At 63.1% G+C, this 91,082-nt stretch carries 90 protein-coding genes, 3 tRNA genes and 1 pseudogene (1 of these 94 only partly in view); 28 read left to right on the top strand and 66 right to left on the bottom strand.

What is annotated here, in order from left to right; all coding sequences use genetic code 11:
* Window positions 1-161: 161 nt before the first annotated feature.
* The 12 genes from puuE (at window position 162) to MF134_RS21430 (ending at window position 15,921) form a co-directional block, all read left to right on the top strand.
* On the top strand, window positions 162-1,607 hold the full coding sequence (gene puuE, locus MF134_RS21485; RefSeq protein ID WP_255341459.1) for an allantoinase PuuE: 1,446 nt from the start codon (window positions 162-164) through the stop codon (window positions 1,605-1,607).
* Window positions 1,604-2,623, top strand: a complete 1,020-nt coding sequence (gene alc, locus MF134_RS21480; protein ID WP_255341458.1) for an allantoicase — start codon at window positions 1,604-1,606, stop codon at window positions 2,621-2,623. The genes puuE and alc overlap by 4 nt, the downstream gene beginning before the upstream one ends.
* The gene (locus MF134_RS21475) at window positions 2,620-3,117 is read left to right on the top strand and encodes an ureidoglycolate lyase (RefSeq protein WP_255341457.1); all 498 of its coding nucleotides are present in this window, start codon (window positions 2,620-2,622) and stop codon (window positions 3,115-3,117) included. The genes alc and MF134_RS21475 overlap by 4 nt, the downstream gene beginning before the upstream one ends.
* Window positions 3,118-3,391: 274 nt before the next feature.
* The gene (locus MF134_RS21470) at window positions 3,392-3,631 is read left to right on the top strand and encodes a hypothetical protein (RefSeq protein ID WP_255341456.1); all 240 of its coding nucleotides are present in this window, start codon (window positions 3,392-3,394) and stop codon (window positions 3,629-3,631) included.
* A gap of 240 nt (window positions 3,632-3,871) precedes the next feature.
* Window positions 3,872-4,021, top strand: a complete 150-nt coding sequence (locus tag MF134_RS21465; protein ID WP_255341455.1) for a hypothetical protein — start codon at window positions 3,872-3,874, stop codon at window positions 4,019-4,021.
* Between the two features lie 166 nt (window positions 4,022-4,187).
* Window positions 4,188-5,546 carry an NAD-dependent succinate-semialdehyde dehydrogenase gene (locus MF134_RS21460; RefSeq protein ID WP_255341454.1) on the top strand — a complete coding sequence of 453 codons (1,359 nt, stop codon included), beginning with the start codon at window positions 4,188-4,190 and terminating at the stop codon, window positions 5,544-5,546.
* Between the two features lie 404 nt (window positions 5,547-5,950).
* Window positions 5,951-7,609, top strand: coding sequence for a glucose-6-phosphate isomerase (gene pgi / locus MF134_RS21455; RefSeq protein ID WP_255341453.1), 1,659 nt, complete (start codon window positions 5,951-5,953; stop codon window positions 7,607-7,609).
* Window positions 7,609-10,095 (top strand): glycogen/starch/alpha-glucan phosphorylase, encoded by a 2,487-nt coding sequence (locus tag MF134_RS21450; protein WP_255341452.1) that lies wholly within the window; start codon window positions 7,609-7,611, stop codon window positions 10,093-10,095. Before pgi ends, MF134_RS21450 begins: the two co-directional genes overlap by 1 nt.
* Before the next feature lie 173 nt (window positions 10,096-10,268).
* On the top strand, window positions 10,269-11,540 hold the full coding sequence (glgC, locus tag MF134_RS21445; RefSeq protein ID WP_255341451.1) for a glucose-1-phosphate adenylyltransferase: 1,272 nt from the start codon (window positions 10,269-10,271) through the stop codon (window positions 11,538-11,540).
* A gap of 7 nt (window positions 11,541-11,547) precedes the next feature.
* A complete protein-coding gene (gene glgA, locus MF134_RS21440; RefSeq protein ID WP_255341450.1) occupies window positions 11,548-12,993 on the top strand; it encodes a glycogen synthase GlgA in 1,446 nt (481 codons plus the stop codon).
* Window positions 12,994-12,996: 3 nt separating this feature from the next.
* Window positions 12,997-14,625, top strand: a complete 1,629-nt coding sequence (locus tag MF134_RS21435; RefSeq protein WP_255341449.1) for an alpha-D-glucose phosphate-specific phosphoglucomutase — start codon at window positions 12,997-12,999, stop codon at window positions 14,623-14,625.
* 129 nt (window positions 14,626-14,754) lie between these two features.
* Window positions 14,755-15,921, top strand: a complete 1,167-nt coding sequence (locus MF134_RS21430) for an amidoligase family protein (RefSeq protein ID WP_255341448.1) — start codon at window positions 14,755-14,757, stop codon at window positions 15,919-15,921.
* 60 nt (window positions 15,922-15,981) lie between these two features.
* Here MF134_RS21430 and MF134_RS21425 read toward each other — a convergent pair whose 3' ends face one another.
* The 4 genes from MF134_RS21425 to MF134_RS21410 all read right to left on the bottom strand — a co-directional run bounded on the left by MF134_RS21425 (window position 15,982) and on the right by MF134_RS21410 (window position 19,255).
* Complete coding sequence (locus tag MF134_RS21425) at window positions 15,982-16,419, bottom strand: hypothetical protein (RefSeq protein WP_255341447.1); 438 nt, start codon at window positions 16,417-16,419, stop codon at window positions 15,982-15,984.
* Window positions 16,420-16,587: 168 nt separating this feature from the next.
* A complete protein-coding gene (locus MF134_RS21420) occupies window positions 16,588-17,301 on the bottom strand; it encodes an SH3 domain-containing protein (RefSeq protein WP_255341446.1) in 714 nt (237 codons plus the stop codon).
* Between the two features lie 92 nt (window positions 17,302-17,393).
* Window positions 17,394-17,960, bottom strand: coding sequence for a hypothetical protein (locus tag MF134_RS21415; RefSeq protein ID WP_255341445.1), 567 nt, complete (start codon window positions 17,958-17,960; stop codon window positions 17,394-17,396).
* A 275-nt stretch (window positions 17,961-18,235) separates the two neighbouring features.
* Window positions 18,236-19,255, bottom strand: a complete 1,020-nt coding sequence (locus MF134_RS21410; protein WP_255341444.1) for an AraC family transcriptional regulator — start codon at window positions 19,253-19,255, stop codon at window positions 18,236-18,238.
* A 234-nt stretch (window positions 19,256-19,489) separates the two neighbouring features.
* Here MF134_RS21410 and glgX point away from each other — a divergent pair, with 234 nt between their 5' ends.
* Window positions 19,490-21,544 (top strand): glycogen debranching protein GlgX, encoded by a 2,055-nt coding sequence (gene glgX / locus MF134_RS21405; protein ID WP_255341443.1) that lies wholly within the window; start codon window positions 19,490-19,492, stop codon window positions 21,542-21,544.
* Window positions 21,545-21,601: 57 nt separating this feature from the next.
* On the opposite strand, the gene metW is transcribed toward glgX, so the two are convergent.
* The 41 genes from metW to MF134_RS21200 form a co-directional block, all read right to left on the bottom strand.
* Window positions 21,602-22,270, bottom strand: coding sequence for a methionine biosynthesis protein MetW (gene metW / locus MF134_RS21400; RefSeq protein ID WP_255341442.1), 669 nt, complete (start codon window positions 22,268-22,270; stop codon window positions 21,602-21,604).
* Window positions 22,267-23,454 (bottom strand): homoserine O-acetyltransferase MetX, encoded by a 1,188-nt coding sequence (gene metX, locus MF134_RS21395; RefSeq protein WP_255341441.1) that lies wholly within the window; start codon window positions 23,452-23,454, stop codon window positions 22,267-22,269. Before metX ends, metW begins: the two co-directional genes overlap by 4 nt.
* A gap of 236 nt (window positions 23,455-23,690) precedes the next feature.
* Window positions 23,691-24,338, bottom strand: a complete 648-nt coding sequence (locus MF134_RS21390) for an adenylate kinase (RefSeq protein ID WP_255341440.1) — start codon at window positions 24,336-24,338, stop codon at window positions 23,691-23,693.
* Complete coding sequence (secY, locus tag MF134_RS21385) at window positions 24,335-25,678, bottom strand: preprotein translocase subunit SecY (RefSeq protein ID WP_255341439.1); 1,344 nt, start codon at window positions 25,676-25,678, stop codon at window positions 24,335-24,337. The genes MF134_RS21390 and secY overlap by 4 nt, the downstream gene beginning before the upstream one ends.
* Before the next feature lie 255 nt (window positions 25,679-25,933).
* Window positions 25,934-26,410: a 50S ribosomal protein L15 gene (rplO, locus tag MF134_RS21380; RefSeq protein ID WP_255341438.1), complete on the bottom strand. Its 477-nt coding sequence runs from the start codon at window positions 26,408-26,410 to the stop codon at window positions 25,934-25,936.
* Window positions 26,411-26,527: 117 nt separating this feature from the next.
* Window positions 26,528-26,731, bottom strand: coding sequence for a 50S ribosomal protein L30 (rpmD, locus tag MF134_RS21375; protein WP_255341437.1), 204 nt, complete (start codon window positions 26,729-26,731; stop codon window positions 26,528-26,530).
* A 38-nt stretch (window positions 26,732-26,769) separates the two neighbouring features.
* Window positions 26,770-27,354: a 30S ribosomal protein S5 gene (rpsE, locus tag MF134_RS21370; protein ID WP_255341436.1), complete on the bottom strand. Its 585-nt coding sequence runs from the start codon at window positions 27,352-27,354 to the stop codon at window positions 26,770-26,772.
* Between the two features lie 108 nt (window positions 27,355-27,462).
* A complete protein-coding gene (gene rplR / locus MF134_RS21365) occupies window positions 27,463-27,825 on the bottom strand; it encodes a 50S ribosomal protein L18 (RefSeq protein ID WP_255341435.1) in 363 nt (120 codons plus the stop codon).
* Between the two features lie 8 nt (window positions 27,826-27,833).
* On the bottom strand, window positions 27,834-28,367 hold the full coding sequence (gene rplF / locus MF134_RS21360) for a 50S ribosomal protein L6 (protein WP_255341434.1): 534 nt from the start codon (window positions 28,365-28,367) through the stop codon (window positions 27,834-27,836).
* Between the two features lie 148 nt (window positions 28,368-28,515).
* Window positions 28,516-28,914, bottom strand: a complete 399-nt coding sequence (rpsH, locus tag MF134_RS21355; RefSeq protein ID WP_255341433.1) for a 30S ribosomal protein S8 — start codon at window positions 28,912-28,914, stop codon at window positions 28,516-28,518.
* Between the two features lie 11 nt (window positions 28,915-28,925).
* A complete protein-coding gene (gene rpsN / locus MF134_RS21350; RefSeq protein WP_255341432.1) occupies window positions 28,926-29,231 on the bottom strand; it encodes a 30S ribosomal protein S14 in 306 nt (101 codons plus the stop codon).
* A gap of 34 nt (window positions 29,232-29,265) precedes the next feature.
* Complete coding sequence (gene rplE, locus MF134_RS21345) at window positions 29,266-29,829, bottom strand: 50S ribosomal protein L5 (RefSeq protein WP_255341431.1); 564 nt, start codon at window positions 29,827-29,829, stop codon at window positions 29,266-29,268.
* The gene (gene rplX, locus MF134_RS21340; RefSeq protein WP_255341430.1) at window positions 29,822-30,136 is read right to left on the bottom strand and encodes a 50S ribosomal protein L24; all 315 of its coding nucleotides are present in this window, start codon (window positions 30,134-30,136) and stop codon (window positions 29,822-29,824) included. Before rplX ends, rplE begins: the two co-directional genes overlap by 8 nt.
* 14 nt (window positions 30,137-30,150) lie before the next feature.
* On the bottom strand, window positions 30,151-30,519 hold the full coding sequence (gene rplN, locus MF134_RS21335; RefSeq protein WP_083594041.1) for a 50S ribosomal protein L14: 369 nt from the start codon (window positions 30,517-30,519) through the stop codon (window positions 30,151-30,153).
* Window positions 30,520-30,584: 65 nt separating this feature from the next.
* A complete protein-coding gene (gene rpsQ / locus MF134_RS21330) occupies window positions 30,585-30,836 on the bottom strand; it encodes a 30S ribosomal protein S17 (protein WP_255341429.1) in 252 nt (83 codons plus the stop codon).
* An 11-nt stretch (window positions 30,837-30,847) separates the two neighbouring features.
* On the bottom strand, window positions 30,848-31,048 hold the full coding sequence (gene rpmC / locus MF134_RS21325; protein ID WP_255341428.1) for a 50S ribosomal protein L29: 201 nt from the start codon (window positions 31,046-31,048) through the stop codon (window positions 30,848-30,850).
* Between the two features lie 12 nt (window positions 31,049-31,060).
* Window positions 31,061-31,474, bottom strand: a complete 414-nt coding sequence (gene rplP, locus MF134_RS21320; protein WP_255341427.1) for a 50S ribosomal protein L16 — start codon at window positions 31,472-31,474, stop codon at window positions 31,061-31,063.
* Window positions 31,475-31,501: 27 nt separating this feature from the next.
* Window positions 31,502-32,209 (bottom strand): 30S ribosomal protein S3, encoded by a 708-nt coding sequence (gene rpsC, locus MF134_RS21315; RefSeq protein ID WP_255341426.1) that lies wholly within the window; start codon window positions 32,207-32,209, stop codon window positions 31,502-31,504.
* Window positions 32,209-32,598 carry a 50S ribosomal protein L22 gene (rplV, locus tag MF134_RS21310; RefSeq protein WP_255341425.1) on the bottom strand — a complete coding sequence of 130 codons (390 nt, stop codon included), beginning with the start codon at window positions 32,596-32,598 and terminating at the stop codon, window positions 32,209-32,211. The genes rpsC and rplV overlap by 1 nt, the downstream gene beginning before the upstream one ends.
* Before the next feature lie 3 nt (window positions 32,599-32,601).
* Entirely contained in the window at window positions 32,602-32,880 is a 279-nt protein-coding gene (gene rpsS, locus MF134_RS21305) for a 30S ribosomal protein S19 (protein ID WP_255341424.1), read from the bottom strand.
* 11 nt (window positions 32,881-32,891) lie between these two features.
* Window positions 32,892-33,728: a 50S ribosomal protein L2 gene (gene rplB, locus MF134_RS21300; RefSeq protein WP_255341423.1), complete on the bottom strand. Its 837-nt coding sequence runs from the start codon at window positions 33,726-33,728 to the stop codon at window positions 32,892-32,894.
* A gap of 22 nt (window positions 33,729-33,750) precedes the next feature.
* On the bottom strand, window positions 33,751-34,044 hold the full coding sequence (locus MF134_RS21295) for a 50S ribosomal protein L23 (RefSeq protein ID WP_255341422.1): 294 nt from the start codon (window positions 34,042-34,044) through the stop codon (window positions 33,751-33,753).
* A complete protein-coding gene (rplD, locus tag MF134_RS21290) occupies window positions 34,041-34,661 on the bottom strand; it encodes a 50S ribosomal protein L4 (protein ID WP_255341421.1) in 621 nt (206 codons plus the stop codon). The genes MF134_RS21295 and rplD overlap by 4 nt, the downstream gene beginning before the upstream one ends.
* Entirely contained in the window at window positions 34,661-35,386 is a 726-nt protein-coding gene (rplC, locus tag MF134_RS21285; RefSeq protein ID WP_255341420.1) for a 50S ribosomal protein L3, read from the bottom strand. The genes rplD and rplC overlap by 1 nt, the downstream gene beginning before the upstream one ends.
* 25 nt (window positions 35,387-35,411) lie before the next feature.
* Complete coding sequence (rpsJ, locus tag MF134_RS21280; protein ID WP_007066362.1) at window positions 35,412-35,720, bottom strand: 30S ribosomal protein S10; 309 nt, start codon at window positions 35,718-35,720, stop codon at window positions 35,412-35,414.
* 169 nt (window positions 35,721-35,889) lie between these two features.
* Window positions 35,890-37,065: an elongation factor Tu gene (gene tuf / locus MF134_RS21275; RefSeq protein ID WP_255341401.1), complete on the bottom strand. Its 1,176-nt coding sequence runs from the start codon at window positions 37,063-37,065 to the stop codon at window positions 35,890-35,892.
* A 63-nt stretch (window positions 37,066-37,128) separates the two neighbouring features.
* Entirely contained in the window at window positions 37,129-39,219 is a 2,091-nt protein-coding gene (fusA, locus tag MF134_RS21270) for an elongation factor G (protein WP_255341419.1), read from the bottom strand.
* A 31-nt stretch (window positions 39,220-39,250) separates the two neighbouring features.
* Entirely contained in the window at window positions 39,251-39,721 is a 471-nt protein-coding gene (gene rpsG / locus MF134_RS21265; RefSeq protein ID WP_255341418.1) for a 30S ribosomal protein S7, read from the bottom strand.
* Window positions 39,722-39,752: 31 nt separating this feature from the next.
* Entirely contained in the window at window positions 39,753-40,124 is a 372-nt protein-coding gene (gene rpsL, locus MF134_RS21260; RefSeq protein WP_084409349.1) for a 30S ribosomal protein S12, read from the bottom strand.
* A gap of 330 nt (window positions 40,125-40,454) precedes the next feature.
* Window positions 40,455-40,973 (bottom strand): GNAT family N-acetyltransferase, encoded by a 519-nt coding sequence (locus MF134_RS21255; protein WP_255341417.1) that lies wholly within the window; start codon window positions 40,971-40,973, stop codon window positions 40,455-40,457.
* 124 nt (window positions 40,974-41,097) lie between these two features.
* Window positions 41,098-45,297, bottom strand: coding sequence for a DNA-directed RNA polymerase subunit beta' (gene rpoC / locus MF134_RS21250; protein ID WP_255341416.1), 4,200 nt, complete (start codon window positions 45,295-45,297; stop codon window positions 41,098-41,100).
* Window positions 45,298-45,435: 138 nt separating this feature from the next.
* Entirely contained in the window at window positions 45,436-49,584 is a 4,149-nt protein-coding gene (rpoB, locus tag MF134_RS21245) for a DNA-directed RNA polymerase subunit beta (protein WP_255341415.1), read from the bottom strand.
* Between the two features lie 396 nt (window positions 49,585-49,980).
* On the bottom strand, window positions 49,981-50,361 hold the full coding sequence (rplL, locus tag MF134_RS21240; protein ID WP_255341414.1) for a 50S ribosomal protein L7/L12: 381 nt from the start codon (window positions 50,359-50,361) through the stop codon (window positions 49,981-49,983).
* Window positions 50,362-50,412: 51 nt separating this feature from the next.
* Entirely contained in the window at window positions 50,413-50,931 is a 519-nt protein-coding gene (rplJ, locus tag MF134_RS21235; RefSeq protein WP_255341413.1) for a 50S ribosomal protein L10, read from the bottom strand.
* A 373-nt stretch (window positions 50,932-51,304) separates the two neighbouring features.
* A complete protein-coding gene (rplA, locus tag MF134_RS21230) occupies window positions 51,305-52,012 on the bottom strand; it encodes a 50S ribosomal protein L1 (protein WP_255341412.1) in 708 nt (235 codons plus the stop codon).
* Between the two features lie 5 nt (window positions 52,013-52,017).
* The gene (rplK, locus tag MF134_RS21225; RefSeq protein ID WP_255341411.1) at window positions 52,018-52,446 is read right to left on the bottom strand and encodes a 50S ribosomal protein L11; all 429 of its coding nucleotides are present in this window, start codon (window positions 52,444-52,446) and stop codon (window positions 52,018-52,020) included.
* Window positions 52,447-52,583: 137 nt separating this feature from the next.
* Window positions 52,584-53,114, bottom strand: a complete 531-nt coding sequence (gene nusG, locus MF134_RS21220) for a transcription termination/antitermination protein NusG (protein WP_255341410.1) — start codon at window positions 53,112-53,114, stop codon at window positions 52,584-52,586.
* Between the two features lie 28 nt (window positions 53,115-53,142).
* On the bottom strand, window positions 53,143-53,340 hold the full coding sequence (gene secE / locus MF134_RS21215; RefSeq protein ID WP_255341409.1) for a preprotein translocase subunit SecE: 198 nt from the start codon (window positions 53,338-53,340) through the stop codon (window positions 53,143-53,145).
* A gap of 151 nt (window positions 53,341-53,491) precedes the next feature.
* Window positions 53,492-53,567: transfer RNA gene (locus tag MF134_RS21210), tRNA-Trp, on the bottom strand.
* A 109-nt stretch (window positions 53,568-53,676) separates the two neighbouring features.
* Window positions 53,677-54,513 carry a 3-deoxy-manno-octulosonate cytidylyltransferase gene (locus MF134_RS21205; RefSeq protein WP_255341408.1) on the bottom strand — a complete coding sequence of 279 codons (837 nt, stop codon included), beginning with the start codon at window positions 54,511-54,513 and terminating at the stop codon, window positions 53,677-53,679.
* Window positions 54,514-54,587: 74 nt separating this feature from the next.
* Window positions 54,588-55,280 carry a glycosyltransferase family protein gene (locus MF134_RS21200; RefSeq protein WP_255341407.1) on the bottom strand — a complete coding sequence of 231 codons (693 nt, stop codon included), beginning with the start codon at window positions 55,278-55,280 and terminating at the stop codon, window positions 54,588-54,590.
* A 413-nt stretch (window positions 55,281-55,693) separates the two neighbouring features.
* Between MF134_RS21200 and MF134_RS21195 the strand changes: the two genes are divergently transcribed.
* From MF134_RS21195 to MF134_RS21175, 5 genes are read left to right on the top strand one after another with little or no spacing between them, the layout of a single operon-like run.
* Complete coding sequence (locus MF134_RS21195) at window positions 55,694-56,659, top strand: hypothetical protein (RefSeq protein ID WP_255341406.1); 966 nt, start codon at window positions 55,694-55,696, stop codon at window positions 56,657-56,659.
* Window positions 56,652-57,323 carry a hypothetical protein gene (locus MF134_RS21190; RefSeq protein WP_255341405.1) on the top strand — a complete coding sequence of 224 codons (672 nt, stop codon included), beginning with the start codon at window positions 56,652-56,654 and terminating at the stop codon, window positions 57,321-57,323. The genes MF134_RS21195 and MF134_RS21190 overlap by 8 nt, the downstream gene beginning before the upstream one ends.
* Window positions 57,320-58,312: a mitochondrial fission ELM1 family protein gene (locus MF134_RS21185; RefSeq protein ID WP_255341404.1), complete on the top strand. Its 993-nt coding sequence runs from the start codon at window positions 57,320-57,322 to the stop codon at window positions 58,310-58,312. The genes MF134_RS21190 and MF134_RS21185 overlap by 4 nt, the downstream gene beginning before the upstream one ends.
* Window positions 58,309-59,019, top strand: coding sequence for a hypothetical protein (locus tag MF134_RS21180; protein ID WP_255341403.1), 711 nt, complete (start codon window positions 58,309-58,311; stop codon window positions 59,017-59,019). The genes MF134_RS21185 and MF134_RS21180 overlap by 4 nt, the downstream gene beginning before the upstream one ends.
* Window positions 59,016-59,756, top strand: coding sequence for a TylF/MycF/NovP-related O-methyltransferase (locus MF134_RS21175; protein WP_255341402.1), 741 nt, complete (start codon window positions 59,016-59,018; stop codon window positions 59,754-59,756). The genes MF134_RS21180 and MF134_RS21175 overlap by 4 nt, the downstream gene beginning before the upstream one ends.
* 211 nt (window positions 59,757-59,967) lie before the next feature.
* Here MF134_RS21175 and tuf (MF134_RS21170) read toward each other — a convergent pair whose 3' ends face one another.
* The 5 genes from tuf (MF134_RS21170) to MF134_RS21150 all read right to left on the bottom strand — a co-directional run bounded on the left by tuf (MF134_RS21170) (window position 59,968) and on the right by MF134_RS21150 (window position 63,114).
* On the bottom strand, window positions 59,968-61,143 hold the full coding sequence (gene tuf, locus MF134_RS21170; RefSeq protein ID WP_255341401.1) for an elongation factor Tu: 1,176 nt from the start codon (window positions 61,141-61,143) through the stop codon (window positions 59,968-59,970).
* Between the two features lie 365 nt (window positions 61,144-61,508).
* A complete protein-coding gene (locus MF134_RS21165) occupies window positions 61,509-61,892 on the bottom strand; it encodes a hypothetical protein (RefSeq protein WP_255341400.1) in 384 nt (127 codons plus the stop codon).
* Window positions 61,889-62,137: a hypothetical protein gene (locus tag MF134_RS21160; protein WP_255341399.1), complete on the bottom strand. Its 249-nt coding sequence runs from the start codon at window positions 62,135-62,137 to the stop codon at window positions 61,889-61,891. The genes MF134_RS21165 and MF134_RS21160 overlap by 4 nt, the downstream gene beginning before the upstream one ends.
* Window positions 62,138-62,913: 776 nt before the next feature.
* Window positions 62,914-62,987 (bottom strand) — tRNA-Gly (locus MF134_RS21155).
* A gap of 42 nt (window positions 62,988-63,029) precedes the next feature.
* Window positions 63,030-63,114 (bottom strand) — tRNA-Tyr (locus MF134_RS21150).
* A 193-nt stretch (window positions 63,115-63,307) separates the two neighbouring features.
* Between MF134_RS21150 and rlmB the strand changes: the two genes are divergently transcribed.
* The 4 genes from rlmB (at window position 63,308) to argC (ending at window position 67,682) form a co-directional block, all read left to right on the top strand.
* On the top strand, window positions 63,308-64,153 hold the full coding sequence (gene rlmB / locus MF134_RS21145; RefSeq protein ID WP_255341398.1) for a 23S rRNA (guanosine(2251)-2'-O)-methyltransferase RlmB: 846 nt from the start codon (window positions 63,308-63,310) through the stop codon (window positions 64,151-64,153).
* Window positions 64,154-64,282: 129 nt separating this feature from the next.
* A complete protein-coding gene (gene speB / locus MF134_RS21140) occupies window positions 64,283-65,251 on the top strand; it encodes an agmatinase (RefSeq protein WP_255341397.1) in 969 nt (322 codons plus the stop codon).
* A 133-nt stretch (window positions 65,252-65,384) separates the two neighbouring features.
* Window positions 65,385-66,524, top strand: coding sequence for a DegT/DnrJ/EryC1/StrS family aminotransferase (locus MF134_RS21135; RefSeq protein ID WP_304363845.1), 1,140 nt, complete (start codon window positions 65,385-65,387; stop codon window positions 66,522-66,524).
* 102 nt (window positions 66,525-66,626) lie between these two features.
* Window positions 66,627-67,682 carry an N-acetyl-gamma-glutamyl-phosphate reductase gene (gene argC / locus MF134_RS21130; RefSeq protein WP_255341396.1) on the top strand — a complete coding sequence of 352 codons (1,056 nt, stop codon included), beginning with the start codon at window positions 66,627-66,629 and terminating at the stop codon, window positions 67,680-67,682.
* An 18-nt stretch (window positions 67,683-67,700) separates the two neighbouring features.
* Here argC and MF134_RS21125 read toward each other — a convergent pair whose 3' ends face one another.
* The 4 genes from MF134_RS21125 to MF134_RS21110 form a co-directional block, all read right to left on the bottom strand.
* Window positions 67,701-68,471 carry a dienelactone hydrolase family protein gene (locus tag MF134_RS21125; protein WP_255341395.1) on the bottom strand — a complete coding sequence of 257 codons (771 nt, stop codon included), beginning with the start codon at window positions 68,469-68,471 and terminating at the stop codon, window positions 67,701-67,703.
* A 131-nt stretch (window positions 68,472-68,602) separates the two neighbouring features.
* Window positions 68,603-69,211 (bottom strand): GNAT family N-acetyltransferase, encoded by a 609-nt coding sequence (locus tag MF134_RS21120; protein WP_255341394.1) that lies wholly within the window; start codon window positions 69,209-69,211, stop codon window positions 68,603-68,605.
* The gene (locus MF134_RS21115; RefSeq protein ID WP_255341393.1) at window positions 69,208-69,621 is read right to left on the bottom strand and encodes a ketosteroid isomerase-related protein; all 414 of its coding nucleotides are present in this window, start codon (window positions 69,619-69,621) and stop codon (window positions 69,208-69,210) included. The genes MF134_RS21120 and MF134_RS21115 overlap by 4 nt, the downstream gene beginning before the upstream one ends.
* Window positions 69,622-69,697: 76 nt before the next feature.
* A complete protein-coding gene (locus MF134_RS21110) occupies window positions 69,698-70,570 on the bottom strand; it encodes an SDR family oxidoreductase (protein ID WP_255341392.1) in 873 nt (290 codons plus the stop codon).
* Between the two features lie 304 nt (window positions 70,571-70,874).
* Between MF134_RS21110 and MF134_RS21105 the strand changes: the two are divergent.
* Window positions 70,875-71,832, top strand: a pseudogene (locus MF134_RS21105) (IS630 family transposase).
* 12 nt (window positions 71,833-71,844) lie between these two features.
* Here MF134_RS21105 and MF134_RS21100 read toward each other — a convergent pair.
* The 7 genes from MF134_RS21100 to dnaG form a co-directional block, all read right to left on the bottom strand.
* A complete protein-coding gene (locus tag MF134_RS21100; RefSeq protein ID WP_255341391.1) occupies window positions 71,845-73,827 on the bottom strand; it encodes a hypothetical protein in 1,983 nt (660 codons plus the stop codon).
* Between the two features lie 165 nt (window positions 73,828-73,992).
* Complete coding sequence (locus MF134_RS21095) at window positions 73,993-74,298, bottom strand: HlyU family transcriptional regulator (RefSeq protein ID WP_255341390.1); 306 nt, start codon at window positions 74,296-74,298, stop codon at window positions 73,993-73,995.
* A 28-nt stretch (window positions 74,299-74,326) separates the two neighbouring features.
* On the bottom strand, window positions 74,327-74,929 hold the full coding sequence (locus MF134_RS21090) for a Uma2 family endonuclease (RefSeq protein WP_255341389.1): 603 nt from the start codon (window positions 74,927-74,929) through the stop codon (window positions 74,327-74,329).
* Window positions 74,926-75,210 (bottom strand): DUF2442 domain-containing protein, encoded by a 285-nt coding sequence (locus tag MF134_RS21085; protein ID WP_255341388.1) that lies wholly within the window; start codon window positions 75,208-75,210, stop codon window positions 74,926-74,928. Before MF134_RS21085 ends, MF134_RS21090 begins: the two co-directional genes overlap by 4 nt.
* A complete protein-coding gene (locus tag MF134_RS21080; RefSeq protein WP_255341387.1) occupies window positions 75,203-75,478 on the bottom strand; it encodes a DUF4160 domain-containing protein in 276 nt (91 codons plus the stop codon). Before MF134_RS21080 ends, MF134_RS21085 begins: the two co-directional genes overlap by 8 nt.
* A gap of 13 nt (window positions 75,479-75,491) precedes the next feature.
* Window positions 75,492-77,510 (bottom strand): RNA polymerase sigma factor RpoD, encoded by a 2,019-nt coding sequence (gene rpoD, locus MF134_RS21075; RefSeq protein ID WP_255341386.1) that lies wholly within the window; start codon window positions 77,508-77,510, stop codon window positions 75,492-75,494.
* Window positions 77,511-77,826: 316 nt separating this feature from the next.
* Window positions 77,827-79,776, bottom strand: a complete 1,950-nt coding sequence (gene dnaG / locus MF134_RS21070; protein WP_255341385.1) for a DNA primase — start codon at window positions 79,774-79,776, stop codon at window positions 77,827-77,829.
* A 120-nt stretch (window positions 79,777-79,896) separates the two neighbouring features.
* Between dnaG and MF134_RS21065 the strand changes: the two genes are divergently transcribed.
* From MF134_RS21065 to MF134_RS21055, 3 genes are all read left to right on the top strand, one after another.
* Window positions 79,897-80,271: a CidA/LrgA family protein gene (locus MF134_RS21065; protein WP_255341384.1), complete on the top strand. Its 375-nt coding sequence runs from the start codon at window positions 79,897-79,899 to the stop codon at window positions 80,269-80,271.
* Window positions 80,272-80,277: 6 nt separating this feature from the next.
* Window positions 80,278-80,997, top strand: a complete 720-nt coding sequence (locus tag MF134_RS21060; RefSeq protein WP_255341383.1) for an LrgB family protein — start codon at window positions 80,278-80,280, stop codon at window positions 80,995-80,997.
* 118 nt (window positions 80,998-81,115) lie between these two features.
* Entirely contained in the window at window positions 81,116-82,996 is a 1,881-nt protein-coding gene (locus tag MF134_RS21055; protein ID WP_255341382.1) for a DUF2793 domain-containing protein, read from the top strand.
* 23 nt (window positions 82,997-83,019) lie between these two features.
* On the opposite strand, the gene MF134_RS21050 is transcribed toward MF134_RS21055, so the two are convergent.
* Together MF134_RS21050 and MF134_RS21045 are read right to left on the bottom strand one after the other, a co-directional pair.
* The gene (locus MF134_RS21050; protein WP_255341381.1) at window positions 83,020-84,474 is read right to left on the bottom strand and encodes a RimK family protein; all 1,455 of its coding nucleotides are present in this window, start codon (window positions 84,472-84,474) and stop codon (window positions 83,020-83,022) included.
* Window positions 84,475-84,483: 9 nt separating this feature from the next.
* Window positions 84,484-85,662, bottom strand: a complete 1,179-nt coding sequence (locus MF134_RS21045; protein WP_255341380.1) for a GNAT family N-acetyltransferase/peptidase C39 family protein — start codon at window positions 85,660-85,662, stop codon at window positions 84,484-84,486.
* 333 nt (window positions 85,663-85,995) lie between these two features.
* Here MF134_RS21045 and MF134_RS21040 point away from each other — a divergent pair, with 333 nt between their 5' ends.
* Window positions 85,996-87,864 carry a methyl-accepting chemotaxis protein gene (locus MF134_RS21040; RefSeq protein ID WP_255341379.1) on the top strand — a complete coding sequence of 623 codons (1,869 nt, stop codon included), beginning with the start codon at window positions 85,996-85,998 and terminating at the stop codon, window positions 87,862-87,864.
* Window positions 87,864-88,352 carry a chemotaxis protein CheW gene (locus MF134_RS21035; RefSeq protein ID WP_255341378.1) on the top strand — a complete coding sequence of 163 codons (489 nt, stop codon included), beginning with the start codon at window positions 87,864-87,866 and terminating at the stop codon, window positions 88,350-88,352. Before MF134_RS21040 ends, MF134_RS21035 begins: the two co-directional genes overlap by 1 nt.
* A gap of 57 nt (window positions 88,353-88,409) precedes the next feature.
* Here MF134_RS21035 and MF134_RS21030 read toward each other — a convergent pair whose 3' ends face one another.
* The 3 genes in view from MF134_RS21030 to MF134_RS21020 are tightly spaced (at most 47 nt apart) and all read right to left on the bottom strand, a layout consistent with a single transcriptional unit that may run on beyond the window.
* Window positions 88,410-89,156, bottom strand: a complete 747-nt coding sequence (locus MF134_RS21030; RefSeq protein WP_255341377.1) for an SDR family oxidoreductase — start codon at window positions 89,154-89,156, stop codon at window positions 88,410-88,412.
* A gap of 45 nt (window positions 89,157-89,201) precedes the next feature.
* Window positions 89,202-90,872, bottom strand: coding sequence for a thiamine pyrophosphate-binding protein (locus MF134_RS21025; protein WP_255341376.1), 1,671 nt, complete (start codon window positions 90,870-90,872; stop codon window positions 89,202-89,204).
* Between the two features lie 47 nt (window positions 90,873-90,919).
* Window positions 90,920-91,082: the 3' end of a C40 family peptidase gene (locus MF134_RS21020; protein ID WP_255341465.1), read on the bottom strand. The gene runs 707 nt beyond the window's last position; only the last 163 of its 870 coding nucleotides appear in the window; its start codon lies beyond the right edge, outside the window — the gene reads right to left on this strand; it ends in the stop codon at window positions 90,920-90,922.

Below are 91,082 nucleotides of genomic sequence, written 5' to 3'. Positions count from 1 at the left end.
GGCCGCCAGTGTAAATCGCCTGATCTGCTCCATGCAGGGGAGATCGATGCTTCGTCGCTGTCAGATGCCGTCGGGCATGGGCTCACCTCGTCAGTGATTGATCCTTCGCGGCTCAGCCGCTACCCAAGGGTCGGTCGGCATCCTTTCCGAAGTGATCATCCATGACAGAGCGCTATCCCCGCGACCTTCTCGGCTATGGCCGCACCTCGCCCGATCCGAAATGGCCGAATCCCGGCGGCAGCGGTCACGCCAGGATCTGCGTCCAGTTCGTGGTGAACTACGAGGAAGGCGGCGAGAGCTCGATCCTCGACGGCGACCCGGCATCCGAAGCGCTTCTTTCCGAAATCGTTGGCGCCCAGCCCTGGCCGGGCCAGCGCAACCTCAACATGGAATCGCTCTACGAATACGGCGCTCGCTCCGGCTTCTGGCGGCTTTGGCGGCTTTTCACGGAACGGAACATGCCGGTCACCGTCTTTGGCGTGACCCGGGCGATGGAACGCAATCCGGAAGCCGTCGAGGCGATGCGGGAGGCGGACTGGGAGATCGCCAGCCACGGGCTACGCTGGCTCGAATACAAGGATTTTCCGGAAGAGATGGAGCGCCAGCACATCGACGAGGCGGTCCGCCTCCACACCGCGGTCACCGGCTCGCGTCCGCTCGGCATCTACCAGGGCAAGCCCTCCGTCAACACGCTGAAGCTGGTGATGGAGGAAGGGGGATTTGCCTATTCCTCCGACAGCTATGCCGATGAGCTCCCCTACTGGATCGAGGGCCCGAAGGGGCCTCACCTGATCATCCCCTATACGCTTGACGCCAACGACATGCGGTTCGCCACGCCCCAGGGCTTCAATTCGGGCGACCAGTTCTTCACCTATCTGAAGGACGCCTTCGACGTGCTCTACGCAGAAGGCGAGGCCGGCCAGCCGAAGATGCTGAATGTCGGTCTCCACTGCCGCCTTGTCGGCCGGCCCGGCCGCGCCGCGGCGCTGGCCCGGTTCCTCGATTACGTGCAGTCGAAGCCCGATGTCTGGGTAGCACGGCGCATCGACATCGCCCGGCATTGGCGGGAGACATTTCCCTATCGCGAAGGCCTGCGGCCGAGCCGGATGGATGAGGACGCCTTTGTCGAGACCTTCGGCGGCGTCTTCGAACATTCCCCCTTCATCGCCGAACGCGCCTTTGCCCACGGGCTCCACGACGCGCATGACTGCCCGGCCGGCGTCTCCGGCGCACTCAACCGCACCTTCCGGGAGGCGAGCGAAGACGAGCGCCTGGGGATTCTGAAAGCCCACCCCGACCTTGCCGGCAAGCTGGCCCTCGCCGGCGAGTTGACCGCGCAGTCGAAGGCCGAGCAGGCCGGCGCGGGACTCGACAGTCTGACGCCAGAGGAGTTGAAGCGCTTCAGCGACCTGAACAGCCGCTATGTCGAGCGCTTCGGCTTCCCCTTCATCATTGCGGTCAAGGGCCTCGACAAGACGGCGATCCTCTCGGCCTTCGAAACCAGGGTCGAGAACGATCGCGACCGGGAATTTGCCACCGCCGCGGCCGAGGTCGAAAAGATCGCCCGGCTGCGCATCAACTCGATCTTTGAAAGCCACGCGTCATGAGTTCGGAACGTTTCCTCACCGCATCCCCTCTCCCCGAAGCCGAGGAACTCTCCCGCTACACGGTCGACCTCGCCCAGCCGCGCCTCGGCACCATGGTCACATTCGCGACCGACGACTTCTTTGCCGACAAGTCGCGCATGATCGATCCGGCGCCGCCGGTCTTCTATCCGGACCGCTTCGACGATCACGGCAAATGGATGGATGGATGGGAGTCGCGGCGCAAGCGCGTCGAGGGTCATGACCACGCCGTCATCAAGCTCGGTCAACGCGGCGTCATCGCTGCGGTCGACATCGACACCTCCTTCTTCACCGGCAATTTTCCGCCGGAAGCGATGGTCGAGGCGGCGGACACGATCGGGGAGCCGGCCGAGACCGACTGGCAGCCGCTGGTCCCGCGGGCGGTGCTCAAGGGCGACAGCCACAATCTCTTCCGTGTCGAGGGTGCCGGCCCGGCTCGCTGGCTGCGCCTTCACATCTATCCCGATGGCGGCGTCGCGCGTCTACGAGTCTATGGCACGATCGCCAAGGACTGGAGCCTTGTTGGTGCCGACGAAACCGTGGATCTGGGCGCGATGGAGAATGGCGGCTCGGCCGTCGCGTGGAACGACGCCCATTACGGTCATCCGCTCAACATGCTCGCGCCTGGACGCGCTCCGGTCATGGCCGATGGCTGGGAAACGGCACGGCGGCGCCAGCCCGGCAACGACTGGTGCGTCCTGAAGCTCGGCACGGCCGGCATGATCGAGCGGATCGCCATCGACACCAACCACTTCAAGGGCAACTATCCGGATCGTTTCACCCTGCGCGCCGGCCGGCTCGGCGACGAGACCACCACAGAAGCGGTCGAGGCGGCGAGCCGCGGTTGGCCGCTGATCGTCCCGGAAACCAGGCTCGAAGCCGACAATGTCGCAGAATTTGCGACCGAACCGCTGGGGGAACCGGTCACGCATGTTCGCCTCGACATATTCCCCGATGGCGGTGTCTCGCGGCTGCGGCTTTACGGAAGAAAAGCATGACGTCGGGTCGCCGACTTTCCGCCATCCAGCTGAGCAAGGAGGCCTTTGCCCCCTTCGGCGACGTGATCGAAACCACAGGCGCGGAAGAACGCCTGATCAATGGCGGCACGACCACGCGCTACCATGATCTCGCCAAGGTCGATGTTGCGGCCGAGAACGGTCAGCCCCTGATCTCGATTTTCCGGGGCCAGCCCTTCGTGCCGCCGGTGGAAATCGGTATGTTCGAGCGGCACCCGCTGGGCAGTCAGGCCTTCTATCCGCTGAACGATCGGCCTTGGCTGGTGGTCGTTGCCCATGACGACGCCGGGCGCCCCGGTGACCCCGTCGCCTTTCTGGCCACCGGCCGCCAGGGTGTGAACTATGCTCCAGGCGTATGGCACCACCCGCTGCTCGCTCTGGGGGAGGTCTCGGACTTCCTGATCGTCGATCGGGGCGGTGGTGGCGAGAACCTGGAAGAAGCCCCTCTGGCCGCAGCGTTCCGCATCGACGTTTGAGAGGTGGGGAGTCGGCCATCGAGGTCGAGACTTGCGCCGCAAGTCACCGCAAAACTGGTGACTTTTTGCCGCAGATGCGCCGCTTTTTGCGCAGCCGCCTAAGATAATTCTCTGTCATTTCAGTGTCGTAATCGTGCCGCTGCGACGGTACGCCGCGAAACCATGCCTCTGCGAATACGTTGTAACTTATCGAAAATATGGCGCCACTGCCATCGTTACGACTGTAGTGGATGGCGGCGCGACAAGAAAAAATGCAAGTTAATGGAGACATCCCATGGCGACCGAAGCGCTTAAATTTGCGAAATTCGACCATCCGAAACACGGCACTTACGAATCCCCCGAACACGTCCTTAATGATGATCGGCTTTCCGAGACGGAGAAGCAGATGATCCTGGACGAGTGGCGCTCTTCACTGAAGCACATCTTGGCCAATGAGCCTGACGCTCCGGAAGTGCGTTCCACCCATCGCTCCTTGGACGAAGCTGCAGAGCGGCTCGCGGCGGGCCGGATCTAAAAGCAATCGCTTACCATCCGGAGTGGACAGCACAAAGCGCCCACTATGCAGGCAGTATGAGCCATCTATAATCACTGGTTCGACTCAGGGTTTTAAATTGCCTGAGACGACAATTGGGGCCACTGATAACAAAAAAGACTCGGAGGTATTGATGGCGGCGCAAAGAGCGGACTACGGCAGTTTCGATCATCCGAAGCACGGACGTACGAATCTCCCGACCACATGCTACGGGACGATCGCTTGTCCGAAACTGAAAAGCAGATGATCATCGAGGCATGGCGCCTGTCACTCCGCCGGGTTCCGGCCGATGACGCGGACGCGCCGTTTGTCCATTCGGTCAGCCGCTCGCTCGATGGCGCGGCCGCCCGTCTCGCCTCAGGGGCTGTCTAGGCCCTCCCGAAGTTTCATCCTGCGGCAGCAGCAAAAACAGAATTTTCGAAGCGGGCGCGGCCATCGCGCCCGCTTTTTCGTTGCGGGTGGACGTCCTAGAATCGTTCATCATCGGCGACGAGCGGGCGGTCGCTTTGTCGCGTCCTATCATGATCGGAGAAAGACGATGCCAAAGAGCGTCAATCCCGCAACCGGCGAGGTCATCGAAGACTATGCCGAACACGAGGAGGCCAGCGTCGAACGGGCGCTTGCCAATGCGGAGCTTGCCTATCACGACTGGCGGCTGACGAGCTATTCCAAGCGCGCTGACCTTCTGAACCGCGTGGCGGACGTGCTGGAGAGCCGCAAGGAGGAGCTCGCAAGGATCGCGACCCTGGAAATGGGCAAGCGGTACAAGGAAGCTGTGGCTGAGGTGGAGAAGTCCGCCCTGGGCTGCCGCTACTATGCCGATGAGGGTGAGCGGCTGATTGCCGACGACACCCGCCCCGGGCCTGCTTCGAGGAACTACGTCGCCTACCGCCCGATCGGCCCCGTGCTCGCGGTGATGCCGTGGAACTTCCCCTACTGGCAGTGCTTTCGCTTCATCGCACCGGCGCTGATGGCTGGCAATGTCGGGCTCCTGAAGCATGCGTCGAATGTCAGCCAGTGTGCGCTCGAGATCGAGAAGGTCCTGCTCGAGGCCGACGCGCCCCAAGGCGTCTTCCAGACGCTCCTGATCTCGTCGAAGCGGGTGGAGCCGATTCTGCGCGACCGGCGCATTCGCGCCGCCACCCTGACCGGCAGCGAAGCGGCCGGGTCGGCCGTCGCATCCACGGCCGGCTCCGAGATCAAGACGACCGTCCTGGAGCTGGGTGGTTCCGATCCTTTCATCGTGATGCCGTCGGCCGATCTCGAAAAGGCCGTATCTGTCGGCGTAACCGCGCGTATGCAGAACAACGGCCAGAGCTGTATCGCCGCCAAGCGCTTCATCGTCCATGCGGACGTGTACGACGACTATGTCGCCCGCTTCCAGGACAAGATCGAGTCGATGCGGATCGGCGACCCCATGGATGCCGACACCGACCTCGGCCCCGTGGCGCTCGAATCGAGCGTTTCGGACCTGACCGATCAGATCGACCGCTCCGTCAGCGCCGGAGCCACGTTGCGAACGGGCGGCGCCCATGAGGGTCCGGGCTTCTTCTTCAAGCCCTCGATGCTGGAAAATGTCGGCAAGGAGGCCGCTGCCTATCATGAGGAATTCTTCGGTCCCTGCGCGATCTTCTTCAAGATCAGTTCCATCGACGAGGCGATCACGCTCGCCAACGATTCGGACTTCGGGCTCGGCGGTTCGGTGTGGACCAGTGAGAACGCCGAAATCGAGCGTTTCGTGCGCGATCTCGACCAGGGCGGAACCCACGTGAACCGCATGACGGCTTCCGATCCCCGCCTGCCCTTCGGCGGCGTCAAGCGCTCCGGCTATGGTCGTGAACTCTCCAAAGAGGGCATTCATGCCTTCATGAACGCCAAAACGGTGACGATAGACTGAGTACGAGCGAAACCGCCGGCGGTCCTGCCGCCGGCGGTTTCGCAGTCGACCCCCGGTGCGTCCCAAGACCGCCATCGGGTTTCTGCGGGGCGAACCGCTCCGTCGTTCTGATCAAGCGCCCTGGCGTGCCAATCCCGTCAGAGACCGGGCCAGCAGCAAAAATACGGGTGCTCCCCTTCCGAAATCCTTGTCGGCTCCCAACTGCCTGATCCAACCGCGGCAGGTTGCCGAGAGCATGGTTTGTGACCGGTCAATTTCTTGGCAGGCTTGCCCGCTGCCTTTTGTCGAGGCATACAACACACCATCGGGTCGGCGCCTTTGATCGACGCCCTCCGGGAACGCCGTTGCGCTGGCGTGCCCGTACGCCGGACCAGGGCCTGGACCAGAATTGACGGAAGGGGCGAATGAGCACGAGCGAAGCGAGCCCGGAAATTGGAAGCCCAGAACTTGAAGGGCTGAGGGCCAAAGCGGTTGAAGCCCGTGCCCGCGGGGTCCGTGAGCTTTTCGCCGAAGACCCAGGCCGTTTCGAACATTTCTCGGCCGAAACCGGCCGGTTGCTGCTGGACTATTCCAAGACCGCCATCGACGCTCAGACACGTTCCCTGCTCCTGGATCTGGCACGGGCCCGACGGATCGCGGCCAAGCGCGACGCCATGTTCGGCGGCGAGCGCATCAACACGACCGAAAACCGCTCGGTACTTCATGTCGCTCTGCGGGCCGAACCGGCCGATGCCATGCGCGCTGACGGCACGGCAGTGAGCGCGGAGGTTCTCGGCGTTCTCACGGCGATGACGAATTTCGCCGACAAGCTGCGCAATGGCGAGATCACCGGGTCTGGGGGCGACCTGATCACCGACGTCGTCAATATCGGTATTGGCGGCTCGGACTTGGGCCCCGCCATGGCGACACTCGCCCTCAGGCCCTATCACGACGGTCCGAGGACGCATTTCGTCTCGAATGTCGACGGCGCCCACATGGCCGACACTCTGTCGGGCCTCGATCCAAAGACGACCCTGTTCATCGTCGCCTCGAAGACGTTCACCACGATCGAGACCATGACCAACGCGGCGACCGCACGACGCTGGGTCGTGGCGGCCCTCGGGGAAGCCGCCGTCGGCGACCATTTCGCCGCCGTTTCCACCGCGCTCGACAAGGTCGACGCTTTCGGGATCGACAAGGAACGCGTCTTCGGGTTCTGGGAATGGGTTGGCGGCCGTTACTCCATCTGGTCGGCCATCGGCCTGCCTTTGATGATCGCGATTGGACCAAAACGGTTTCGCGCCTTTCTCGCCGGCGCGCGTGCCATGGACCAGCACTTCAAATCGGCGCCGCTCGAGGAGAACCTGCCGGTCCTGCTCGGTCTGGTCGGTTACTGGCACCGGGCGCTGATGGGCTATCCGACGCGAGCGATCATTCCCTACGATCAGCGTCTTGCGCGCTTCCCGGCCTATCTGCAGCAGCTCGACATGGAATCGAACGGCAAGGGCGTCGCCCTCGACGGGAAGCCCGTCGCTGTCAGCGGCCCGGTGGTCTGGGGCGAACCCGGCACCAACGGCCAGCACGCCTTCTTCCAGCTTCTGCATCAAGGCACGGACATCGTCCCCGTCGAGTTTCTGGTTGGCGCCAACGCCCATGAAAGCGCGGACATGGCGGAGCACCAGGAACTCCTGCTCGCCAATTGCCTCGCCCAGAGCGAAGCCCTGATGCGCGGGCGCACGCTCGCCGAGGCGCGCGATCAGCTTCTCGCTGCCGGCCGCTCCGAGGCCGAAGCCGAAGAGATCGCGCCCCACCGCGTCTTCACCGGCGATCGCCCGTCCTTGACGATCCTCTATCCGACTCTCGATCCCGAAACCTTGGGAAGTCTGATCGCGCTCTACGAGCACCGCGTATTCGTCGAAGCCCAACTCTTCGGGATCAATGCCTTCGACCAGTGGGGCGTCGAACTGGGCAAGGAACTCGCCAACGATCTGGTGCCGATCGTCACCGGGGATTCGCCGGCCGAAGGCCGCGATCCTTCGACCCGGGGGCTCGTCGCCGCCATTCACGCCATGAGGAAGTCTTGATGTCAGCTACCCCCCAGAGCGAGTCGAACGGCGCAAGGATCCCGGCGCCACGTCAGAACGATCCGGACACGCTGGCGCGGCAGATCGTCGAAAAACTCACCTATTCGATCTGCAAGCATCCCGAACAGGCCCGAAAATACGACTGGCTGCGTGCCGTCACGCTGGTCGTGCGCGATCGCATCATCGACCACTGGTTCGCTTCGACCGACCGGACACGTGAGAGCGGCGACAAGCGCGTCTATTACCTGTCGATGGAGTTCCTGATCGGTCGCCTCCTGCGCGACGCGATCAACAATCTGCAGCTGACCGAGCCCATCCGGGAGGCGCTGAAGCGCTACGATGTCGACCTCGACATGGTCGAGCTTCTGGAGCCGGATGCCGCTCTCGGCAATGGCGGCCTCGGACGCCTGGCCGCCTGCTTCATGGAATCCATGGCCTCCACGGGTGTCCCCGGCGTCGGCTACGGCATCCGCTACGTTCATGGCTTCTTCCGCCAGGAGATCGCCGAGGGTGCCCAGGTGGAACTGCCGGAGACCTGGCTCGTCCACGGTAACCCGTGGGAGTTCGAGCGGCGGGACTCGACCTATGAGATCGGCTTCGGCGGCAAGGTCATGACCCAGCACGAGGCCGGACGGCCCGCCCGCCAGGTCTGGCGCCCGGCTGAGCGCGTTCTGGCCGTCGCCTACGACACGCCGATCGTCGGCTGGCGCGGCAGCCAGGTCAACACGCTGCGCCTCTGGAGCGCCCAAGCGGTCGATCCGATCCTGCTCGACGCCTTCAATTCCGGCGACCACATCGGCGCGCTCGTTGAATCCAACAAGGCGGAGGCGATCACACGCGTTCTCTACCCGGCCGATTCCCACCAGGCGGGCCAGGAATTGCGGCTGCGCCAGGAGTTCTTCTTTTCTTCCGCCTCGCTGCAGGACATCCTGCGGCGACACCTGCGCGAGAACGACAGTCTCGCCAATCTGGCGGACAAGGTCGCCATCCAGCTCAACGACACCCATCCGGCCGTCTCCGTCGCCGAACTCATGCGCCTTCTCGTTGACGTCCACGGCTTCGAATGGCAGCAGGCCTGGACGATCACCCGCAACACCTTCGGCTACACCAACCACACGCTTCTGCCCGAAGCGCTCGAACACTGGCCGGTGCATCTCTTCGAGCGGCTTCTGCCGCGCCAGATGCAGATCATCTACCAGATCAACGCCGACATCATCCGCGAGGCCTCGCAGGAGCGCGATTTCGACGGTTCTCAGGTCGCAGCTATCTCACTGATCGATGAGGGCCATGGCCGAAGGGTGCGCATGGGCCAGCTCGCCTTCGTCGGCAGCCATGCGGTCAACGGCGTGTCGGCGCTCCATACCGAATTGATGAAGGAAACGGTCTTCAGCGACCTGCACAGCCTCTATCCGGACCGTATCCAGAACAAGACCAATGGCGTCACCCCCCGGCGCTGGCTGATGGAATGCAACCCAGGTCTGACGAACCTTCTCACCGATGCGATCGGCCCAGGTTTTCTCGACGACATCGAGAAGATCGCCGACGTCGACAAGCTGGCCGACGACGCTGCCTTCCGGGAGAAGTTCGCCGCGGTCAAGCGAGCGAACAAAGTCCGGCTGGCCGACGTGATTTCCGACCGGCTGGCGGTCCAGGTCGACCCGGACGCGATCTTCGACATCCAGGTGAAGCGCATTCACGAATACAAGCGCCAGTTCCTGAACATCATCGAGGCGGTCGCGCTCTACGATCAGATCCGGTCGCATCCGGAGAAGAACTGGACGCCACGTGTGAAGATCTTTGCCGGCAAGGCGGCCCCGAGCTACGCCCAGGCCAAGGAGATCATCCATCTGGCGAACGACGTCGCCCGGCTGATAAATTCCGATCCTGCCGTTCGCGATCTCCTGAAGGTCGTGTTCATCCCGAATTACAATGTCAGCCTTGCCGAAATCATCATGCCGGCGGCCGACCTCTCCGAACAGATCTCGACGGCCGGGCTGGAAGCCTCCGGCACGGGCAACATGAAGTTCGCCCTCAACGGCGCGCTGACCATCGGAACCCTCGACGGCGCGAATGTCGAGATGCTCGAACATGTCGGCGAGGACAACATCTTCATCTTCGGTCTGACGGCGGACCAGGTCGCGCAGCGGCGGCGGGAAGCCCATAGCGGGCGCTCGATCATCGACAACCTGCCGCTGCTTCGCGAAGCGCTCGACGCGATCTCCAGCGGTCTCTTCGCCCCGGAGAGCCCGGCCCGCTATCACTCGCTGGTCTCCAATCTCTACAACAATGACTGGTGGATGATCTGTGCCGATTTCGCGGCCTATTGGCAGACCCAGCGCGAGTTGGACAGCCTGTGGACCCGGCAGGACGAGTGGCAGACCAAGGCCGTGCGCAACACGGCGCGCATGGGTTGGTTTTCCTCCGACCGCTCGATCCGCGAATACGCCAAGGACATCTGGCAGGCAGGCCCCGGCCAGCTCGGCTGAACGCCTCTTCCGAAGGAATCGTGGCGTCGGCGAAGCCGTCGTCCTTGACACCGGCTCCCCTATCTAGCCTCTTTCGAGGGCGGGCTTGATCGGCGACGCGAGAGCGAGGGCGCGCGTCGCCGAAGGAGTGGCCGGAACAAACCGGCCCAGATCGCCGAAGTGGGAGGAAGACAATGCCGGACAATCGATCGATCGCACCGCTTGCGCGCGACTCCATGGCTTACGTCCTGGCCGGCGGCCGCGGCAGCCGCCTCCTGGAGTTGACCGACACCCGCGCCAAGCCCGCAGTCTATTTCGGCGGAAAGACCCGCATCATCGACTTTGCCCTCTCGAACGCCATCAATTCGGGTATTCGGCGTATCAGCGTGGCCACCCAGTACAAGGCGCACAGCCTGATCCGCCACCTGCAGAACGGCTGGAACTTCCTGCGTCCCGGCCGCAACGAGAGCTTCGACATTCTGCCCGCCAGCCAGCGCGTCTCGGAAGACCAGTGGTATGCGGGAACGGCCGATGCGGTCTACCAGAACATCGACATCATCGAGGACTACGCGCCCCGCCACATCGTCATCCTCGCCGGCGATCACATCTACAAGATGGACTACGAGATCATGCTCCAGCAGCATGTGGATTCCGGCGCGGACGTAACGGTCGGCTGCCTGGAAGTCCCGCGCATGGAGGCAACCGGCTTCGGCGTGATGCATGTGGATGAGAAATTCCAGATCACCGACTTCATCGAGAAGCCGAAGGACCCGCCCTCCATTCCCGGCCGTCCGGACGTGGCGCTCGCCTCGATGGGGATCTACGTCTTCGAAACCACCTTCCTGATGGACCAGCTGCGTCGCGACGCGTCGGATCCCAATTCGCAGCGCGATTTCGGCAAGGACATCATTCCGCACATCGTCCGGCACGGAAAGGCGGTCGCCCACCGGTTCAACCGCTCCGTCGTGCGTTCGGCGGCGGAACCCGACAGCGAGGCCTACTGGCGTGACGTCGGAACCGTCGATGCCTACTGGCAGGCCAATATCGACCTGACGGACGTGGTCCCGCCGCTCGACATATACGACCGTGACTGGCCGATCTGGACCTATGCCGAAACCGTTCCGCCGGCGAAATTTGTCCATGACGAAGACGGGCGACGCGGTATGGCGATCTCGTCGCTGGTGTCCGGTGATTGCATCATCTCCGGTGGCTCGCTGCACAGTTCGCTGCTGTTTACCGGCGTGAGAACACACTCCTTTTCAAAGCTCGATCATGCGGTCGTTCTTCCCCAGGCGCACATCGGGCGGAACGCTTCGGTCAAGAACGCCATCATCGACCGCGGCGTGCATATCCCCGACGGGCTCGTGATCGGCGAAGATCCCGAGCTCGACGCCACGCGGTTCCGTCGGACGGCGGCGGGCATCTGTCTCGTCACCAAACCGATGATCGAGCGGCTCACATACTGATCCCCAGATGAGAATCCTCTCGATCGCTTCGGAAGTCTTTCCGCTGATCAAGACGGGGGGCCTGGCCGATGTCGCCGGAGCCCTGCCCTTCGCGCTCGCCGCCCATGGATGCGACGTGACCACGCTGGTGCCCGGCTATCCGGTCGTCATGAAGGCGCTCCAACGCGTCTCGGATTCGATCGAGACCATCGATCTCGACACGATCCTTGACATACCAATCCGTATTCTTGCGACGACGCTCAACGGTCTCCGCCTGTTCGTCCTTGATGCACCGGAACTCTTCGATCGCCTCGGAGGGCCGTACAGCGATGCCGGCGGCCATGATTTCGGCGACAACTGGCTGCGTTTCGCCGTCCTTTCCAAGACCGGCGCCGCGATCGCCCAGGGCGCGATCGAATCCTATCGGCCCGACATCGTCCATGTTCACGACTGGCAGGCCGCCCTCGCCCCGGTCTATCTCGCGGCATCGAACCGTCCGCGACCGCGCACCGTCCTGACGATTCACAACCTCGCCTTTCAGGGCAACTATCCCTCGACGATCTTTCCTCGCCTCGGTCTGCCGGATTCGACCTGGTCGATCGAAGGCGTGGAATACTACGGCAATGTCGGCTTCCTGAAAGGCGGTCTCCATGCCTGCGACGTCGTCACCACGGTGAGCCCGACCTATGCCGACGAGATCGTCACCGAGGGCGGCGGTATGGGGCTCGATGGGCTGCTGCGCGGTCGGGGCGAACGCCTGATCGGCATCGTCAACGGCATCGACACCGATGTCTGGAATCCGGAGACCGACACGGCGATCGCGGCCAACTATACGCGCCGCTCGCTCAAGGCCCGCCTCCACAACAAGCGCGCCATCGAAGGCGAATTCGGCCTCAGACGAGAGAACGGCCCGATCTTCGCCGTCGTCAGCCGGCTGACCTGGCAGAAGGGCCTCGATCTCGTCGCCGGCATCTGTGACGACCTCGTCGAGCGCGGCGTACGCCTCGTCGTCGTCGGCACCGGCGAGGCGATGATCGAGGGCGCGTTCTTCGCCGCCCATTCTCGCCACCCGGATCGCATCGGCGTTCGGATCGGCTATGACGAGACCCTGTCGCACCGTGTCCAGGCCGGTGCGGACGCGATCCTCATTCCGTCGCGTTTCGAACCGTGTGGCCTCACTCAGCTCTACGGCCTGCGCTATGGTTGCATTCCGATCGTCGCGAAGGTCGGTGGGCTTGCCGATACGGTGGTCGACGCAAATTATGCCGCCGTCACTTCCGAAGCGGCAACGGGGCTCATCTTTGCCGAACCCAGCGAAACGGACCTGCTTCGCGCGGTGGACAGGACGCTGCGCCTCTACCAGGACGCAAATGTCTGGCGGAAACTGCAATCCTCTGCCATGAAAGCAGACGTTTCCTGGTCGAAGAGCGCGGGACTTTATGCGGGCCTCTACCGCGATCTGATGAAAGAGTAGACGATGATCGAAACGATCGCGACCACGCCGTACGACGATCAAAAGCCCGGCACCTCCGGCCTTCGCAAGAAAGTTCCCCATTTCCAGCAGCCGAACTACGCGGCGAACTTCATCCAGTCCATCTTCGACGCGCTGCCGCTCGACGGCGGCGAGACGCTGGTCATCGGCGGCGACGGCCGCTTCTTCAATCGCGAGGTCATCCTGACCGCGATCCGCATGGCGGCGGGCAACGGCTATGGTCGGGTGATCGTCGGACAGGACGGCATCCTCTCGACGCCGGCCGCCTCGAACCTGATCCGCAAACGCCAAGCCTCCGGCGGCATCATCCTGTCGGCCAGCCACAATCCTGGCGGCCCGAAGGGCGATTTCGGCATCAAGTACAATGTCGCCAATGGCGGCCCGGCGCCCGAGCGCATCACGGCAACGATCTACGAGAAGAGCCAGTCGATCAGCCGCTACCGGGTCTGGACCGAAACGGCGCCGGACATTTCCAAACTCGGCGAGACAAGGCTCGGCGACATGGTGGTCGAAGTGGTCGATCCGGTTGCCGACTATGCCGAACTGATGGAAACGCTGTTCGATTTCGACAAGATTCGTGACCTGATCGCTTCCGGCTTCCGACTGCGCTTCGACGCCATGCACGCCGTCACCGGCCCCTACGCGACGGAGATTCTGGTCAACCGTCTCGGCGCGCCGGATGGCAGCGTCGTCAACAACGTGCCGAAAGAGGATTTCGGCGGCGGCCATCCGGACCCCAACGCCGTCCATGCCAAGGATCTGATCTCCCGGCTGATGGCCGAAGACGGGCCCGACTTCGGCGCTGCCTCCGACGGTGATGGCGATCGCAATCTGATCGTCGGCAAGGGCATCGTGGTCTCGCCGTCGGATTCGCTCGCCGTCCTCGCGGCGAATGCCCATCTCGCACCGGGCTATGCCAACGGGATCGCCGGTGTCGCGCGCTCCATGCCGACGAGCCAAGCCGCCGATCGCGTCGCCCAGAAGCGCGGCATCGGCATCTACGAGACGCCGACCGGCTGGAAGTTCTTCGGCAATCTGCTCGATGCCGGCAAAGTCACGATCTGCGGCGAGGAATCGGCCGGGACCGGCTCGGACCACGTACGCGAGAAGGACGGCGTCTGGGCCGTGCTCCTGTGGCTCAACATCCTGGCCGAACGTCGCGAGAGCGTGCACGAGATCCTGAAGGCGCACTGGGCGGAATTCGGCCGCAACTTCTATCAACGGCACGATTTCGAGGAGATTGATTCCAAGGCCGCCAACGGTCTGATGGAATCGCTGCGCGACCGTCTGGCTTCCATGGCCGGCCAGCGCTTCGGCACGCTCGTCGTCTCGGAAGCCGACGATTTTTCCTACAAGGACCCGATCGACGGTTCGGTCGCGACCAGCCAGGGCGTGCGCATCGTCTTTTCCGGCGGCTCGCGCATCGTCTACCGCCTGTCCGGCACCGGCACCGCCGGCGCGACCCTGCGCGTCTATATCGAGCGCTTCGAGCCGGACCCGGCGAAGCATTCTCTGGCACCGGAAGAGGCTCTGCAGGAACTGATCCAGACCGCCGACGTGATCGGCGAGATCAAGAAGCGGACGGGGCGGACCGAGCCGGATGTGGTGACCTGAGAGGAAACGCGTTCCGGAGCGCCATGACAGCCCGATAGGGAGTGGGTTTTCGACGACGGCTCGCGGTCCCCAATCCGGTTGGAACCGGGGTCGCGAACCGCGGACGTCACACGATATAGCGGAGGCCGGATGCTCGACTGGAAGATCGGTGTCGAATGCGAGCTGCTCGCACCGCGCGGCCTGACCCGGCGGGACTACGCGGAACGGCTCGCCGCCGATTGCGGCGGATCGGTCCGACGGGTTCTGTTTCCCCAGTCCGAACCGAGCCTGGTTCCCGGCACGCCGGTCTTCTACAATCTCGTCCTCGGCTTCGACGTTTACGACACGTCGGGCCAGCGCATCGCGCGCTGCGTGGACGATCTCACGATCCAGGCCGATCTCGATCGTGAAGCCCCGTCGCGGCCGGGCTGGTTCCGGGTCCTCAGTGACGATGCGCGTCTTCTGCGGCTGCTTGAGCGTCATGGCGACCCGGACGCGGCGCTCGACGTGCTTCTCGACCCGGTCGGTGAACTCTTCGGCACGAGCCCCACCACCGATGACGGGACCATCTATCGCCTCGCCGACGCGTCGAACGCCTCGCTCATGCTGGCGGCGACACTACCTGGAGAGCGCGAGCGCCCCTGCGAACTGATCAGCGAGCCGATTTCATCCGACCATCGGGCGACGCTGAAGCGCCTGCTGGCTCCGGCACATGGGCTTGGTTTCCTGGTGCCTCAGGAAGCCGCGGTTCATATCCATTTCGACGCGGTCCGGATCCGCCACGCCCCTGTCTTCCGCCGCCTTGTCAAACTCGTCTCCCGCTTCGGCCCGGAGTTGCGCCAACTCGTCGAGACCAATCTGAGATGCGTGCGACTCGGGCCGCCGCCGGCGGGGCTGGCGGCGATCGTCGACGCGCCCGATTTCAACGGGCTGGACTGGCAGACGGTGCTCGCCCGTCTCTCGGAGATCGAATTCTCCAAATATGTCGACTTCAACCTGCTGAACGTCGTGGCGGACGTGCCCGGCAAGGCGACGCTGGAAGTGCGCATCCTGCCGGGATCGATGGATTCCGATCTGATCATCGACCAGGCCTGCCTTTTCGCCGCCATCCTTGACCACTGCCGCCAACCGGACGCCGCAGCGGCGGAATTCGCGGAAGCCGGCCAGTTCGCGGCTTTCATTGCGGCGCTGGACTTCGAGCCGGACGCGAAGAATCGCTGGACGGAAAGACTGAGCGCTCTCCCACCGATCGAGATTTCGCGTCCTTCCCGCCTGCAGCGGCTGGCGCAGCGATTGTCGTCGGGCTCCGATCGCTGAAACGCGAAAGCGGGCAAGGGTCACCCCTCGCCCGCCTCTTTCATGGGATGCATCCTTCGCTCAGCGGCGACCGATGACGTGAGCCATCATGATGCGGAACTTGCCGCCGCCGTACTGGCTGGCGATCGCGGCCGCCTTGGCCTTGGCGTCGCTCGACGTGCGGCCCCAATAGGCGGCAAGCTTCTCGGCATCGCGGTAGGACAGGCCGATATCGACGATGGAGCAGCGGACCGAGCGGGCGGTCGAGTCGATGTCGGCATTCAAGAGGCGCTGATTGCCCTGCAGGATCTTGCGTCCGATCACCGACTTGGCGCGGCTGACCGAAATGCCCCAGACGGCGGCGACCTTCTTGGCGTCGCAGTAATCGTAGGGGCTGCTGGCATAGGCCTGGTCTTCGCGAGAGATCGCGTTGGCGGTGTCGGCATTTCCGGCGACCCCGAGGAAGGGAATGATCGCGGCCATGATCTGGGCGGCGGTGGTGCGGTTGAGCTTGATCATCACAGTGTCTCCGAGTTTGGCTTCCTGCGGACGTTGGCGTTTCCTTCGTCCGTCGTTGACCAAAGCTACGAAAATGCCCGCCACGGGTCTGTGACGGGCATCACACCGCGATCTCGGCGGTCTGCAGCGTCCGATCTCGGCCTTGTGCCAAAGCTCGGCTTGCGCATCTCAGCCGCAGCCATTCTGCATGAAGACGGTGGACGGATCCTGCTGGATCATCCAGCCCGTGCGGTCGGCGAAGGAGACTTCGCACCACCACTCTCCGCCGCCGACTTCGACGCACTGACGCACGTCCATGCAGGTGCGTGCCTCGAAGGTGCCCATCTTCGGCGCGTTCATATCGGGCCGGGCGCGCACGTTCTGACGCACCTTGGTCTCGATGGAGGGGAACGTGTCGCTGTAGGGTGGAGGGGTGACGTCGAAGTCGGACGCGCAGGAGCCTGTCGCGATGTCGGCCGTGCACGCACGTGCGGCACCCAGGTTCGGAGCGGGCGCCTGTGAGGGCGCCGGCGAAGAACCGAACTGATCGGCGGGCGCCATGCTGATGGGGTCCCCGTCGCCGTAATAGCCCTCGTAGCCACCGCGGCCATTCGGTTCGAGGCGTGCCAGCGGCATCAACGCACCGGCGCTGTTCGCATATTCGAGGATGTAGGCCGACCCGTCAGTGCGCCAGGCCGCGAGATTGCCGAACCCGCCTTCCGCGCAACCCCGGCCCTTCACCAGGGCGCGGCTTTCCGCCCCCATGGGGACGTCCGAGAATTCCAGATAACAGCCGCCGCGGTCGGTCGACAGCACGAAGCCGTTCGACTGGGCGACAGCCGGCGTCATGCCGACGATCAGTGATGCGGCGGCGATGCTGACCATGGCGAGACGATGAAGCATGATCGACTTCCTCTTCCTGTGGACGGGCACGTGATGCTGGCCGAGCGGATCGGCATAGATCCCATCCGCACGGAACCACTCCGCTTTTTGCGTCAGGAGGCTTCGACGGCGAAGATTTCGGCGCAACGTGAGAGGCCGAAGCCCTCAGCCTCGGTGTCCCGGGAGATGACGAAATTGGTGATGGTGCCATCCGGGGCGGCGGTCAGTTGGACTTCGCAATAAAGGCGCTTTTCTTCGTAAGTCGGCTGAGGTTGCGCGCCGCCCAAAGCCCCGAGAAGCTGGGAAGGATCGAAGTTCACGCTGGCCGAGGAGCTCGTCGTGCGCCGCACCACCGTCCCGTCCGCCTCTACCGATTCCCGCGTGGTCGACTTCTCGTATTTGCGGCCGAAGGGCGATGTGTCGAACTGGTTCTGCTGAGGCCGAGGCGGCGGCGTGAGGTTCCGACGAACGGTCGTCTGGCCGCCGATCCAGGTGTAGATGGACCCGCCGTCGGCGCGCGGGAACTGCCGCATCGGCGGTCCGTAGGCGCTGAAGAACGCGTCCGAAGACTGGCCCACCCATCGCGTATTCATCGTGGACACGGCGTCCGACGTCGTCGCACAGCCCGCAAGCGACAGTCCAGCCACAGCAACCGCGGCCAGCAATGCTTTGAAGCGCATGACTATTTCCCCCTGGCAAGTCATCCCCGACAGGCTCCTTGCCGTTCGCAATGGGGCGGTAACATGTCGGATTTGACCCAGCGTCTCAGGGAGACGGCGCAGGGATGATATCGATGTGGATTTTTGGTCGGGACCTGCGAGAAAGCGGCAAATCCCGCTCCTGCGGAGACGCGGTCCATCCTCCAGCCGCCCGCTGGCGAAGCGTAGATGCTTCGCACTCGCGGAGTGCCTATCCGGACAGGAAGCACCGAAATAAGGCGGAGATGCGGTGCCGGCTACAATTCGGCGGAAAACGCCCGCATGGTCTTTATCCAGTTGCGCAGCCGGTAGTCGGCCGTCAGCACGTCCGGATCATAGCCAACGCGAACCAGATGCCGGAAATCCCGCGGCGTGATCTGGTATCTCCGTCGGAAAGCACGAGAGAAATGCGCATTGCTGCGAAAACCCGCCCGAGCGGCCACTTCCGCGATCGGCAGAGCTTGCCGATGGCGCGCAGCCAGGAGGTCGCGGGCATGTTCCAGCCGGAGCTTCTGAACCATGGCCATGAGCCCGCCGTCGATCTGCGCCAAGCGATAGATCGTCGCCCGAGAGACCCCGCAGGCGGCCGCGATCGTCTGAGGGTCCAGATCCTCGCGCGAGAGATTGCCTGCCAGCCAGTCGATCAGACGTTCGCGCAGGCTCGCTGCGATGCTCGCCCGGGAAGCGGAACTGGCTCCGCCCATGTCCTTCTGGCCCGACAGCACCGCCCCGACCGCCTCGACTCCGGCCGCGAACTCCTCCGGCGTCATCTCGCCGGTATTGTCGAATAGCGCTCGCAGATGGCGGCCGAGATTCGGCGCGATCGCCTCTCGGGCTGAGATGCTCGAGCAGGGCGTGATGCCCGGCAGGAAGGATTGCCACTGATCCCGCGGCACGACGAGCGTGAGATTGGCGAAGCTCGTGGCGCGGGTCTCCAAAGTCCGCGACAGATCCAGAATCGAAAAGTCACCCGGAGCGAGCGCGAGCTCCCGATCGCCGTTCACTCCGCAAAACCCGCCGCTGGTATAGTGCTGAAGGACGATGTGATCCCAGCCGCTCTCGCGAAGCCGGCTCGCATCGCGACGGAAGGATTGTGGCTGGGCACGCGTACGGGCAATCAGCGATTCGCCGACGGCCACGACCTCCGCCCTGCCCTCGAAGGTGTCGGCCCGGCCTTCGATTTCGACATCGAACATCGGACGGACCAATGTCCGCCAAGCTTCGAACCGTTCGACACCCGCGGCGCCGTCGATGGAAAAACTCGGACTATCGATCATCGGGGTGGCAGGATCGGCGATGTCGCCATTCTCTCTCTTTGGTTGTCTCTCCTACGAAAGCCGTTGGTCGCCCTTCAGTCAACTGACCATGGCAAGCATTCCGCGTACGGAAATCGAGTGCTCGGGCAAATCACCGCTGACGAACGCCAAAACCTGTGAGGTTTGCCGTGGCCGGGCTGTTTGGCCGCGGACCAACGGATGACAGACGAGAGCGCTACGGGCTAACAGCGAGAGATGAGCTTCACGATCACCTCCGAACGCAGTCTGCCGGAGCGCCTTGGCGCCACGATCGACAGTGACGGCGTCCATTTCGCCGTCTTTTCCGAGAATGCCGACGAGGTCGCGCTCTGCCTGTTCGATGCCGCGGGCACGGCCGAGGTCCAGCGGCTGGCGCTGCCCGGCGACAAGGGCGGCATTCGTTTCGGCTTCGTCCCGGGTCTGAGAGAAAGCGCACGCTACGGCTTTCGCGCCGAAGGCCCGTTCGATCCCGAGGCAGGCCATCGCTTCGATCCGTCCAAGCTTCTGGTCGATCCCTATGCGATCCGGCTCGACAGGCCCTTCTTGTACCACCCAGCGCTCGCCGCACCTCGGGAGCAAGGCGTCGATAGCGGGCCCTATGTGCCCCGCGCGATCGTCTCGCAATTGGGGCGCGACGCCACGCCCCTGCCCAATGCCACGCCGGGCTTCACCTATGAACTCCATGTGCGGGCATTTTCCCAGCGCCATCCGGCCATCCCGGCACCGCTTCGGGGCACGCTTGCAGCACTGGCCGAGCCTCAATTGCTCGACCATCTGGAGCAGATCGGCGTCGACACCGTCGAACTGATGCCCTGTGCGGCCTGGATGGACGAAACGCACCTGGTGAAGCTCGGCTTGACCAATGCCTGGGGTTACAACCCCATCCCCCATATGGCGCTCGACCCGCGCCTTGCACCCAACGGTCCAGCCGACATGCGCAGGGTCACCGACGCGCTTCATGCCCGCGGGATCCGAGTTCTCCTCGATGTGGTGTTCAACCATTCCGGGGAAGGTCCGGTCGAGGGGCCGACACTCAGCTATCGCGGGCTCGACAACGCGGTCTATTATCGCCACGCATCGGATGGATCGCTCGTCAACGATACGGGATGCGGCAACACCTTCGCCTGCGACCGCGCCCCGGTCACACGGCTCTTTGTCGACACGCTGCGCCATTACGTGCAGACGATGGGGATCGACGGCTTCCGCTACGATCTGGCGCCGGTTCTCGGCCGCAGCGACGATGGCTTTTCACCCGACGCCCCGCTCCTGACGGCAATCGGGACCGATCCGGTATTGAGGGACCGTATCCATGTGGCCGAATCCTGGGACATCGGGCCCGGCGGCTACCGGGTTGGCGAGTTCCCGCCGCCCTTCTTCGAGTGGCAAGACCAGTATCGCGACGATGTCCGCCGTTTCTGGCGTGGCCAGACACACATGGTGGGCGATCTCGCAACCCGTCTTGCCGGCTCTGAAGACATCTTCGGCGGCAAGGGCCGGCGTCCCTCAACGGGCGTCAACATGATCGCCCCGCATGACGGCTTCACCCTGGCCGACCTCACCATGTTCTCGCGCAAGCACAATCTTGCCAATGGCGAGCACAATCGCGACGGCCACGGCGACAATCACAGCTGGAACAATGGTGTCGAGGGCGCGACCGACGATCCGGCGGTCATCGAGGCGCGTGGCCGCGACATCCGCGCGATGCTAGCCACGCTGTTCGTTTCGCGCGGCAGCCTGATGATTGTGGCGGGCGACGAGTTCGGCCGCTCGCAACAGGGCAACAACAACGCCTATTGCCAGGACAACGAAATCCTGTGGCTCGACTGGGAAAGCGCAGACCCGGCCCTGATCGCGTATGTGACGAAGCTGGCGGCGCTGCGCCGTTTCCACCCGGCGCTGTCGGCAGACTGCTTTCTGACCGGCGGGATAGTCGAGGGAGGCGAGGTCGAGGACGTCATCTGGCTCAACGAGCATGCCGAGACGATGACCGAGCACGACTGGCACCAGGCCCGGCGGCACTTCCTCGGCATGAGTGTCTACGCTCCCCGGCGCGAGGAAGACGTCGAGAGCGAGCGGGCGCTCGTCTATCTCAACGCCGGCCATCACGACATCGACGCGCTGCTGCCGACGCCGCGACCGGACCATCGCTTCCGTCTGGAACTGCGCTCCGACCACCCTGACGAACCGCCACGCCCCATTGATCCGAAGGCACCGCTGCCGATCGCCAGACGATCCGTCGCCATTCTCCTGGAGGAAAGGTCACGGCGGTGAACGACGCCTGCATGGCGGCCCCGCGCTCGCTCAGAGGCTTTGGGATACCCGGCGCCGTCAGCGCTTGAGGACGAATACGGCCTGCTGCCCGAAGAGATTCCAGAACCACCAGGGCATCTTCATGCCCATCTTCTGGCCGGTCGCATTGATCGCCATCGCGGTCTCGACCGTCGCGCCGAGTTCTTCCGCCAGGGCCACGAAATCGCGGATCGTGCAAAAATGGATGTTGGGCGTCTCGTACCAGGCCTGGCTGAGATTTTTCGTCACCGGCATCCGCCCGCGCAGACCGACCCAGTATCGAATCGACCAATGGCCGAAATTGGGGAACGAGACGATCGCGCGTCCCCCGATCCGCAGGAGCTCGGCCAGCACGGTCTTGGGATTGTGGGTCGCCTGGATCGTCTGGGACAGGATGACATAGTCGAAACTGTCGTCGGGATAATAGACGAGGTCCTTGTCGGCATCGCCCTGAATGACCGAAAGCCCGCGTGCGACGCATTCGTTGACGCCAACCTGGCTGAGTTCGACGCCGCGGCCGTCGATCGAGCGGCGCATCTCAAGGAGCGACAGGAGCGCTCCGTCCCCACAACCGACGTCGAGCACGCGGGAGTAGGGTGCGACCAGTTCCGCGATCAGTTCGAGGTCGACGCGCGCCGTCGCGGGCGCTGTGACTAGCTCACTCGTGGCCGTTGAAGAGACCGCTCCGGTTTGCGCAGAAACGCTCACGAGGAAAGCCCCCTCGCCCGGGCAGCCGAAGAGACGAAACCGTTGATCGCATCGAAGAAGTGTGGCTCCTCCAGAAGAAACGCGTCGTGGCCACGATCGGTCTCGATCTCGACGAAGGAAACCGAGGCCGCCGCCGCGTTGAGAGCGTGGACCACGGCCCGATTCTCCTCGGTCGGAAACAGCCAGTCGGACGAGAAGGACACCAGGCAGAATCGCGTCTGCGACCCCCTGAACGCGCGGGCAAGGCTGCCACCGTAATCCGCTGCGATGTCGAAATAGTCCATCGCGCGGGTCATGTAGAGATAGGAGTTGGCATCGAAGCGGTCGACGAAGGTCATGCCCTGGTGGCGCAGGTAGCTCTCGATCTGGAAGTCGGCTTCGAAGCCGAATCCCAGCGTCTCGCGATCCTGCAGGTTGCGCCCGAACTTCCGGTGCAGCGCCATTTCCGACAGATAGGTCACGTGCGCGGTCATGCGGGCGACGGCGAGGCCCTTCACCGGTCGCTTGCCATGCGCGAAATAGCGACCGCCATGCCAGTCGGGATCGGCCATGACAGCCTGGCGGCCGACTTCGTGGAAGGCGATGTTCTGAGCGCAGTGGCGTGCGCCGGTCGCGATCGGCAACGCGGCAAACACCTTGTTGGGATAGCTCACCGTCCACTGCAGGACCTGCATGCCACCCATCGACCCACCGATGACGGCGAACAACGTGTCGATGCCGAGCTTCTCGACCAGCATGGCCTGGGCGCGCACCATGTCCCGGATCGTGATGACCGGCAGGGTGAGGCCGTAGGGTTCGCCGGTCTTGGGGTTGATCGAGGCCGGCCCCGTCGAGCCGAGACAACCGCCGAGGACGTTGGAACAGATGACGAAATAACGATCCGTGTCGATCGGCTTGCCGGGCCCGATGATCGAAGACCACCAGCCCGGCTTGCCCGTCACGGGCGATTGGCTGGCAGCATAGTGATCACCCGTCAGCGCATGACAGACAAGGATCGCGTTGGTCTTGCTGGCGTTGAGTGTGCCGTACGTATTGTAGGCCAGCTGGAAAGGCGCGAGGTCGACACCGGCATCGAGATGCAGCGGTTCGTCCGGGCCGAACTGGGCCACCGGGCTGGAGGGCTCGTAGACCTCTCGACTGCCGGCGCCGATTTCCAGATTTTCCCGGGCGATGTCGACCGTCATCGGCGATATCATCCTATCACGTTACGGCCCCTCAGCGAGGCCAGAGGCGTGCGTACAGTCGCCCTCGACCTTCAACACGTAGGAGATCTTAGCGAACGAGGGGGCCACCGCCAGCCCGTCACCGGCAATGCAGACATGATCCCGGCGGGCAGCGGACAGGCAGTCGGCGAGAGAATCGCAGCGGCGGGACACCGGCAGGGCGGCGTCCCCTGTCTTCGCTACGTAGCCGTGGCTCCCTAGCCTGCCAGGATGGACTCGATACTGTTCGTCACCGTATCGATCGGCGCCATCCCGTCGATCGTCTTCAGCGTTCCCTTGCAATGGTAGTAGCCGAGGAGCGGCGAGGTTTCCTTGTAGTAGGTGCGCAACCGCGAGCGCATGGTCTCGGCGTTGTCGTCAGGGCGCCGCTTGAAGTCGGTGGAGCCGCAATTGTCGCAAACGCCTTCCGCCTTCGGCTTATGATCCTCATCGTGATAGACCGCGCCGCATTTGGCGCAGGAAAACCGCCCCGAGACCCGCTTGACGAGGACCTCGTCTTCGACCCGCATCTCGATCACATGATCGAGTTTCAGCCCCCGCTCGGCAAGCAGCGCTTCGAGGGCGTCCGCCTGCTTCAGCGTGCGGGGATAGCCGTCGAGGATGAAGCCGTTCGCACAATCCGGCTGTTCGATCCGCTCCGCGACGATGGCGTTCACCACCTCGTCGGGAACCAGATCACCGGCGTCCATGATCGCCTTGGCCTTCTTCCCGACTTCGGTTTCGGCCGCCACGGCCGCCCGCAGCATGTCGCCGGTGGAAAGCTGCGGAATGTTGTGGCGATTGACCAGCCTTTGCGCCTGCGTGCCCTTCCCCGCGCCCGGCGGTCCTAGCAAAATCAGCTTCATCTGGCTCCCCGTTTCCCCCCTCTGAGCTTGGCTTTCTTCACGAGCCCTTCATACTGATGGGCCAGCAGATGCCCCTGAATCTGAGCCACCGTGTCCATCGTCACGCTGACGACGATGAGCAGCGACGTACCACCGAGATAGAACGGAACGCCGGCTGCGGAAATCAGGAATTCGGGCAGCAGGCAGATCAGGACCAGGTAGAGCGCGCCGACCACCGTAATGCGCGTCAAGACGTAGTCGATATACTCGGCCGTCCGTTCGCCCGGCCGAATGCCGGGAATGAAGCCGCCATGCTTCTTCAGATTGTCGGCAGTGTCCTTCGGATTGAAGACGACGGCCGTGTAGAAGAAGGCGAAGAAGGCGATCAGGCCCGCATAGAACAGCATGTAGAGCGGCTGGCCGTGCCCAAGCGCGGCGACGATCGCCGTGCCCCAGTCCGGCAGGTTCTCGGTATCGGCGAAATTCGCCACCGTCACCGGCAGGAGCAGAAGCGATGAGGCGAAGATTGGCGGAATGACGCCGGCGGTGTTCAGCTTCAGCGGCAGGTGCGACGTGTCACCCTGGAACATGCGGTTGCCCACCTGTCGCTTCGGATACTGGATCAGAAGACGGCGCTGGGCGCGCTCCATGAAAACGATGAAGGCGATGCAGGCGATCGCGACGACGATGACCAGCAGGATCACCGCGGTCGACAGAGCGCCCGTGCGGCCAAGTTCGAGGAGGTTGGCGATCGCGGCCGGCAGATGCGCGACGATGCCCGCGAAGATGATCAGCGAAATACCGTTGCCGATGCCGCGCGAGGTAATCTGTTCACCGAGCCACATCAGGAACATCGTACCGCCGACAAGCGTAATGACTGCCGAGATCCGGAAGAACCAGCCCGGATCGACGACGAGCCCTGCCTGCGTCTCCAACCCGACGGCAATGCCATAGGCCTGGAACGTCGCAAGCAGCACCGTGCCGTAACGGGTGTACTGGTTGATGACCTTACGGCCCTGCTCACCTTCCTTCTTCAGCTGTTCCAGCGAGGGAACGACCGAGGTCATCAGCTGAATGATGATCGAGGCGGAGATGTAGGGCATGATCCCGAGGGCGAAGATCGCCATGCGCCCGACGGCGCCGCCCGAGAACATGTTGAAGAGGCCGAGAATGCCGGTGGACTGCTGCTCGAAGGCTCGTGCGAGCGCTTCCGGATCGATGCCGGGCATGGGGATATACGTCCCCAGGCGATAGACGAGCAAAGCGCCAAGAGTGAACCAGATGCGCTTTTTCAGATCCTCGGCCTTGGCAAAAGCCGAAAAGTTGAGATTTGCGGCAAGTTGTTCCGCTGCCGATGCCATGACGAGGCGCTCTCCCGGTTGTCCCGATTGTTGGCCGGAAAGCGCGTCAGGGCGCCCGACCGAACTCGGGCAGACTGAACCGACCCTCTTCCCGAGAGTCCGTCAAATAAGCGGCGCGGCCTCGCCATGCAAGCATAGAGATGTCCCACCTTCGGGACAGGCGACGCTCGGCGTATGGTACGCACCGCAGGAAAACGATCGGCCGCATAAGCGGCCGACCGTGATGCATTGATATGGGTTTCGAGAAGCTGACGCTTACTCGGCCGCCTTCGCCGGTGCCGTCGTCGTCACCGAACCCCCGGCCTTCTCGACCTTCGCGACCGCCGACTTGGAGGCGCCCGCGACGGTGAGGGTCAGCTTGGCGGACAGATCGCCGTCGCCGAGGAGACGAACGCCATCCTTGGGACGGCGGACGATGCCCGCTTCGACCAGCGTCGCCAGATCGATCGGCGCGCTCGCGTCGAGCCGACCGGCGTCGACAGCCTGCTGCAGGCGCCCGACCGACACGACATTGTAATCCTTGGCGAAGATGTTGACGAAGCCACGCTTCGGCAGACGCCGATAAAGCGGCATCTGACCGCCCTCGAAGGCGTTGACGGCAACGCCCGAGCGCGACTTCTGACCCTTGACGCCCCGACCACCAGTCTTGCCACGGCCCGAACCGATGCCGCGACCGACGCGCTTGCGGGAGTGGGTGGCGCCCTCCTTGTCGGAAAGCTCGTTGAGTTTCATGTCCGTTCTCCTTGGCCGCGGCTGCCGCTCACACGGAGCGCCCGAACGGCCTGGCAAATGAGATTCGCTGATTGGCGGCCCTCCAAGGACCGAGCCACTGCAGCTTCCGAAGGCGGATTACGCCTCCTCGACGACTCGCACCATATGGGAGACCTTCGCGATCATTCCGCGAACGGCCGGCGTATCTTCCAGGGTACGGCGCCGGTTCATCTTGCCCAATCCGAGACCCACCAGCGTCTGACGCTGATCCTTCGGGCGGCGGATAGGGCTGCCGATCTGCTCGACGGTAACCGTCTTGCCGGCAGTCTTGCTCTTGGCCATGGTTTTGGCTCCTTCAAACAATAGCGCGGAAAGCCGGATTACTCGGCTGCGGCGGCTTCTTCGGCGGGCGCCTGCGCGGCGGCACCACCCTCGCGGCGGCGAGCCTGCAGCGTCGAATACTTGATGCCGCGACGAGCCGCGACGTCCTTCGGATGGGTGGCGTTCTTCAACGCGTCGAACGTGGCACGAACCATGTTGTAGGGGTTCGACGTGCCAAGCGACTTCGCGACCACGTCATGCATGCCGACCGCCTCGAACACCGCACGCATCGGGCCACCGGCGATGATACCCGTACCGGCCTCGGCCGCGCGCAGAATGACCTTGCCAGCGCCGTGGCGGCCGGTCACGTCATGGTGCAGCGTGCGGGCATCGCGCAGCGGCACGAAGATCAGATCGCGCTTGGCGGCTTCCGTCGCCTTGCGGATCGCCTCGGGCACTTCGCGCGCCTTGCCATGGCCGAAACCGACCCGGCCCTTCAAATCGCCGACGACGACGAGCGCGGCGAAGCCGAATCGACGGCCGCCCTTCACCACCTTGGCGACGCGGTTGATGTGAACGAGCTTGTCGACAAACCCGTCGTCATGATCGTCACGCCGATCATTGCGGTCATTACGAGGCGCCATATCCTAGTCCTTGTTCTTTTCCGGAGGCGTCCAGGGAACGGCCAGACGTTGCAGGCCGCAGCGAAACACGGCGGGTTTTGCCCGCCGTGTCGGAAACTTGTCGAACTCCTAGAAGTTCAGACCGGCCTCGCGGGCCGAATCGGCAACGGCCTTGACCCGGCCGTGATAGATGAACGCGCCGCGATCGAAAACGACGTCGGTGACACCGGCTTCCTTCGCGCGCTCGGCGACGAGCTTGCCGACAGCAGCCGCAGCGGCAACGTCGGCACCGGTCTTCAACTCGCCGCGCAGCGACGGCTCAAGCGACGATGCGGCGGCCAGCGTGCGGCCCGCTTCGTCGTCGATGACCTGGGCATAGATATTCTTGGAAGAGCGATGAACGGACAGCCGCGGACGGCCATTCGCCACCTTCTTCAATGAGCGGCGGATGCGCGAAGCACGGCGCCGGAGCGATTCCTTCGGAGTAGCCATGACGGACCTTACTTCTTCTTGCCTTCCTTGCGAACGATGGTCTCGTTCGCGTATTTCACGCCCTTGCCCTTGTAGGGCTCGGGAGAGCGATATTCGCGGATCTCGGACGCGACCTGGCCCACGCGCTGCTTGTCGATTCCCGACACGACGATCTCGGTCGGCTTGGGGACCTGGATCTGGATGCCTTCCGGCGTCTGGTAGACGACCTCGTGCGAAAAGCCCAGCGAAAGCTGCAGGTTCTTGCCCTGCATCGCGGCGCGATAACCCACGCCGCTGATCTCGAGCTTCTTCTCGAAGCCGGTCTTCACCCCGTTGAGGATGTTGGAGATCATCGTGCGCGACATGCCCCATTTTGACAGGGCCTGCTTGCTCTGATCGCGCGGGTCGACCTTGATCGCCCCTTCATCAAGCTTGACCAGAACCTCGTCGTTCACGACGAAGGAGAGCTCGCCCTTGGGACCCTTGGCCTTGACCGTCTGCCCTTCGACCGTGGCGGTAACGCCATCGGGAATGGCGACCGGCTTCTTACCAATACGAGACATTTCGAAACCCTGTCCGTTTCAGGCATGAAACCCGTTCTGCTTGGCCCAAGGCCGCGAGCGGGATCATGCTCGGCTCAATTACAGGAAACGGATCGACGCGCGAACCCGGTCGCGCCTCGATCCTTCCCAAGGCATGGTGCCTGCCCGATCAGAAGATCTGGCAGAGAACCTCGCCCCCCACATTGTGTTCACGCGCACTATGATCGGCCATCACGCCCTTCGGCGTCGAAAGCACCGAAATGCCCAGGCCATTGGCGACCTGCGGGATCGTCTTGGCCGACACATAGACGCGGCGACCCGGCTTGGACACGCGCGCAATCTCGCGGATGACCGGCTGGCCTTCGTAATACTTCAGCTCGATCTCGAACTCGGACTTGCCGTTGCCGAAATCGGTGTGCGTGTAGCCCCGGATATACCCTTCGTCCTTGAGAACGTCGAGCACACGGCCGCGCAGCTTGGAAGCGGGCGTGGAAACCGAGGACTTGTTACGCATGACCGCATTGCGGATGCGCGTCAGCATATCGCCGAGCGGATCAGACATCGACATGACGAACCTCCTTACCAGCTCGACTTCACGATGCCGGGGATCTGGCCGTTATTGCCGAGTTCCCGGAGCGCGATACGGCTCATCTTGAGCTTGCGATAGTAGGCGCGCGGACGCCCCGTCACTTCGCAGCGATTGCGGATGCGCACCTTCGAACCGTTGCGCGGCAGTTCGGCGAGCTCGAGCTGCGCCTTGAACCGCTCTTCCATCGGAAGCTCGCCGTTCTTGGTAATCGCCTTCAGAGCAGCCCGCTTGGCGGCGTACTTCGCCACCAGCTTTTCGCGGTGCTTGTTCTGTTCGATCATGCCCTTCTTGGCCATTCTATCGTCCTTTGCTCGTCTGCCGTTACAGGCTTCAGTTCTGACGGAAGGGGAAGTTGAACGCCTTGAGAAGGGCGCGTGCTTCCTCGTCGGTCTTGGCCGTCGTACAGACGATGATGTCCATGCCCCACATCTGATCAACCTTGTCGTAGTTGATCTCGGGGAACACGATGTGCTCCTTGATGCCCATGGCGAAGTTGCCGCGGCCATCGAAGCTCTTGGGGTTCAGGCCGCGGAAGTCGCGGACACGCGGCAGTGCGATCTGGATCAGACGATCCAGAAACTCGTACATGCGTTCGCGGCGAAGCGTGACCTTGCAGCCGATCGGCATGCCCTCGCGGACCTTGAAGCCGGCAATCGACTTCGAGGCGCGGGTGATCACCGGCTTCTGGCCGGCAATGCGCGCCAGGTCCTCGGCCGCCGTGGTCGGCTTCTTGGAATCGCCGGTGGCTTCACCGACGCCCATATTGATCACGATCTTGTCCAGACGCGGAACCTGCATGTTGTTCTCGTAGGAGAACTCTTCCTGCAGGGCCTTGCGAATGTCATCGCGATAAACGCGCTTCAGGCGCGGTTCGTAGGTGGCGGCTTCAGCCATTGATCTGTTCCCCCGAACGCTTGGCGACGCGCACCTTGGTGCCGTCTTCGAGAGTCTTGATGCCGATACGGGTCACCTTGCCGTCCTTCGGATCGGCGACGGCCAGATTCGACAGGTGGATCGGGGCTTCCTTGTTGACGATGCCGGCTTCCTGGGAAGCCGTCTGGCGCTGATGGCGCTTGACCATGTTCACGCCGCGCACCAAAGCGCGATCGTCCTTCGGCATCACCTGAATGACTTCACCCGACCGGCCCTTGTCCTTGCCGGCGAGCACGACGACCGTGTCGCCCTTGCGGATCTTCTGCATCGTCCGCTCTCCTCTTAAAGAACCTCGGGGGCGAGCGACACGATCTTCATGTGGTTCTTGCCGCGAAGTTCGCGGGGAACCGGCCCGAAGATACGAGTGCCGATCGGCTCCTTCTTGTTGTCGATCAGGACGGCGGCGTTCGAATCGAACCGAATCACCGAACCGTCGGCGCGACGGATGTCCTTGGCGGTACGAACCACCACGGCCTTCATCACGTCGCCCTTCTTGACGCGGCCACGCGGGATCGCCTCCTTGACGGACACGACGATGACGTCGCCGACCGAGGCGTATTTCCGCTTCGAGCCGCCCAGAACCTTGATGCACATGACACGACGCGCGCCGGAATTGTCCGCGACGTCGAGGTTTGTTTGCATCTGAATCATGTCAGGCCGCCTTCAAAAGCTTGCCGCCGGAAAGCGCCTGTTCGGCGCGGGACCGGCGATGATGTTCAACTTGCCGCTTGGGCCGTTTCCGTCGCAACGACGACCCAGTTCTTGTCCTTCGAAATCGGACGAGATTCCTGGATGGAGACGATATCGCCGACCTTGTACTGGTTGGCTTCGTCATGCGCCTTGTACTTCTTGGAGCGGCGCACCGTCTTCTTGAACAGCGGGTGGGTGAAACGGCGTTCCACCAGCACAACCACCGTCTTGTCGTTCTTGTCGGAGACGACAGTCCCTTGCAGAATGCGTTTCGGCATTGTCTCGTCCTTTAGGCCTTGGCGGTGTCCGCCTTGGCGCGGGCAATCGTCTTGATCCGGGCGATGTCACGCCGAACCTGCCTGACGCGCGCGGTGTTTTCGAGCTGACCCGTGGCCTGCTGGAAACGCAGATTGAACTGCTCTTTCTTCAGCTTGGCGAGCTCGTCGGTGAGTTCGTCCTGGGTCATGGCTCTGACGTCGGAAGCTTTCACGTCAAACTCTCCTTATTCGGCGATGCGCTGGATGAAGCGCGTACGAACCGACAGCTTCGCGGCACCGAGGCGCAGGGCCTCGCGGGCGATGTCCTCGGGAACGCCGTCGATCTCGAACATGACGCGGCCGGGATGAACCCGGGCGGCCCAGTAGTCGACGGAACCCTTGCCCTTACCCATTCGAACTTCGGTCGGCTTCGAGGTCACGGGAAGGTCCGGGAAGATCCGGATCCACACACGGCCCTGACGCTTCATCTGACGCGTAATGGCGCGGCGAGCGGCCTCGATCTGCCGGGCGGTGACCCGATCCGGCTCAAGGGCCTTCAGACCATAGGCGCCGAAATTCAACGCGGTCCCGCCCTTCGCCGCACCGTGAATGCGTCCCTTGAACGCCTTGCGGTATTTGGTGCGCTTTGGCTGCAGCATCTTCTAAACTCCGAATTCTAAAGGCGCTCAGGCGTGCTCGCGACGGCGACCGCCGCCCTGATTGCCCTCGCCCTCGACCTGACGCCGCTCGGCAGCCATCGGATCGTGTTCGAGGATCTCGCCCTTGAAGATCCAAACCTTGACGCCGCAGATGCCGTAGGCGGTCTCGGCTTCGGCCGTGCCGTAGTCGATATCCGCACGAAGCGTATGCAGCGGCACCCGGCCCTCGCGGTACCACTCGGTGCGCGCGATTTCCGCGCCGCCGAGACGGCCGCCGCAATTGATACGGATGCCTTCGGCCCCGAGGCGCATCGCAGACTGAACCGCCCGCTTCATCGCCCGGCGGAACGCCACGCGGCGCTCCAGCTGCTGAGCGATCGACTGGGCGACCAGGGTCGCATCGGTCTCGGGCTTGCGCACCTCGACGATGTTGATGTGCGTCTCGGCCTTGGTCATCTGCGTCAGCTTGCGACGCAGCTTCTCAATGTCGGCACCCTTCTTGCCGATCACAATACCCGGACGAGCCGAGTGGATGGTGATCCGGCACTTTTTATGCGGGCGCTCGATGACGACCTTGGAAACCGCAGCCTGCTTGAGTTCCTTCAAGAGGTAATTGCGGATCTTCAGGTCTTCGTGCAGCAGCTGGCCATACTCGGCCTTGTCCGCGAACCAGCGCGAATCCCAGGTCCGATTGATGCCGAGCCTGAGGCCGGTCGGATTGACTTTCTGACCCATTACGCGGCCTCCTCGATTTCCTCGACTTCGCGCACGACGATGGTCAGATGCGCGAAGGGCTTCTCCACCCGGCTCGCACGACCGCGACCGCGGGCATGGAAGCGCTTCATGGTGATCGACTTGCCCACGTAAGCCTCGGCAACCACCAGCGAATCGACGTCGAGATCATGGTTGTTCTCGGCGTTGGCGATTGCGCTTTCCAACGTCTTCTTCACCGTCTCGGCGATCCGCTTGCGCGAGAAGGTCAGTTCGGCCAGCGCCGTGTCGACCTTCTTGCCGCGGATCAGCTGCGCGACGAGATTGAGTTTCTGCGGGCTGACGCGGATGGAACGGGCGACAGCCTTCGCCTCGTTGTCCGACAGCCGACGCTCGGCTTTCGCCTTGCCCATGGTTTACTTCCTCTTCGCCTTCTTGTCGGCGCCGTGGCCGTAATAGGTGCGGGTCGGTGCGAACTCGCCGAACTTGTGTCCGACCATGTCCTCGTTCACCGACACCGGAACATGCTTGGAACCGTTGTAGACGCCGAAGGTCAGGCCGACGAATTGCGGCAAAATGGTCGAGCGACGGCTCCAAATCTTGATGACGTCGTTGCGACCGCTCGAACGGGCCTTGTCGGCCTTCTTCAGAAGAAAGCCATCGACGAACGGGCCCTTCCAGACAGAACGTGCCATGAGAGCTTTCCTTACTTCTTGCGCTGATGGCGCGAGCGCATGATGAACTTGTCGGTCGCCTTGTTCTGGCGCGTGCGCTTGCCCTTGGTCGGCTTGCCCCAGGGGCTCACCGGATGGCGGCCGCCGGAGGTGCGGCCTTCACCGCCACCGTGCGGGTGGTCGACCGGGTTCATCGCAACGCCGCGAACATGCGGCCGCTTGCCGAGCCAGCGCGAGCGGCCCGCCTTGCCGTTGTTGATGTTGCCGTGGTCGGGGTTCGACACAGCACCGACCGTTGCAAAACAGTTCGACGGCACCAGGCGCTGTTCGCCCGAGTTCAGGCGCAGGATCGCCATGCCCTGGTCACGGCCGACGAGCTGTGCGTAGGACCCGGCCGAGCGCGCGATCTGACCACCCTTCTCCGGCTTCATTTCCACATTGTGGATGATGGTGCCGACCGGGATCGCCGAAAGCGGCATCGCATTGCCCGGCTTCACGTCGACGCCGGACATGCCGGCGACGACCGTGTCGCCCGCCGAAAGACGCTGCGGAGCCAGGATGTAGGCCAGCTCGCCATCGGAATACTTGACCAGGGCGATGAACGCCGTCCGGTTCGGATCGTATTCGATCCGCTCGACGATGCCTTCAACGTCGAGCTTGCGACGCTTGAAGTCGACGATGCGGTAGGTGCGCTTGTGACCACCACCCTGATAGCGGGCTGTCACGCGGCCGGTGTTGTTGCGGCCACCCTTCTGCGACAGGCCCTCGGTCAGATGCTTGACCGGCTTGCCCTTGTGGAGGCCCGAACGGTCGACGATGACCAGCTGACGCTGGCTCGGCGTGTTCGGCTTGAAATTCTTCAGTGCCATGTGCCTATTCCTCCGGTCCCGCTCAGAGTCCGGTCGAGACGTCGATGGACTGGCCCTCGGCCAGCGTCACGACGGCTTTCTTCTTGTCGCTCTGGCGACCAATCCGACCGCGGAAGCGCTTGACCTTGCCCTTGCGAACCAGCGTGTTCACAGCGGCGACCTTGACGTTGAACAGGTTCTCGACTGCCGCCTTGATCTCGGGCTTCGTCGCCGTCTTCGGAACGTTGAAGACGACCTGGTTCGATTCCGACTGCAGCGTCGACTTCTCGGTGATCACCGGCGAGGTGATGACGTCGTAATGGCGCAGATCGGTCATTTGAACCGCTCCTCGAGAGCTTCGACGGCCGCCTTGGACAGAACCAGCGTCTGGCGGCGCAGAATGTCGTAAACATTGATGCCCTGAACCGGCAGGACGTCGATGTGCGGAATGTTGCGCGCCGACCGCGAGAAGTTCTCGTCGATCTCCGCGCCGCCGATGATCAGCGCATTGGCAAGACCCAGATCAGCGAACTGCTTCGCGGTCGCCTTGGTCTTGGCCTCGGCCGACTTCAGCTCGTCGACGATGATGAGACCGCCGGACTTCGCCTTGGCCGAAAGGGCGTGCTTCAGCGCCAGCGCCCGCACCTTCTTGGGAAGGTCGTGGGCATGGCTCCGCGACACAGGGCCGTGGGCCTTGCCGCCGCCGCGGAACTGCGGAGCGCGGGCCGAGCCGTGACGGGCACGACCGGTGCCCTTCTGCCGGTAGAGCTTCGCGCCAGTCCGGGCGATCTCCGAACGGCCGAGCGACTGATGCGTGCCCTGCTGGCGCTTGGCAAGCTGCCAGCGCACCATGCGCTGGAGAATGTCGTCGCGCGGCTCCAGACCGAAGATGTCGTCGGCGAGGGTCGCCTTGCCGGCGTCCGACCCGTCGAGGCTTTTGATCGTGATATCCATTACTCAGCACCCTCGGTCTCGGCCGCTTCGGCCTGCGCCGCCCCATCGGCTGCACCGCGGAGCGCGGCCGGCTTCGGCGCGTTCTCCGGCAGCGAAGCCTTCACGGCGTCGCGAATCTCGATCCAACCGCCCTTCGAGCCCGGCACGGCGCCGCGCACGAGGATCAGGCCCTTTTCGGGATCCGTGCGGACGATCTCCAGGTTCTGGGTGGTCACCCGCACCTGGCCCATGTGACCGGCCATCTTCTTGTTCTTGAAGACCTTGCCGGGATCCTGGCGCTGACCGGTCGAACCGTGCGAACGGTGCGAAACGGATACGCCGTGGGTGGCGCGCAGACCGCCGAAATTGTGCCGCTTCATCGCACCGGCAAAACCCTTACCGATGGAGGTCCCGGTCACGTCGACCATCTGTCCGGCGACGAAATGATCGGCGGTGATCTCGGACCCGACGTCGATCATGTTGTCTTCGGAGACGCGAAACTCGACGAGCTTGCGCTTGGGCTCGACCGAGGCCTGCGCGAAGACGCCGCGCATGGCCTTGGACGTGTTCTTCACCTTGGCGAGACCCGCACCGAGCTGAACGGCAGTGTAGCCGTTCTTCTCAGCGGTCCGCTGGGCGACGACCTGCAGGTTCTCGACCTTCAGGACGGTGACCGGAACATGCTCGCCGGCGTCGTTGTAGACGCGGGTCATGCCGACCTTCTGTGCAATCACACCTGAACGCATGGGCGTTATCCTTCCCGTGCTCGGATCAGAGCTTGATCTCGACATCAACGCCAGCGGCGAGATCGAGCTTCATCAGCGCATCGACCGTCTGCGGCGTCGGATCGACGATGTCGAGGAGCCGCTTGTGGGTGCGCATTTCGAACTGCTCGCGCGACTTCTTGTCGATGTGCGGCGAGCGGTTGACCGTGAACTTCTCGATCCGCGTCGGCAGCGGGATCGGCCCGCGCACATTCGCGCCGGTGCGCTTGGCCGTCGACACGATCTCGCGCGTCGAAGCGTCGAGGACCCGATGGTCGAACGCCTTCAGACGGATGCGGATATTCTGGCCGTTCATGTTCTATTGTCCTCTGTCGGAAGCGACCGGCACGCCAGCCCTTTTCCGAACGCTTGTTCTTTCAAGGCAGCCAAGTTCGAAAACGGGACCTCGTCCCGCTACCGCCCTTCGGCGGCAAAGGGCCGGCGCTGGCGGAACACTCCGCGGCGCGCCGGCCCTGACGCGTCACTTACTCGACGATGCTCGCGACGATACCCGCGCCGACGGTGCGGCCGCCTTCGCGGATCGCGAATCGCAGCTTCTCTTCCATCGCGATCGGAACGATCAGCGTGACATCCATCGTCACGTTGTCGCCCGGCATCACCATCTCGGTCCCCTCGGGAAGCGTCACGACACCCGTCACGTCCGTCGTGCGGAAGTAGAACTGCGGACGGTAGTTCGTGAAGAACGGCGTATGACGTCCGCCCTCTTCCTTCGTCAGGATGTAGGCTTCCGCCTTGAACTTTGTGTGCGGCTTCACCGAACCCGGCTTGCACAGGACCTGACCGCGCTCGACGCCTTCACGGTCGATACCGCGGATCAGCGCGCCGATATTGTCGCCCGCCTGGCCCTGATCGAGCAGCTTGCGGAACATCTCGACACCGGTCACCGTCGTCTTGCGCGTGTCCTTGATGCCGACGATCTCGACTTCCTCGCCGACCTTGATGATCCCGCGCTCGACGCGGCCCGTCACCACCGTGCCACGACCCGAGATCGAGAACACGTCCTCGATCGGCATCAGGAACGGCTGGTCAACCGGACGCTCCGGCGTCGGGATGTAGGCGTCGACCTCGGCCATCAGCTTCTTGACCGCTTCCTCGCCGATCTCCTTGTTGGAGTCTTCCAGAGCCGCAAGCGCCGAACCCTTGACGATCGGAATGTCGTCGCCCGGGAACTCGTAGGACGACAGAAGCTCGCGAACCTCGAGCTCGACCAGCTCCAGGAGCTCCTCGTCGTCGACCTGGTCGACCTTGTTGAGGAACACGACGATCGCCGGAACGCCGACCTGACGGGCGAGCAGGATGTGCTCGCGGGTCTGCGGCATCGGGCCGTCAGCCGCCGAGACCACCAGGATCGCGCCGTCCATCTGCGCCGCACCGGTGATCATGTTCTTCACATAGTCGGCGTGGCCAGGGCAGTCGACGTGAGCGTAGTGACGGCTCTCCGTCTCGTACTCGACGTGCGCGGTCGAGATCGTGATGCCGCGCGCCTTCTCTTCCGGCGCCGCGTCGATCTGGTCATAGGCGCGATAGTCGCCGAAGTACTTCGTGATCGCCGCCGTCAGGGACGTCTTGCCGTGGTCGACGTGACCGATCGTCCCGATGTTCACATGCGGCTTCGTCCGCTCAAACTTGCTCTTGGCCATCTTGCCACTCCGTTTAATTCAATTCGGCTCGCTTGGAGCCCCACCGTTTCAGACCGAAGCTGGTCAGGCGTATTTCTTCTGGATCTCTTCCGCGACCTGGTTCGGAACCGGCTCGTAGTGGTCGAAGATCATCGTGTACTGGGCCCGGCCCTGAGACATCGAGCGCAGCGTGTTCACGTAGCCGAACATGTTGGCCAGCGGCACGAAGGCGTTGACCACCTGGGCGATGCCGCGAGGCTCGGTGCCCTGGATCTGGCCGCGCCGCGAGTTCAGATCGCCGATCACGTCGCCGACATAATCCTCAGGCGTCACCACCTCGACCTTCATCACCGGCTCGAGAAGCCGCGGACCAGCCTTCTGGATGGCTTCGCGGAAACCGGCACGAGACGCGATCTCGAAGGCGAGAACCGAGGAGTCGACGTCGTGGAACGCACCGTCGATGAGCTGCGCCTTGATGTCGACCATCGGGAAGCCCGCGATCGGACCGGAGGTCATCACCGAAGCGATACCCTTCTCGACACCCGGGATGTACTCCTTCGGAACCGCACCACCGACGATCTTCGACTCGAAGGAGAAGCCTTCGCCGATCTCGGCGGGCTCGAAGATCATCTTGACGCGAGCGAACTGGCCCGTACCGCCGGTCTGCTTCTTGTGGGTATAGTCCACTTCGGCCCGGCTGGTGATGGTCTCGCGATAGGCAACCTGCGGCGCACCGATATTCGCTTCGACCTTGAACTCGCGCTTCATGCGATCGACGAGAATGTCGAGATGAAGCTCGCCCATGCCGGCGATGATCGTCTGGCCGGACTCTTCGTCTGTCTTCACGCGGAAGGACGGATCCTCCGCCGCGAGACGATTGAGCGCGAGGCCCATTTTCTCCTGGTCCGACTTGGTCTTCGGCTCGATCGCGATCTCGATGACCGGATCGGGGAATTCCATGCGCTCAAGAATGACCGGCTTCAGGGGATCGCAGAGCGTGTCGCCCGTCGTCGTCTCCTTGAGACCGGCCAGAGCGACGATGTCGCCGGCATAAGCCTCTTCGATGTCTTCGCGCGAGTTGGAGTGCATCTGCAGCATGCGGCCGATGCGCTCGCGCTTCTCCTTGACCGTGTTCATCAGGGACGAACCCTTGGTGAGCACGCCGGAATAGATGCGCGCGAAGGTGAGCGAACCGACGAACGGGTCGTTCATGATCTTGAAGGCGAGCATCGAGAGCGGCTCTTCATCCGCCGACTTGCGAATGGTCTCGGTCTCGGTCTTCGGGTCGATACCGCGGATCGCCTTCACCTCGACCGGCGAAGGAAGGAAGTCCACGACAGCGTCCAGAAGCGGCTGCACGCCCTTGTTCTTGAAGGCCGAGCCGCAGAGAACCGGCGTGAACCAAACGTCGCAGGTGCCCTTGCGGATCAGCTTGCGCAGTTCGTCGTTCGACGGCATCTCGCCTTCGAGGTAACGCTCCATCGTCGGCTCGTCGATCTCGACAGCCGCTTCGATCATCGCCTCGCGGTATTCCTCGGCCTGAGCCTGCATGTCGGCAGGAATGTCGAGAATGTCCCACTGGGCGCCGAGCGTCTCGTCGCGCCAGACATAGGCCTTCATCTCGATCAGGTCGACGACGCCCTTGAGCTCACTCTCGGCACCGATCGGCAGCTGGATGACGATCGGACGCGCACCGAGGCGCGACTTGATCATCTCGACGCAACGGAAGAAGTCGGCGCCGATCTTGTCCATCTTGTTGACGAAGATCATCCGCGGAACTTCGTACTTGTCGGCCTGGCGCCAGACGGTCTCGGTCTGCGGCTCGACACCGGCGTTGGCGTCGAGGAGCGCGATCGCACCGTCGAGCACGCGCAGCGAACGCTCGACCTCGATCGTGAAGTCGACGTGGCCCGGCGTGTCGATGATGTTGAAGCGGCGCTTCTTGCCGTCGCGGCCTTCCCAGAAGGTGGTCGTCGCGGCGGACGTGATCGTGATGCCGCGCTCCTGCTCCTGCTCCATCCAGTCCATCGTCGCGGCGCCGTCATGGACTTCGCCGATCTTGTGGGACTTACCGGTGTAGAACAGAATCCGTTCGGTCGTCGTCGTCTTGCCGGCATCGATGTGGGCCATGATGCCGAAATTTCGGTAGTCTTCGATCTTGTAATCGCGTGCCATCGGGGCGTCGCCTTTCAGAAGGAAGCCAGAATTACCAGCGATAGTGCGAGAAGGCGCGGTTGGCTTCGGCCATCCGGTGCGTGTCCTCGCGCTTCTTGACGGCCGAACCGCGATTGTTCGCGGCGTCCATCAGCTCGCCGGAGAGGCGATCGACCATCGTGGTCTCGTTGCGGTTGCGCGCGGCCGTGATCAGCCAGCGAATGGCCAGCGCCTGACGACGCTCCGGACGCACGTCCACGGGAACCTGGTAGGTCGCACCGCCGACACGACGCGAACGAACTTCCACGTGCGGCGCGATGTTCTCGAGCGCCTGATGGAAGACCGCGACCGCATCCTGGCGGGTCTTGTCGTGAACGGAGTCGAACGCGCCGTAAACGATGCGCTCGGCAACCGATTTCTTGCCGTCGTACATCACGGCGTTCATGAACTTGGACACCACGAGATCGCCGAACTTCGGGTCCGGATTGATCTCGCGCTTTTCGGCTCTGTGACGGCGGGACATTCTATCGTCTCTTCAACTTATCGCGGGTCGATTACTTCGGACGCTTGGCGCCGTACTTCGAACGACGCTGCTTCCGGTTCTTCACGCCCTGGGTATCCAGAACGCCGCGGATGATGTGATAGCGCACGCCAGGCAAGTCCTTCACGCGCCCGCCGCGGATCATCACCACGGAGTGCTCCTGAAGATTGTGGCCCTCGCCCGGAATGTAGCCGATGACTTCGTAGCCGTTGACGAGACGCACCTTGGCGACCTTACGAAGCGCCGAGTTCGGCTTCTTCGGCGTGGTCGTGTAGACGCGCGTGCAGACGCCGCGCTTCTGGGGGTTCGCCTCGAGGGCCGGGACCGTGTTGCGTTCGGTGGGACGCACGCGCGGCTTCCGGATCAATTGGTTGATGGTCGGCATCCAACCTTCCTTTAAAACTTCCAGTCCCAGGTTCGACACGAGAGTCTCTCCGCGCAGAGAGAACTTCCGTTCTCCATGCGCGAAACCGGGCCATCGTTCCGCTTCACTTGCGGACGGCCCGGACGAATGCAGAGGACCACAGAAGCGGTCATGCGCCAGAGATTGACGTCTCGTTGAACGAAGCCTTGTTTGAGGCGCCGGTTTCCCGGACGTGGCGTCTACGGGAAGATTCGGCCTCACATCGGCTCGGTTGGCGCGTACCTAATCGGTCCTTCAGACACAGTCAAGCCGGGGAAGCGGGTTTCCGGCTCGATTTTGAAGGCTTTCGCGTCACTGGGGCGCACCGGGGACCGGACGCTCGTAATATCGTACCGTTTTTTGACCGCCATGGATGGTCGCCTCCCCGACGACGCGAAACCCGAGCGCTTCGTGGAACCGCTCTGAAGCCGGATTCGGCGGCTGGATGTTCACCTCGCAGACCACCCGGGGAATCGCCGACTGGTCGGCGCCCATGAAGACGGCGTCGTACAGGCGGCGTGCCAGTCCCCTGCCCCGTGCAGCCGGTGCGACGACGATCCGGTCGACGTAGAGGAAACGCTCGTAACGGTCGCGGAACCAGTGATAGTTCGGACTGTCATAGGTCGTGGCGGTCTGATCGAGGGCCAAGACGAAGGCTGTCGAATCGGCGGAGCGCAACGCCAGACGCGCGGCGCCGACCAGCAGATGAAAGCCCGTCTCGTCGAGAAGCGAGAGCTCCGCGGCATGCGCGTTGTTGAGCGCGAGCAGCGGCGCCATCGTCTCGCGGTCATCCAGGTCGATCGCCAGGATCGAGCTATCAGCGCCCAGCATGCCGTTGTCCTTCTTTCATATGCACCGATTGGGGAGCGAGCTCCGCCTTCCAATATTTCCGAGCACAAATGCAAGAGGCCGCCCACTAGGGCGGCCTCCGTGCAGTCTCGTTCTTTAGACGCGCTTACTCGGCTGCGTCGTCGACCTGGGTGAGCATCCGGTCGGTCTCGGCAACATTCGCCGCGTTGCGGCGATCCTCCAGGATGAGGTCGTCGCGCGAACCTGCGATGCGCCGCATCTGGGTCATCATGCCACCGGTGCCCGCCGGGATGAGGCGGCCGACGATGACGTTCTCCTTGAGGCCCTGCAGCGTATCCATCTTGCCGGCGACCGCCGCCTCGGTGAGGACGCGGGTGGTCTCCTGGAAGGACGCCGCCGAGATGAAGGACGGGGTCTGCAGGCTGGCCTTGGTGATGCCGAGGAGAACGGGGCTGCCCGAAGCCGGCTTCTTGCCTTCCTCTTCGAGCCGCTCGTTGATCTCGGCGAGCTCGATCCGGTCGACATGGTCGCCCGGAATGTAGCCCGAATCGCCGGACTCCTCGATCTCCACCTTCTGCAGCATCTGCCGGACGATGACCTCGATGTGCTTGTCGTTGATCAACACGCCCTGGAGCCGGTAGACCTCCTGGATCTCGTTGACGAGGTAGCTCGCGAGAGCCTCCACGCCGCGGATCGCCAGGATGTCGTGCGGCGCCGGGTTGCCGTCGAGGATGTAGTCGCCCTTCTCGATCATGTCGCCTTCCTGAAGGTGGAAGGGCTTGCCCTTCGGGATCAGGTACTCGACGGGCTCGACGCCGTCCTCATGCGGCTCGACGATGATCCGGCGCTTGTTCTTGTAGTCGCGCCCGAACTTCACCGTGCCGTCGATCTCGGCGATGACCGCGTTGTCCTTCGGCTTGCGGGCCTCGAACAGTTCGGCCACGCGCGGCAGACCACCGGTGATGTCCTTGGTCTTCGCGCTTTCCATCGGAATACGCGAAAGGACGTCGCCGGCCTTCACCTTCTGCGCCGGCTCGACCGACAGGATCGCATCCACGGACTGGAAGTAGCGTGCATCCGAACCGCGCGCGAGCTTGAGGATCTCGCCATTGTCGCCCTTGATGACGATCGCCGGCTTCAGATCCTGGCCACGCGGGCTCGCCCGCCAGTCGATGACGGCGCGCTTGGTGATGCCGGTCGACTCGTCGGTCTGCTCGGAGACCGAGACGCCGTCCACCATGTCCTCAAAGTCGATCGTGCCTTCCAGCTCGGTGAGAACCGGACGGGTGTACGGATCCCACTCGGCGATACGCTGGCCGCGACGCACCGTATCCCCGTCGTCCACATAGACGCGCGAACCGTAAGTGACGCGGTGCGAAGCACGCTCCTTGCCGGCCTGATCCATGATCAGGATCGCCATGTTTCGGCCCATCGCCACCAGCTTGCCGTCGGAGTCCCGAACGACGTTGCGGTTGCGGATCTTCACCGTGCCTTCGTAGGACGCCTCAAGGAACGACGAGTCCACCACCTGCGCGGTACCGCCCATGTGGAAGGTACGCATGGTGAGCTGGGTGCCCGGCTCGCCGATCGACTGCGCCGCGATGACGCCGACGGCCTCGCCCATGTTGACGGGCGTGCCGCGGGCGAGATCGCGCCCGTAGCAGGTGGCGCAGATGCCGGTGCGGATCTCGCAGGTCAGGGCCGAGCGGATCTTCACCGACTGGACGCCGGCCTTCTCGATCACCTCGACATCGGCCTCCTCGACGGTCCGGCCGCCCGCGACGAGAACCTCGCCGGTCTGCGGGTGCAGGATGTCTTCGAGCGCCGTACGGCCGAGGATACGCTGACCGAGCGTCGCGACGACCTGTCCGGCGTCGACGATCGGCTGCATGGTGAGGCCCTTGTCGGTGCCGCAATCGGTCTGCGTGATGATGCAGTCCTGCGCGACGTCGACCAGACGGCGGGTCAGGTAACCCGAGTTCGCCGTCTTCAAGGCGGTGTCTGCGAGGCCCTTACGGGCACCGTGGGTCGAGTTGAAGTACTCGAGCACGGTCAGGCCTTCCTTGAAGTTCGAGATGATCGGCGTCTCGATGATCTCGCCCGACGGCTTGGTCATCAGGCCGCGCATCGCCGCCAGCTGACGCATCTGGGTCGGCGAACCACGCGCACCCGAGTGCGACATCATGTAGATCGAGTTCATCGGCTTCTGGCGGCCGGTCTCTTCGTCGAACTCGATGGCCTTGATGCGGCCCATCATCTCGTCGGCGATCTTGTCCGTGCACTTCGCCCAGGCGTCGACGACCTTGTTGTACTTCTCGCCTTGGGTGATCAGGCCGTCATTGTACTGCTGCTCGTATTCCTTGGCGAGCGCCTGCGTCTCCGAGATCATGCCGGCCTTCGTATCGGGGATGAGCATGTCATCCTTGCCGAAGGAGATGCCGGCGGTGCAGGCGTGGCGGAACCCAAGCTGCATGATCCGGTCGCAGAAGATCACCGTCTCCTTCTGTCCGCAGTGGCGATAGACCTGATCGATCATCTTCGAGATGTTCTTCTTGGTCATCAGCTGATTGCAGATGTCGAAGGGCACGGCGGCGTTCTTCGGAAGAAGCTCGCCGATCAGCATGCGACCGGGGGTCGTCTCGTGGATCGCCGAAACCGGGTTGCCCTCGGCGTCGACGGTCTTGAAACGTCCCTTGATCTTGGTGTGCAGCGTGACGGCCTTGGTGTAGATCGCCTGCTCCAGCTCGCCGATGTCGGAGAACACCATGCCCTCGCCGGGCTCGTTCTCGTTCATGATCGACAGGTAATAGAGCCCCAGCACCATGTCCTGCGACGGCACGATGATCGGTGCGCCGTTCGCCGGATGCAGGATGTTGTTGGTCGACATCATCAGGACGCGTGCTTCGAGCTGCGCCTCGATCGACAGCGGCACGTGCACTGCCATCTGATCGCCGTCGAAGTCCGCGTTGAAGGCGGTGCAGACCAGCGGGTGGAGCTGAATCGCCTTGCCCTCGATCAGCACCGGCTCGAACGCCTGGATGCCCAGACGGTGAAGCGTCGGTGCGCGGTTCAGAAGCACCGGATGCTCGCGGATCACCTCGTCGAGGATATCCCAGACTTCCGGACGCTCCTTCTCGACCAGCTTCTTCGCCTGCTTCACCGTGGAGGAGAAGCCCTTGGCGTCGAGGCGGGCGTAGATGAAGGGTTTGAACAGCTCCAGCGCCATCTTCTTCGGCAGGCCGCACTGATGCAGCTTGAGCTCCGGACCGGTCACGATGACCGAGCGGCCGGAATAGTCGACGCGCTTGCCGAGCAGGTTCTGGCGGAACCGGCCCTGCTTGCCCTTGAGCATGTCCGACAGCGACTTCAGCGGGCGCTTGTTGGCACCCGTGATGACGCGGCCGCGGCGGCCATTGTCGAACAGCGCGTCGACGGCCTCCTGCAGCATCCGCTTCTCGTTGCGGATGATGATGCCCGGCGCACGCAGCTCGATCAGCCGCTTCAGACGGTTGTTACGGTTGATGACGCGGCGATAGAGATCGTTGAGATCGGATGTCGCGAAGCGGCCACCGTCCAACGGGACGAGCGGACGCAGGTCCGGCGGTATCACCGGAACGACGGTCATGATCATCCATTCCGGGCGGTTGCCGGATTCCAGGAAGTTCTCGACGATCTTCAGCCGCTTCATCAGCTTCTTCGTCTTGAGCTCGGACGTCGTCGTCGCAAGCTCTTCACGAAGGTCGCCGGCGATCTTTTCGAGATCCATCGCACCAAGGAGATCCTGGATCGCCTCGGCACCGATCAGCGCGGTGAAGGAATCCTCGCCAAACTCGTCGACGGCGATCATGTACTCTTCCTCGGTCAGGAGCTGATGCTCCTTCAGCGAGGTGAGGCCCGGCTCGGTGACGATGTAGTTCTCGAAATACAGAACCCGCTCGATGTCCTTGAGGGTCATGTCGAGCAGCGTGCCGATGCGGCTCGGCAGCGACTTCAGGAACCAGATATGGGCGACGGGCGCGGCGAGTTCGATGTGGCCCATGCGCTCGCGGCGCACGCGCGAGAGGGTGACCTCGACGCCGCACTTCTCGCAGATGATGCCCTTGTACTTCATGCGCTTGTACTTGCCGCACAGGCATTCGTAGTCCTTGATCGGACCGAAAATGCGCGCGCAGAACAGGCCGTCGCGCTCCGGCTTGAACGTGCGGTAGTTGATGGTTTCCGGCTTCTTGATCTCGCCGAAGGACCAGGAGAGGATCTTTTCCGGGCTCGCCAGCGAGATCCGGATCGAGTCGAACGTCTGCGCCGCGGCCTGCGGGTTGAAGATGTTCATGACCTCTTGGTTCATGGCTTTCTCCTTCTGGGGCATTCACCCCTGAATCGCGGCGGCGAGGCCTGCCGCTGAAATCATCCTCGCATTCGAACCGGCGCGGGTCTCGGCGCCGGTTCGGGCCACCGTCTCCGGCGGCCCTCGCAGGTCTTCGTCTTATTCGGCCGCGTCCGGCAGATCGGTCGCCGTCGGCGGAGCCGGCAGTTCGGCCGCCGTGTTCTGCAGGTCGACGTCGAGGCCGAGCGAGCGCATTTCCTTTACGAGCACGTTGAAGCTCTCGGGAATGCCCGACTCGAAGGCATCGTCGCCGCGCACGATCGACTCGTAGACCTTCGTACGGCCAGCCACGTCGTCCGACTTCACCGTCAGCATCTCCTGCAGCGTGTAGGCCGCACCGTAGGCTTCGAGGGCCCAGACCTCCATCTCGCCGAAGCGCTGACCACCGAACTGCGCCTTGCCGCCCAGCGGCTGCTGGGTGACCAGAGAGTACGGGCCGATCGAACGGGCATGGATCTTGTCGTCGACCAGATGGTGCAGCTTCAACATGTAGATGTAGCCGACCGTCACCTGCCTGTCGAAGGCCTCGCCGGTACGCCCGTCATAGAGCGTGACCTGACCGGAACCGTTCAGACCGGCATTCTCCAGCCATTCGACGATGTCCTTCTCGTTGGCACCGTCGAAGACCGGCGTCGCGATGGACACGCCCTTCGACATCTGCTTGGCGAGCGTGACGACGCTGTCGTCGTCATAGGACTTCACCGGCTCGTTGCGGTCGTTGTCGCCCAGAAGGCCAGCGATCTCGTTGCGAAGCGGCGATACGTCGTGGTCCTGCTTGTAGGCCTCGATCATCTCGCCGATCTTCTTGCCCATGCCGGAACACGCCCAGCCAAGATGGGTCTCGAGGATCTGCCCGACATTCATGCGCGACGGCACGCCCAACGGGTTGAGCACGATATCGACATGGGTGCCGTCCTCGGTGAACGGCATGTCCTCGACCGGAACGATGCGCGAGACGACGCCCTTGTTGCCGTGACGTCCGGCCATCTTGTCGCCCGGCTGGATCTTGCGCTTGACCGCGACGAAGACCTTCACCTGCTTCATGACGCCCGGCGGCAGCTCGTCGCCGCGCTGGACCTTCTCGACCTTGTCCATGAAGCGCTGCTCGAGCGTCTTCTTCGCCTCGTCATAGACGTTGCGCAGATCCTCGAGTTCGCCCTGGAGCTTCTCATCCTCGACGGCGAACATCCACCACTGCGAGCGGGAATATTCGGCCATCACCTCGGGCGACAGGGCGGAGCCCTTCTTGAAGCCCTTCGGACCGGCGATCGCGGTCTTGCCGTCGAGCATCTCGACCAGGCGGCCATAGACGTTGCGGTCGAGGATGGCCTGTTCGTCGTCGCGGTCCTTGGCGAGACGCTCGATCTCCTCGCGCTCGATCGCCATGGCGCGCTCGTCCTTCTCGACGCCGTGGCGGTTGAACACGCGCACTTCGACGACCGTGCCGTAGGCGCCCGGAGGCATGCGGCTCGATGTGTCGCGAACGTCCGAGGCCTTCTCGCCGAAGATGGCGCGCAGGAGCTTTTCCTCCGGCGTCATCGGGCTTTCGCCCTTCGGCGTGATCTTGCCGACCAGGATGTCTCCCGGCTGCACTTCCGCGCCGATATAGACGATGCCCGCCTCGTCGAGGTTCTTCAGCGCCTCTTCCGAAACGTTCGGAATGTCGCGCGTGATCTCTTCCGGCCCGAGCTTGGTGTCGCGGGCCATGACCTCGAATTCCTCGATATGAATCGAGGTGAAGACGTCGTCGGCGACGATCCGCTCCGAAAGCAGGATCGAGTCCTCGTAGTTGTAGCCGTTCCACGGCATGAACGCGACGAGCACGTTCCGGCCAAGCGCCAGATCACCGAGATCGGTCGAAGGACCGTCGGCGATGATGTCGCCCTTGTTGACCTTGTCACCCACGGTGACCAGCGGACGCTGGTTGATGCAGGTGTTCTGGTTGGAACGCTGGAACTTCATCAGCCGGTAGATATCGACGCCGGACTTGCCGGCCTGGAGATCTTCCGTTGCGCGGATGACGATACGCGTCGCGTCCACCTGGTCGACGATGCCGGTCCGGCGTGCGCCAATGGCGGCACCGGAGTCCCGCGCCACCACCGGCTCCATGCCGGTGCCGACGAACGGCGCTTCGGCGCGCACCAGCGGCACGGCCTGACGCTGCATGTTCGAGCCCATCAGCGCGCGGTTGGCGTCGTCGTTCTCGAGGAACGGGATCAGAGCCGCGGCCACCGAAACGAGCTGCTTCGGCGACACGTCCATCAGGTCGACATTGTCGCGCGGCGTCATGAAGACGTCGCCCTGGTGGCGGCAGACCACGAACTCGTTCTGGAAGGTGCCGTCATCGTTCAGGATCGCATTCGCCTGAGCGACGTGGTGCTTGGATTCCTCCATCGCCGACAGGTAGACGACCTCACTCGTCACCTTGCCGTCCACGACGCGTCGATACGGACTTTCGATGAAGCCGTACTTGTTGACGCGGGCGAAGGTCGCAAGCGAATTGATCAGACCGATGTTCGGGCCTTCCGGCGTCTCGATCGGGCAGATGCGGCCGTAATGCGTCGGGTGCACGTCGCGCACTTCGAAGCCTGCGCGCTCGCGGGTCAGACCGCCCGGTCCAAGCGCCGAGAGACGACGCTTGTGGGTGATTTCCGACAGCGGGTTGGTCTGATCCATGAACTGCGAGAGCTGCGAGGAGCCGAAGAACTCGCGCACAGCGGCGGCCGCCGGCTTCGCGTTGATCAGGTCCTGCGGCATGACGGTGTCGACCTCGACCGACGACATGCGCTCCTTGATCGCCCGCTCCATGCGCAGGAGACCAACGCGGTACTGGTTCTCCATGAGTTCGCCGACCGAGCGCACCCGGCGGTTGCCGAGATTGTCGATGTCGTCGATCTCGCCGCGGCCGTCGCGAAGATCCACGAGCGTGCGAACCACGGCAAGGATGTCCTCCTTGCGCAGCACACGCACCGTGTCCTCGGCGTCGACTTCGAGACGCATGTTCATCTTCACGCGGCCGACGGCCGACAGGTCGTAGCGCTCGGCGTCGAAGAACAGCGAATTGAACATCGCCTCGGCGGTTTCCATCGTCGGCGGCTCGCCCGGGCGCATCACCCGGTAGATGTCGAACAGCGCGTCCTGACGGGTCTCGTTCTTGTCGGCGGCAAGCGTGTTGCGGATGTAGGCGCCGACATTGACGTGGTCGATGTCGAGAACCGAGATCTCGTCATAACCCGCGTCGATGAGCGTCTTCAGCGTCTTCTCGTCGATCTCGTCGCCGGCTTCGAGATACACTTCGCCCGTAGCGAAGTTCACGATGTCCTCGGCGAGATAGTAGCCGTAGAGATCCTCTTCCGTGGCGCGGAGAGCCTTGACGCCCTTCTCCTGCATCTGACGAGCCTGGCGCGCCGTCACCTTCTTGCCCGCCTCGACCAGGACTTCGCCGGAATCCGCATCGATCAGATCGACGGCAGCATTCTGGCCGCGAACGCGCTCGACCGAGAACGGAACCCGCCAGCCGTTCTTGTCCTTGGCGAAATGCAGGACATTGTAGAACGTCGACAGGATCTCCTCGCCGTCCATGCCGAGCGCCATGAGCAGCGACGTCACGGGGATCTTGCGGCGGCGGTCGATACGCGCATGGACGATGTCCTTGGCGTCGAACTCGATGTCGAGCCAGGAGCCGCGATAGGGGATCACGCGGGCCGCAAAGAGCAGCTTGCCGGAAGAGTGCGACTTGCCCTTGTCGTGGTCGAAGAACACGCCCGGAGAACGGTGCATCTGCGAGACGATGACGCGCTCGGTGCCGTTGATGATGAAGGTGCCGTTCATCGTCATGAGCGGCATGTCGCCCATGTAGACGTCCTGCTCCTTGATGTCCTTGATCGACTTGGACTGGGTGTCCTCGTCGATATCGAACACGATCAGGCGGAGCGTGACCTTCAGCGGCGCGGCGTAGGTGAGATCGCGCTGGCGGCACTCGTCCACGTCGAACTTCGGCGCCTCGAACTCGTACTTGACGAATTCGAGCATCGCCTGGCCGGAAAAGTCGGAAATCGGGAAGACCGACTTGAAGACCGCCTGCAGGCCTTCGTCGGCGCGCCCGCCTTCCGGCTCGTCGACCATCAGAAACTGATCATACGAGGCCTTCTGGACCTCGATGAGATTGGGCATCTGCGCGACCTCGGGAATCGACCCGAAGAACTTGCGCACCCGCCTGCGACCGCTGAATGTCGTCGTTTGGGACATCGTCGCTCCTTCTCGTGACGTCTGAGCCCTTGACCGAAGGGCTGACATTGCTATCCCTCTGTGGAGAGGGAAGCCGCGTTGCCGCGGCGAAACTCGACTGTCGGGTCGAAGACCCGGCCACGCACAAGGCGTGAAAACTATGGTTCGTCCGGCTTGCCGGTCCGTATCACCCAACGCACCCGATCTTCAGCGGCCGTTTCGTGCCGGAAAGAGACCGCCTGGAACGTTCGATGATACGCACCCATCGCTGTCCTGGCTCACCTCGCTCCCGAGACCGGCTTTAACGACCCTCCAAGGAAGGCCTCGTTCACCGATTCCAGCGAGCACGGAAGGCGGAACGGCAAGAAGCCGCTCCGCCCACCAATTTTCGTCGCGAAACCGCGGCCAAAGCCGCGATTACTTGAGTTCGACGGTCGCGCCGGCTTTCTCCAGCGCTTCCTTGATCTTGTTGGCCTCGTCCTTGTCGACGTCTTCCTTGATCGGCTTCGGCGCGTTGTCGACGAGGTCCTTGGCTTCCTTGAGGCCAAGGCCCGTGAGCGCGCGGACTTCCTTGATGACGTTGATCTTCTGAGCGCCGGCGCTGGCGAGGATGACGGTGAACTCCGTCTGCTCTTCGACAGCCGCGGCAGCCTCACCACCAGCGCCACCGGCAGCCGCGACGGCGACCGGAGCAGCGGCGGAGACGCCCCACTTCTCTTCCAGCATCTTCGACAGCTCAGCCGCCTCGAGGACGGTCAGGCTCGACAGGTCTTCAACGATCTTGGCGAGATCAGCCATTTTTCATCTTCCTTAGGTTCGAACTTTGAGTTGAGCAGCGAGGAACCAGCCTCACGCCGCCTCGTCCTTCTTGGCATAGGCCCCAAACACGCGTGCGAGCTGACCCGCCGGTGCCTGAAGAACCCCAGCGATGCGCGTGGCCGGCGTGTTGATCATGCCGACGAGCTTCGCTCTGAGTTCATCCAGCGACGGCATGGTGGCGAGAGCCTTCACACCGTCCGCATCCAGGGTGGTCGGCCCCATGGCGCCGCCGAGGATCACGAGCTTCTCGTTACCCTTGGCGAAGTCGTTGGAGACCTTGGCCGCCACGATCGGATCGCTGGAATAAGCGATCAGAGTCTGGCCCTCGAACAGGTTCGAGATGCCTTCGGCGTCCGTGCCTTGAAGAGCGATCTTGGCGAGACGGTTCTTCGCGACTTTGACGGACCCACCGGCCTGACGCATCTTGGAACGATAGTCGTTCATCTGCGCCACGGTGAGACCGGCATAGTGGGCCACCACGATCGATCCCGAGTCCTTGAAGGTCTCGTTGAGCGACGTGACGAATTCGCGTTTTTCCGCTCTGTCCACTGCCTCTCTCCAGTTGACCGCGCCGTTCGCCGGAGCGAACCATGCGGTCTGGTTGCCTTTTGCCGCCCGGATCATCCGGACGACGCTCGGAGATCCTGTCCCCTCACCCGATCCACGCGGGATGGAACCCACGGGCGGCGCAAGGCATTCGGAGTTCGAACCCAAATCCGGCATCCGCCGGAAACTGGTCCTTCCCCGTCTCATGCAGGCTTTCTCACGATTATGACCGGTCGCTTGAAAACGGCCGGTCGCCCACAATCTCGGACAGGCATTTCGGGAGCCCCCTTCCGGCGGCTCCCGTTCCCGGGACGAGCCCGGAATTCTTTAAAGCGCGAGGGCGCGATATAAACACTCGCCCCCGCGAATTGAAGGGTCAGGCTGCAGCCGCGCCCGAAAGCGTCGACGGGTCGATCTTGACGCCCGGCCCCATGGTCGAAGTGATCGCCACGCGCTTGACGTAGACACCCTTGGCGCCCGACGGCTTGGCCTTGTTCACGGCATCTGCAAAGGCGCGGATGTTCTCGGCGAGGGCCGAAGCATCGAAGGACGACTTGCCGACGCCGGCATGAACGATGCCGGCCTTCTCGACGCGGAACTCGACGGCGCCACCCTTCGAAGCCTTGACGGCCTCGGTGACGTCCGGCGTCACGGTGCCGACACGCGGGTTCGGCATCAGGCCGCGAGGGCCGAGTACCTTACCCAGACGACCGACGAGGGCCATCATGTCCGGCGTCGCGATGGCGCGATCGAAATTGATGTTGCCGGCCTGGATCTCGGCGACGAGATCCTCGGCGCCGACGATATCCGCTCCGGCCGCCTTCGCCTCCTCGGCCTTGTCACCGCGCGCGAAGACGGCGACACGCACGGCGCGGCCGGTGCCGTTCGGCAGATTGACGACACCGCGGACCATCTGGTCGGCGTGACGCGGATCGACGCCGAGATTCATCGCGACTTCGATCGTCTCGTCGAACTTCACCGAAGCCTTCTGCTTCAGCATCGCGATCGCCTCGTCCAGCGTGTAGAGCTTGGTGCGCTCGATGCCTTCGCGGGCGGCGCGGATACGCTTTCCAACTTTCGCCATCGTGCTTACTCCACCACCTGCAGGCCCATGGACCGCGCTGAGCCTTCGACCATCGCCGTAGCGGCGTCGAGGTCGTTGGCGTTGAGGTCCACCATCTTCTTCTCGGCGATCTCGCGCAGCTGAGTGCGCGACACGGTGCCGGCCGTCTCCTTGCCCGGCGCCTTGGAGCCGCTCTTCAGGTTGACCGCCTTCTTGAGGAAGTAGGTCACCGGCGGCGTCTTCATCGCGAAGGTGAAGGACTTGTCCTGATAGTAGGTGATCACCACCGGGATGGGCGAACCCTTCTCGGCTTCCTGGGTCTGCGCGTTGAACGCCTTGCAGAACTCCATGATGTTAATGCCACGCTGACCGAGCGCCGGTCCGATCGGGGGCGACGGCGTCGCCGATCCGGCCGGGACCTGAAGCTTCAGCTGGCCCGCAACTTTCTTAGCCATTTGCTCCTGCCTTCATTCGTCTGCCGGTCAGAGCGTCTTGCGCCACCGGCGTTTCGCAGTCCGCGCGGTGCGGCGATATCGGCCGGCAAAGCCGCCTCGCCTCCCGCACGAGAAGCGGGCCGAGCCCGCCTGTCCGATCAGACCTTTTCGACCTGACCGAATTCGAGATCGACGGGCGTCGCACGCCCGAAGATCGAAACTTCCACCTTGAGACGCGCGCGCTCCTGGTCGACTTCCTGAACGACGCCGTTGAACGAGGCAAAGGGACCGTCGGAGACCCGCACCTGCTCGCCGATATCGAAGGACATGGTCGGCTTCGGCCGCTCGACGCCATCCTGGACCTGGTTCAGAATATGGTCGGCCTCGGCCTCGGAGATCGGCACCGGGCGGTTGTCCGGCCCGAGAAATCCCGTCACCTTCGGCGTGTTCTTGATCATCGAGAAGACCTGATCGGTCAGCTCGGCCTTGACCAGAACATAGCCGGGGAAGAACTTGCGCTCGGCATCGACCTTGCGGCCACGACGCACCTCGACGACCTTCTCGGTCGGCACGAGGATCTTCTCGAACTTGTCGGAAAGCCCCTTCTGACGGGCTTGCTCCTCGATCGATTCGGCCACCTTCTTTTCGAAATTCGAATAGGCGTGAACGATATACCAGCGGGCGGTCATGAAACTGTCGATGTCTCCCGAGGCGCCGTCAGACGCCCGCGTTCATGATCAGGCCGACGATGTAGCCGAGCGCCTGATCGGCAATAAAGAAAAACGCCGCCGCGAAGGCGACCATCACGAACACCATGATCGTCGAGATCACCGTCTCGCGCCGGGTCGGCCACGTCACCTTCGACGTTTCCGAACGCACCTGCTCGAGGAAAGTGAAGGGATTCGTCTTGGCCATCGAGTGCTCACGGCTAAAGCGCGTGAAAGGCGGTTGACCAGCCCCACGCGCCGTTCATGTTTCGGCAGGTATTTAGCGGGCCTCGCGCTGATTCACAAGGCCCATACCGGGTGAAAAACTGTGGCCCGACGAAAAAGCGGCATCAGGCGAATGGCAGGGGCAGAGGGGCTCGAACCCCCGACCTGCGGTTTTGGAGACCGCCGCTCTACCAACTGAGCTATACCCCTATGGCCGAAGCCGCAATATCGCCTTGCCGCGGGAACTGCAAGACCCAGGTCGGGATGATTTCGTGCCAAGCAAACGTCGTGCCCCTACGCACGGCGCACAAGGCCCTTTTCAACCTCCTTCTGGTCGATCGGCCCGTTCCTGGAGGCGCTGCTTTCGCGTCTTCGGCTTCAGTCGCCGAAAGATCCCGTCGATCGAAGCCAGCGGCTTCACGATCGAATAGAGACGGTCGACCGATCGGTTGGTCCCCTCCTGGCGAGCGGACAGTACTTCGGCCGCAACCAGCGCGATCTCCTGTGGCTGCACATCCGGGAAGCGCTGTGCGATGGCGGTCAACGGCGGCCGCTCGCGTCCGCCGATCGCTCCAAGGCGCCCGGCCCGCATCAAAAGTCGCTGGACGATCTGCTCGAAGGTCCATTCATGATCGTGAAAGAGTTTCCACCGATCCGAGCGTTCGGCGGTGAAGCCGGCGAGAATCACCGAAACATCCGGGCATGATTCGACGAGCCAGACGGCGAGTGCAAAACCGCTCGTCGGCGCGTAGTCGGCCGGATAGAAGCCGGAATAGTGCGATACGAGGTCGAGATGACCGACGGCGCGCCCCCCAAACTCGTCGGCGCTGCTGAAGCGTTCGCCGGTCGCTGCGACGAGATTGAGGATTCCGAGGAACGCGTGACCGGGAAAGAACCGGCACACCGCGTCCACTTCTCGGCGGTAGACCAGATTCGCCCCGGCCGGACTGGATCGAGACACCAAAAGCGCCGGTCGGTCAAAGGGTTCGTCGAGAACCTTGTAGACCTTGTTGAAGAAGACGAACAGCACGCCCTCGCCGAAACGGTGGCGAAGCGCCGGGATATCCGCCGCCTCGCTGTTGGCCACCAGCACCACCGTGCGGTAACGCGCGAAGAAACGAGCCCAATCAGTCGGCTCGTCTGGAAGCTCACTCATCGATGTCCGTCATCCGTGGCAGTTCAGGAGGCCCGGCCTGGTGACAACCGATCCGGATTCCGCGAACGGCTGCCTCAGCCTTCGCGCTGCTGAACGAAGAGCGTGCGGTCGCGCGCGGCGAACCACTCGTCGGCATAGTCGCAGTCCTTGTATTCGTCGAAATAGGGGCCGCCATCGGTGAAGTGAACGTTCTTGGCGTTCTCGTTATATTCGTACTCGTTGACGAGCCAGTTCCATTCCGCCGGCAGCTCGCCGATCAGATCGTCGTTCTCGAGCCACTTGAACTGATGGAGTTGCAGACCCGAAGCCGAGTTGACGTAGTCCTCGGTCAGCGCCTTGCATTTGGCGTTGTTGAACAGGATGACGCTCGACCAGTTCTTCTTCTCGTATTTGGTCTGGGTCTGGCCGAGGAACTTGGTCTCGATCTTCGGCGTATAGTCATGCTTGACGCACATGGCGGCATAGCGATCGTCACGAAGCTTCCAGAGTTCGGCAATGTCGGCCCTCAGCATCATGTCGCAATCCATGAACAGGCTCCAGCCCTCGTAGTTCGACAAGGCGGGGACCAGGAAGCGCGAGAAGGAAAATTCTGTGGATTGGAGATTATGTCGCTCGCGCTTAAAGATACCTTCGAGGTTCTTTAGAACGATTGGAGAAAATGCGACCGGCATCGAGGAGTTTTCCAAGATGCTCTGCGCAAGCACGTGGTAGGCGAGCACCTCCTTGGTGTCGAAGCCGATGAAAACGCGGGCGACGTCGATGGTCATTTGCTAATTCCCTCTTGGTTTCTGCGCTGCTCTAGCAAGAAGCGGTCGCTCCTGAAAGCCGGGCTCGCAAAGTGAACGGCGTCAAAGAGTGGCGAGTCGACGGCAGCGCAGCAAAAACGGTTTCCTGCGGCATACGAAGAGTGTCTTTGCGCCAAGTCAAACGATCGTGCGCCAGGGTACTCGATTGCGTGGGAGGCAGCGGGTGTCCCGGACCGACGCGCTCGCCAGAAAGCGGGCGCTCCAAAGCCATTCCGGACGGGACCGTGCCAAGATCGAGGGGAGCAGTCGTCTCCTCCCGTAAGAGCGAAGCCGATCTGGGCGGCAGGAAGGAGAACGGTAGGCCGCCCGGCGAATTCGAATGATCCGTCCCCGTGCAACTGCGGCCGATCGCGACCAAACGCTGGAGAACCCCCGTGACACTGCGGGAAGAGGCGATTATCAGCACGGGTCTGACGAAACGGAGGGTGGCCGCATTGCCGACGCTCGACAAAGCCGAGATCATACAGCGCAAGCGGCATTCGCGTTGGCAGCGCTTTCGCATTGGAGCCCGCTGCCTCAGGGCTGTCCGCGATGCGGCGTACTTTCGCGCCGAACGGGATGCGTTTCTCGCTGGCCTGAGCTTTCCGCGGGAGATTGCTACCGAAGGAGTGATCCTGCTGGCCTGTAACGGCTTCTACTACCACTCGTTCGCGCGCGGGATGTTACTCTCCTTCGAGAAAGTCGCCGCTCCGCAATCAGTACACCTCCATATCTCCGGCGCGGACCAGGAGACGATCGAGGACGTTCGACGCCTGGCGGACAAATTCCACCACCTTGCGCTCTCCCTGACGACTGACGACGCATCCATTGCTCATTCGCTGCCCTATCAGTCGGTCTATTTCACCGCCTTGCGCTTTATCGTGCTCCATGGCGTTCTCACCACCACAGGCCGGCCGGTTCTCTGCCTCGATGTCGACGGAATCGCACGAAAGCCCCTATGGCCGACCGTCGCTGCTGCGCTGGACGGCTCTGACGCCGCATTGATTCGCAGGGACGAAAAGCAGCCCTGGCGGAAGGTGCGAGCCGGAGCAGCCGCGTTCGCGCCGACGAGGCAAGGCCTGAACTTCACCGATGCGTTGTCGCGCGCCCTTCTCGCCAATCTCAGCAAGCTGCCGCGCTATCACGTCGATCAGATAACGCTCCACCATGTCAGCGAGGCGATGACGCGAAAGGACGGTCTGACGGTCGCTCCGCTCACGACGTCGCTTTCCAGCCCGGAACTCGATTGCGATCCACTGGTCTGGACCGCCCAGAGCTGGAGGATGAAGAATTCGGAGGAATATCAGCGAATGCTGCGCTCCATCGAAGAGACCGTGCAGGTGCCCGGGCAAGATGAGTAGGACAGAATGGAATCGAGGGTCGTTCGTCGCCCAGCATCGTAAATGGCTCAAACCGCTCGGCATCCTGGACAAGCCCTGGCTCATCCTCGGCTCGGCCCCGAACCCGACGGTTCCGGGGGACATCTTTGCCACTCATGCGCGCGTCGACATCAACAACGCCGGTCGCACAGCCCAAGGGATGGGGTTCGGGCGCGCTGACCTGACGGTGAGGGCCAAGAAGAAATCCTGGGAAGAGCACCGCCACATCGACACCCGACTCCTCTTGTGGATTCATACCGTGCCGGGACTTGCTCTTCGGTTTCTCCTTCTGGGCAAGCCCTACGATCATATCGGGCGCGTGCGGCCGCTTCGACGACGGGATCGCGAGCGCGTCGTGCTTGAGGTCAGTGGCATCGCACTCGACGAAATCGGCGATCTCGGCAAGGTCACGAATGGCGTCGCCATGGCCTGTTATGGCCTGCTTCTCGGCGTGCCGGAAGTCGTTCTCTCCGGCATCTCCCTTTCGAAAACTGGCCATTCCTACGATCAGCTCGACCGCAAGCGCCGGCAGGTGGACGAGGATCGCGCTGTCCTGACGGCACTGGCGAGCGACGCTCGACTCGCCACGACCGAAGCGGACCTGGCCGCGGATGTCGGGATACGCCAGTGGTCGAAACCGACATGACAGGCCGCAGCGAGGCGCCCGCCCCTCTCCGTGTCTGGACCGTCAGCGAGGCCAAGGCGGGAACACTGACGCAATGCCTCGGCGTGGCGCGGCTCCTCGATCCGGACCCGACCATCGTGACGATGCGGCGACGCTTCCAGTGGTGGCGCCCGAAGCTCGATTTCTTACCCAAGCTCTTCTCCAGAGGCCCGCCGGACATCATCATCTCCTGCGGAGGCAAGGCACAATCCCACGCGATGGTGATCGCCGCGTGCTGCAGGCGCCGGCCATTCATGGTTCATCTGGCACGTCCGGCGCCACAGTTCGAGAGACGTTTCGACATGGCCTTCGCGTCCCGACACGATTTGCGCGATGTCGGACACGAGCACCCGCGCTTTCACGCGATGGTCGGCGTACCCCATCAGATCCACGCAGATGCGATAAGCGCGCGCCGAGCAGAAGCACGGCGGTGCTTCGTTCCGCAGGGAGAACCCACGGTCGCCTTGTTGGTCGGGGGGCCGAACAAGGCCTACGATTTCGACCAACCGACCGTCGATCGCCTCTCTGCCACGGTCTTCGATCTGGCGGAAAAGGGTTTTCGCGTCCTCGTGTCGACCTCGCGCCGGTCGCCGCCGAGCTTGCAGGAGAATATCTCGGCCCTGCGCCACGATCGGGTCTTCGTGTGGAATCGCCAGGGCGAGAACCCATACCGCGATTTTCTTGCAGCGGCGGATTATTTCATCATCACTGCCGATTCCGTGACAATGACGTGTGAAGCGCTGACCACAGGCAAACCGACCTTCACCTTCGCACTCAGACACCGACCGGACGGTCGGTATCTCCAAAAGTTCGAATGGATGCACAACGACATGCAAAACACTCTTGGTCTCACGCGCAATTTCGAGGGCGAGCTCTACGACTATGCTTACGAACCCCTCGACGAGACCAAACGCATCGGAGCCATGGTCCAGGCGGAATATGCGCACCGAACCAAGAAGAAGCGGCGATGAGCAGCAAACTCGACCGCCTCATCGGTCAACAGAGGCGCTGGCTCTCGGCCAGGGGATTGACCGATCGGCCCTGGTTTCTGCTGGCCTCCGCGCCGGAGCCGACAATCCCGACTGAGCTGCCAGAAAACGCAGCGCATATTCACATCAAATATGCCGGGCACTCAGCGGCCAAGCAGGGTTTGCCCGATTCAGACCTGACATTCCTTCTGCAAAAGACCAAACCGGAGCAGATCGCAGGGTTGAACATCCGGACGACCCTGCGCATGCGCCGAGGCGGCTCATGGACCATGCGGATGAAGCGACTGGTCCCGTTCGTTCCGTTTCAGGAGTTTGAAATCCGCCACCGGGAGCGGGATTTGCTGATCGAGTCGATCGCGGGGTCCCTGTTCGCCGAGCTTGGAAGTGACGACCGGCCCTCGAACGGCATCACCATGATCTGCTATGCCATTGCCGTGGGGATCCCGCAAATCATCGTGGCCGGCATGTCGCTTTCGTCCGATGGTCATGCCTACAACGAACAGAAGCGGAAGCGACGGCATGTCCCTCAGGACGAGGCAGCCCTTTCCGCCATCGCAAGACGCCACGGTCAGGTCGTTACCAGCGAGCCTGCCCTTGCTCAACGAACCGGATTGACGCTCTATGCGCCTGCGCACAGAGATTGGCACTCCGCTCCGCCAGCCGACGAGAAGGATGACAAGACGCCATGAAGGTTTCCGAGGCGATCGGGATGATTTTTGCGTCGACCGAAGAAAAGCGCAACCTGCGACGCCGCCTCGCCAGACGCGCAGCGCGGGAAGCGGGTTACTACATCTATTCCGACCATATGGTCTGGAAGGAGCAACCGTTTTTCGAGAAGGCGTGGACCGGCGCAACCGGCATTCCCGGTATCGCCGATCCACGCTGCTTCGTTTTGCAAAGCGTGATCAGGTCGCTTGCCCAGGTGAAAGGCGACGTTGCCGAATGCGGCGTCAGGCGCGGACGGTCGACATATTTCATGCTGACGGCGGATGAAGCCGAGAGGACCTACCATCTCTTCGACGCTTTCGAAGGCCTTCCCGAACCAACCGAAGACGACCGCCTCGCAGATGGAAGTGTGCGCTGGACCGAAGGCGACCTATCCACGGAGGAGGCAGTCGCACGCGAAAACCTGTCGGGCTTTTCCAACGTGAGCTTTCATGTGGGCTGGATCCCGCAGACGCTGACGGCCGTGGCAGGGGGCTCCTTCGCGCTCGTCCATATCGACGTGGACCTGCACGCACCCACACGGGACTCTCTCGAATTCTTCTGGCCGCTCGTCGTGCCTGGAGGAATGGTCGTGTCGGACGATTATGGCTCGCGAAAATGTCCCGGCGCACGCAAGGCGTTCGACGAGTTCTTTGCGGACAAGGCCGGCATCATCGAACTCCCGACGGGTCAGGCGCTCGTCCGCAAGGCGGAAGCCTGAAACGGACTGATCCGGGTCCCATGGGCCTTTCTCGGCGCTCGAGAATATTCTTGAGACCTGCCGACCTATTTCACCCCGCCGCTGAGGGCCTGTAGGAAGTCACCCATCCGACTCCCAGGCACGCCCTCGCAAAAACGGGCGCCTTCGGCGCCCGTTCAAATGCATGTCGTATCGTATCGCCGAGGCCGGCTTGCTGGCCCTGACGCGTCACTTACTCGACGATGCTCGCCACGATGCCGGCGCCGACGGTGCGGCCGCCTTCACGGATGGCGAAGCGCAGCTTCTCTTCCATCGCGATCGGAACGATCAGCGTGACATCCATCGTCACGTTGTCGCCCGGCATCACCATCTCCGTGCCCTCGGGAAGCGTGACGACACCCGTCACGTCCGTCGTGCGGAAGTAGAACTGCGGACGGTAGTTCGTGAAGAACGGCGTGTGGCGACCGCCCTCTTCCTTCGTCAGGATGTAGGCCTCGGCCTTGAACTTCGTGTGCGGCTTCACCGAACCCGGCTTGCACAGGACCTGACCGCGCTCGACGCCCTCACGGTCAATACCGCGGATCAGCGCGCCGATATTGTCGCCCGCCTGGCCCTGGTCGAGCAGCTTGCGGAACATCTCGACGCCCGTGACCGTCGTCTTGCGGGTGTCCTTGATGCCGACGATCTCGACTTCCTCGCCGACCTTGATGATCCCGCGCTCGACGCGGCCCGTCACCACCGTGCCACGACCCGAAATCGAGAACACGTCCTCGATCGGCATCAGGAACGGCTGGTCAACCGGACGCTCCGGCGTCGGGATGTAGGCGTCGACCTCGGCCATCAGCTTCTTGACCGCTTCCTCGCCGATCTCCTTGTTGGAGTCTTCGAGAGCCGCAAGCGCCGAACCCTTGACGATCGGAATGTCGTCGCCCGGGAACTCGTAGGACGACAGAAGCTCGCGAACCTCGAGCTCGACCAGTTCCAGGAGTTCCTCGTCGTCGACCTGGTCGACCTTGTTGAGAAACACCACGATCGCCGGAACGCCGACCTGACGGGCGAGCAGGATGTGCTCGCGGGTCTGCGGCATCGGGCCGTCGGCCGCCGAAACCACCAGGATCGCGCCGTCCATCTGCGCCGCGCCGGTGATCATGTTCTTCACATAGTCGGCGTGGCCCGGGCAGTCGACGTGCGCGTAGTGGCGGCTTTCCGTCTCGTACTCGACGTGCGCGGTCGAGATCGTGATGCCGCGCGCCTTCTCTTCCGGCGCCGCGTCGATCTGGTCATAGGCGCGATAGTCGCCGAAGTACTTCGTGATCGCTGCCGTCAGGGACGTCTTGCCGTGGTCAACGTGACCGATCGTCCCGATGTTCACATGCGGCTTCGTCCGCTCAAACTTGCTCTTGGCCATCGCCAGCCCCCATTTTCGGAAGAATTACGGTGCGCGCGACATAGAAGCTTGGGGACAGAGAAGCAAGCCCGCTTTGAATTGATCGCTCGGCAAAGCGCAACATCGCCAGGGACATTGGTTGAAACGTGACGCAACCGACCCAAGAAGCTCGCATCCCACGCACCCTTGCAACCAGAAGCTCACTGAGACCCAAGCTGACGTAACCCGCACGCGGTACTCGGCTGGTATATTAGATTAGTACCCTGCCCGGCATGTGCGAGCGGGCGCGCCGTAAATGAGGCATCACGAACGTCGGCTACTCATTTTTCTCGGGTTAATGGCACCGTGTTTGAATTGAGCAGTCATAACGTCCCTAAGTATGGGAATTAATTCTCGATGCTTTTATTATTTTTAAGTTTATTGCCTACGATAAAACTACTGACAATCGTGGCGATACCAAAACCACATACAGCCAAAGCTACGCTATCGCTGCCAAGCCTGGCTAGAAACGCAACCAAGAAGAGCATTGCTGCGAACGCTATAAGCCCACAAAATAGACCTGCAAGTCTATAGCGATCATCGCGACGCCTCTTATCATCCCTCCCAAAGATATAAGAACTTTGCTCTACTTGTGCCATGCCGACAATTTCGCTAGCCATACCAGTTGAAATCTCCTCATAGGCTCTTAATTGTTCGGCAGAGGGTATAGGAGAACTTGTTACTTTGAGACCGGATTTAATAACTTCAACAGCCGAATTACCACTACTCAACTGCTCCTCGATACTGCGATAATCTCAGAGACCGTCGTCGCATCGAGGTATCTTCCCGCAACACTCTCAAACAAGGTCGCCGATTCAATTTCGTAGTCAGCAAATATTTTTGCGAGAACTGCCTTATCCAATTGAATATCACTGCCGTTGTTGCCACCAGCGTCGCGGTTCCCCGTAGTAGTCACCGAACCGCGATCCTGTTTATCAACTGGGGGAAGTTCGTCACTATGATGGATTTTTCTCATTGAATTTTTCAATTGTCAATTGTGACGCCGCCGAAGGCGGTATGGCCATCATGGTGCGACGCAACGCCTCACCTGCCCCGCGCCATGCAGCCGCGACTGAGCTTCCAGCAATAGGTGATGCAAGGCGAGTCAGCGGAGCAACAAAAAGGGCCGGTCCTGACATTCCCGCAAGGAAAGCGTTTGCTGCAATGGATGCCCCGCTGGCGACCTCGCGGCTCATTTGTTGCTTAGCCAATCTGCGCGCGACGTCTCGTGGCACAGCGCGTTCTTGCAGATATCTGAACCTACGTTGGTACTCCTGCCTACGTTCTTTTGCGGTAGTATCTATTGCACTCATTACGTTTCCTCCAAACACCCACCCGCCAATTTGGCATTATATCAAATCTATGAAGGCTAGGTTGGTATCTCGGCATTTCACTTAGGCGAGCGCTGTTCGACCGCCGCCTTCATGTCTCTCAACATAAATAGGCAGACTCAAAAAAAACGTCCACTGGTGTGACGATCATGCAACACTGCAACATAGAAGGTCGCCTATTTCTTTTGTGGCTTTCGTAGTCGAATTGCGAGGGACGCGGTAAATGGCAATTGAGCTTCTTATGGCCACCATAAGGGCTCTTATCAGTCATTGGAAACCTGAGGTCGCGACCCTCAGGCGGAATACCGAATTAAGGTTAGCCAAACCACTGCGTTGCCAAGAAGGCTTGCAGGAGCCGAACTGACAAGGTGTGCGGGTAAGATCTAAACGATACAGCGACAAACGCTTTTATCGAAGTGAATGGAGCGGGTAGCGGGAATCGAACCCGCGTATTCAGCTTGGAAGGCTGCTGCTCTACCATTGAGCTATACCCGCACGCGGCACTCGGCTGGATCCTTATAGCCGATTTCGATGCGATGGTGGAGGGGGCTGGATTCGAACCAGCGTAGGCTTAGCCAACGGATTTACAGTCCGTCTCCTTTAACCACTCGGACACCCCTCCGATCACCACGAAAACGGCGAACCGTTCCCTTCAATCGCAACGTCCGGCTCGACCTTGCGGCCCTCCAGCGTGTCCGAGCGGCCTTATGAAAGGCGAAAGGCCATCTGTCAACGCCGTCTTGGCAGTCATCGTCATCAAAATCACCGCCCGTTTCGCTCTTCCCCTGCCGATCGGGCTTCGCTAAGCGAATGGCATGACCGACGACACCGGAACGCCCAAAGACGCCCATTATGCCCGGCTGCGTCGCGCCCATCGCGACGCCAAGCGCGCGAGCGGCGCGGCGCAGCCCAAGGCCTCACCGAAGAAGACCGCCGGCAGGCCGCCGAAACCGGGCCGGATCTGGCTCTATGGCCTCCACACCGTTTCCGAGGCGCTGAAGAACCCGAATCGGAAGCTTCATCGCCTTCTTGCAACACGTAATGCGCTGGGTCGTCTCGACACCGCTGAATCCGACATCCCCTGCCCGGTGGAGATGGTCGAGCCGCGGCAACTCGCGGAAGAACTGGGCTCGGAAGCCGTCCATCAGGGCGTGGCGCTCGAAGCCGATCCATTGCCGGCGATGGATTTGCGTGAACTTCAGGACGCAAGGCTCGTCCTTGTCCTCGATCAGATCACCGACCCGCACAATGTCGGCGCGATCCTGCGCTCGGCGACCGCTTTTGCCGCCGATGCCGTGATCAGCACCACGCGGCATTCGCCCCAGGAGAGCGGCGTCCTTGCCAAGGCGGCATCCGGCGCGCTGGAGCATGTGCGCCAGATCGAAGTCCGCAATCTGGCGGAAGCGATCGAGGAGTTGGCGGAACGCGGTTTCCAGACGGTCGGCCTCGATTCGGACGGAGAAGCCGGTTTCGAGGCAATACTCGCCGAACAGCGGATTGCCATCGTTCTCGGTGCCGAAGGAAAGGGCCTGCGCCAGAAGACCCGAGAGACGGTCTCGGCACTCGCCCGGCTCTCGATGCCGGGCGCGATTCGCTCTCTGAACGTCTCGAACGCCGCCGCGATCGCGCTCTATACGGCGAGACGGCATCTGGGAAGCTGAGGCGAGCGAGCCCTTTACGCCTCAGACATGGCGAACCGATCGCGGCCAGGAGAATTCGGACCCTTCAATTTGCGCAGTCGAGCGCTATCGCTTCCGGCAATACGCGACACTCTTCCAAGCGGAGCGCTCATGGCCGGAAATTCCATCGACAACGCCTTCACCGCCCCGCAGGTCCTCGGGGCCGCGAGCGATCCGACCTATGCCGGCGCCCTCTCCTTCATGCGGCGACGCTTCACCAAGGATGTGTCCGGCTCGGACGTGACCGTCTGGGGCGTTCCGTTCGACAGCGCGGTCTCAAACCGGCCCGGTGCGCGATTCGGCCCGCAGGCGCTGCGTCGCGCCTCGGCGATCTTCGACAACGACCCGCAATATCCGTTCGAGCGCGATTTCTTCGAGGCGCTGGCCGTGGTCGACTACGGGGATTGCCTTCTCGACTATCGCCTGCCGGAAACGGCGCATGAGGCGATCCGGAAGGAAGCGGCTCGCCTGCTCGCCGACACGGGCTTTCTCCTGACCCTCGGCGGCGATCACTCGATCACCTATCCGCTCCTCCAGGCTCATGTCGAACGCCACGGGCGAGTCTCGCTCGTCCAGTTCGACGCCCATCAGGACACTTGGCCGGTGGCCTCCCGCGAAGATGGCGGCCTCCGCGTCGATCACGGCTCCTTCGTCAAGGCGGCGGTCGAGACCGGCCTGATCGATCCCGCGACATCGATCCAGGTCGGGATCCGCACCCATGCGCCGGAGACCTGCGACATCGCGATGCTGGGTGGCGCCGATCTGGAGGACATGACCAGCGCCGAAATCGCAGCGGCGATCTACGAGCGCACCGGTGGGACCAATGTTTACCTCACCTTCGACATCGACTGCCTCGATCCCGCCTTCGCGCCGGGGACCGGAACGCCCGTCGCGGGCGGCCCGTCGAGCGCCAAGATGCTTGCCGTCCTGCGTCACCTGAAGAATCTGCAGCTCGTCGGCGCCGACGTGGTCGAGGTCGCACCCGCCTACGACCACGCCGACATCACCGCCATCGCCGGATCGAGCGTCGCAATGTATCTTATCGGCATTCTGGCGGAGAAGAAGGCGGGCCAAGGCTAACGGTGGTTCCTGACGCCAGGCAATGCCTCTGTGTGAGCCCCTGTCACGAATCTTGACTGGCACCGCGGCATGATTTCGCCCACCTGCCAGTGCACCAGCGAATCACGATCAATCCGACAGACCTGAAAAAGCCATGCAGCCGATTCCCTTCATCGACCTTCAGACCCAACGCGACCGGATCCGCGAGAAGGTCGACCGGCGTATCGCCACCGTCCTCGATCACGGCGCCTTCATCATGGGGCCGGAAGTCCGGGAATTGGAGACGGCTTTGTCACTCTTCGGCAGCATGCAGCACACGCTGAGCTGCGCCTCCGGCACCGACGCGCTGACCCTCCCCCTGATGGCATGGGGCATCAAGGAAGGCGACGCCGTCTTCTGCCCGAGCTTCACCTTCGCAGCGACCGCCGAGACCGTCGCATTGCTCGGCGCGACCCCTTATTTCGTCGACGTCGACGAAACCACGTTCAACATGGACCTCGACAGCCTCGAAGCGGCCATCGCCGAGGTAAAGGCCGAGGGCCGGCTCAATCCGCGCGCCATCATCGGCGTCTGCCTTTTCGGCCAGCCGGCTGACTATCCCGCCCTGCGTCGGATCGCTGACAAGCATGGGCTGAAGCTCATCGCCGACGCCGCTCAGGGATATGGCGGTACGATCGACGGGGCCATGGCAAGCCGTTGGGCAGACGTCGTCTCGACGAGTTTCTTTCCGGCCAAGCCTCTCGGCTGCTACGGTGACGGCGGCGCCGTCCAGACCAACGACGCGGAGCTCGCCGCGGTCATGACCTCGCTGCGTGTCCACGGCCAGAACCTGGAAGACAAGTACGACAACATCCGGATCGGTATCAACGGCCGCATGGACACGATCCAGGCCGCGATCCTTCTGGAAAAACTGGCGATTTTCCCCGAGGAAATCGAGGCGCGGGGGCGCATTGCCGCGCGCTACTCGCAGAAGCTCTCCCACGTCGTGAGGACGCAGGCCCTGCTGCGGGATGCCGTCTCGACCTGGGCGCAATACACGGTGCGGCTGCCCGAAGGTACCGACCGCGCCGCGGTGGCGGCCAAGCTCAAGGATGCCGGCATTCCGACGGCAATCTATTATCCCAAGCCCCTGCATCGGCAGACGGCCTATGAGCACTACCCTGTCTCGCGAGGCGAATTGAAGGCTTCCGACGCAATCTCGAAGGACGTGATCAGCCTGCCGATGCACGCCTATCTCGACGAAGAGACGCAGGATTACATCGTGGAGACGCTGACCGGCGTGTTGGCGCGCTGACCGCACGGTCTCGACACCGCGTCAGAATTCGTTAAACCCCCGCCGACGTATCTCGCGCTGGCCCTGCTGCGCGCGAGGCGGAAACTCTCGACGGAGGCGGACATGGCCGAAAAGCTCAGGATCGGCGTTCTTGGCGCGAGCGGATATACGGGTGCGGACCTCGTGCGCCTCGCCGCCCGCCATCCGAACATGGAGATCGTCGTCCTGACGGCGAACAGCCATGCCGGCAAGCCGATGCGCGCCGTCTTCAAGCATTTCGCCCACCTGCCTCTGCCGGATCTCGTCAAGGTCGAGGATGCCGACTGGGGCGCCGTAGACGCGGTGTTCTGCGGTCTGCCACACGGCACGACCCAGGCCATCACCAAGACGATCTTCGGCCAGTTTCCGAAGGTGAAGATCATCGACATGTCGGCCGATTTCCGGCTGCGGGACGCCTCGGTCTACCAGCAATGGTACGGCATCGAGCACGCGGCGACCGACATTCAGAACGAGGCGGTCTACGGCCTGACCGAGATCTATCGCGACAAGATCGCCCATGCCCGGCTGATCGCCTGCCCCGGCTGCTATCCGACCGCGGTCCTTCTCTCCCTGATCCCGCTCGCGAGCGCCGGGCTGATCGACGTGTCCGACATCGTCATCGACGCCAAATCCGGCGTCTCCGGCGCCGGGCGGGGCCTGAAGGAGAACACGCTGTTCTGCGAGGCCGGTGAAGGTCTTTCCCCCTATGCGGTCGGCCAGCATCGCCACATGCCGGAGATCGAGCAGGAAATCGCGGCCGCAGCCGGCCTTTCCGATCTCAGGCTCAACTTCACGCCCCACCTCATCCCGATGAGCCGGGGCGAACTCTGCACGAGTTATGTCCGGCTGGCCAAGGGCCAGACCGCCAAGGACCTGCGCCAGCACCTGATCGAGACCTTCGCCAAGGAACCTTTCGTGACGGTGGCGGACGAGGGTGTGCTTCCGCAGACCCAGATGGTCCGCGGTTCGAACTATGTGGTCATTAATGTGGTGCCCGACCGGATTCCCGGCCGGGCGATCGTCATCTCGACGCTGGACAATCTGGTGAAGGGCTCAGCCGGCCAGGCGGTGCAGAACTTCAACGTCGCCTTCGGCATCGAAGAGACGACGGGGATCGAACAGCTGCCGCTGTTTCCGTAAGCCCGCCGCCTCGCTCGCTCAGCTTTCGCCAGAGGCGAGGTACCGCTCCAGGAAGTCGGTAAAGTCCGCCCAGGACTTGGTGTCGGCGACCTCCTGATAACGGTCGGAACCGAAGACGGTGAAGGCGTGCGGAGCGCCGGAATAGATGTCGAGCTCGTAGGTTATGCCGGCATCTTCGAGTGTTTTCGCAAGCGTGGCGGCGTCCTCGATGGAGATCGAGGTGTCAGCGCCGCCATGGGAGATCAGGATCGGCGGCGTGTCGTCCGGATAGCTCTGGCCCTCCGGTGTGGAGAGGCCGCCATGGAAGGTCGCGTAGCCCGTGACGTTTTCGGCCTGCCCTGATCGAGCGAGTTCGAGAACCGCCGCGCCGCCGAAGCAATAGCCCATGACCACCGCCATATTCTCGTCGGACTGGCCTCGCGCCGCTTCGAGACCAGCGAGGATGCGGGTGCGCATGGCTTCGCGATCCTCGTAGAGCTTGCCCGTCTCGGCCTTCTTGGCTTCGGTCGTCTCCGGCCGGTTGCCGGCGCCGTAGAGGTCCAGCGAGAAGGCGTCGTAGCCCATCTCGGCCAGCATGTCGGCGCGGGTGCGCTCGTAGTCGGTCAGCCCGTCCCAGTCGTGAATGACCAGCACGAGGCCCTTGGCGTCGCCCTCGGCAGGCGCGTAGTAGCCTTCATACTCGCTGCCCGCGGCGGAATAGCTCACCATCTCACCGGCCGACGCCATCGTCGCGCCGGCGGCGAGTATCGTCACCGCTGCGCCGATGGAAACTCCCAAGCGTTTCGTCATTTGCCTTGCCTCCTCGAAGATTTCGATGGGGACAAGGCTAGATAGGCGAGAGCGTGTGGAAACCGCCCTCGCCTCTTTGCACCGGTGATGCGGCGATCAAAGCTTCGTGCCCGCCCCGTGAAGACGAGCCGTCAATCCAGCGGCTGCGTCCAGAACTGCATCGGCTTCTCGCTCTCGTCCGTCTCGCCGATATCGCGCCAGCTCATATGCGAGACGAGACCCTCGACCCGCCGGTAGCCGCGCTTCTGCCAGAAACCGTCGAGCGGGCGATAATCCACCGGCCGCGCCGGGTGGTCGGCCGGGCGCACCACGCCGCAGAATGCCGCCGTGCGATAGCCGCCGTCCCGTCCCGCGGCCTCTCGGGCATCGAAGAACCGATGGCCGACGCCCAGCCCGCGATATTCCGGCAGGAGCACGGATTCGGCGAGATAGAAGACGCCGGCTGGGTCGATCCCATGATCGGCGAAGGCTTGCGACAATTGCGGCTGGTGATCGCCCAGCGGGGCTGCCGTCGCCGCGCCGACGATTTCCCCCTCGGCGGTGCGGGCGAGCACCGTCATCGCACCGGGGGATTCGGAATAGGTCGCGAGATAGCGACGTTCATAGTCCTCGTCGCCCTCGTAGAGATAGGGAAAGGCGCGAAACACCACGATGCGCAGGCGCGCCAGATCGTCGAGGACGGTCTTGATCTCCTCGCCCTTCAGGACGGGAAAGGACAGGGTGGGGGTTTGGTCGCTCATGCCGTCGACACCGCCGCGATCCAGGCCTTGAGATTGTAATAGGTGGTGACCCGGGCGATCTTGCCGTTCTCGACCGAGAAGAACTGGCCGGCGGGGATCGAATAGGCCTGGTTGGAGGCTTCCGGCAGGCCCGGCGCCGTCTCACGATAGCGGCCACGGACGGTGAATTCCGCCGCCGCGCGGGTGCCGTCCTCGGAGGCGAAGACGACGATGTCGCCGAGCTGCTCGTCGTAGTGGCGGGCCATGGTGGCGATGAAGCTGCGGAACGGGTCGCGGCCGATCTCCCGGCCGCCCTCGTTCACGTCATGGGCGACGTCCTCGTCGAGACAGGCGAGCATGGTGTCCACATCGCCCGCGTTGAAGGCGTCGAGATAGCGCGTGATCAGCGCATGCGTGTCGGCTTGGGTCATCGGATCTCCTCGGGCGCACGGGCGGTCGTCACCGGCCGAACCATCCCGCTCCGATTTCCAAACCCGCGCAGACCTGTCAACCGAATTGCCGCTTCACCTTGGTGATCGCCTTCTCGAAGGCTTCGTCCGGCACGAAGAAATCGGCCATCGGCACGCCCTCCTCCGGCCCGTATTGCGAAAAGTCCGTCACGCCCTCTTCCATGAGGAGGAGTTCGTCGATGAAGAAATTGCCGGAGCATTCGCGCGCCGACCGGGTCAGAATGGCATGGGCCGCATCGGCCATGATCTCCGGCGAGCGGCTCATCGCGGCCATGGACGCGCCGCCCAGGACGTTGCGCACCGCCGCCGTGTCGATCACCGAAATCGGCCAGAGCGAATTCGCGGCGATGCCGTCCTTCCTCAACTCCTCGGCCAGGCCAAGCGTGACCATCGACATGCCGAACTTCGCCATGGAATAGGCGATGTGGCCGGCGAACCATTTCGCCTTCATGTCGAGCGGCGGCGACAGCGTCAGGATATGCGGGTTGTCCGCCTTCTTCAGATGCGGGATAGAGAGCTTGGAAACCAGGAACGTGCCGCGCGCATTGACCCCGTTCATCAGGTCGTAGCGCTTCATGTGGGTCGAGACCGTATCGGTCAGCTGGATCGCCGAGGCGTTGTTGACGACGATGTCGATCCCGCCGAACCGCTCGACCGCCTGATCCACAGCAGCCTGAACCTGTGTCTCCTCGCGGATGTCGCACAGAACGCCAAGCCCCTGCCCGCCAGCCTTCTCGATCTCCTCGACGGCGGTGTGGATCGTCCCCGGCAGCTTGGGATGCGGCTCGGCGGTCTTCGCCGCCACCACCACATTCGCCCCGTCCCGCGCGGCCCGCAGCGCGATCGCCAGCCCAATCCCGCGCGACCCGCCGGACATGAAGATCGTCTTGCCTTTGAGTGTCTCGGCCATGGCGGCGCCCTCCCTTTGACGTTTACGTCAATGTGGACCGGAGATAGGGTGGTGGCAAGAGGCGTTGAGAGGATGCCGGCTTTGGTCGAAGTCAAGCCGCCCGAGCCAAGGCGCCCACGACTTCTCCCGCACAGGGGGGGAAGGTGCCCGTAAAGCGGATGAGGGTTCATTCTACCGCCTGAGAAGGCTGGCCGCAGATGGCGCGAACCCGTCGATGCGCCCCTTTTAGAGCGACGGACATGAAATGAGAATCGAAGGTTTGCAAGTTTTCTGAAGGGTGATTCACTGAGACAGGAGGTGGATCATGGGCCGCAGCTATTCGATGGATCTTCGTGAACGTGTGGTCGGGCGCATTGCGGAGGGACATTCCCGTCGCTCGACGGCGCGGCATTTCGGTGTGAGCGAGAGCTTCGCGATCAAGCTGATGCAGCGTCATGATCGCGAGGGCTCGGCTGTCCCACCGCGGCAGGGTCGGCCACGGGGCAGCGGCAAGCTGGAGCCTTTCGAGACCTTTCTGATTGGCGAAGTCGAACGCCAACCGGACATCACGATGCCGGAACTGGCAGCCAGACTTCTGGAGATTCATGGGATGACGGCCGACCCGGCCGTGTTGTCGCGCTTTCTGTGCCGCCGCGGCTTCACATATAAAAAAATCGCTGATGGCAGCGGAGTGCGCACGCGCAGACATTCGTGACGAGCGACGCGTCTGGGTCGACAAGCGCCAGCCACGGATGCGGCTGCAGCCCCATCGGTTGGTCTTTATCGATGAAACTTCGGTCAATACGAAGATGACCCAATTGCGTGGTCGAAGCCGAAAGGGCCAGAGGCTGCGGGCCAAGGCACCCTTCGGCCACTGGGGCACGCAGACCTTCATCGCCGGCCTGCGTTGCGACCGTCTGACGGCGCCCTGGGTGCTCGATCAAGCCATGAACCGATCCGTCTTCGATACCTATGTCGAGACCCAGCTCACCCCCACGCTCAGCAAGGGCGACGTGGTCGTCCTCGACAATCTGGCGGTTCACAAAAGCGCAAAGGCGGCAGCGATCCTGAAGGAAAGAGGCGCCTGGTTCCTCTTTCTCCCACCCTACAGCCCCGACATCAACCCGATCGAGATGGCCTTCGCCAAGCTCAAAGCCCACTTGCGCAAGGCAGAAGCTCGGACCTTCGACGCCTTATGGCGGATCATCGGCGACATCTGCGGTCTCTATGACAAAGACGAATGTTGGAACTACCTCACAGAAGCAGGATATGCGTACGGTTAAGTGTCCGATGCTCTAGCCACCAACACCGAACAGCTTCAACACAGGACCAAGGAAACCGAACATCGAAGGAACCTGCTCGGCGAGTCTCCCCAGACTTAAGCCGCAGCCGAGAAGTATCCCGCCGACCGTCCAAGAGACAGCCTTCTTACGTGCCTCCGTTCCCGTTTCCCGAGCGAGACGAGCCAGTTGCTCGGGTCCGTGCCTGACCGCGATCTGCGCAATTGAGCGCAATACGTTCGAAAGGCTTTGGTAAAAGCCATACGCCGTTTCAGGATTATACACCGGCGCATCCAAGAGCGCCTTGTTGAGAAAGCTGATCGGGTCCGAAACCGACGAGTCGATTACATCATTGGCCTCCACAAGCGCTTCGACGAGATCCATCGTTTCCGCCTCGGTATCAGTTTGGGAGAGCGCCCGCAGTTCGGCATTTTGTGCACCGCGGATGTACTCCTCCCACTCTGGAAACTGCTTCAGAAACAGATCCAGATTGACCACAAAGCCTGCGAACCGACCGGCCGCATCTTCAAGCAGTGTTTCATCCACCCGCGCTGCCATCTGAGCGAGGACATTCGTCCAATATCCGGCACCGACCACGTTCATAGTCTGCAAATCGATGCCGAGCTCGTTGATCAACTGATCAAAGGACGTTGTAGCATCAGGCATTTGTCCGCTTATCCGTCCCCGAAGCCAATCGGCTTCCGTGCGAAGGATCCCATGAATTGTCGCAACGCTAGCATTCTCGGTAGAAGGCGGATGGACCAGACGCAGGACTCTGCCGTCTGAAACGACAGTCTCGACGGGCGCGCGCTCTTGGGGTGGGATCTCGACGTCGGACGTTAGTCCAGGCGGCTCGTAGCCGATCGAAGCGTAGATGGCTCGGGACACTCGTCGAATACGCCCTTCACTCGTCAGCGTGTTCACGCGCCCCCGAATTGAAGACCGCGGTCCTGTAAAGCCGGCCTCTCTACACGCAGCCACGATTTCATCGAGCGAATATTCACGAAGCTCGGACTGCAGAAGACTGAAGATAAACTGGGACAATGTCGTGTCGTCTGGAAGAGATTCATCCTCACCACCATCCTCGACCTTCACCGTCCCACGACGCCTTTCGACGATCGAGGCGATGGCCGCCATCACGTCGTCGGGATGACGATCCCAGAAGTTATTCGATTGGCGCACGATCTCGAGGTCCGCCGCCTCGCCAAAGGCGCTGAACGGCGTTTTAAACGGATGCATTGGAAGCAGCGCAGAATACCATTCCGCCCAAAGCACCCAAGAACTGGCACGAATGTTTGGGTCGTTCGAATAGGATTCTAGCGCAGATAATACCCATTCGGGTGCTATGCGGCCGCCATCGAGCGCTATCGTGTCGGCGCCAGTGCACAGCGTGCTGTGCTCATCTGCAGGCCAGAGTGGCGTATTGAGCAGGTCTCCCGCATTCCCGCCTTTATCAATCCAGCGCGCCTCGATTTCGACAGCCTTCCAAGCGGCGGTGCCAGCGGCGACATCGGCGGCGGCGGCGGCCGCATAGGCAGCGGCGTACGCAGCGGCGGCGGCAGCTGAGGCGGCTCTGGCGGCAGCAGCTCTGGCGGCGTCGGCGGCGAAAGCGGCTCTAGCAGCTGCAGCGGCGGCGTCGGCGGCGGCGGCGGCGGCGTCGGCGGCGTGGGCGGCGAAGGCGGTGTGGGCAATGGCGGCTCTGGCGGCGTAAGCGGCGGTGTCGGCGGCAGAAGCAGCGGCTTCGGCCATTTCGTGGATCGGATATTTGCGCGCAGCCCACGAGATGATCAGACATCGTGCACTAGTTAAGGTCAATCGAATCAGGTCATCGACATAATGCTTCCGCGTCCGACGGTAGACATGTTCACCCAGCACAAGCGGAAAAACCCGCAAAGCGGCACGAACCGCCATGACCTGCGCGACATCATTCGGCTGACCTTCGAGCCAGCGTTTAAAGCTTTCTTGGTCTGTAATTTCTTCGCGTTCGGTCGCAGCCACGCCATCCCCTTGCCTCTGTCAGTCAGAATGCAATGCCGGGTAGTTATGTGGCAAGGGCTGTCGCAGCCGGATATCTAAGATGGCCGGAGTTCGCGGTTCGATGGCGCATCAGGCGGACTGCTAAATCAGCCGAGGGCAATCCGCCCCATGGCACCAATTTCCCCGCTACCCCTCGAAGACCTGATCGCCCTGTTCATCGATCACCTGCTCGGCCTTGCGGAAGGCGAAGGTCGCCGCCTCGTCCTTTGAGGAAAACAGATCGGCGCGGACCAGGCGGTGGGATTTGGTCTCGCCGCCGATTTCCTTCTGGATCAGGGCCGAGAGGCGGAACTGGCCGCCTTCGGGGATCGGCGTGGCGTGGATGGTGAAGCCCTTGTAGTCGCGGCTGTCGGTCGGAGGCGCCTCGCCGGACTCGCCGGTTGCCCCGGCACTCGGGCCGCCAATTCCGAACAGCTTCTTCAGGATGGACATCATACGCCTCGTTTTCTCCGTCGACCGGTCAGCTATGGCCGGAGAGGCGAATGGCGAGGCCCGGCACGAAAAGTGCGGCGAGAGTGGTGTCTGGCAGAAGATCCGCGATGCGGCGGTAGCCGGTCGGTGTCGGCTCGCGGAAGACGCGGGTTTCGAGCGTTGCTGCGTCGATCACCCAGAGCTCACGGATACCGAAACCGGCATAGATCATGGCCGTGCGGCCGCGATCATAGGCAAGACTGGAGGCGCCGATCTCGATCGCCAAGAGGCAGGTCGCACCGTTCAAGCCTTCGAGACCGACAGATTTCTCATAGACGACGAAATCGGGCTCGAGAAACGTGTCGTCAGAGAGGCGAAAGGTGGTTTCGGGCGTGAATGCCAATGGCGCGGGGAGCTGTCTCGCCAGGTCCATGTTGAGGAAGGTCTTGAGCCGCTCGTGGCTGATCCCCTTGGCGGACATCGGCACGAGCTCTCCGCCGATCAGTTCGACGCGGTCATGCTCGTCCATGATGCCGGCGGCGACCATCGCCTCGATCTCGGCGACGGTGAACGGGCGACGCAGCATGCCTTCCGCGGCCTGGGTGGTGGGGGGTTGAGGCGACTCGGCAAGATGATCGGGAAGCGCGCTCATGCCGCGGGCCTTCGCAACAGGCCACGATCTCGCATGTCCATGTAGAGGGCGATGGCATCGAGGTCGAAACCATGCGGCCAGACCGGATTGCCAAGCTCGAGGAAGACACGCGCGAACTCTGTCTCGTCCTTCAGCGGTCGAACCATCGGCGCGTCGGAAGCGACGAGATCGGCCAGGGAAAAACGCCCCTCCTCGCCTGTCGAAAAGCGAAGTTCCAGGACGTGGCCCGGCAAGGCCCGCACCGCGAGGACATCCACCATCGGAAATGCCGTGTCACTCATGGCCATCTCCATCGGGACCGGGAATGCGCTCCAGCGCTATCCCGACACTTGCGTTTCGCCAGTTTAGCTCAAGCTGTTCGCGCCGGTCGAGAGCCCATTCGCGGATCATGCGGGTCGCGGTCTTGGGCAGAGCGCCCGCGATGATTTCCCCGTCGGATATGCGCACCAAAGCCCGCGCACGTCCATACTGGGCATGGAAGTGCGGCGGGTTGTGGTCGAAGAAGTACATGCGAATGACGATGCCGTAGAAGACCGCGACTGTCGGCATCGCCTCTGACCCGTCAGCTGTCGAGGAAGCTCCGGAGCTTCCTCGACCGGCTCGGATGCTTGAGCTTCCTGAGGGCCTTGGCCTCGATCTGGCGGATGCGTTCGCGGGTGACCGAGAACTGCTGGCCGACCTCTTCGAGCGTGTGGTCGGTGTTCATGCCGATGCCGAAGCGCATGCGCAGCACACGCTCTTCACGCGGGGTGAGCGACGCGAGGACGCGGGTGGTCGTCTCGCGCAGATTGCCCTGGATGGCCGCGTCGATCGGCAGGACCGCGTTCTTGTCCTCGATGAAGTCGCCCAGATGCGAATCTTCCTCGTCGCCGACCGGCGTTTCGAGAGAGATCGGCTCCTTGGCGATCTTCAGGACCTTGCGGACCTTTTCGAGCGGCATCGCCAGCTTCTCGGCCAGCTCCTCCGGCGTCGGCTCGCGGCCGATCTCGTGGAGCATCTGGCGCGAGGTGCGGACGATCTTGTTGATCGTCTCGATCATGTGCACAGGAATGCGAATCGTGCGGGCCTGATCGGCGATCGAGCGGGTGATCGCCTGCCGAATCCACCAGGTCGCATAGGTCGAGAACTTGTAGCCGCGGCGGTATTCGAACTTGTCCACCGCCTTCATCAGGCCGATATTGCCCTCCTGGATCAGATCCAGGAACTGCAGGCCGCGATTGGTATATTTCTTGGCAATCGAGATCACGAGACGCAGGTTCGCCTCGACCATCTCCTTCTTCGCCTGGCGCGCCTCGGCCTCGCCCTTCTTTACCATCTGGACGATGCGGCGGAACTCGGTGATTTCCAGGCCGGTCTCGGTGGCGAGATTCTGGATCTCCTGGCGGAGCGCCTTGATCCCTTCCTTCTCGTTCTGGACGAATTTCAGCCAGCCCTTGCCGGAGAGATTGGCGACGTGGCGCGTCCAGTTCGGGTCGAGCTCCGAGCCCTGATATTCGCGCAGGAACTCCTCGCGCTTCACATTGTGGGATTCGGCGAGACGCAGCAGCCGGCCTTCATTGCCGACGAGCCGCTTGTTGATGTCGTAGAGCTGGGCAACCAGCGCGTCGATACGGTTCTGGTTGAGCGACAGGCTCTTCACCGCCGTGATCAGCTCTTCCTTGAGCTTCTTGTAGGCGCGCTCCTGGCTGGGCGACAGATTGCCCTGGGCCGCAAGGCGGTTTTCAACCTGCTGGTCCTGAAGCTTGCGCAGCCGGCGATAGCCATCGGCGATCTGGTCGAAGATCGCCATGACCTGGGGCCGGATCTCGGCTTCCATCGCAGCGAGCGACAGGTTGTTCTCCAGATCGTCGTCGTCCTCGTCGTCCTCACCGACCGACTGGCCGTCGCCCTGCCCCTGCGCTTCCCCGCCATTCGCGGCAGCACCGTTCTGGGCCGCGCCATTGGCGGGCACCGAAGCACCCTCGGCAGCGGGCGGGGTCGGCGTCTTCGCCTCGGGACCGGCATAGGTCGCTTCGAGATCGACGATCTCGCGCAACATGATGTTGCCTTCGTTGAGTTCGTCGCGCCAGATGATGATCGCCTGGAAGGTCAGCGGGCTCTCGCAGAGGCCCGCGATCATCGTCTCGCGGCCGGCCTCGATGCGCTTGGCGATGGCGATCTCGCCTTCGCGCGACAGCAACTCGACCGAGCCCATCTCGCGCAGATACATGCGCACCGGATCATCGGTCCGGTCACCGGCCTCGCGCTTGGGCGTCGTGGCGACCTGGGTCGCGCCGGTCTCTGCAACTTCGGTGGACTCAGAGGATTCGGAGGACTCCTCCTGTTCGCCCTCCTCGTCGTCTTCCACGACGTTGATGCCCATGTCGTTGAGCATGGCCATCATGTCCTCGATCTGCTCCGACGTTACATCGTCGGCCGACAGCATCGAGTTCAGCTTGTCCATGGTCACGAAGCCGCGCTTCTTGGCGGCCTTGATCATCTTCTTGACGGCGTCATCCGAAAGGTCGAGCAGCGGACCATCGGGAGCAGTGTCGGTGCGCTCCTCGACCGGCGCTTCGCTTTCTTTGGCCTTTGTCGCCATTCGTCTCATTCTCCAGTTCGCATGCCGGCGGGCGGACCCTCTGGAAACATCGAGGGTTGGCGCCATGCTGCGACGCACACGGCCGCTATGCTAAGACATCTGCCGTTAACGCCGGCTTAACCATGGCACGCGCTTGCTGTTCGCGCGGTGCGGATTTCGCCAGACGGCGCCTCGTAAAAGGCGCAGTTCCGCAATCTTTCAAGCTCAGGAATCGGATTGTTTGTCGTCTCGACCGATCACATATGTTCTGTCAAGCAGTCCGGTGCAATGGCTGCGGCGAATTTGCGAGGTTTTTTAAGGCGAAAAGCCCAAAAGCTCAAATCGCCTTCATCGGCCGCCCGGACAAGAGGCCGAAACCTTCGATGAGAGCCTCGGTGCCTTCGACGCGCTCGATCTCGCTCTTGACCTCCATCATGTGCGCATAGGCTGCCTCGGTCTGCTCTCGCCCGAAGCTCTCCTCGGCAAAGCGCAATTCGCGGCGCAGCGCGAGAAAGCGGTGGTGCAGATGGAGAAGCTGTCGCAAAGCCTGACGCGCGTCCTCCGGCGCCGCCTCGGCAAGGACCGGCCAAAGGCGCAAGGTCCGTACCTTCGCCTCGTAGGTCGAAAAGACGGAAGAGACGCCGTGGCGCGTCAATTCGGCCAGAAGCGCCTCGCGGTCCTGCGGCGGATTGGCGACATGGGCATCGAGAACGGCCGACCGGAGCCGCGCCAGATCGCCCGCCGGCAGTTCCAGATCGGCAAAGACGTCGAACTCTTCCTCCAGCAGGAGCGGATGATTGACGAAGCCGATCACGATCGCGATCTCGCGCATGGAAGGCTCGGGCAGTCGGTTCGAAGCCAGAAGCGGCGAACGTGCCAGCCGATCGGAAACCGCGGCGCGGGTCTGTGCCTGGCCGCGACCATATCCTCCCCCGCCCCCCTGGGGCCTGCCACGTCCCTTCTGACCGCCATCTCGCCGGGATCGGCCTGGCCCGCCCGGAGCCGGCCGGAAAAAGCTTCGCAGCCGCGTCGTCAGATCGTCGAGATAGTGACGGCGGACTGACTCGTCCGCAATCTGGCGAAACATCGCCTTCAGCCTGTGTTCCAGGTCGGCCCGGCGCTCCGGCGTGTCGAAAGTCCCACCCTGCGTTTCGCGCATCCAGACGAGGTCGGCAAGCGGCCGCGCTGCGCGCAGAACCTCGTGGAAGGCATCGGCGCCACCGTCGCGGAGCAAATCGTCGGGATCCTTGCCCTCGGGCAGAAGGGCAAAGCGCAGCGAGCGGCCGGGCTTGAGTGCCGGCAGAGCGAGTTCGGCCGCCCGGTTGGCGGCCTTGATGCCGGCGGCGTCACCGTCGAAACACAGGATCGGCTCCGCCGCCGTGCGCCAGAGAAGCTCGAGCTGGCGCTCGGTCATCGCCGTGCCGAGCGGCGCGACCGCATGTTCGAAGCCCGCCTGCGACAGCATGATCGCGTCCATATAGCCTTCGACGACGATCAGGGTGCCGGCCTCGCGAGCCGCGCGGCGAGCCTTGGCAAGATTGAACAGCATCTCGCCCTTGTGGAAGACCTCGGTCTCCGGCGAGTTCAGGTATTTTGCCTGGGCCTCGGCCGACATCGCGCGGCCGCCGAAGGCAACGACCTGCTCGCGCAGATCGGCGATCGGAAACATGATCCGGTCCCGGAACCGGTCATAGGAGACGGCGATGTCGTCGCCGTGCACGACGAGGCCGGCCGCTTCGACCTCCGCCTTGCCGATCCCCTTTGAGGTCAGATGCTCCTTCAGCCGGTTGCGGGAGTTCGGGGCATAGCCGAGGCCGAAGGCCGCCTGCGTGCGGGGGTCCATCCCCCGGTCGCGCAGATACGCTCGCGCCTTGGCGCCCTCGGTTTCGTGCAGGGTCTGACGGAAGAAGGCGGCCGCTTCGGTCAGCGCGTCCATCAGCGTGCCCCGCCGGGCCTCGCGTTCCTCCGCGGCCGGATCGCGCTCCGGCATGGCGACACCGGCCTCACCAGCCAGCCGTTCGACCGCTTCGGGAAAGGACATGCCTTCGAGTTCGGTCAGAAACCGGAAATGATCCCCCGAGACGCCGCAGCCGAAGCAGTGATAGCGACCCTTGCGGTCCTCGCAGTGGAAAGACGGCGTCTTTTCGCCATGGAAAGGGCAGCAGGCCCAGAAATCCCCCCGGCCCGGGTTCGATTTCTTCCGGTCGAAGGTCACGCGCCGGCCGACGACCTCGGAGATCGGAATCCGGTCGCGGATTTCATCGAGGAAGTGAGGTGGAAAGCGCATGAGCGTTCCATGCCACGAAGGCCGATCGGATGCGAGGGTGAAGTTGCCAGTCCTCCCTCGCCATGCGGTGTCGACCGCAATAGGCTGGCGAGGCTTTCCCAACAGCCGAAGGAGAGGCCAATGCTGCCGGCCCTGACCGCGATCTTCCTGTGTCAACTCGTCGGTGAGGCCATCACGGTCGGCGCCGGCCTGCCGCTGCCGGGCCCTGTGGTGGGGATGGTGCTGTTGTTCGCCGCTCTCGTGATCAGGGGCAAGGTGCCGGGTTCGCTGGCAAAAGTCGGCGACGGGCTGTTGTCGAATCTCTCCCTGCTCTTCGTGCCGGCCGGCGTCGGCATCATGCAGCATGCGGCGCGGCTCGAAGACGAGGCCTTTGCCGTCGGGGGTGCACTTCTTGCCTCGACGCTCCTGACGATCGCGGTCACGGCATTCGTCATGAGCCGGTTCACGCCCCGCCATTCCGGTGGCCAGACGCATGCCGCGAGCAGCAAGGACTGATCGGCGATGGGAGAGACGATTTCCGACATCTGGGTCTATCTTGCGGCCAGTCCTCTCCTGGCTCTGACCATGACGCTCGTCCTGTTCCAGGTGGCGCAATGGCTCTACCGCAAGGCCGGTCGGCCGGCGTTGCTCAATCCGGTCTTTCTCTCGGCGGCGGCGATCGTGGCGATCCTCATCGCCACCGACACGCCCTACCCGACCTATTTCGAAGGCGCGCAGTTCATCCACTTCCTGCTCGGCCCGGCGACAGTAGCGCTGGCGATCCCGCTCTATCGGCAGATCGAACGGGTGAAGGAGAGCGCACTTGCGATCACCGTCAGCCTTCTCGCCGGCTCCCTCACAGCCATGACGACGGCCGTCGGGATCGGCTACCTCCTGCGGCTCGACGCGATCAGCCTCGTCTCGCTCGCGCCCAAATCGGTGACGGCGCCCGTCGCGATGGGCATCGTCGAGAAGCTCGGCGGACTGCCGTCATTGACCGCCGTCTTCGTGATCATCACCGGCATCCTCGGGGGTGCGCTCGGTCCTGTCGTGCTCGATCGGCTGCGGATCTTCGATCCAACGGCGCGCGGCTTCGCGCTCGGCACGGCATCACACGGGATCGGCACAGCAAGGGCGCTGCAGGAAAGCGAGGTCGCCGGTGCCTTCTCCGGCCTCGCCATGGGCCTCAATGCGCTGGCGACGGCGATCCTGCTGCCGTTCCTGTGGTCGCTCTTCGGCTGAAGCGTATCTGACACTACCGGGTCCTCGTCATCAGACGACGCTTGCGGACAAACACAGACTTATCCCCGCCTCTCGAAAACCGGCGATCCTTTGGAAGAAACCCAAATGGGACGCCGCCATGCCGAACGATACCGACCGCCTCGCCCTTCCCTATATTCTTGCCGACCAGGCCCAGAAGCACGTCTCGCACAACGAGGCGCTGGTTCGTCTGGACGCGATCGTCCAGCTCTCCGTGCTGCAGGACGACCTCACCGCTCCGCCGGCCGAGCCGCCCGCCGACGGCGCGCGCTACATCGTCGCCTCTGGAGCGAGCGGAGCGTGGAGCGGCCAGACCGGCACGGTCGCCGTTTGGCAGGATGGCGCCTGGATGCATCTTGCGCCGCAGATCGGCTGGCGCTGCTGGAGCGAAGCCGACTCGGCGCTCCTGGTCTATGGTGACGCCGGCTGGGTGCCTGTCGGACTCAGCGCCGCGGATCTCGGCAGCGGGGCGGTTCAAACCTTCGGCGTCAACACGACGGCCGACGATTTCAACCGGCTCGCGGTCAAGACCTCGGCCGTCCTCATCAGCCATGACGACGTCTCCGGCAGCGGCAATGGCAGCGTGCTGGGCACCTTCAACAAGGAGGCCGAAAGCGACGATTCCGGATTCGCATTCCAGACGGGCTGGTCGACGCGAGCCCTGATGGGGCTTTACGGCGACGACGACTTTCGCATCAAGGTCTCGCCCGATGGCACGAATTTCGCCGATGCCCTGGTCATCGACAAGGACACTGGGTGGATCGGCATAGGCACGGACAGCCCATCAGCTTCCTTGTCGATCTCCGGTGTCGGCGGTTTCGCAGGCCTCGCGATCGAGGACGTCAATGGCGGCACCGCCAATGCGAAGTGGCTGCTGACGTCCTACCACAACCCGGCTACCTCGTCCGATGCCCTGCGGGTGGTCAATCTCGGGACGGGTTTCGGCACCGGCGGTGTGATCGCCGAATTTCGCAAGACGGCGAGCGCAAGTCCGCGCATCGGCTTTGGGGGATTCGCCGATGACACCAGCCTTCTTTCGATCGCCAACAATCTGAACCTTTCGGCCGCCGACGGCGTCAAGAGCTACAATTCGGCCGTCTCGCCGGGCGCCTATTCGACTTTTCTGGCCACGGTCACGGCGACGGCAGGACAGCGAATGTATTCCGGTCGCGGCAATGGCACGGAGACATTCTACGTCATGGGCGACGGGTCGGCGTATCTTGCCGGCAGACTCGGGGTGGGAACCGTGCCGGGCGCCGAGGCGATCCGAGCGCAGGGTGCGATCGCCCATGCCAGCGACAACGCCTACAGCTTCGGCACCGCCGCGCTCAGAGCCTCGGTCGTCTACGCCGCCACCGGAACGATCAACACCTCTGATGCCGCCGAGAAGATCCTGCGCAGCGCGCCAACTGCAGCGGAATTGCGGGCCTGGGCGCGCGTTCGGCCAGCTGTCTTCCAATGGAAGAACGCCATCGACGCCAAGGGGACCGACAATGCGCGACTGCATCTGGGCTATATCGCGCAGGATGTGGCAGACGCTTTCCGCGCCGAAGGCCTCGACCCGGAACGCTATGCGCTCTTCTGTACGGATGCGGTGGTCGAGCGGCGTGCGGTCAGCCGCACCCGAGCGGTCACGCGACCGGTCACGCGGCCAACGACCCGGCGGCGGGAAGACATCGTGATCCGCGAGGGAGTGCCGGTCCTGGTCGTCCACGAGGACATGATGGAGGAGCCCGTGGTCCGGGAGATGCCGGTTCTCGACGAGGCGGGCGAAGCGGTGCTGGATCCCGCCGGCTGTGCGGTGACGTATCCCGTGCCGGAGACGGAAACCGTCGAGATCACCGAAACTGTGGACGTCGAAGTGGCAACGGGTGAGACTCGTTACGGGTTGCGCTACGACCAGTGCCTGGTGCTCGAAGCCGCCTATCTGCGTTGGCGCATCGAGGCGTTGGAAGCCGCGGGGCACGGAGCGCCTGCATAGAGGCGCCCGCCAAGCTGGAGCGTCTACCGCTCCAGCCGCTCGATGAACCAGCGGGTGAGCCGGGTCCAGACCTCGTCCTTTTCGATCTGATCCTCGACACCGTGTTCGAGGTTCGGATTGTCGTTGACCTCGATGACGAAGACACCGTCCTCGGTCTCCTTGAGGTCGACGCCATAGAGCCCGTCGCCGATGCAGCGAGCCGACCGCAGGCCCGCGTCCAGCACATGGGGCGGAGCCTCGCCCAGCGAGAATGCCTTGAAGCCGCCTTCGAGAGGCCGTCCGCCGGTCTCGTGATTGATGATCTGCCAATGGCTTTTCGCCATCAGATACTGGACAGCAAACAGCGGTTCACCGCCGAGGACGCCGATCCGCCAGTCGAACTTCGTCGGCATGAATTTCTGGGCAATGAGAAGGTCGCTGTCCTCCAGCCAGGCACTGGCGAGTTTCTCGAGGCCGGCAAAGTCGTCGACCTTCTTCACCCCGCGCGAGAAGGACCCGTCCGGGATCTTCAGGACCATCGGGAAACCCAGCACGTCGGCCGCTTTCCTGAAGTCCTCACGCCCGGCGATCATGACGCTCGGCGGACAGGCGACCCCGTTCGCCGCCATCAGCTCGTTGAGATAGACCTTGTTCGTGCAGCGGATCATCGAGATCGGGTCGTCGATGACCGGCATCCCCTCCTGCATCGCGCGCCTTGCGAAACGATAGGTGTGGTTCGAGATCGACGTCGTCTCGCGAATGAACAGCGCGTCGAAATTGGCAAGGCGCGGCAAGTCCTTGCGGGTGATCGGCTCGACATCGACTCCGAGCCTTGCAGCCACCCGCGCCCAGTGCTTCAGCGTATCGACGGAGGACGGCGGCAATTCCTCGCGGGGATCGTAGAGCGTCGCAAAAGCATATTTCGCCGGCGTCTTGGTCTTTGCAGCCCGCCATTCACGCGCCGTGTAGCGCTCCATCGCGCTGTTGAGGCGCCGCATCTCGGCGTCGTCCAGCTTGCCGAGCGGAGCGAAGGCGATCCGCCGAATGATCAGGGGCGATGCGGCCGGCTCCAGATGGACTTCCAAGGCCGGGGCGCGAAACCAGTCGAACACCAGCTTGGCGAAGCGTTCGAGCCGCGGGTCCTCGACATAGCCGAAATAGACCCGGATCGGCGAGGCCGGTCGTTCGCCCTTCTCCGTCGCCTTGCGAAGCGCAGCGTCGAGTTCCGGCAGGGCGTTCTCGTAGAGCTTCTTCTCCGACAGGTCGATCATCGTCTCGACCGAAGGAATGATCCGATGACCCCGCGCCTCGGCTAGAAGCGAAGCGTAATAGGCACGGCTCTGATACGCGTAGGAGCGGGACAGGTTGATGATCTTCGGCCGCTGCCCGCGAAACAGAGCGGGCCGTGCGAGATAGTCGCGGCACGTCATCACCTTGTGCGGCGTCGCGCCATTGTCGAGTTCGGACGATCGCCCGACGAGGACAACCCACTGGGACATGACGACGATTCAGCTCCGACGCTTGGACAACATGACCGCCGCCCTCAGGCCCGCCTTGCCGAAGCGGGCCATTCTGTCGAAGGTCTCGTAGGGAACGGGAAGATAGGCCGCATCGGCGATCGATTCGCCGCGCTCGTCCGCCACCCATGGATCATGGACGATCAGATGGCGCCCGTCGTCGCCATGGACGAGCACCCAATGCGGCACCTTCTTGGAGAACATCTGGTAGCCGGAGACGAGGACGATCGCCGTGCCGCCAGCGGCGATCTGTCGGCGCAGATCGTCCAGCGAGAACGGCGAGACGACAACGGGAATCGCGTAGCGCGCCGCCCGGCGGCGAAAATCCTCCTGGGCGAGCGCCATGACCTTCTGCTTCTCGACGCTGCGCACGCTGTCGAGAAACAGATCGCCTGCATGGGAGACGTGAATTGCCGCGTCGAGCCCAAATTCATAGGCGGTCACGGCGAGGCCGTATGGGTCGCATCCCCCGGGCCCCGACATCATGAAGACGGTCGTCGCCTCGCGCCAAAGCCGGATCTCCATCACCGGATCCAACTCGAAGTCCGGCAGGTCACGGGCCATCGCCATCATCAGGCAGCAGGCGCCGCAGGTGAAGTCGGTCGTCTGCTCGTAATAGGGCACGCCCGTCTCGAACGGGCGCGAGCCGCGCAGAGTCTTTTCAAAGCGGAGCGCCGGCATGTGATCGGCGTAATAATCGAGATAGCGTCCGATCGGCCGGTAGCCGGCTGCACGATAAAGGCCGATCGCCCGGGTGTTGTCCTCCCGGACTTCCAGCCGCAAGAGGATGCGGTCGCAGTCGAAGGCCGCCGCCTCGGCCGCGTCGAGCAGGCTCCGCCCTATCCCCCGGCCCGCAGCCTGCGGCGCGACGGCCAGCGAATAAAGCCGGGCAAGACCGGTTCCGCGGCGAAACAACAAGGCCGCATATCCGAGCACCTCCGTCGCATCCTTCGACACGCAGGCGGGGTCTTCCACGACGAGAATCAGCGCGCTGGAAGCACCGATCAGATTGCGGAAGGAGCGACGGGAGATGCGGTCGCTCGTGAAGACCGCGTTTTCGAGGGCGACGAGCTGATCGAGATCGGCGGGAGTAGCGGTCCGAACCCTCGGCGTTGGCCCCGGTTCGGGAGTCGCGCGCGACTCGATCGAAGTGGCGAGGGCCTGGCGCATGTCACGGTTGAGTCCCTGAGCGGTGCGATGGCAACCGCGAATTCGCTCTTATGCATCGAAACCATGGCGAAAGCGATGGCCACTGCCTGACGTCAAGGTTCCGCTCGCCGTTTGCTCACAGAGCATGCGTTCTGGTGAAGAAAACGGCATCCAATCGCAAGGTTTATCCAACTTCTACCGATTATTAATAGGGCCATGCGATCGTCTTGGTTCAGAAGTGGAAACTGTGCCCAAGCCCCACGGGTGAGGCCGATCTGAAAGCAAAAATCTGCGACAGGACGCTGTGGTGCGTTCCCGTCTGCAACGATCTTCTTCAACATGCGGGTGAGCAGCATGAAATTCATCGGTAACAGCATCGGATCGGACGCGCAGAACATTCTCGAAGCTGTCGGCAAGACGCTGATCATCGTGGAATTCGACCTCGAGGGGCGCGCCCTGAAGGCGAACCAGATGTTCTTCGACTATTTCGATTATGACCCGAAGACGATTTCCTCGCTCACCCACGCCGCGATGCAGGACCGGGACTACGCCGCCAGCGCGGAATATCGTGATTTCTGGAAGAAGCTCGTGGCCGGGGAGTTCCAGTGGGGCGAACTCAAGCGCCGCAACAAGGCCGGTGACGACGTCTGGCTGCAGGCCTGGTACTACCCGATCCTGGACAGGCGCGGAAAGGTCTACAAGATCGCCAAGCTTGCCTGCGACATCACCTGGGACAAGCTGAAATTCACGGAGATCGACGCCAAGCTCGATGCGATCTCGCGCGGCCAGGCCATGCTCGAATTTTCGCCTTCGGGAGAGATTCTCGCCGCCAATGAAAACGCCCTGAAGCTGCTTGGCTATTCGAGCGACGAGCTCGTCGGCAAGCATCATTCCTGCCTCGTCGAGCCGGAATACGCGCAGAGCCGGGAATATCAGGATTTCTGGCAGAGGATGGCGCGAGGCGAGTACTTCACCGAGGAATTCAAGCGCATCGCCAAGGGCGGACGCGTGATCCACATGCAGGCCTCCTACAATCCCATTCGCGACATGAACGGCAAGGTCCTGAAGGTCGTGAAGTTCGCGAGCGACGTCTCCGACCGGGTGGAAGCCGTCAGTGCGATTGGTGCAGGCCTGACCCGGCTTGCCAATGGCGATTTGACACAACGCATCGAGAAGCAGTTCGCCCCCTCGCTCGATCAGTTGCGGGTCGACTTCAACCACTCGCTGGACAAGCTCGAGAACGTTCTCTCGCAGGTGAACACCACAGCTTCGACGATCAGCGCGGCCAGCGAGGAAATCCGGGTGGCGTCCGACGATCTGGCGCGCCGGACGGAGCAGCAGGCGGCCTCGGTGGAAGAAACCGCCGCAGCGATCGAGGAACTGTCCGGCACCGTCGCCACCTCGACCGCAAGCGCCGAGCAGGCGGGCGCCCTCGTCACGAAGACCAAAGCCGGGGCCGAGAAATCCGGCACCGTGATGCGCAGCGCTGTCACGGCAATGAGCGCGATCGAACAGTCTTCCAACCAGATCGTCAGCATCATCGGCGTCATCGACGAGATCGCCTTCCAGACGAATCTTCTCGCGCTCAATGCCGGCGTCGAGGCCGCGCGAGCCGGCGAGGCGGGCAAGGGCTTTGCCGTGGTCGCGCAGGAAGTCCGGGAACTCGCCCAACGCTCTGCCCATGCGGCCAAGGAGATCAAGTCGCTGATCACGGCGTCTTCCGAGCAGGTCAAGAACGGCGTGTCGCTGGTCAGCGAGACCGGCGAGGCCCTTCAGACGATCGTCGCCGAGGTCCAGGAGATCGACCAGAATGTTCGCGCCATCGTCGAGGGCGCGCGCAATCAGGCCATGGGCCTTGCCGAGATCAGCAAGGCGGTCGGATCGATCGACGAGGGCACGCAGCAGAACGCCACCATGGTCGAGGAGTCGACAGCCGCCTGCCACAATCTCGCTCGCGAGACGCAGGAGCTCGACGAACTGCTGCGCCAGTTCCGCCATTCGGGCACGGGCGCCGCAAGCGCTGCCAACAACGATCGGGCGAGAAAGCCGGCCAATCAGTCCAAGCCCCGTCTCGTTGCCGCCTCAAGCCAAGCAAAAGGCAGAGGCACTACACATTCTCCTGCCCGCGCCTTGATGAGCGACGTCCAGTCGGCCTTCTCAGCCAAGAGCATGGCAGAACCGTCAAACTCCGCATCCACCAGCCCGGATTGGGAAGAATTCTAATGACACCACTAGACAGCGGCACAGCTCAGGCTCAGGCGACGAACGATCCCATCGAGATCATTGCCTTCTTTCTCGGCGAACAGCAATTCTGCGTTCGCACCATTTCGATCCGCGAAATCCGCGGATGGGCGAAATCGACGCCCCTCCCCCACGCCTCGCCGGAAGTGATGGGCATGATGAACCTCCGCGGCGCCGTCATCCCGGTCATCAACACCGCGCGCAAGCTCGGTCTCGGCTGGTCGGAGCCCACCGAACGCAGCGCGATCGTCGTCGCCGAACTCGGCGGTGCGATCTTCGGCCTGATGGTGGACCGCGTCTCCGATATACTGACCTTGGACAGCTCCCTCGTCCAGCCGGTTCCCGAAATGACCTCCGGCTTCGACAAGAGCTATGTCGAGGGCATCATCGCCCATCAGGGCGACATGATCTGCTTCCTCAATCTGGAGCGCATGTTCCCGGAATCGGCCCGCAGCGACTTTGCCGCGTGATTCCGGCAGCGCCGCTCCCGACATTGAGGAACGGCGCTGCGGATTCTTCCAGGGATGTCAGCCGCGCCCGACGAAAGGCATCTGATTCGCCATAACGGTCATGGTGAAGACGTTCGCGTCCAGCGGCAGGCTTGCCATATAGGCCACCGCCCGGCCGATATGGGCGGCATCGATGGTCGGTTCCGGCGCCATCGAACCGTCGGCCTGGGGCACGCCATGGCCCATCTTACCGGTCATCTCGCTGGCGGCATTGCCGATATCGATCTGCCCGACGGCGATGTCGAAGCGACGGCCGTCGAGCGAAGATGACTTTGTCAGTCCGGTGATCGCATGTTTCGTCGCCGTGTAGGGCGCCGAATTCGGCCGCGGCGTCGTCGCCGAGATCGATCCGTTGTTGATGATGCGTCCGCCCTGCGGCGTCTGCGCCTTCATGATGCGGAAGGCCTCCTGCGTGCAGTAGAACGCCCCTGACAGGTTGACGCCGACCGAGGCGTTCCAGTCGGCCTCCGACAGTTCCTCCAGCGGGACTGACGGCGGGAAGATGCCCGCATTGTTGACCAGAAGATCGAGGCGGGAGAACTTGTCCTCCACGGCCTTGAAGAGTGCCGCAACGGATGCGCGGTCTGCCACGTCCGCCGGGACGGGATGAACGGCCGCAGGGTCGATCTCCTGCGCGGCAGCCTCCAGCACCTCCTGCCTGCGGCCGCTGATGACGACGGTGAAGCCGATCTCCACCAAGGCTTTCGTCATCGCCTTGCCGACACCGGTGCCGCCGCCGGTCACCACGGCGATTTTCTCGGCCATGTTCTTTCCCTCCCTGTTGATTGTCGAAGCGTTGTAGCGCCCGCCTTACCGATTGCGAAGCTTGGCAATGGTTCCGCGTGTGGAAATCCGCTCGGGGTCGGTCGCAAGTTCGATCAAGACCGCTCTTCCCGAGGCGCTGGCGCGCTCGAAAGCGGGGAGAAATTCCTCCGTCGTCGTCACCCGTTCCGCATGGCAACCCATGGCCGCGGCAAGCCCGCAAAAGTCGGGATTGATGAGATCCGTGCCGACCACGCGCTCGGGATATTCGCGCTCCTGATGCATGCGGATCGTGCCGTAGGTGCCGTTATTGAAGACGACGATGATTGGCTTTGCGCCGTATTGGGTGGCGGTCGCCAGTTCCATGCCGCTCATCTGGAAACCGCCATCGCCGACGCAGCCGATCACCGTCTGACCGGGATGGCGCAGGGCGGCGGCAACGGCGGCGGGAACCGCATAGCCCATCGCTCCGGCCGTCGATCCGAGCTGGCGGCCCGGGCGGCCGAAATCGAGATAGCGCTGCGGCCAGCCGGTGTGATTGCCGGCGTCGAGGGTGATGATCGCGTCGTCGGGCAGACGTTCGCGGAGTTCGGCGAAGGCCGCCCCGAGATCGAGCGGGCCGGCTTCGCCCTCCGGCACCCTGTCGGCGAGAAATTCTTCGCGCAGTGATCCGCGCCAATTCGCCCATTGCGCCGGTTCGAACCAGCGGGCGTCGGCCAGAACGGCGGCAATCCGGCGTGGCGTCGTGCAAAGGCCGAGTTCAGGCTGATAGACTCGGCCGATTTCGTCAGGTGACGGATGGACGTGAATCACCCGCGCGGCCGGGGTCGGCGCATGGATCGTGGTGTAGGCCTTCGTCGTCATGTCGCCGAGCCGCGCTCCAATGACGAGAAGCACGTCCACCTCCGCCATGCGCCGCACGAGGCTCGGCGAGACCGACGTGCCGAACGCGCCGATGAAGCATTCGCTTCGGGACGAGACGACATCCTGGCGGCGAAACGAACAGGCTGCGGGGAGGCCGTTCGCCTCGGCGAAGGCGGTGATGTCGCGCGCCGCCTCGTCGCTCCAGCCGCTGCCGCCGACGATCATCATCGGGCGCTTCGCCTCGGCCAGAATGGCGCGGATGCGAACGAGATCCCCCGGTGCAGCGGCTGCTTCGACCGCCTCGACCGCCGGCGCATCCGGCCCATCGGCGCTTTCTGTCAGCATGTCTTCCGGCAGCGAGAGAACCACCGGCCCCGGCCGGCCGGACATGGCGGTCCGATAGGCGCGGGCCAGATATTCCGGGATGCGCTCGACGCTGTCGATTTCGGCGACCCATTTAGCGAGTGGGCCGAACATGGCGCGATAGTCGACTTCCTGAAACGCCTCGCGATCGCGGACATCGCGACCGACCTGACCGACGAAGAGGATCATCGGCGTCGAATCCTGAAACGCCGTGTGGACGCCGACAGCCGCATGGCAGGCGCCGGGACCGCGCGTGACGAAGCAGAGTCCAGGCCTTCCCGTCAGCTTGCCATAGGCCTCCGCCATGTTGGCAGCACCCGCCTCGTGCCGGGCATTGATCAGCCGGATGCGGTCGCCGACGTCGTGGAGCGCATCCAGCACGGCGAGATAGCTCTCGCCAGGGACGCAGAAGGCGGTGTCCGCGCCTTGGACCAGCAACTGGTCGACCAGGATCTGCCCGCCGGTCCGCGGCCCGTTCGCACGCTCACTCATCCGTCCCCGCCCTTGGTATTCTGTGCGTGCTCTGTCTACGGCACGCCTTATCCGAAATCGAGCCGCCTGATGCTGGTGACGGCGACGCCCTTCTTTTCCATCCGCTCGACCGCAACTTCCAGCGGCTCGCTCGCCGTCATCATGTGATGGGCATTGGCGTGCAGAAGCGTCTGTCCGTCCTGCATAATGCCCACATGGCCTTTCCAGAAC

Origin of the sequence: Jiella marina (assembly GCF_024359545.1) — a bacterium.
Classification (GTDB): Bacteria; Pseudomonadota; Alphaproteobacteria; order Rhizobiales; family Rhizobiaceae; genus Jiella.
Note: the sequence above shows the minus strand (reverse complement) of the source record. Positions and strands in the feature narration are given on the sequence as shown.

Bases quoted from the DNA above. Each gene is read 5' to 3' on its own strand.
- MF134_RS21120 (WP_255341394.1), bottom strand. From the start codon at position 69,211: ATGAGCGACCAAACCCCCACCCTGTCCTTTCCCGTCCTGAAGGGCGAG.
- MF134_RS21065 (WP_255341384.1), top strand. From the start codon at position 79,897: ATGCTGCCGGCCCTGACCGCGATCTTCCTGTGTCAACTCGTCGGTGAG.
- rplK (WP_255341411.1), bottom strand. From the start codon at position 52,446: ATGGCTAAGAAAGTTGCGGGCCAGCTGAAGCTTCAGGTCCCGGCCGGA.
- rpsN (WP_255341432.1), bottom strand. From the start codon at position 29,231: ATGGCCAAGAAGGGCATGATCGAACAGAACAAGCACCGCGAAAAGCTG.
- rplL (WP_255341414.1), bottom strand. From the start codon at position 50,361: ATGGCTGATCTCGCCAAGATCGTTGAAGACCTGTCGAGCCTGACCGTC.
- rplE (WP_255341431.1), bottom strand. From the start codon at position 29,829: ATGGCTGAAGCCGCCACCTACGAACCGCGCCTGAAGCGCGTTTATCGC.
- tuf (WP_255341401.1), bottom strand. From the start codon at position 37,065: ATGGCCAAGAGCAAGTTTGAGCGGACGAAGCCGCATGTGAACATCGGG.
- MF134_RS21255 (WP_255341417.1), bottom strand. From the start codon at position 40,973: ATGCTGGGCGCTGATAGCTCGATCCTGGCGATCGACCTGGATGACCGC.
- rpsC (WP_255341426.1), bottom strand. From the start codon at position 32,209: ATGGGTCAGAAAGTCAATCCGACCGGCCTCAGGCTCGGCATCAATCGG.
- rpsH (WP_255341433.1), bottom strand. From the start codon at position 28,914: ATGTCGATGTCTGATCCGCTCGGCGATATGCTGACGCGCATCCGCAAT.
- rplA (WP_255341412.1), bottom strand. From the start codon at position 52,012: ATGGCGAAAGTTGGAAAGCGTATCCGCGCCGCCCGCGAAGGCATCGAG.
- rplX (WP_255341430.1), bottom strand. From the start codon at position 30,136: ATGCAGAAGATCCGCAAGGGCGACACGGTCGTCGTGCTCGCCGGCAAG.
- MF134_RS21160 (WP_255341399.1), bottom strand. From the start codon at position 62,137: ATGAGAAAAATCCATCATAGTGACGAACTTCCCCCAGTTGATAAACAG.
- dnaG (WP_255341385.1), bottom strand. From the start codon at position 79,776: ATGCGCTTTCCACCTCACTTCCTCGATGAAATCCGCGACCGGATTCCG.
- MF134_RS21200 (WP_255341407.1), bottom strand. From the start codon at position 55,280: ATGACCATCGACGTCGCCCGCGTTTTCATCGGCTTCGACACCAAGGAG.
- MF134_RS21080 (WP_255341387.1), bottom strand. From the start codon at position 75,478: ATGCCGACAGTCGCGGTCTTCTACGGCATCGTCATTCGCATGTACTTC.
- MF134_RS21420 (WP_255341446.1), bottom strand. From the start codon at position 17,301: ATGCTTCATCGTCTCGCCATGGTCAGCATCGCCGCCGCATCACTGATC.
- MF134_RS21050 (WP_255341381.1), bottom strand. From the start codon at position 84,474: ATGTCCCAGTGGGTTGTCCTCGTCGGGCGATCGTCCGAACTCGACAAT.
- MF134_RS21410 (WP_255341444.1), bottom strand. From the start codon at position 19,255: ATGATCGATAGTCCGAGTTTTTCCATCGACGGCGCCGCGGGTGTCGAA.
- MF134_RS21025 (WP_255341376.1), bottom strand. From the start codon at position 90,872: ATGAGTGAGCGTGCGAACGGGCCGCGGACCGGCGGGCAGATCCTGGTC.
- rplB (WP_255341423.1), bottom strand. From the start codon at position 33,728: ATGGCACTGAAGAATTTCAAGCCGAACACGCCGAGCCAGCGTCAGCTG.
- rpmD (WP_255341437.1), bottom strand. From the start codon at position 26,731: ATGGCCAAGAGCAAGACTGCCGGCAAGACGGTTACCGTCGAGCAGATC.
- MF134_RS21110 (WP_255341392.1), bottom strand. From the start codon at position 70,570: ATGGCCGAGACACTCAAAGGCAAGACGATCTTCATGTCCGGCGGGTCG.
- MF134_RS21030 (WP_255341377.1), bottom strand. From the start codon at position 89,156: ATGGCCGAGAAAATCGCCGTGGTGACCGGCGGCGGCACCGGTGTCGGC.
- rplD (WP_255341421.1), bottom strand. From the start codon at position 34,661: ATGGATATCACGATCAAAAGCCTCGACGGGTCGGACGCCGGCAAGGCG.
- rpsE (WP_255341436.1), bottom strand. From the start codon at position 27,354: ATGGCGCCTCGTAATGACCGCAATGATCGGCGTGACGATCATGACGAC.
- MF134_RS21095 (WP_255341390.1), bottom strand. From the start codon at position 74,298: ATGTCCATCCTGAAGAAGCTGTTCGGAATTGGCGGCCCGAGTGCCGGG.
- glgA (WP_255341450.1), top strand. From the start codon at position 11,548: ATGAGAATCCTCTCGATCGCTTCGGAAGTCTTTCCGCTGATCAAGACG.
- MF134_RS21470 (WP_255341456.1), top strand. From the start codon at position 3,392: ATGGCGACCGAAGCGCTTAAATTTGCGAAATTCGACCATCCGAAACAC.
- rplO (WP_255341438.1), bottom strand. From the start codon at position 26,410: ATGAAACTCAACGAGCTTTCCGACAAGGAGGGCGCCACCCACTCCCGC.
- nusG (WP_255341410.1), bottom strand. From the start codon at position 53,114: ATGACCGCCCGCTGGTATATCGTTCACGCCTATTCGAATTTCGAAAAG.
- rlmB (WP_255341398.1), top strand. From the start codon at position 63,308: ATGACCGACGACACCGGAACGCCCAAAGACGCCCATTATGCCCGGCTG.
- MF134_RS21060 (WP_255341383.1), top strand. From the start codon at position 80,278: ATGGGAGAGACGATTTCCGACATCTGGGTCTATCTTGCGGCCAGTCCT.
- MF134_RS21425 (WP_255341447.1), bottom strand. From the start codon at position 16,419: ATGATCAAGCTCAACCGCACCACCGCCGCCCAGATCATGGCCGCGATC.
- tuf (WP_255341401.1), bottom strand. From the start codon at position 61,143: ATGGCCAAGAGCAAGTTTGAGCGGACGAAGCCGCATGTGAACATCGGG.
- MF134_RS21125 (WP_255341395.1), bottom strand. From the start codon at position 68,471: ATGACGAAACGCTTGGGAGTTTCCATCGGCGCAGCGGTGACGATACTC.
- rpoC (WP_255341416.1), bottom strand. From the start codon at position 45,297: ATGAACCAAGAGGTCATGAACATCTTCAACCCGCAGGCCGCGGCGCAG.
- MF134_RS21135 (WP_304363845.1), top strand. From the start codon at position 65,385: ATGCAGCCGATTCCCTTCATCGACCTTCAGACCCAACGCGACCGGATC.
- MF134_RS21055 (WP_255341382.1), top strand. From the start codon at position 81,116: ATGCCGAACGATACCGACCGCCTCGCCCTTCCCTATATTCTTGCCGAC.
- MF134_RS21390 (WP_255341440.1), bottom strand. From the start codon at position 24,338: ATGAAGCTGATTTTGCTAGGACCGCCGGGCGCGGGGAAGGGCACGCAG.
- MF134_RS21450 (WP_255341452.1), top strand. From the start codon at position 7,609: ATGTCAGCTACCCCCCAGAGCGAGTCGAACGGCGCAAGGATCCCGGCG.
- metX (WP_255341441.1), bottom strand. From the start codon at position 23,454: ATGACGGTCGACATCGCCCGGGAAAATCTGGAAATCGGCGCCGGCAGT.
- rplV (WP_255341425.1), bottom strand. From the start codon at position 32,598: ATGGGCAAGGCGAAAGCCGAGCGTCGGCTGTCGGACAACGAGGCGAAG.
- secY (WP_255341439.1), bottom strand. From the start codon at position 25,678: ATGGCATCGGCAGCGGAACAACTTGCCGCAAATCTCAACTTTTCGGCT.
- MF134_RS21045 (WP_255341380.1), bottom strand. From the start codon at position 85,662: ATGCGCCAGGCCCTCGCCACTTCGATCGAGTCGCGCGCGACTCCCGAA.
- rplN (WP_083594041.1), bottom strand. From the start codon at position 30,519: ATGATTCAGATGCAAACAAACCTCGACGTCGCGGACAATTCCGGCGCG.
- rpsS (WP_255341424.1), bottom strand. From the start codon at position 32,880: ATGGCACGTTCTGTCTGGAAGGGCCCGTTCGTCGATGGCTTTCTTCTG.
- MF134_RS21430 (WP_255341448.1), top strand. From the start codon at position 14,755: ATGCTCGACTGGAAGATCGGTGTCGAATGCGAGCTGCTCGCACCGCGC.
- fusA (WP_255341419.1), bottom strand. From the start codon at position 39,219: ATGGCACGCGATTACAAGATCGAAGACTACCGAAATTTCGGCATCATG.
- speB (WP_255341397.1), top strand. From the start codon at position 64,283: ATGGCCGGAAATTCCATCGACAACGCCTTCACCGCCCCGCAGGTCCTC.
- rpsL (WP_084409349.1), bottom strand. From the start codon at position 40,124: ATGCCGACCATCAACCAATTGATCCGGAAGCCGCGCGTGCGTCCCACC.
- MF134_RS21175 (WP_255341402.1), top strand. From the start codon at position 59,016: ATGAAGGTTTCCGAGGCGATCGGGATGATTTTTGCGTCGACCGAAGAA.
- MF134_RS21190 (WP_255341405.1), top strand. From the start codon at position 56,652: ATGAGTAGGACAGAATGGAATCGAGGGTCGTTCGTCGCCCAGCATCGT.
- MF134_RS21035 (WP_255341378.1), top strand. From the start codon at position 87,864: ATGACACCACTAGACAGCGGCACAGCTCAGGCTCAGGCGACGAACGAT.
- MF134_RS21415 (WP_255341445.1), bottom strand. From the start codon at position 17,960: ATGCGCTTCAAAGCATTGCTGGCCGCGGTTGCTGTGGCTGGACTGTCG.
- rpoD (WP_255341386.1), bottom strand. From the start codon at position 77,510: ATGGCGACAAAGGCCAAAGAAAGCGAAGCGCCGGTCGAGGAGCGCACC.
- glgX (WP_255341443.1), top strand. From the start codon at position 19,490: ATGAGCTTCACGATCACCTCCGAACGCAGTCTGCCGGAGCGCCTTGGC.
- glgC (WP_255341451.1), top strand. From the start codon at position 10,269: ATGCCGGACAATCGATCGATCGCACCGCTTGCGCGCGACTCCATGGCT.
- rpsQ (WP_255341429.1), bottom strand. From the start codon at position 30,836: ATGCCGAAACGCATTCTGCAAGGGACTGTCGTCTCCGACAAGAACGAC.
- MF134_RS21085 (WP_255341388.1), bottom strand. From the start codon at position 75,210: ATGAGTGACACGGCATTTCCGATGGTGGATGTCCTCGCGGTGCGGGCC.
- rplC (WP_255341420.1), bottom strand. From the start codon at position 35,386: ATGCGTTCAGGTGTGATTGCACAGAAGGTCGGCATGACCCGCGTCTAC.
- pgi (WP_255341453.1), top strand. From the start codon at position 5,951: ATGAGCACGAGCGAAGCGAGCCCGGAAATTGGAAGCCCAGAACTTGAA.
- rplP (WP_255341427.1), bottom strand. From the start codon at position 31,474: ATGCTGCAGCCAAAGCGCACCAAATACCGCAAGGCGTTCAAGGGACGC.
- secE (WP_255341409.1), bottom strand. From the start codon at position 53,340: ATGGCCAAGACGAATCCCTTCACTTTCCTCGAGCAGGTGCGTTCGGAA.
- MF134_RS21295 (WP_255341422.1), bottom strand. From the start codon at position 34,044: ATGACCGATCTGCGCCATTACGACGTCATCACCTCGCCGGTGATCACC.
- rplR (WP_255341435.1), bottom strand. From the start codon at position 27,825: ATGGCTACTCCGAAGGAATCGCTCCGGCGCCGTGCTTCGCGCATCCGC.
- MF134_RS21475 (WP_255341457.1), top strand. From the start codon at position 2,620: ATGACGTCGGGTCGCCGACTTTCCGCCATCCAGCTGAGCAAGGAGGCC.
- MF134_RS21090 (WP_255341389.1), bottom strand. From the start codon at position 74,929: ATGAGCGCGCTTCCCGATCATCTTGCCGAGTCGCCTCAACCCCCCACC.
- puuE (WP_255341459.1), top strand. From the start codon at position 162: ATGACAGAGCGCTATCCCCGCGACCTTCTCGGCTATGGCCGCACCTCG.
- MF134_RS21115 (WP_255341393.1), bottom strand. From the start codon at position 69,621: ATGACCCAAGCCGACACGCATGCGCTGATCACGCGCTATCTCGACGCC.
- MF134_RS21180 (WP_255341403.1), top strand. From the start codon at position 58,309: ATGAGCAGCAAACTCGACCGCCTCATCGGTCAACAGAGGCGCTGGCTC.
- MF134_RS21185 (WP_255341404.1), top strand. From the start codon at position 57,320: ATGACAGGCCGCAGCGAGGCGCCCGCCCCTCTCCGTGTCTGGACCGTC.
- MF134_RS21040 (WP_255341379.1), top strand. From the start codon at position 85,996: ATGAAATTCATCGGTAACAGCATCGGATCGGACGCGCAGAACATTCTC.
- MF134_RS21460 (WP_255341454.1), top strand. From the start codon at position 4,188: ATGCCAAAGAGCGTCAATCCCGCAACCGGCGAGGTCATCGAAGACTAT.
- rpsJ (WP_007066362.1), bottom strand. From the start codon at position 35,720: ATGAACGGCCAGAATATCCGCATCCGTCTGAAGGCGTTCGACCATCGG.
- rpsG (WP_255341418.1), bottom strand. From the start codon at position 39,721: ATGTCCCGCCGTCACAGAGCCGAAAAGCGCGAGATCAATCCGGACCCG.
- MF134_RS21205 (WP_255341408.1), bottom strand. From the start codon at position 54,513: ATGAGTGAGCTTCCAGACGAGCCGACTGATTGGGCTCGTTTCTTCGCG.
- rpoB (WP_255341415.1), bottom strand. From the start codon at position 49,584: ATGTCCCAAACGACGACATTCAGCGGTCGCAGGCGGGTGCGCAAGTTC.
- MF134_RS21435 (WP_255341449.1), top strand. From the start codon at position 12,997: ATGATCGAAACGATCGCGACCACGCCGTACGACGATCAAAAGCCCGGC.
- alc (WP_255341458.1), top strand. From the start codon at position 1,604: ATGAGTTCGGAACGTTTCCTCACCGCATCCCCTCTCCCCGAAGCCGAG.
- rplF (WP_255341434.1), bottom strand. From the start codon at position 28,367: ATGTCTCGTATTGGTAAGAAGCCGGTCGCCATTCCCGATGGCGTTACC.
- argC (WP_255341396.1), top strand. From the start codon at position 66,627: ATGGCCGAAAAGCTCAGGATCGGCGTTCTTGGCGCGAGCGGATATACG.